The following is a 109,292-nucleotide window of genomic DNA, read 5'->3' as shown; positions in this document are numbered from 1 at the left end:
CCCCGGCCGCCAGTGGCGCGCCGCGCTGGCCGACACGCTGCGCCACCTAGCCGACGTGCTGGCCGCGCTGGCCGACACGGTGGCGTTCGGCACGCCGCTGCCCGAGGTGTCGGCCGACGCCTGGCGCGCCCAGCTGGCCGCACGGTTGGCCGATGTCAGCGCGCCGGCCGGCGACTCGCGCACCCACCTGGTGTCGGCGCTGGAGTCGCGCGTGAGCCACATGCTGGACGACGTCAGCGCGATGGTGGCCCGGCAGGCGCGCCAGGACGACGTCGACAGCCCCTGGACGCCGGAGAAGCTGGCGCCCTTCGTGTCGCCGGAGGGCTGGCCGCTGGCCGCGCTCAAGCCGCACCTGACACTGCAGTCCGGCGTCATGCGGCATGCGCTGCGTTCGGCCATCGCGCTGTCGCTGGCCTATGCGCTGGGTGCCGCGCTGCCGTGGGCGGCGCACCCGTTCTGGCTGATGCTCAGCGTGGCCGTCGTGCTGCGCGGCAACCTGGAGCAGACGCTGTCGCGCCGCAACGAACGCATCATCGGCACCGTGCAGGGCTGCCTGCTGGTGCTGCTGCTGGCGCATGTGCATTGGGTGCCGCTGCTGAGCCTGTGCTTCATCGCCGCGGTGGGCACGGCGCACGCCTACGTGAACCGCCGCTACCGCGTGGCCGCCACCGCCGCCACGCTGATGGCGTTGCTGCAGCCGCTGATGCTGGCGCCCGGCAGCGACCCCTTCATCGGCGAGCGCCTCGCCGACACGCTCATCGGCGCGGGCCTGGCCTGGCTGTTCAGCTTCGTGCTGCCGTCCTGGGAGCGCGCTGCCGTGCCGCGGCTGGCCACGCAGCTGCGCGGCGCGCTGGCGCGGCATGCGGCCAACATGCTGCGCTGGATGCCCAGCGCCGAGGAGCAGCTGGCCCAGCGGCTGAGCCGCCAGCAGGCCTACACGGCGCTCGCGGCGCTGGCGGCCGCGGCGCAGCGCACGCGGGTCGAGCCCGAGAGCGTGCGCCTGCCCGAGGCCGAGATCGAATCGGCGTTGAGCCATGGCTACCGGCTGATGGCGCTGCTCGGCGCCGTGCAGCACCAGGTGCAACGGCGCACCGCACGGCTGGACGCGGCGCGCGCCGAAACCGCGTTGCCGCTGGCCCGCAAGGCCTGTGTGGATGTGCTCTGCGGCGAACCCGCCACGGGCACAGACCCGGCCGAGATCCCCGACGGCGATGCCGGCGCCTGGCCCGAGCACCTGGGCCAGCAAGACCTGACGCCGTGGCTGCTGCGGCGGCTGCGGCTGTGTCGCATCGAAGCGCGCGAGTTCGTCGCCGCACTGAACCAACTTCAACCTGCAGGAGAGCAGACATGACCATCCAAACCCGAGCCGCCGTTGCCTGGAAGGCCGGCGCCCCGCTGACCATCGAAACCCTGGACCTGGCCGGCCCCGTCGACGGCGAGGTGCTGGTGGAGGTCAAGGCCACCGGCATCTGCCACACCGACGAGTACACGCTGTCCGGCGCCGACCCGGAAGGCCTGTTCCCGGCCGTGCTGGGCCATGAGGGCGCCGGCGTGGTGCTGGAGAGCAAGGTGCCGTGGCTGAAGGCCGGCGACCACGTCATCCCGCTTTACACGCCCGAATGCCGCGAGTGCAAGTTCTGCCTCAGCCGCAAGACCAACCTCTGCCAGGCCATCCGCGCCACACAGGGCAAGGGCTTGATGCCCAACGGCACGTCGCGCTTCTCGCTGAACGGCCAGCCCATCTTCCATTACATGGGCACCAGCACGTTCTCCAACCACATCGTCGTGCCCGGCATCGCGCTGGCCAAGATCCGGCCCGACGCGCCATTCGACAAGGTCTGCTACATCGGCTGCGGCGTGACGACCGGCGTTGGCGCGGTCTTGTATTCGGCCAAGGTGGAGGCGGGCGCGACGGTGGTCGTCTTCGGCCTGGGCGGCATCGGCCTGAACGTCATCCAGGGCGCCAAGCTGGTGGGCGCCGGCAAGATCATCGGCGTGGACATCAACCCGGCCCGCGAGGCGATGGCGCGGCGCTTCGGCATGACCGACTTCATCAACCCCAAGGACGTGCCCAATGTCGTCGACGCCATCGTGCAGCTGACCGACGGCGGCGCGGACTACTCGTTCGAATGCGTGGGCAACGTGCAGCTGATGCGCCAGGCGCTGGAATGCACGCACAAGGGCTGGGGCCGCAGCATCATCATCGGCGTGGCGCCGGCCGGCGCGGAGATCTCGACGCGGCCGTTCCAGTTGGTGACGGGCCGCAAGTGGGAGGGCTCGGCCTTCGGCGGCGCGCGCGGCCGCACCGACGTGCCCAAGATCGTCGACTGGTACATGGAGGGCAAGCTGCACATCGACGAGCTGATCACGCACAAGCTCAAGCTGGAGCAGATCAACGAGGGCTTCGAGCTGATGCGCCGCGGCGAGTCCATCCGCGCCGTTGTCGAGTTCTGACGTGGCGGCCAGGCGTTAGCGCCTGTTTGCAATTCATGTGGGAAGCCACAGTCGCCACGGCGGCCAATCAAGCCTAAGCTGCTCCGAAGCCAGTTCCGCTCGAAGAACTGATTGGAGACGCGCATGCAAGCTACCGCCGGGCGACAGCCTTTCTACAAGTCGCTGTACGCACAGGTCATCACGGCCATCGTCATCGGTGTCCTCGTGGGGCACTTCTGGCCGCAGACGGGCGAGGCGCTCAAGCCGCTGGGCGACGGCTTCATCAAGCTGATCAAGATGATCATCGCGCCCATCATCTTCTGCACGGTGGTGGTGGGCATCGCGGGCATGGAGGATATGAAGCGCGTCGGCAAGACCGGCGGCTATGCGCTGCTGTACTTCGAGATCGTGTCGACCATCGCGCTGATCGTCGGCCTCATCGTCGTCAACGTGCTGCAGCCGGGCGAGGGCATGCATGTCGACCCCAAGACGCTGGACACCAAGGGCATCGCGGCCTACACCGGGCCGGGCAAGCTGCAGGACACGGTGAGCTTCCTGCTGGCCATCATCCCGACGACGGTGGTGGACGCGTTCGCCAAGGGCGAGATGCTGCAGGTGCTGCTGATTGCGCTGCTGTTCGGCTTCGCGTTGCACCGCTTCGGCGGCCGCGGCACGCTGGTGTTCGACGGCATCGAGAAGACGTCCCACGTGCTGTTCGCCATCGTCGGCATGATCATGAAGGTCGCCCCCATCGGTGCCTTCGGCGCGATGGCGTTCACGATCGGCAAGTACGGCCTGGGCTCGTTGGTGTCGCTGGCCAAGCTGATGGGCTCGTTCTATGCCACCTGCCTGATCTTCATCTTCATCGTGCTGGGCACCATCGCCAAGGCGCATGGCTTCTCGATCTGGAAGTTCATCAAGTACATCAAGGAAGAGCTGTTCATCGTGCTGGGCACGTCGTCCAGCGAGTCGGTGCTGCCGCGCATGATGGCCAAGCTGGAGAACCTGGGCGTGCGCAAGTCCACGGTGGGCCTGGTCATCCCGACGGGCTATTCCTTCAACCTCGACGGCACGTCCATCTACCTGACGATGGCCGCCGTCTTCATCGCCCAGGCCACCGACACGCCGATGACGCTGATGCAGCAGCTCACGCTGCTGGGCGTGCTGCTGCTCACCAGCAAGGGCGCGGCCGGTGTGACGGGCAGCGGCTTCATCGTGCTGGCGGCCACGCTGTCGGCGGTGGGCCACGTGCCGGTCGAGGGTCTGGCGCTGATCCTGGGCATCGACCGCTTCATGTCCGAGGCGCGCGCGCTGACCAACCTGATCGGCAACGGCGTGGCCACGGTGGTGGTCGGCAAGTGGACTGGCGACCTGGACGCCGACCGCATGCAGGCGGTGCTCAACAACGAGACCGAGGCCCAGGCCGAAGAACCCGAGGAAGTTCTCGATAAAGTCGACCAACACATGGCGACTTGAGGGCTCTGGATGGAACTGTTGTCGGAACACGGCTGCTTTGGCGGCACCCAGCGGTTCCATCGCCACGAGTCGGCCGAGATCGGCCTGCCGATGCGCTTTGCGCTCTTTCTGCCGCCGGTACCGAAAGGGCTGCTGGTCTTCCTCGCCGGCCTGACCTGCACCGAGGAAACCTTCACCACCAAGGCCGGCGCGCAGCGGCTGGCGGCGGAGCTGGGCCTGGCACTGCTGATGCCCGACACCAGCCCGCGCGGCGCCAACGTGCCCGGTGAGAGCGACGCCTGGGACTTCGGCGTCGGCGCAGGCTTTTATCTGGACGCCACGCGTGAGCCCTGGGCCAAGCACTGGCGCATGGAGAGCTACCTGCTCAATGAGCTGCTGCCGCTGGTGCAGCGCGAGACCGGCCTGGCCCGCGTCGGCCTGTTTGGCCATTCGATGGGCGGCCATGGCGCGCTGACGTTGGCGCTGCGCCACCCGGGCCGGTTCTCGTCGTTGTCGGCCTTTGCGCCGATTGCCGCGCCCATGCGCTGCCCCTGGGGCCGCAAGGCCTTCGGCGGCTACCTGGGCGAAGACCGCGCGGCCTGGGCGGCCCACGACGCCAGCGCGCTGATGCAGCGGCAGCGCAGCGCGCCTTACCCCGGCGGCATCCTCATCGACCAGGGCCTGGCCGACAAGTTCCTGGCCGACCAGTTGCACCCCGAAGCGCTGGAAGCGGCCTGCGCCGCCGCCGGCCAGCCGTTGACGCTGCGCCGCCATGCCGGCTACGACCACGGCTACTACTTCATCGCCAGCTTCGTCGACGACCACCTGCGTCACCACGCCGCCCAGCTGCTTTGACGGCTGCCGCACGGTCGTGCTAAATTGCGGTCATGGAAACCCGCAGTGAACGCGCCGAGACCACGCTGACCGCCATCGTCGGCGCGGCGCTGGACATGGCCGTCACCGAAGGGCTGGAGAGCATCAGCATCGGCGAAGTCGCCAAGCGGCTGGACCTGTCCAAGAGCGGCGTGTTCTCGCGCATCGGCTCGCGCGAGCAGTTGCAGGTGGCCGTGCTGCTGGAGTTCGACAAGCGCTTCCTGCAGACCGTCTTCCTGCCCGCCATGAGCGAGCCGCGCGGCCTGCCGCGGCTGCAGGCCGTCATGCGCCGCTGGCTGGCCTGGGCCAGCGATGTGGACCGCCACAAGACCTGCCTGTACACGGCCGGCGCCTTCGAATACGACGACCGCGAAGGCCCCGTGCGCGAACACCTGCTGGACGGCGTGCTGCGCTGGCGCGCCACGCTGCGCCGCACGGTGCTGCTGGCCATGGAGATGGGCCATTTGCGCGCCGACCTCGACGCCGAGCAGATGGTGTTCGAGATGGACGCCATCTTCACCATCCTGCTGCACGACGCGCGCTTCCTGCGCGACCCGCGTGCGGGTGAGCGCGCCGAGCGCGCCTGGCAGCGGCTGCTCGGCGACAGCCGCGTCGCCACCTCACCACCTGTTGCCTGAGCCGCTCGATGAATCGCCGGCTTGTTCATTTGTCTTTTCGTCGCACGGTCGTGCGAAATTGGAGCCTTCCGTGAGCACCCACAACCCCGCCGCCGCCTTCTACGCCTCGCCCACCGCCCGTGGCATCGCCGCACTGCTGCGCGGCCTGCACCGCGTGTCGCCCGACCTCGGCACGCGCGTCGCGCTGAACCTCTTCTTCACGCCCGTGCCCACCAAGTGGCTGGCCCGCTCGCGCGATGTGCCGCTGCCCTGGGTGGAGCGCCAGCTGCCGTTCGAGGGCGGCCACATCAGCATCTGGCAGCGCAGCGACCTGGAACCCGGCCGGCCCAAGGTGTTGCTGACCCACGGCTGGGCGGGCGACGCGCAGCAGCTGCGGCCGCTCGCCGACACGCTGGCCGCCGCCGGCTTCGAGCCGCTGCTGCTGGACCTGCCCGCGCACGGCCGCAGCAGTGGCTGGCGCAGCAACCTGCTGCAATGGGTGCGGGCGCTGTTCGCCGTCACCGCCCGCTTCGGGCCGTGGGACGGCGTTGTCGCGCACTCGCTCGGCGCGCTGGCCTTGTCGCATGCGCTGGCCCGTGGCCTGCCGGCGCGGCGTGCGGCGCTGCTGGCGCTGGCGCCGGCGCCCTGGCAGTTCCTGCGCTGGTTTGCGCAGGCCATGGGCACCGGTGAGGGCCTGGCGCTGCGCATGCGCGGCCATGTCGAGCGGCGCGAGGGCGTGTCCCTCGGGCACTTCGAGCCCGCCTGGCTGGGCGAGCGCGTCGCGCAGCCGACGCTGATCGTGCACGACCGCGGCGATGTGACGGCGCCGCTGGCCGGCAGCGAGACGCTGCTGGCCAGCCTGCCCGCCGGGCGGTTGCAGGTGACGGAGAACCTGGGTCATCGGCGGCTGCTCAGCGACCCTGCCGTCATGCAGCACGTCGCCGAGCACCTGGCCGCCGTGCAGTCGCCGGCGCTGCGTGCCGTCTAGCTGACGGATGATGGCTGCCGCAACCCCGGGAGCGGCAGATGAGCAGTGGAAGACATCGGCAGTGGTGGCGTGCGCTGGGCGCCTGTGTCCTGGCGGCCTTGCCGCTGCTGGCGCAGGCGACCACGACCGGCGCGGGCCAGGTGCAGGGCGAACCACTGGCCGACGGCATCACCGCGTTCCGCGGCCTGCCGTACGCCGCGCCGCCGACCGGGCCGCTGCGTTGGCGTGAGCCGCAGCCGGTGGCGCCCTGGTCCGGCGTGCGGCCGGCCGCCGGCTTCGGTCCCGCCTGCCCGCAAAAGCCCGGATTGTCACTGGAAGGCGGGGGCGACCCTGGTGCGCTGAGCGAGGACTGCCTTTACCTGAATGTCTGGGCGCCCACCGCTGCGCCTGCGAGGTCGCGGCCGGTGATGGTCTGGCTGCACGGTGGCGCGCTGATCTTCGGCGCGGGCAGCCTGGCGCTGTACGACGGCGCGGCGCTGGCCCGCCAGGGCGTGGTCGTCGTCACCGTCAACTACCGGCTGGGGCCGCTGGGCTATTTCGTTCACCCGGCCCTGGAGCGTGTCGCGCCCGGCGGAACGGCCAACTTCGGTTTGCTGGACCAGATCGCCGCGCTGCGCTGGGTGCAGCAGAACATCGCCGCCTTTGGTGGCGACCCGCAGCAGGTGACGGTGTTCGGCCAGTCGGCCGGCGCGCAGAGCGTGCTGGCACTGATGGCCTCGCCGCTGGCGCGAGGGCTGTTCCAGCGCGCCATCGCGCAAAGCCCGTACGGCGTGCCCAGCCACAGCCGCGAGCAGGCGCGCCAGACCGGTATCCGCGTGGCCGATGCGCTGGGTCTGCCCGGCGCGCAGGCGACGGCCGAGCAACTGCGCGCCGTGCCGGCCGGACAGTTCGCCCAACTCGACGGCCCGGGCCTGTCCCTGGCGCCCAGCCTCATCGTCGGCGACGCCGCCATGCCACGCCCGCTGCTGGCCGCGTTCCAGGCCAAACAGCAGGCCGCCGTGCCCCTGGTCATCGGCAGCAACAGCAACGAGACCAGCGTGGCGCTGGCCTTCGGCCTGGAGCCCGCCGCGCTGGTGAAGCAGCTGGGCGCCGCGCGCATCCTCGTCAAGCCGCTGTACCCCGGCGTCACCGACCCGGCCGAGCTTGGCCGCCAGGTCGTGCGCGACGTGGCGTTCACCGCCTTCGCGCGGCGCATCGCCGTGCTGCATGCGCCGCGTGCGCCCACCTTCCGCTACTACTTCGACCATCTGCCCGCCGGGCAGCAGGGGCGGGAGCCTGGCGTCAGCCACGGTGGCGAAGTACCCGCCGTGTTCGGCACCGGCGACCTGTGCGCCTGCCTGGCCGTGGGCCTGACCGATGCCGACCGGCGCGCCTGGCAGGGCATGGCCGAGCGCTGGGTCGCTTTCGCCCAGCAGGGCACGCCCGCGCTGGCGGCCGGCCCGGCATGGGCGGTCGACAGCCTGCGGCAGCCCACTGTGCTGACCTTCGGGCCCGAGGCGCAGCAACTGCAGCCGGGCTTCATGGCGGCGCGGCTGAACACGCTGATCCTGGGGCTGAAGCTCGTCGGCCGGGCCGCGCCCGCCCGCTAGCGCGGCCGGCCCGCGCGGCTGACATGAGGCGCAGGGGACAATCGCCCCATGGCAGTCCTCTCCCTTTCCAACGCCCACCTCGCTTTCGGCCACGTCGCGCTGCTCGACGGCGCCAACTTTTCGCTGGAGATCGGCGAGCGCGTCGGCCTCATCGGCCGCAACGGCACGGGCAAGTCCTCGCTGCTGAAAATCCTCGCAGGCCTCGAAAAACTCGACGACGGCCTGCTGCAGCAGCAACAAGGCCTGACCAACGTCTACGTGCCCCAGGAGCCCGAGCTGCGCGGCGACGCGACCATCTTCGACGTCATCAGCGAGGGCGTGGCCGAGCACAAGGCGCTGCGCGAGCGCTACGAGATCCACGACGAGAACGACGACCTGGCCTGGGTGCAGGAGCGCATCGAGCACATCGGCGCGTGGAACTGGGAGCAGCGCGTCGAGGAGACGCTGCACCGCCTGGACCTGGATGGCACCCGCCTGGTGGGCAGCCTGTCCGGCGGCCTGAAGAAGCGTGTCGCCTTGGGCCGGGCGCTGGTGGCCCAGCCCGACGTGCTGCTGCTGGACGAGCCCACCAACCACCTGGACCTGGACGCCATCACCTGGCTGGAAGGTCTGCTGAACGACTTCAAGGGCTCGCTGCTCTTGATCACCCACGACCGCGCCTTCCTGGACAACGTGGCCAACCGCATCGTCGAGCTGGACCGCGGCCAGCTGCGCGGCTACCCCGGCAACTTCGCTGCCTTCCAGGCCGCCAAGGCCTATGAGCTGGAGAACGAGGCGCTGTTCAACGCCCGCTTCGACAAGCTGCTGGCGCAGGAAGAGGTCTGGATACGCAAGGGCGTGGAGGCCCGCCGCACCCGCTCGGTCGCGCGCATCCAGCGCCTGGAGGCCATGCGCCAGGCCCACGCCGCGCGGCGCGACGTTCAGGGCAAGGTCAAGCTGGACATCGACACCGGCGGCGCCAGCGGCAAGATCGTCGCGGAGCTGGAGGACGTGTCCAAGAGCTTTGGCGAGAGATCCATCGTGCGCGGCTTCTCGTCCACCATCCTGCGTGGCGACAAGGTGGGCCTCATCGGCCCCAACGGCGCGGGCAAGACCACGCTCTTGAAGATGATCCTCGGTGAGCTGCCGCCCGACACCGGCACCGTGCGCCTGGGCTCGCGCCTGAGCGTGGCCTACTTCGACCAGATGCGCGACACGCTGAACCTGGACGCGACGCTGGCCGACACGATCAGCCCCGGCTCGGAGTGGATCGAGATCGGCTCGCAGAAGAAGCACGTCAAGAGCTACCTCGGCGACTTCCTGTTCTCGCCGGCGCGGGCCAACTCGCCGGTGCGCACGCTGTCCGGCGGCGAGCGCAACCGCCTGCTGCTGGCGCGCCTGTTCGCGCGGCCTGCCAACGTGCTGGTGCTGGACGAACCCACCAACGACCTCGACATCGAGACGCTGGAGCTGCTGGAGGAACTGCTGGCCGAGTACGACGGCACGGTGTTCCTGGTCAGCCACGACAGGCGCTTCCTGGACAACGTCGTCACGTCCACCATCGTCTACGAGGGCGAGGCGCGCTGGCGCGAATACGAGGGCAGCGTGCAGGACTGGCTGCTGCAGTCCAAGCGCGCGGCCGCCTTGCAGGCGCAGGCGCCCAAGGCCGCCGCGCCCACCCCGCCGCCGCCCGCCGCGCCGGAGCCGGCCCTGGTCGTCGCCAGCAAGCGCAAGCTCAGCTACAAGGAACAGCGCGAGCTGGACGAGCTGCCCAAGCAGATCGCCGCGTTGGAGGCCGAGCAGACGCAGCTCAACGCGCTGATCGCCGGCAGCGAGCTGTACACGCAGGGCGCTGCCCGCATTGCCGAGGTGACCGACCGTGCGGCCGACATCGACGCCGAACTGCTGACGCTGATGGAGCGCTGGGAAATCCTCGAAGCCAAATGAACGCGTTGAACGAGGAATGGCTGGCGCTGCAGGCCCAGCACGAGCGCTACGAACCGCTGGCACTGGGCGTGAAGCTGGCGGCGTTTGCCGTCGTCGTGGTCGTGCCCGACCCGCGGCTGGCGCTGCCGCTGCTGGCGCTGCTGTGGCTGCAGGAGGGTGTGCTGAAGACCTTCCAGGGCCGGTTGGGCGACCGCCTGCTGGCCATCGAGCCGGCCTTGAAGGCGGGCGCCGACGCGGCGGCCATGCAGCTGCACAGCGACTGGGCCGCGAGCCGCCCGCGCGGCCCGGGGCTGGTGGCCCAGTACCTGAAGAGCGCACTGCGCCCGACGGTGGCGCTGCCCTATCCGCTGCTGATGGCGGTCAGCGCCCTGGTCTGATCAGGGCGGCTGCAGCTTGTCCACCGGGATCAGCGCGGCCACGCCCTTGAGCTGAACGACGGTCTCGCCCGGACGGTGCACCACGTACTGCGCGACATGGCGCTGGCCGTTGTAGCGCACGCTGTCGCCGGGCTTGATGACCGGTGGTGGTGCGATGACGGGCAAGGCCACGCGCGGCGCCGGGCGGGCCTGGCGCATCGCGTCGCGCACCTGGCCGTGCAGGCCGGGTGAGTTCTTGGCCAGGGCTTCGAGCGAGCGCGCCATCTGCGCCTTCAGCTGCTCGGCCGTGAACGGCTTCTTCAGCAGGAAGTGCGCGCCATGCGCCTCGGCCTCCAGCTCGTGCTCGGGTGTCACGTCAAAGCTCAGCAGCGAAAGGTGCAGGCGCGGCTGCGCTTCCTTCAGGCGCTGGAACAGCCGCAGGCCGGTCAGCGGCGCCTTGGCAAACCAGTCGGTGATCAGGAAGTCGGGCTTGAACAGAAGCCCTTGGGACAGTGCGCTGTCCGTGTCGGCGCAGCACAGGATGCTGTCGGCCGCAAAGCCCTGGCTCTGCAGCAGCTGACGGGCGAAGGTCTGGACGCCGGCTAACGGGTCGACAACGAGGAATTTCAAGCGTTCGGTCATGGCCACATCGGAACGCCACCCGCTGGCGATCCGGCGCGGATTCTGCCGCCAGCCCTCGGGCCGACCGGCGAAGAAACGCGCGTGGGCGTGACCTTTTTCTGGTCAGCCCCGCAGGCGGCAGAAGTCGGCGCGCAGGCCCTGCGGCGTGCGTGCCAGGTACAGCGCCTGGGCCGCGCCGTCCTGGCTGAGCCGATGGATGCCGTCGCCCACGGTGGCCGGCAGCTCGCCGCAGAAGCGCAGACTGAACTGCTCGCCCGGCTGGCGGCCGGCGCGCGCCTCGGCGGCCACCAGCGTGACCGCGTGGCCGTCCACCTCGAAACGCTGGCCGACATGGGCCTGCCAGCTCGCCAGGCCGGCCTGGCCACCCAGGCTTGGGCGCACGGCGGCCAGCGCCGCGGTCGTGCCGGCGCTGGTGACGAGGGCGGTTGCGCCGCCCTTCAGGAAATCGCGCTTGTTGATCACGGCAGGCACTCCTCGGGTTGCGGGCTGTGGGCGCCGGCGGGTCTGAACATGGCCTGGTACAGGCCCTGGGGCGCGCCCTCGGCGACAAAGCCCAACCGCTCGTAGAGCCGCCGGGCGGGGTTGTGTATTTCGACCTGGATGCCCAGCGATCGGCCATCAGCGGCCAGCGACTGCAGGCAGCGCGTGCCCAGGCCGCGGCCGCGCCAGCCGGGCAGCAGCGCGATGTCCAGGATGTGCAGCCGGTCGGCGCGCGCGTCCACCCACAGCCGACCGGCCACCGCGTCGCCGACCAGGATCAGCTGGCAGACGGAGCGCGCGAAGTGACGTGCGTAGTGCTGCTGCTGCGCGCGGTGCTGCTGGGCCACGAAGGCCTCGCACTGCGCGCGCGGCCAGCCCGTCAGCGCCATCTCGTCGGCGCGCGTGCCGGCGTAGATGAGCAGCTGCCAGGCCTCGTCGGCGGGCGTTGCGGTGCGCAGGCGAAAGTCCATGGCGGGGTCAGCTGCGCGGCGGGAAGATGCCTTGCAGCGCGATGCAGAAGGTCAGCGCCAGATAGGGCTGGCGGTTCTCGTGCGGCTGGCCGGCGCCGGCGGGGCTGATCGCCGCCCCGGCCATGACGGCCGGCGCGCCGGGTGCGCGGTAGACCACGCCGCCGGTGGCGGTCGGCGCCATCACGTTGCCGGCCGGGCTTGTCGACCCGGGCGAGCTGCCGGCACGCAGGCCGTGGCTGTGGCCGGGCATTTCGCTGGCGATCAGCGCCACGCTGGCCTGGCCGGTGGTCTCGCCCAGGTCGCGCGGGCTGAGGCCGGCGCCCTGGCCCGGGCCCATCGCGAAGCGCCCGCCCAGGTTGGGCAGCGCGAAGTTGCTTTTGCCGTCGCCACCGTAGTAGGTGCCGATCAGCGAGAAGAGGGCGGTGTTCTGGGAGATCGGCATCAGCTGGCCGTCGCAGTTGGCCCAGCCGCGCGGCGCGAAGTTGAAGGGCAGCACACGGATCTCGGCGACGAAGGGGTCGGACATGTCTGCTCCTCAGGCTTGCGACGGGAAGATGCCGAACAACGAGATGATGTGGCTCACCACCAGCGTCGGCGCCATGTTGTCGTGCGGCTGGGTGCCGCCCGCGCTGCCGACGGCGCCCGCCGCCATCGCCGTCGCGGCGGCGCCCGGGTCGTAGCTGGCGACGCTGGTGGCCGCCAGCAGCGCCCCGCCCGGCGCCGTGCCGGTGGCGGCGGCCGTGCTGGCATGCAGGGCGTGCGTGTGCGCGGGCAACTGGCCGCCCAGCAGCGTGATGGTCTCCGTGCCGCCCGTCTCGCCCAGTGTTCTCGGTGACAGCCCCGGCCCCTGGCCCTGGTGCACGGGCACGCGGCCGCGCAGGTCGGGCAGCGCGAACGTGCTCTGGCCGTCGCCGCCGTAGGTCGTGCCGATCAGCTGGAACAGCACCTCGTTCTCGGCGATGGACAGCAGCTGGCCCTGGCAGAGCATCCAGCCGGCGGGTGCGAAGTTGCCGGCGAAGAGGCGGATTTCGCCCACGTAGGGGTTGGACATCGGGACTCTCCTCGTTCAGTCGCGGCTGGGGAAGATGCCCTGCATCGCGATGACCCAGTTCAGCACCGTGAACGGCTGCATGTTGGGGTGGGGCTGGCTGCCGCCGCTGGTGGCCAGCGAACTGGGCCCCATGACCGTGTCGCTGCCCACCGGCCCGTAGCGGTTGATGCCGCCACGCGGTTTGGCCGCCGGCACGGCACCGCCCGGCACGCCGGCGTTGGCGAGGTCGCTGGTGGCGGTCAGCGTGTGCGTGTGCGCGGGCATCTGGCCCGCCGTCAGCGTGACGGCCTCCTGGCCCGCTCTCTCGCCCAGCGTCACGTCGACGCTGCGGTGCAGCGGCGCGCGGCCGCGCAGGTCGGGCAGCGCGAAGGTGACGCGTCCGTCGCCGCCATAGGTCGTGCCCAGCAGCGCGAACAAGGCCTGGTTCTGGTTGATGGGCAGCAGCTGGCCGTTGCACAGCGCCCAGCCTTTGGGCGCGTAGCCGAAGCTCATCAACTTGAGTTCACCGAGGAAGGGATCGGACATTGGGGTCTCCTAGCCGAACACGGCTTCGTAGTGCAGGCCGGCGGCGGTGCGGGCCACGGGCACGAGGAAGATGTCCATCGCGTCGAGCTGCGGGTGCTCTAGCCGGTAGATGCGCTGCGGCAGCGCCGGCTCGGGCGGGGCCTCGAAGGTCAGGCTGAAGGGCTGGCGGCCCTGCGGCGCGCCGCCGCGGCCGGGGCGGGCCTCGACGAGCTGGGCCGGCACTTCGGCGGTGTCGTCCAGCCGCAGCGTGAAGCGGCTGCCGACCAGCGGCTGGAAGTGGTCCAGCGTGAAGAGAGCGGCTTGCGTCATGGCGTGTGGGCCCGGCGGCGCAGCAGCAGCAAGCCACCGGCGAGCAGCAGCCACGTGGCCGGCTCGGGCACGGGCGTCGTCAGCAGGTCGATGCGGAACTCGGCGTAGCTGTCGCTCTCGCCACCGGCGCGGTGCATGAACACCAGGCTGTCCAGGTTGAAGCTGACGGTGTTGCCGCCCGACAGCTGCACCAAGCCGGTGGGGTCGGCGGGGCTGAGCAGGCCGGTGGTGCCCGAGGTCGCGTAGCCGTCGAAGGCGTAGACGGAGAACCCGGTGATGGCCTGGCCGGTGATGGACAGACCGCTGATCTCGTAGCGTGCCTGATTGCCGCCGCTGCCCAGGTAGCCCGTCGTCCAGATGCCGCCCGTCGAGTCGCCCACGCCGGCGCGGATGTGGATGGCATTGCCGACGAAGGAGACCCGTTCGTTGTCCAGCATGGCGACGCTGATGACGCCGGTGCCGCCCAGATTGCCGGCGAGCACGCCGTCGGCGAGGTTGGCGACGGTGACGGTCTGCGACAGCGCGATCGGCGTGCTATCGGACGGGAAACCGCCCGGCGCGAGGAGCTTCACCGTGATGTCGCTGGCGAAATCGGCCTGCGCGGCGAGCGACGCCAGGGCCAGGGAGAGACCACCGAGCAGGTGGTGGAGACGGAACCGCTGGTTGGGCATGGCGCCTCCCGTGCGTTGTCAGGCGAGCCAGTGGACTCGCTGTACCGACGTGACGCCAGGGGGCCGACCCGTGAATGAGGGGGAGCAAGCTAGGGGGGCGTTGTGCGGCCCCGGATGTCGTCCACGCTCGCGCGCAACTGGCGCCAGAAGGCCGGGTCCTGCGCCGTGGCCATGTTGATGCGCATCAGCGAACCGGGCGCGCGCGTCGCGCTGAAGAGGGCGCCCGGCGCGGTCAGCCAGCCGGCGTCCAGCAGCGGTTGCGCGACGCGCTCGGTGTCCACGCCCACGTCCAGCCAGCCGAACAAACCGTCGGGTGGCGCGGCCCACGTGAAGCCCTGCTTGTCCGCCAGCGCCGCGACGCGTTGGCGCGCCTGCGCCAGGCGCTCGCGCAGCCGCTGCGCATGGCGGCGCAGGCGGCCCTGCTCCAGGCACAGCGCAACGGCGCGCTCCAGCACCGGCGAGCTGGTCAGCCCGTCCAGCAGCTTGACGTCGGTCAGCGCGCGCAGCCGTTCGGGCGCCGCGGCCAGGTAGCCCACGCGCCAGGCCGGCGTCAGCACCTTGGAGAAGCCCGACACGTAGGTCACGCGGCGCAGCCCGTCCAGCGCCGCCAGGCGGGGCACATGCTCGGCCGCGAGGAAGCCGTAGCTGTCGTCCTCGACGATGAAGAAGTCGTGCTCGTCGGCCAGGCGCAGCAGCTTGTGCGCGTCGGCGAGGTTGAGGCTGTGGCCGGTCGGGTTGTGCAGCACCGACACGGTCAGGTAGGCGCGCGGCGCATGCTGGGCGGCCAGCGCAGCGAGCACGTCCAGGTCGGGCCCGCGGGCGCCGCGCGGTACCGGCAGCAGCCGGATGCCGGCCTGCGTCAACCGCGCGAACATGATGGCCCAGCCGGGGTCGTCCACCAGCACCGCGTCGCCGGCCTGCAGCTGCGTGCGGATGATGAGGTCCAGCGCATGCGTCGCGCCGTGGGTGGTCAGGATCTGCGCCGGGCTGGCGTGGATGCCCAGGTCGCCCAGGCGCTGCACCAGCGCCGCGCGCAGCCGCGTGTCGCCGCTGGGGTCGCCGTAGCTGACCTGCACGGCCTGGGACTCCGCGCTGTGCAGCCGGCGCAGCGCGGACTGCAGCAGCGCCGGGTCCAGCCAGTCCGCCGGCAGCGTGCCCAGGCCCGGTGAGCGCGCGGCGTCGGCTTCGAACATGCCGCGGATCAGCGCTGTCGCATCCACCGGCGCCTGGCGCGGCATGCTGGCCGTCGGCCGGGCGCTGCGCGTGGCGGTCGGCGCGGGCCGGGTCTCGCGCACGAAGAAGCCGCGCTGGCGGCGCGCCTCCAGCAGCCCGGCCGCCTGCAACTGGTCATAGGCGGCGACGACGGTGTGCGGGCTGACGCCGTGCTGGCGCGCGCAGTCGCGCACGGAAGGCAGGCGGGCGCCCGGCAGCAGCAGCCGCTCGCGGATGCGGTGGGCGTAGCGCTCGGCCAGCTGGCCGGCCAGCGGCTGGCTGGCGTCGCGCAGCAGGGGCGGGGGTGTACCGGTGGGCATGGCAATACAGATTCGTGGTCTGGTGGGTTGACTGTACTGGTTCTGTATCGGTTGCTGTGCCTAGACTGAGTGCATGTCAGGGTCAATCTCCATCCCCACCACCACGGCGTCCGACGCGACGCGTGGTCTGCTGCTCGGTCTGGCCGGCGTCGTCATGTTCGCGCTCAGCATCCCGATGACGCGGCTGGCCGGTGGCAGCGTCGCGGCGCCGCAGCTGGACCCGGCCTTTGTGGCCTTCGGTCGCGCCGTCGTCGCCGGCCTGCTGTCGCTGGCCTACCTGGCCGCCACCGGCGCGCGCCGCCCGCGCGGCGGCGAATGGCGGCTGTTGGCCTTCACGGCTGGCGGCGTGGTGTTCGGCTGGCCGCTGCTGTCGGGCCTGGCCGTTCGCCATGTGGACGCCGTGCATGCGGCCGTCGTGTCCGGCGTGCTGCCGCTGGCCACGGCCGTCATCGCCGCGCTGGCGCTGCGCCAGCGGCCCAGCGCGGGCTTCTGGGCTTGCGCGCTGGTGGGACTGGCGCTGGTGGTGGGCTTCGCGGCCTGGCGCGGCGCGGGCGGGCTGGAGATGGCGGACGGGCTGCTGCTGGGCGCGGTGGTCTGCGCGTCGGCGGGCTATGTCAGCGGCGCCCGGCTGTCGGCCAGCATGTCGGCCGAGCAGGTGATCTGCTGGGTGCTGGTCATCAGCCTGCCCATCACCGTGCCGCTGGCGGTGCTGACGCGGCCGGTCGCCGCCGTGGCGCCCTCGGCCTGGGCCGGCTTCGCCTATGTGTCGCTGTTCTCGATGTGGATCGGCTTTTTCGCCTGGTACCGCGGTCTGGCGCTGGGCGGCACGATGCGCGTCAGCCAGGTGCAGGTGCTGCAGCCTTTCCTGTCCATGCTGTTCGCGGTGCCCTTGCTGGGTGAACGGCTGGACGCGATGACCGTGGTCTTCGCCGCCGCCGTCATCGCGGTCGTGTGGCTGGGCAAGCGGCAACCCGTGAACTGAAGAAGGAGGCTCGCCATGAACGACACATTCACGACCCGGCTCGCGCCCGACCAGGCGCTGACGCTGGCCGCCGCCCGCGCGCCGCGCCGCCTGGTCGTCACGAGTGGCCGGCTGTGGCTGACCGTGACCGGCGGCACCGCCGACCACTGGCTGGGCGCCGGCGAAGGCCTGACGCTGCACGCCGGGCAGGAGGCCGTCGTCGAGGCCTGGCCCGAGGCGTCGTTCCAGCTGCTGCAGCCGGCACCCAGCCGGCGCGCGGCATCGACGCCGGCCCGGGGCTGGCGACTGACGCTGGCCGGCGCATGAGAACGCTGGGCATCCTGGGCGGCATGAGCTGGGAGTCCACCCAGCACCTGTACGCGCTGATCAACCGCGGCGTCGCCGCGCGGCTCGGCGGCCTGCACAGCGCGCAGCTGGTGCTGCACAGCGTCGACTTCGCGCCCATCGCCGCGCTGCAGTCAGCCGGCGACTGGGCCCAGGCGGCGCGCGTGCTGGGTGACGCCGCCGCCGGCCTGAAGCGCGCCGGTGCCGAGGCGCTGCTGATCGCGACCAACACCATGCACCGGGTCGCCGCCGAGGTCGAGCGCGCGGCAGGCCTGCCGGTGCTGCACATCGTCGACGCGACGGCGGAGGCGCTGCGCGCGGCGGGCGTGAAGCGGGCCGGGCTGCTGGCCACGCGCTTCACGATGGAGCAGGGCTTCTACCGCGACCGGATGAGGGAACGCTTCGGCATCGAAGTCATCACCCCCGACGAGCCCGGCCGCGCCGAGGTGCACCGCTTCATCTATGAAGAGCTGTGCCGTGGCCGCTTCGAGCCGGCGTCGCGCGAGACCCTGTGCGCCCAGGTCGCCGCGCTGGCCGAACGCGGTGCGCAGGCGGTGATCCTCGGCTGCACCGAGCTGGGCCTGTTGCTGCCCGCCGGCTCCGACGCAGCGTTGCCGCTGTTCGATTCCACCGACTTGCAGGCCCGCGCCGCGGTCGACTGGATGCTAGGCTGACTCCTTTGAAATCCCCTGTAACTCCATCATGAGCACCGTCTGGACCCAAGCGCGCCGCGCCGCGCGGATGAACCCGTCCATCATTCGCGAGATCCTCAAGGTCACCGAGAAGCCGGGCATCCTGTCCATGGCCGGCGGCCTGCCCAGCGCCGACACCTTCCCGGTCGACGCGCTGAAGGCCGCCTGCGACCGCGTGCTGACCCAGAACCCGCGCGAGGCCTTGCAGTACGCGGCCAGCGAGGGCTTCGCGCCGCTGCGCGAGTGGGTGGCGGCGCGCGTGGCGACGCTGGGCATGACGGTCTCGCCCGACCAGGTGCTCATCACCAGCGGCTCGCAGCAGGGCCTGGACCTGGTCGGCAAGATCCTCTGCGACGCCGGCGCGCCGGTGGCCGTCGAGACACCCACCTACCTGGGGGCGCTGCAGGCCTTCACGCCCTTTGAGCCCATCTTCGCCAGCCTGGCCAGCGACGACCAGGGCCCACGCCCTGAGGCGATTGCCGCGCTACCGCATGACGCGCCGGGCACGCGCTTCAGCTATCTGCTGCCCAACTACCAGAACCCGACCGGCCGCGTCATGGGTGCCCAGCGCCGTGTGGACGTCGTCGAGGCCGCGCGCCGCGCCGGCGTGCCCATCGTCGAGGACAACCCCTACGGCGACCTGTGGTTCGACGAGCCGCCGCCCAACGCGCTGTCCAGCCTGTGGCCCGAGGGTTCGCTGTACCTGGGATCGTTTTCCAAGGTGCTGACGCCGGGCTTCCGCCTGGGTTATCTCATCGCGCCGCCCGAGCTGTACCCCAAGCTGCTGCAGGCGAAGCAGGCCGCCGACCTGCACACGCCCGGCTTCAACCAGCGGGTCGTCCACGAGGTCATCCGCGATGGTTTCCTGGACCGCCATGTGCCGTCCATCCGCGCGCTATACAAGGCCAACCGCGACGCGATGGCCGAGGCGCTGCGGCAGCACCTGCCCGCCGGCTGCGAGTACCTGTCGCCGCAGGGCGGCATGTTCTTCTGGATCCGCCTGCCCGAGGGCCTGGACGCGATGGCCTTGCTGCCGCAGGCGGTGGAGGCCGGCATCGCCTACGTGCCCGGCGCGGCCTTCTACGCGCACCAACCTGATGCGCGCACGCTGCGCCTGTCGTTCGTCACGCTGACGCCGGACCTGATCCGCGACGGCGTCGAGAAGCTGGGCCGCCTGCTGCACGAGGCGCTGGAGCTGGTGACGGAACCCGCGCCCTAATCCTCCAGCCTGACACATAGCTGAAGCCCTGGCCTTTACCTGCTTCCCGGGTTTCCATATCCCCAATTCGTTGCCGCTCTGGCATCGTATGCAGTCGGCCCCCGGCAAAGACGCCGGGGTGGATCGCATAACGACAGACGAGGCAACGATGAAGCAGGTTTGGACAGCGGTGGCCGCAGCGGCTTTTGCAATGGGCGCCCAGGCGGCCGATCCGATCAAGATCGGCGTCGCAGGCCCCTTCACCGGCGGTTCGTCGTCAATGGGCGTCAGCATGCGCGATGGCGTGCGCCTGGCGGCCGACGAGATCAACAAGGCCGGCGGCGTGCTGGGCCGCCAGTTGCAGCTCATCGAGCGCGACGATGAAGCCAAGAACGAGCGCGGCGTGCAGATCGCCCAGGAGCTCATCAACAAGGAAAAGGTCGCCGCCACGGTCGGCTACATCAACACCGGCGTGGCCCTGGCCTCGCAGCGTTTCTACCAGGACGCCAAGATCCCGGTCATGAACAACGTGGCCACCGGCTCGGCCGTCACGCTGCAGTTCAAGGACCAACCCGACAACTACATCTTCCGCAACGCGGCGCATGACTCCATCCAGGCGCCGATGATCGTGGAAGAGGCCGTGACCCGCCGCGGCTTCAAGAAGGTTGCCATCCTGGCCGACAGCACCAACTACGGCCAGCTGGGCCGCGCCGACCTGGAGGCCGCGCTCAAGCTCAAGGGCATCACGCCGGTCGCCGTCGAGAAGTTCAACATCAAGGACGTCGACATGACGGCCCAGTTGCTGAAGGCCAAGGAAGCCGGCGCCGAAGCCGTGCTGACCTACGGCATCGGCCCCGAGCTGGCGCAGATCGCCAACGGCATGACCAAGCTGGGCTGGAAGGTGCCGATGATCGGCTCGTGGACGCTGTCCATGGCCAACTACATCGACAACGCCGGCCCCGGCGGCGAGGGCGCGCGCATGCCGCAGACCTTCATCCAGGAGCCCACGACCCCGAAGCGCCAGAGCTTCATCATCAATTACCTGAAGACCTTCAACCCGAAGAACTCGCGCATTGACTCGCCGGTGTCCGCGGCCCAGGGCTACGACTCCATCTATCTGCTGGCCGCGGCCATCAAGCAGGCCGGCGCCACCGACGGCCCCAAGATCAAGGCCGCGCTGGAGGACCTGAAGACGCCCGTCGACGGCGTCGTGACGACCTACAACAAGCCCTTCTCCAAGACCGACCACGAGGCCATCACGGCCAACATCCCGGTGTTCGGTGAGGTCAAGGGCCAGCGCGTCGTCTATGCCTACCCCGAGGACTTCAAGAAGGCCTCCGAGGTGCGCGTGAAGGACGTCAACGCCAAGGGCGCCATCGAGCAGAAGAAGCGTCAATAAGAAGCGAGCGCGGACATGCAGATCCTGACCCAGCTCGTGTTCAGCGGCATTGCGCTGGGCATGATCTACGCCGTCATCGCCTTCGGCTACCAGCTGACCTTCGCGACCAGTGACACCCTCAACTTCGGCCAGGGCGACGCGCTGATGCTCGGCGCCCTGGTCGGGTTGAGCCTGGTCGGGCTGGGCGTCAACTACTGGCTGATGATCCCCATCGTCTGCCTGTTCGGTGCCGTGCAGGGTGCGGTCGTCGAGCGCATCGGCGTGCGGCCGGCGCTGAAGATCAAGAGCGAGTTCGGCTGGATCATGTCCACCATCGCGTTGGGCATCATCTTCAAGAACGTGGCCGAGAACGTCTGGGGCCGTGACGACCTGAAGTTCCCGTCGCCGCTGCCCGAGGCACCGATGAAATTCCTCGGCGCCAACGTGCTGCCGATGGAGATCCTGGTCATCGTCGGCGCTGTCGGCATGATGCTGGCCGTCGAGGTGTTCAACCGCAAATCCATCTACGGCAAGGCGGTCGTCGCGACCTTCAACGACCGCGACGCCGCCAAGCTGATGGGCATCAACACCGGCCTGGTCATCACGTTCTCGTACGCGCTGTCGTCGCTGAGCGCGGCCTTCGCTGGCGTGCTGATCGCGCCGCTGACGCTGACCGGCGCCACGATGGGCGCGGTGCTCGGCCTGAAGGCCTTCGCCGTGGCCATCATCGGCGGCCTGACCAGCGGCATGGGCATCATCCTGGGCGGCATCATCCTGGGCGTGGCCGAGACGACGACGGGCTTTTACCTCTCCACCGGCTACAAGGACGTCCCCGGCCTCGTGCTGCTGCTGATCGTGCTGGCGGTGAAGCCCGCAGGGCTGTTCGGCAAGACTGCCATCAAGAAGGTCTGAGCCTTGAACCTCAAGAAACTGATCCTGGGTGCCGCGGCCATTGCCGCCTGCGCTGTCTTCCCGCTCGCCTCCGGCAACCCGTACTACATCCACCTGGTCGAGACCATCATGATCTACGCGATCGTGCTGTTCGGCCTGGACATCGTCGTCGGCTACACCGGCCAGGTGTCGCTGGGTCACGCGGGTCTTTTCGGCATTGGCGCGTACACCGCCGGCACGCTGGTGCTCAAGCTCAGCGCGCCGCTGTGGGTCACGCTGCCGGCGGCCATCGGCGTCAGTGCCGTGTTCGGCGTGCTGCTGGCGCTGCCGGCGCTGCGCGTGACGGGGCCGTACCTGGCCATGGTGACGCTGGCCTTCGGCACCATCATCCAGATCCTCATCAACGAGATGACCTTCCTGACGGAAGGCCCGATGGGCATCACGCTGACCAAGCCGTCCATGTTCGGCCACCCGCTGGACGAGACCGAGTACTACTGGCTGGTGCTGGCCTGCCTGATCGCGTCGCTGATCTTCGTGCACCGCGTGCTGCACTCGCAGCTGGGCCGCGCCTTCGAGGCGCTGCGCGGCAGCCCGGTCGCGTCGGACTGCATGGGCGTCTCGGTCTACCGCTACAAGGTCTATGCCTTCGTCATCTCGGCCGCGCTGGCCGGCCTGGCGGGCTCGCTGTACGCCTACTCCGAGCAGTACATCAGCCCCAACACCTACAACTTCGAGCTGACGGTGATGTTCCTGCTGGCCGTCATCATGGGCGGCCGCAAGACGCGCACCGGCGCGCTGCTGGGCGCGGCCATCATCGTCATGCTGCCCAAGCTGCTGGACGACCTGCAGATGTTCCGCACCGGCGCGGTCGTGCTGGCCGTCGTCGTCGCCGCCTCGGTGGCCGTGGGCCTGAAGCGCGGCAAGCTGACCAAGGAGGCGGCGGCCATCCCGGTCGTCGGCAGCATCGCGCTGGCAGCCGTGTCCTTCAAGCTGGAGACGATGACCGACTGGCGCCTGTCCATCTTCGGCCTCATCACGCTGTTCGTCGTCTACTACCTGCAGGACGGCATCGTCGGCTTCGTGCGCAACGCGCTGAACCTGAAGATGAAGCACGAGCGCGACGAGGGCGGCACCGCCGCAGCCGCGCTGACCCGCGCCAGCACCCAGGGCGAGGCTGAGCTGCTGAAGGCCAGCAATGTGTTGATGCAGTTCGGCGGCCTGAAGGCGCTGAACGACGTCGACCTGGTCGTGCAGCGCGGCAGCATCCACGGCCTGATCGGCCCGAACGGCTCCGGCAAGAGCACGATGATGAACGTGCTGACGGGCATCTACCAGCCCACCGCCGGCACGGTGGTCTTTGCCGGCAACACGGTCAACGGCCGCACGTCGTCGGACATCGCGCTGTCGGGCATCGCGCGCACCTTCCAGAACGTGCAGCTGTTCGGCGAGATGACGGCGCTGCAGAACGTGCTGGTTGGCCTGCACCACAGCTTCAAGAGCAACCTCATCGACGTGGCCTTGCACCTGCCGCGCTACCTGCGCGAGGAGCGCGAGCAGCGCGGCCGCGCGCATGCGCTGCTGGACTTTGTCGGCCTGGGTGCGCTGGCATCCGAAGAAGCGCGCAACCTGCCCTACGGCAAGCAGCGCCTGCTGGAGATCGCCCGCGCCCTCGCGCTGGACCCGCAGCTGCTGCTGCTGGACGAGCCTGCCGCCGGCCTGACCGCGCCCGACATCAAGGAGCTGCTGGAGATCATCCGCAAGATCCGCGGCGCCGGCGTCACCGTCATCCTCATCGAGCACCACATGGACGTCGTCATGAGCCTGTGCGATCGCGTCTCCGTGCTGGACTTCGGCCAGAAGATCGCCGAGGGCCTGCCCGCCGAGGTGCAGGCCAACGAAAAAGTCATCGAAGCCTATCTGGGGGGCTCCTGATGCTCGCGATCAAGAACCTGCAAGCCGGCTACGGCAAGGTCGAGGTGTTGCACGGCATCTCGCTGGAAGTGCCCAAGGGCAAGGTCGTCACGCTGATCGGCTCCAACGGCGCCGGCAAGACGACCACCATGCGCGCGGTCTCCGGGATGATCGCGCCCACGGGCGGCGAGATCACGCTGAACGGCAAGCGCATCGATGGGCTGGAGAGCTATCACATCGCCCGCCAAGGCCTTGCGCATTCGCCCGAAGGCCGGCGCGTGTTCGCGACCATGACCGTCACCGACAACCTGCGCCTGGGCGCCTTCCCGCGCTACACGGGCGCGCGGCCCAAGGGCGACGTCGAGGGCGACCTGGAGCGGGCGATGGAGCTGTTCCCGCGCTTGAAGGAGCGCCGCATGCAACTGGCCGGCACGCTGTCCGGTGGCGAGCAGCAGATGCTGGCCATGGCGCGCGCGACCATGCTCAATCCCGAGGTCGTGTTGCTGGACGAGCCGTCCATGGGGCTGGCGCCCATCCTTGTCGAGGAAGTCTTTCGCATCATCGAAAGCCTGAAGGCGCGCGGCGTGACCATGCTGCTGGTCGAGCAGTTCGCCGCCGCCGCGCTGCGCGTGGCCGACTACGGCTATGTGCTGGAGAACGGTCGCATCGCCGTGCACGGCCCGGCCGAGAAGCTGCGCAACGACCCCGCCGTGCAAGCCGCCTACCTGGGCGGCGGCCACTGAGCGTGCAGCGGGGCCGCTACCGCCTCGGCTTTGCCGCCGAGGACATCGACGCCGTCGCGGCCCACGCCTTCCTGACGACGGCCTACTGGTGCGAAGGCATCCCGCTCGCACTCGTCGAGCGGGCCATCCAGCACTCGCTGTGCATCGCGCTGCATGCCGATGGCGCAGGCCAGGTCGGCTTTGCCCGCGTCGTCACGGACCGCACGACCTTCGCCTACCTCTGCGACGTTTATGTGCTCGAAGCCCACAGGGGCCAGGGGCTGGCCGATTGGATGGTTCAATCGCTGCTCGCCCACCCGGACCTGCAAGGCTTGCGCCGCTTCATGCTGTTCACGCGAGACGCCCATCCGCTGTATGCCCGCCACGGCTTCAAGCCGCTGGCGAAGCCGGACCGCGGCATGGAGGTCGTGCGGCCGGGGATCTACCTCCTGACCGCACCACCTCCCGCCGATGCCTGAACTGCGCCGCTTCGTCCAAGTCGACGTCTTCACCGCCACGCCGCTGAAGGGCAACGCGCTCGCGGTCGTCGTCGATGGCGCTGGGCTGGTCGACGACGAGATGGCCGCGTTCGCGCGCTGGACCAACCTGTCCGAAACCACCTTCCTGCTGCCGCCCACCGACCCAGCGGCCGACTACCGCGTGCGCATCTTCACGCCCGGCGGCGAGCTGCCTTTCGCGGGCCACCCGACGCTGGGCAGCGCCCATGCCTTCCTGGCCAGCGGCGGCGACACGAAACGCCCGGGTGAGGTCGTGCAGCAATGCGCCATCGGCCTCGTGCGCGTGAAGCGCGACGGCGCCCGCCTGGCCTTCGCCGCGCCGCCGCTGAAGCGCAGCGGCCCGGTCGATGCGCCCGGGCGCGCGCAAGCCATTGCGTCCCTGCGCATCGCCCCCGAGGCCTTGCTCGACCTGGTCTGGGTCGACAACGGCCCCGGCTGGATGGTGGCCCGCCTGCCCGATGCGGCCGCCGTGCGGGCGCTGCAGCCCGACTTCATGGCGATGCAAGGCCTGAAGCTCGGCGTCGTCGGTGCCCAGCCGCCCGGCGGCGAATGGCAGTTCGAGGTGCGCGCCTTCGTGCCCGACCTCGGCATCCCGGAAGACCCGGTCACCGGCAGCCTCAACGCCGGCCTGGCGCTGTGGCTGCAAGAGGCCGGCCTCGCGGGCGACCGCTACATCGCCGCACAGGGCGCCGCGCTGGGCCGCGCGGGTCGCGTGCATGTGACGCGTGACGCCGAGGCGACCTGGATCGGCGGCGACGTGACCCCGTTGATCCACGGCCAGGTGCGGCTGTGACCATGGAGCTGGACCATCTCGTCGTCGGCGCGGCCACGCTGGATGAAGGCGTCGCCTGGTGCGAGCGCGTGCTGGGCGTGACGCCGCAACCCGGCGGCAAGCATGCGCTGATGGGCACGCACAACCGGTTGCTGCTGATCAGCGGGCCCAACCACCCGCGCAGCTACCTGGAAATCATCGCCATCGATCCCGATGCGCCGCCGCCGGGTCGGGCGCGCTGGTTCGACCTTGATCAAGCCGCGCTGCGCGAGCGCCTGAGCAAAGGGCCAGGCCTGATCCACTGGGTCGCCCGCGTGCCCCACCTGGACGCGGCACTGGCCTACTGGCGCGGCGAGGGTGTCGACGCCGGCGAGCCTGTCGAAGCCACGCGTGGCAACCTTCGCTGGCGGATCGCGTTGCGCGAGGACGGCCGCCGTCTGCGCCGCGAGGCGCTGCCGGTGCTCATCGAATGGGGCGAGGCCCATCCGACCGACGCGCTGCCCGACCAGGGGGTGCAACTGCTGGGCTTTGACTCGCGCGACGGCCTGACGGCGCGCCTGGCCACGCCGCTGGGCGAGGTCGAACTGGAGGCGATCGCATGAAGACCGAAGACCTGTTCCGCGAGGACGCGACGCTGCTGTCCTGTGATGCCACCGTGGTCGCCCATGGCGAGGGCGGCGTGCTGCTGGACCGCACCGTCTGCTACCCGCTGGGCGGCGGCCAGGCGGGCGACAGCGGCTGGCTGGTGTCTGGCGAGCAGCGCTGGCGCGTCACCGACACGCGAAAGAGCAAGGAGCACGCGGAGGGCATAGTCCATCTGGTCGAGGGTGAGCTGCCGGCCGTCGGCACGGCCATTCGCGTGGAGGTCGACGCCGCACGCCGCCAGGCCCACCGGCGCTTTCACACCGCCACGCACCTGCTGTGCGCGCTGCTGCCCTATCCGGTCGACGGCTGCTCCATCACCGAGGGCTATGCGAGGCTGGACTTCCACACCGACGAGCCCTTCGACAAGGAGGCCATCCAGGCCGGCCTGACCCGGCTGGTCGCCGAGGCTCACCCGGTCACGCACCGCTGGATCAGCGAGGACGAACTGGACGCCAACCCGGGCCTGGTGCGCTCCATGAGCGTGCAGCCGCCGCGTGGCTTGGGGCGGGTGCGCGTGCTGGAGGTCGAGGGCGTGGATCTGCAGCCTTGTGGCGGCACGCATGTGGGCAACACGAGCGAGATCGGCGCCGTGGTCGTGACCAAGATCGAGAAGAAGTCTGCCAAGACCCGCCGCGTGGTCTTGGGATTTGCCCCCTGAGGCGGCTGGCTAAACTGCGGCGCCTATGGTCGGACCCGATATCCAGCTCATCACGCCCGAGGCCCCCGAGGACTGGCACGAGGTCCGCCTTGTCCTGCGCGACTACGCCGCCAGCCTCGACGTCGACCTGGGCTTCCAGGGTTTCGAGGACGAATTGGCTGGCCTGCCCGGCGTCTACGCGCCGCCCGCGGGCCTGATGCTGCTGGCGACCGTCGACGGCGCCGTTGCGGGCAGTGGCGCCTTTCGCCCGCTGCCCGACGCCGACTATCCCAACGCCTGTGAGATGAAGCGCCTGTTCGTGCGTCCGGCCTTCCGCCGTTTTGGCCTGGGCCGCATCCTGGCCCAGGCGCTGATGGACCGCGCCACCGAGGCCGGCTACTCGTCGATGCTGCTGGACACTCTGGACGACATGGAAGCCGCGCGCGGCCTGTACGAAAGCCTGGGCTTCGTCGAGGTGCCGCCCTTCTACTTCAACCCCATCCCCGGCGCGCATTACCTGAAGGCCGAGCTGGGCGCCTTCCGGCCGAGTTACTTCGGATAACCGCCTAGAGTGCCGGCATGGCACTCGAAGACATCCAAGCCCTGGGCTCCCACCGCTGCCTGCTCGGCGAATCGCCGCTGTGGCATCCCACCGAACAGCAGCTCTACGCGGTCGACATTCCTGGCCGCCAGGTGCTGCGCTGGCGCGCTGGGGCGAGCGAACCCGATGTGTGGCCGCAAGATGCGGAGCCAGGCTGCATTGCCGCCCGCGCCGGCGGCGGCCTGCTGGTCGCGCGTCGTGACGGGCTGTGGACGCTGGACCCGGCGACCGGCGCGCAGCAGCTCGTCAGCCCGCCGCCCTACGACCCGGCGCGGTTGCGCTTCAACGACGGCAAGGTCGACCCCGCCGGGCGCCTGTGGGTCGGCAGCATCTCCGACGCGCGTGAGCCCGAGGCGGCGCTCTACCGTTTCGACGCTGGCAGCTTCACGGCCCAGGTGCCGGGGCTGACGACGTCCAACGGACTCGCCTGGAGCCCGGATGGCCGGCGCATCCACTGGTCGGACACCAAGGCGCACCGCATCTACGTGGCCGACTTCGACGCTGCCCGCGGCGTGCTGTCGGCGCCGCGGACCTTTGCCCAGTTCAAGCCGCGCACGACCGGCGAGGCCTACGGTGGTCGCCCCGACGGCGCGGCCATGGACGCCGAAGGCCACTACTGGGCCGCGATGTTCGAAGGCGGCTGCCTGCTGCGTCTCGCGCCGACGGGCGAGGTCGTGCAGCGCGTCGAGCTGCCCGTGACCTGCCCGACCATGGTGACCTTCGGTGACGCCGACCTGCGCACGCTCTTCATCACGACGGCGCGCGAGAAGCGTCCCGCGGATGAGCTCGCCCGCGAGCCGCTGGCCGGCGCGGTGCTGCAGTGGCGTGTCGACGTGCCGGGCCTGCCCGCGACGCTGACGCAGGCCTGAATCCCGAGGGCGCGCCGGGGCGTATTTACCCCGGTGTAACTCGTCACATATAATGAGTGGCTTTGTGGATGGTGCCTCGCGCGCCGTCCCGGTGCGTGTGGCCTCCCGGCTGTTTTGGGTGGCTGCGTTGCCCACCACCAGGATCAGGCGCCATGACCGACAACGGCCTTCGAACGACCTGGCCCCCTGCTGCATCAGCGGCTGGTGGCTGGGACGACGACAACGAGGAGCCGCCCGTCAAGGCCTTGAGCCCGGAGGAGGCGGCAGCGCTGACGTCCGCATTGCCGATGTTGTCGCCCTGGCGTGTGCTGGGGTTGCAGCTGGCGGTCGGGCTGCTGTGCGTAGTCGTGATCCGGCTGTGGACGGCATCCGGCGTGGCCACGGTCTCGGCGCTGTACGGCGTTGCGGCGGTGGTCTTGCCAGGCATGCTGCTCGCGCGGGGCATGACAAAGCACGTGAACTCCGCGGTCGGTGCGGCTGCGCGGTTCATGGGTTGGGAATTTTTGAAAATCGGTGCATCGATCGCGATGCTGGTGCTGGCGCCAAAGGTGGTGCCGGGCCTGAGCTGGCCAGCCTTGCTGGTCACCCTCGCGGTGTGCATCAAAGTGAACTGGCTGGCGCTCGCGTGGCGCGGCCGCCGATAGAACTGACGAGGCAGAACGAAACATGGCAGCAGAAGGCCACGAAACAGCCGCCCCGAGCGCCGGTGAATACATCATTCACCATTTGCAGCACGCGCAGAACGGCGTCCAGAAGGGCATCGTCGACTTCTCCGTCGTCAACCTCGACTCCATCTTCTTCAGCGTCCTGCTGGGCTTGGTGGGCAGTTTCCTGCTGTGGCGCGCCGCGAAGTCCGCCACGTCGGGCGTCCCCGGTCGTTTTCAAGCGGCCGTCGAAATCCTCGTCGAAATCGTCGCCGACCAGGCCAAGGGCATCGTCCACAACGCCAACAGCCGCAAGCTGGTCGCCCCGCTGGCCTTGACCGTGTTCGTCTGGATTTTCCTGATGAACGCGATGGACTTGTTCCCGGTGGACTTGTTCCCCTGGATCTATCAGCAGATCACCGGTGACCACCACGCCAAGCTGCGTGTCGTGCCCACCGCCGACCTGTCCATGACCATGGGCCTGTCGCTGGGCGTGCTCGTCACCTGCCTGATCTACAACGTCAAGATGAAGGGCGCTGGCGGCTGGGCTCACGAGCTGGTCGCGGCACCGTTCGGCGACAAGGTCTACCTGTACCCGGTCAACTTCCTGATGCAGATGATCGAGTTCGTCGCCAAGACCGTGTCCCACGGCATGCGACTGTTCGGCAACATGTATGCCGGCGAACTGATCTTCATGCTGATCGCCCTGATGGGCGGCGCCTGGAGCCTGTCGGCCACCGGCATCGGCCTGGCCATCGGCCACATCATCGCGGGCTCGGTGTGGGCGATCTTCCACATCCTGATCATCACGTTGCAGGCCTTCGTGTTCATGATGCTGACGCTGGTCTACATCGGCCAGGCCCACGACGCGCACTGATCCCCGTCAGGCGTCACCCCTTTCCCCAAGCAGTTTTCCCTCAACCCTTTCTCTCTAAATCCTCTAAGGAGTCATCGTGGAAGTCATTAGCTTTGTTGCTCTCGCCGCTGGTCTGATCATTGGTCTGGGCGCCTTCGGTGCTTGTATCGGTATCGGCATCATGGGCAGCAAGTACCTTGAGTCCGCCGCTCGTCAGCCCGAGCTGATGAACGAACTGCAGACCAAGATGTTCCTGCTGGCCGGCCTGATCGACGCGGCCTTCATCATCGGCACCGGTATCGCCCTGTGGTTCGCCACCGCCAACCCGTTCCTGGGTCAGATCGCCACCGCCCTGGCTGCTGGCGCCAAGTAATTCGACGCTGTCGTGCCGCCGCGGCCTCTTGCGCCCCGGCGGTGTCCGCACTCGAACTCCTGTGAGGCACCAAGGTGTTTATTAACGCGTCGCTGATCGTTCAGATGATCGTGTTCCTGATCCTGGTCGGGTTCACGATGAAGTATGTGTGGCCGCCGATCATCAAGGCGCTCGATGAGCGCGCCGCGAAGATCGCCGCTGGCCTGTCCGCCGCCGACAAGGCCAAGGCCGAGTTGGCCGGTGCCGAGGCGCAGATCGCCAAGGAACTGGCTCAGACCAAGGCCGAGTCCGGCAAGCTGATCTCGGACGCCGAAAAGCGTGCCGCCGCCATCGTCGACGCCGCCAAGGGCCGCGCCGAAGAAGAAGGCGCCAAGATCCTGGCCGCCGCGAAGGCCGATGCCGAGCAGCAGGTCTCCCGCGCTCGCGAAGCCCTGCGCGAGCAGGTCGCTGCGCTGGCCGTCAAGGGCGCCGAGCAGATCCTGCACAAGGAAGTCAACGCCGGCGTTCACGCCGAGCTGCTGGCTCGCCTGAAGACGGAGCTGTAAATGGCCGAGATCGCCACCATCGCCCGCCCCTACGCGGAAGCGCTGTTCCAGGTTGCCAAGTCGCAGGACCTGGCCGCCTGGGGTAAGCAGCTCGACGCGCTGGCCCAGGTGGCGCAGGACGCCGATCTGCGCCAGTTCGCCGATCACCCCAAGGCCCAGTCTGAGCAGGTGCTCGCGGTGATGACCGCCGCCGCCAAGCAAGACCTGGCCCCGGGCGTGCAGAACTTCCTGCGCGCCGTGATCGAGAACGGCCGCCTCGCCGCGCTGCCCGAAGTCGTTGCCCAGTACCACGTGCTGGCCAATGCCGCTTCCGGCGTGTCCGACGCGCACATCTACAGCGCCTACGACATCAGCGACGCCCAACTGGCCGAGCTGAAGACGTCGCTTGAGAAGCGCTTCGGCCGCAAGCTCGACGCGCATGTGCAGATCGAGCCTGCGCTGATTGGCGGCGTGCGCGTGGTGGTCGGCGACGAGGTGCTGGACACCTCCGTCAAGGCCCGCCTTGAGCGCATGAAGGTCGCCCTGACTGCCTGACGGCTGCCCGAGCCACCGCAAGACATCCCATCGATTCACCCTGCGACTGACCTGCCCCATGGCAATGGTTTGGCCGCTCCGGGTACTGGAGACCCAGCATGCAACTCAATCCCGCTGAAATTTCCGAACTGATCAAGAGCCGCATCGAGGGTCTTGGTGTTGGCTCGGACATCCGCAACCAGGGCACCGTCGTGTCCGTTTCCGACGGCATCGTCCGCGTCCACGGCCTGTCGGACGTGATGCAGGGCGAAATGCTCGAATTCCCGGTCGCCAAGGACGGCAGCCAGACCTTCGGCCTGGCCCTGAACCTCGAGCGCGACTCTGTCGGCGCCGTGATTCTGGGTGCCTACGAGCACATCTCGGAAGGCGACACCGTCAAGTGCACGGGCCGCATCCTGGAGGTGCCGGTCGGCCCCGAGCTGATCGGCCGCGTCGTCAACGCGCTGGGCGAGCCGATCGACGGCAAGGGCCCGATCAACGCCAAGATGACCGACGTCATCGAGAAGGTCGCCCCGGGCGTGATCGCCCGCAAGTCGGTCGACCAACCCGTGCAGACCGGCCTGAAGTCCATCGACTCCATGGTTCCCGTCGGCCGCGGCCAGCGCGAACTGATCATTGGTGACCGTCAGACGGGCAAGACCGCCGTCGCCATCGACGCGATCATCAACCAGAAGGGTCAGAACATGACCTGCGTCTACGTCGCGATCGGCCAGAAGGCCTCGTCGATCAAGAACGTGGTGCGTGCTCTGGAGCAGGCCGGCGCGATGGAATACACCATCGTCGTGGCCGCCTCGGCGTCCGAATCGGCTGCGATGCAATACGTGTCGGCCTACTCGGGCTGCACGATGGGCGAGTACTTCCGCGACCGCGGCCAAGACGCGCTGATCATTTACGACGACCTGTCCAAGCAGGCCGTCGCCTATCGTCAGGTCTCGCTGCTGCTGCGCCGCCCGCCGGGCCGCGAAGCCTACCCTGGCGACGTGTTCTATCTCCACAGCCGCCTGCTGGAGCGCGCCGCTCGCGTGAATGCCGACTACGTCGAAGCCTTCACCAAGGGTGAAGTCAAGGGCAAGACCGGCTCGCTGACGGCCCTGCCGATCATCGAGACGCAAGCCGGCGACGTGTCCGCCTTCGTGCCGACCAACGTGATCTCGATCACCGACGGCCAGATCTTCCTGGAAACCAGCCTGTTCAACGCCGGTATCCGCCCCGCCATCAACGCCGGTATCTCGGTGTCGCGCGTCGGTGGCGCTGCCCAGACCAAGCTGATCAAGTCGCTGTCCGGCGGTATCCGTACCGACCTGGCGCAGTACCGTGAGCTGGCCGCGTTCGCGCAGTTCGCTTCCGACCTGGACGAAGCCACCCGCAAGCAGCTGGACCGCGGTGCCCGCGTGACGGAGCTGCTGAAGCAGGCTCAGTACTCGCCGCTGTCCATCTCGCTGATGGGCGCGTCGCTGTACGCCGCCAACAAGGGCTTCATGGACAGCATCGAAGTGAAGAAGGTCCTGGCCTTCGAACACGGCCTGCACCAGTACCTGAAGACCAGCCACGCCGCGCTGCTTGCCAAGCTGGAAGCGGACAAGGCGATGGACAAGGATGCGGAAGCTGAACTGAACGCCGCCATCACGGCCTTCAAGAAGTCCTTCGCTTAAGCCACGGAACACGCGGGGGCGAAGCCTCTTCACCCCGCACTGACTAGGAGTTCGAATGGCTTCAAGCAAAGAAATCCGCGGCAAGATCAAGTCGGTCGAGAACACCAAGAAGATCACCAAGGCGATGGAAATGGTCGCCGCCTCCAAGATGCGCAAGGCGCAGGAACGGATGCGGTCGGCTCGCCCCTACGCCGAGAAGATCGGCAACATCGCGGCCAGCCTCGCCAAGGCCAACCCCGAGTACCGCCATCCCTTCCTCGTCAAGAACGAGGACGCGAAGTCGGTCGGCATGGTCGTCGTCACGACGGACAAGGGCCTGTGCGGTGGTCTCAACACCAACCTGCTGCGCGCGGCCACGGCCAAGCTCAAGGAGCTGGAAGGTGCGGGCCAGAAGGCCGAGGTCGTCGCCATCGGCGGCAAGGGCCTGGGCTTCATGAACCGCATCGGCGCCAAGGTCGTCGCTCACGCGACGCAGCTCGGTGACCAGCCGCACATCGAGGCCCTCATCGGCCCCGTCAAGGTGCTGCTCGACGCGTACGCCGAAGGCAAGCTGTCCGCCGTCTACCTCTGCTACACGCAGTTCATCAACACGATGAAGCAAGAGGTCAAGGTGCACCAGCTGCTGCCGCTCAAGGCCGACGACATGGCAACGGACAAGGCCGGCCACTCGTGGGACTACATCTACGAGCCGGACGCCGCCACCGTCATCAACGAGCTGCTCGTGCGCTATTCGGAAGCCCTGGTCTACCAGGCCGTCGCCGAAAACATGGCCAGCGAGCAGTCCGCCCGCATGGTGGCCATGAAGGCCGCGACCGACAACGCCGGCACGCTGATCGGCGAGCTGAAGCTGGTCTACAACAAGACCCGCCAGGCAGCGATCACCAAGGAACTCTCCGAGATCGTCAGCGGCGCAGCCGCGGTCGGTTGAGTCGGTTCGGCACGCAAAGAATTGAATTGAAGGAACGCAAAAATGGCTAACACTCAAGCAGCAGTCGGCAAGATCGTTCAGTGCATTGGCGCCGTCGTCGACGTGGAATTCCCGCGCGACCGCATGCCCAAGGTGTACGACGCGCTCAAGATGGAAGGCTCGGCCCTGACGCTGGAAGTCCAGCAGCAGCTGGGCGACGGCGTGGTCCGCACCATTGCGCTGGGCTCGTCCGACGGCCTGCGCCGCGGCACCCAGGTCTACAACACCGGCGACACCATCAAGGTGCCGGTCGGCAAGGCGACCCTGGGCCGCATCATGGACGTGCTGGGCAACCCCATCGACGAGCGCGGCCCGGTCTCTTCCGAGCTGACCGCCTCCATCCACCGCGCGGCACCCGCCTACGACGAGCTGAGCCCGTCGCAGGACCTGCTGGAAACCGGCATCAAGGTGATCGACTTGATCTGCCCGTTCGCCAAGGGCGGCAAGGTGGGTCTGTTCGGCGGCGCCGGCGTCGGCAAGACCGTGAACATGATGGAGCTCATCAACAACATCGCCAAGGCGCACAGCGGTCTGTCCGTGTTCGCCGGCGTGGGTGAGCGCACCCGCGAGGGCAACGACTTCTATCACGAGATGTCGGACTCCGGCGTCGTGGTCCAGGACAAGCTGGAAGACTCCAAGGTCGCCATGGTCTACGGCCAGATGAACGAGCCCCCGGGCAACCGTCTGCGCGTCGCGCTGACCGGCCTGACCATCGCCGAGTCGTTCCGCGACGAAGGCAAGGACGTGCTGTTCTTCGTGGACAACATCTACCGCTACACGCTGGCCGGCACCGAAGTGTCCGCACTGCTGGGCCGCATGCCTTCCGCCGTGGGCTACCAGCCGACGCTGGCCGAGGAAATGGGCCGTCTGCAAGAGCGCATCACGTCGACCAAGGTCGGCTCGATCACGTCCATCCAGGCCGTCTACGTCCCTGCGGACGACTTGACCGACCCGTCGCCCGCCACGACCTTCGCCCACTTGGACGCCACCGTCGTGCTGTCGCGTGACATCGCCTCGCTGGGCATCTACCCCGCCGTGGACCCGCTGGACTCGACCAGCCGCCAGATCGACCCCAACGTCGTCGGCGAAGAGCACTACACGACGACCCGTGCCGTGCAGCAGGTGCTGCAGCGCTACAAGGAACTGCGCGACATCATCGCCATCCTGGGCATGGACGAACTGTCGCCGGAAGACAAGCTGTCGGTGGCCCGTGCCCGCAAGATCCAGCGTTTCCTGTCGCAGCCCTTCCACGTCGCCGAAGTCTTCACCGGCTCGCCCGGCAAGTACGTGCCGCTGAAGGAAACCATCCGCGGCTTCAAGATGATCGTGGCTGGCGAGTGCGACCACCTGCCGGAGCAGGCGTTCTACATGGTCGGCACCATCGACGAAGCCTTCGAGAAGGCGAAGAAGATCCAGTAAGACTTCGCATACGGCGCGCTGGCGTCGTTGCCGTGCTCGGTGGGCGCCAGTCCACCTCCGCGCGGCGCCTAGCCAGCCCACCGTCTGCTCGCTTACTGAACCTTCTTCAACTGGTTAGCTAAGGAAGATTGAACATGGCAACCCTCCACGTCGACGTGGTCTCCGCCGAAGAGCAGATCTTCTCCGGCGAGGCCAAGTTCGTCGCTCTGCCGGGCGAAGCCGGCGAGCTGGGCATCCTGCCCAAGCACACGCCGCTGATCACCCGCATCAAGCCGGGCGCCGTGCGCATCGAGCGCCCGGACGGCAGCGAAGAGTTCGTCTTCGTCGCCGGCGGCATTCTCGAAGTGCAACCGAACCGCGTGACCGTGCTGGCCGACACCGCCATCCGCGGCAAGGACCTCGACGAAGCCAAGGCCACCGAGGCCATGAAGCGCGCCGAGGAAGCGAAGAAGAACGCCAAGAGCGACATCGACTTCGCGGCTGCCCAGAGCGAGTTCGCCGCCATGGCCGCCCAGATCGCGGCACTGCGCAAGTTCCGCAAGAAGTAAGGCGCCGCCTCGCGAACAGCGATGGACGAGCCCCTGCTCGACACCCCCCCTTCTGAGCGCGGCCCTGGCCGCGCTCAGTGCTTTGGGGCGCTGACTTGACGGACCTGCGCCACAGCCTGGTCGTGCTCCAAGGGCAGCAGCCCGGCCGTCGCATCGAGCTCAGTGGCAAGCCGCTGGTGCTCGGCCGCCGCACCGCCGCGGACCTGGTGCTGCCCGAGATCCTCGTGTCGGCGCTGCACTGCCGCGTGCAGATCGAGGCCGGCCGCCCGGCGCTGCGCATCACCGATCTGAAGTCGACCAACGGCACCTTCGTCAACGGCCAGCGCATCAGCGGCAACGCCTACCTGTTGCCCGGCGGCACGCTGACGGTCGGCCAGCATGTCTTCCGCCACGACTTCCTCGCGCCGGATCAACTGGCATCGGCGGTCGACGAAGCGACCGAGCCCGGCCGAACCGCCGCCTGGTTGCCTTCGCTGATGCACGACGGCCCGCTGCGCACCGACTGGTGCTATCGCCCGGCAACACCCCCTCGCGGCGTGGGCTTCGCGGTGCTGCCGCTGGCGCGGGACCGCATCGGCCTGGTCCTGATCGACGTCTGCGGCCAAGGCCCACGGACGACGCACCATGCGTCCGACATCCTGCGCGCGCTGCGCGGCGTCCGCGACCTGAAGGGCCCGGCGGAACTCTTCACGCAGCTCAACGAGCGCTGGCGGATGGTCGACCACGACGGGCTCTTCTTCACCGCCTGGGCCGGCGTCTACGACCCCACCGGGCGCCGCCTCAGCCATGCCTGCGCCGGCCAGCATGCGGCACTGCTGCGCATCCCCGGCGGCGAGATGCAGCGCCTGGACGTCCTGAACCCGCCGCTGGGCGTGCTGCCCGAGGCCGAGTTCGCCGAGGAGAGCCTGGCCGTGGCGCCGGGCAGCCGCCTGCGCGTCTTCAACAAGGGTGCGTTCGACTTCATGGATCGGGGTGGCCGGCGCTGGGAGCTGGATGACTTCGAGGCCATGCTGGCCTTCCTGCCGCCCACCGGCAGCGGGCCGGAGCAGGTTTTCACGGAGGTGCGCCGCCTGGCGGAAGCCGACGCGCCGGAAGACGACTTCCTGCTGTTCCAGGCCGACTTTGCCGGCTGACGCGGCGCCGCTCCCGTTCTGGACTTGTCTCCCCATTCGCCGCGCGGCGGGCTGCGGATAATCCGCGCTTCCCGCCGTCTCCCAGGACCCCCGTGCCGCCCATGACCGATTTCCGAGTTTGCCGCTGGGCCGCGTGGGCGCCCGGGCTGGAGACGCCGGAAGCCTGGGCCGCCTGGCTGGCGGCACCCGTCTGGCCTTTGCCGGCCGCGGATGCGGTCGCGCCACTGGCCGAGGTGCCGGCCATGACGCGCCGGCGCATCGACCCTATGGGCCGGGCGGCGCTGCAGGTGGCCTGGTGGGTGCAAGGTGGCGAGCCGACGGGGCCCGTGGTGTTCGCCTCGCGCTGGGGCGAGATTGCCCGCTCGGTCGCGCTGCTGCGCCAGCTGAGCCAGAGCGAGCCGCTGTCGCCGACGGCCTTCAGCCTGTCGGTCCACAACGCCAGCAGCGCCGTCTACTCCATCGCCCGTGGCGACACGGCCAACTACTCGGCCGTGTCCGCCGGCGCGGCCAGCGCGGCGGCGGGCGTCTGTGAGGCGCTGGGCCTGCTGGCCGAAGGCGCGCCGCAGGTGCTGGTGGTCTCCGTCGAGACGGAACTGCCCGAGCCCTACCAAGCCTTTGACGCGCATCCCGGCCCGATCCGCGCCTGGGCCGTGTTGCTGGAGCCGGCCGAAAAGGGTTTGCGCCTGCAAGCCACCGTGCCCGGCGGCGAGGCCGAAGCCACCGTCCTGCCGCCCGACTTGGCCACGCTCCGGTTCCTGACGGGCCAAACGGCCCAATGGCGCCAAACCAGCCCGCATGGCGGTTGGCTATGGAGTCGCCATGGCTGATTGGCGTCACTGGCCGGGGCGTTTGTGGCGCGTCTTCGCCACGGCGCTGGCCTTTGCCTGCTTCGGCATCGGCGGATTGCTGCTGTGGCTGGTCGTTTTTCCGCTGCAAGCCCTGCTGCTGCGTGACGCCGCCCGGCGCCAGCAGGCGGCCCGCACGGTGGTCCAGGCGCTGTTTCGCCTCTTCATCCGCTGGATGCGGCTGCTGGGCCTGATCCGCTACGAGGTGCTCGGCGTCGAGAAGCTGCAACGCCGCGGCCTGCTGATCCTGGCCAACCACCCGACGCTGATCGACGTGGCCTTCCTGATCGGCCTGGTTCCCAATGCCAGTTGCGTGGTCAAGTCCACGCTTGCGGACCACCCATGTACGCGGGGGCCGGTACGCGCCACGGGCTACATCTGCAACAATCCAGGCTCTGATTTGTTGCTGGCCTGTATCGACACGCTGGCGGCGGGCAGCAACCTGATCATCTTTCCCGAAGGCACGCGGTCGCGGCCCGGGCAAGCCCTGAAGATGCAACGCGGCGCGGCACAGATTGCCTTGCGCGGCGGACTCGACATCACACCGGTGCGTATCCATTGCGAGCCGCTCGGTCTGTACAAAGGGCAGCCCTGGTGGACCGTTGCCAAGCGCCCGCTGCGTTTCACCATCGAGGTCGGCGACGACCTGCCTTCCGCCGCCGTGTTGCTGGCGGCCGGCGGTGAACATGGCCGAGCGGCCAGGCGCTTGACGGAAAGCCTGATTCAGTTTTTCTCTGAGCCCGTACGGTCACCGAAAGCAGTCACAAAGGGGAGTCATGCAAGCGCTGGAACAAGAAATCAAGGAACTGCTGATCTCGGCACTCCAACTTGAAGACCTCAAGCCCGAGGACATTGCCGCCGAGCAGGCGCTGTTCGTCGAAGGCCTGGGCCTGGATTCCATCGATGCACTGGAGCTGGGCCTGGCGCTGCAAAAGCGCTACGGCCTGAGCATGGCCGCCGACTCGGCCGAGACCCGCAAGCATTTCGCCAGCATCCGTGCGCTGGCGCAGTTCGTCGACAGCCATCGCAAGATTGCTGCGTGAGGCGCCGCCATGACCGACCAAGAAATTTTTGATCGCCTGCGCAGCATCCTCGTCGAGACCTTCGACATCGAGGCCGAGCGCATCGCCCCGCAAGCCAAGCTCTACGACGACCTGGACATCGACAGCATCGATGCGGTCGACCTCATCGTGAAGCTCAAGCCCCTGGTGGGCAAGCGCCTGCAGCCCGAGGCCTTCAAGGCCGTGCGCACCGTGCAGGACGTCATCGACGCGCTGCAAGGCTTGCTGAAGGCCGACGCCGCCGATGCTGAAGTCGGCGGCAAGCCGACGGCGGCCACCGCCTGATCCGGGCCAAGCGATGCGCTGGGCCCTGGTGCTGGCCCTGACGGCCGCGTATCCGCTGATCGTCTATTTCAGCCTGGGGCATGTCGAGCCCCGCTACCTCGCGCTGCTGCTGCTCGCCTTGGGCGGCCTGCGCTGGCTGGCCGGTGGTGCGCAAGTCGTGCAGGCCCGCTGGGTGGCGCTGGCCGCGCTGGCGCTGGCCGCCAGCACCGCGCTGCTCAACCTGAGCCTGCCGCTCAAGCTCTATCCCGTGCTGGTCAACGCCGTGCTGCTGGCCGTATTCGGCCTGAGCCTGGTGCGCGGCCCCTGCGTGGCCGAGCGCATCGCGCGCATGCAAGACCCCGACCTCGACGCCCGCGGCGTGGCCTACACGCGCCGCGTCACGCAGGTCTGGTGCGGCTTCTTCGTGCTCAACGGCGGCATCGCGCTCGCCACGGCGCTGTGGGCGTCGGAAGAAGTCTGGGCGCTGTACAACGGCCTGATTGCCTACGGCCTCATCGGCACGCTGATGGGCGGCGAGTGGCTGCTGCGCCGGCACCTGCGCGCGCGCTATGCCAGGGAGGCCCAGGCGTGACCCCGGCCCAGCGCCTGGCTGCGTGGTTGACGCTGGCGGCGCCTGCCGTCGTCGGCTGGCGTCGCCGCGAGCCTGTTTCGGGCGCTGCGTTTCTTGACGAGGCTGGTCGCTGGCAGGCCGCTTTCGCCGCGCACCCGGGTCAACGCTTCGCGCTCTATTTCCAGGACAGCCTGCACTTCGCGGCCGCGCTGTTCGGCGCCTGGCAGGCGGGCAAGCAGGCCTGGCTGCCCGGCGACCTGACGCCCGCGAGCCGACAGGCGCTGCGCGCCCGTGTCGACGCCTTTGCCGGCGACGGGCCGCATCCGGAAGAGCTGCCCCGCGTCGAGCCGGCCGCCACGCCAGCGCCCGCGACGGGGCCGCTGGACCCGGAGGCCCAGCAACTCGTCGTCTTCACATCGGGCTCCACCGGCGAGCCTCAAGCGCTGCCCAAGCGGCTGCGCCAGCTCTTCGACGAGATCACGGCGCTGGAGCAGGCGTTTGGCGCCACCAGCCCCGGCGCGGCCGTGCTGGCCAGCGTGTCGCACCAGCATGTCTACGGCTTGCTGTTCCGCGTGCTGTGGCCGCTGGCCACGGGCCGGCCGGTGCAGGCGCAGAGTCTCGTCGTGCTCGAAGACCTGGCCGAGCTGACGCCGCCCGGCGCGCGTGCCATCCTCATCGCCAGCCCCGCTCACTTGAGCCGTTTGCCCCTGGCCGCGCAGTTGGGCGTCGACCAGCTGTTCAGCTCCGGCGCGCCGCTGCCCGACGCGGCCCTGCCCGACTGCCAGCGCGTCTTCGGCCGCGCACCCATCGAGGTCTACGGCAGCAGCGAGACCGGCGGCGTGGCCTGGCGCCAGCGAAACCCCGGCGCACCCGTGTTCTGGCAGGCGCTGCCCGGCGTTGAGTGGCGCATCGAGGACGACGGCCTGTGCCTGCGCTCGCCGCATCTGGACGACGGCGACTGGACGCCCAGCGCAGACCGGGCTGCCGCCGTCGCTGGCGGCTTCGAACTGCGTGGCCGCGCGGACCGCATCGTCAAGATCGCCGAGAAGCGCGTGTCCCTCACCGCGGTGGAGGCCGCGCTGCGCGCCTCGCCACTGATCGCCGACCTGCGCCTGCTGCCGCTGACCGAGCCGCGCGAGCAGCTGGGCGTTGTCGCCGTGCCCAGCGAGGCTGGCTGGCAGCTGCACGACGAGCAAGGCAAGCGCGCGCTGGCCGAAGCGCTGCGCGCCTGCCTCGCCGACGTTGTCGAACGCGTGGCGCTGCCGCGGCGCTTTCGCTTCCTGCCTGAGCTGCCCGTCAATGCGCAAGGCAAGTCCACGCAGGCCCGGCTGCTTGCCGAGTTCGACCCGCGCCGGCCGGCGCTGCGCAGCATCCGGCGCCACGATGAGGGCCAGGACCTGACGCTGTTCATCGACCCGGCGCTGCCGCAGTTCGACGGCCACTTTCCGGGCCACCCCATCCTCGCGGGCGTCGTGCAGCTGGAATGGGCCGAGCTGTTCGGCCGCGAGCGTTTCGGCATCGCGGGCGAGTTTGCCGGCATGGAAGCGCTGAAGTTCCAGCGTGTCATCACGCCGAGCCGGCACGTCACGCTGAGCCTTTCATGGGCGCCGGGCAAGCTGGCCTTCCGCTACCACTCGGACCTCGGCCAGCACGCCAGCGGGCGACTGCTGTTCACGACGCCATGAGCCTCACCCGGCCGCCCGAAGAGGCTCAGCTCCCGCCTGGCGGGACAGCGCGCAGCGCGAAGGGTGCGCCAGTGGCCCTGGGCGCGGTCATCCCGGTCTACAACCACGGCGGCCCGGTGGGCCGCGTCACTGCCGCGCTGCGCGCGCATGGCCTGCCCGTGCTGCTGGTGGACGACGGCAGCGAACCCGGCTGCGCCGCCGTGCTGGACGCGCTGGCGCAGCAGCCCGAGGTTTTTCTGGAGCGGCTGAGCACCAACCAGGGCAAGGGCGGCGCCGTCATGACCGGCCTGCGCCGCGCCGCGCAGCTGGGCTGGACGCATGCGCTGCAGATCGACGCCGACGGTCAGCACGACACGCGCGACGTGCCCGCCTTCGCGGCCGCCGCCGCCACCGAGCCGGCGAACCTGATCTGCGGCCACCCGATCTATGACGACAGCGTGCCCAAGGCGCGCCTGTACGGCCGCTACGCCACGCACATCTGGGTCTGGATCAACACGCTGTCGTTCGCCGTGCGCGATTCGATGTGCGGCTTTCGCATCTACCCGCTGGCGGCGACGCTGCGCTGCATGGAGCGCCAGTACATCGGCCGGCGCATGGACTTCGACACTGAGATCGCCGTGCGGCTGGTGTGGTCCGGCATGAAGGTCACCAACCTGCCCACGCGCGTGCGCTACCCCGAGGATGGGGTCTCCCACTTCCGCGTCTGGCACGACAACGTGCTGATCTCGGCCATGCACACGCGGCTGTTCTTCGGCATGTTGTGGCGCGCGCCGCTGCTGCTGTGGCGAAAGCTTGCAGCATGAAGGCGGAACGCCACTGGGCCGCCATGGGAGAGAGCACCTTCGTCGCCGGCATCTGGCTGCTGTTCGGCGTGCACCGGCTGCTGGGCCGCGCGGTGTTCAGCGGGCTGCTGTGGCCCATCGTGCTCGTCTACTGGCTCGCGCGCCCCGCGCTGCGCGCGCACAGCCTGGGCTATCTGCGCCGCATGCAGCCCGCCGCGGGCTGGCGCGAGGGCCTGGCCCATGTGCGCCTGTTCGCCGAAACCATGCTGGACAAGCTGCTCGCCATCGCCGGCCGCTACCCGCTGCACCGCGTGCAGGCGCGCGGCGCCGACGCCGTGCATGCCCAGGCGCTGACGGGGCAGGGCGCCGTGCTGGTCACCGCCCACACCGGCTGTCTCGAGCTGTGCCAGGCGCTGGCCGAGACGCACCGCGACATCAAGGTCAACGTGCTGGTGCACACCAAGCATGCCGAGAGCTTCAACCGCATCCTGGCGCGGCTGAACCCGCAGCGCGGGGTCGAGCTGATCGAGGTCAGCGACCTGGACATGGGCCTGACGCTGAAGCTGGCCGAGCGCGTCGCGGCCGGCGAGTTCATCGCCATCGCCGGCGACCGCGTGCCGGTGCGCGGCAGCAAGACCGTGCGCATTCCCTTCCTCGGCGCCGACGCCGATTTCCCGGTCGGGCCCTACCTGATCGCTGGCCTGCTGGGCTGTCCGCTGTTCCTGATGCTCAGCCTGCACGAGGGTGACGGCTACGCGCTGGAGTTCGAGCTGCTGGCCGACAAGGTGCTGCTGCCGCGCCGCGCCCGCGAGGCCGCGCTGACCGAGCATGCCCGCCGCTTTGCCGATGCGCTGGCCGCGCGGCTGCGCCGTTCACCCTATGACTGGTTCAACTTCTACGCTTTCTGGGATCGCCCCGATGTCGCCCATCACGTTTGACGGCCAGCGTCTGGCACTTGAAGACATCGTCGCGCTGGCCCGCCGCCAGGCCAACGCCGAGCTGGGCCGCGCGCCCGAGTTCCAGGCCCGCATCCAGGCCGGCGCCGACTTCGTCACCCGCCTGCTGGCAGAGGACGGCGTCGTCTACGGCGTCACCACCGGCTATGGCGACTCCTGCACCGTGGCCGTGCCGCCGGCGCTGGTGCCCGAGCTGCCGCACCACCTCTACACCTATCACGGCATTGGTGCCGGCGCGCTGCTGACGCCAGAGCAGACCCGCGCCGTGCTGGGCGCGCGCCTCGCGTCGCTGTGCCAAGGGTTGTCGGGCGTCAGCCTGGACCTGCTGCGCCAGATCGAGACGCTGCTGACGCACGACATCCTGCCGCTGATCCCCAGCGAGGGCTCGGTCGGCGCCAGCGGTGACCTGACGCCGTTGTCGTATCTCGCCGCGGTGCTGTGCGGCGAGCGCGAGGTCAGCGTCAACGGCGAGACGCTGCCGGCCGCCGAGGCCCTGCGCGCCGTGGGCGCGACGCCGCTGCGCCTGCGCCCCAAGGAGGGCCTGGCCATCATGAACGGCACGGCCGTCATGACCGGATTGGCCTGCCTGGCCTTTGCGCGCGCCGACTACCTCGCCAGGCTCGCCACGCGCATCACGGCGATGAACGTCGTCGCCAGCGCCGGCAACGCCCACCACTTCGATGAAACGCTGTTCGCCGCCAAGCCGCACGCCGGCCAGCAGCGCGTGGCCGAGCGCCTGCGCGCCGACCTCGCCAGCGACAAGCCTTCGCGCAACGACCACCGCCTGCAGGACCGCTACTCGCTGCGCTGCGCGCCCCACGTCATCGGCGTGCTGGAAGACGCGCTGCCCTGGCTGCGCCAGCTCATCGAGAACGAGCTCAACAGCGCCAACGACAACCCGCTGATCGACCCCGTAGAGGAGCGCGTGCTGCACGGCGGCCACTTCTACGGCGGCCACATCGCGATGGCCATGGACACTTTGAAGACGGCTGTCGCCAACATCGCTGACCTGCTGGACCGTCAGCTCGCGCTGCTGGTGGACGCCCGCTACAACCACGGCCTGCCGGCGAATCTGAGCGGTGCCAGCGGCGAGCGCGCGGCCATCAACCATGGCCTGAAGGCGCTGCAGATCAGCGTGTCCGCCTGGACGGCCGAGGCGCTCAAGCAGACGATGCCGGCCTCGGTATTCAGCCGCTCGACCGAGTGCCACAACCAGGACAAGGTCAGCATGGGCACCATCGCCGCGCGCGACGCGCTGCGCGTGCTGGACCTGACGGAGCAGGTCGTCGCCGCCACGCTGATCGCCGCTCGTCAGGGTGTCGAGCTGCGCGACAAGCAGGCGCCGTTGGCCCTCACGCCCAACCTGGCCGCCATGCAGGGCGACCTCGCCGAGCGCCTGCCGCTGATCAATGAAGATCGTGCGCTGGACCGCGAACTGCACAGCCTGTTGGACGCCATCCGCGCGCAGGCCTGGAGCCTTTATGCCTGAGCTCTGGCACGAGATCGAGATCAGCCCGGCCTTCCATGACCTGGACCCGATGGACATCGTCTGGCACGGGCACTACGTCAAGTACCTGGAGCTGGCCCGCAATGCGCTGATGGCCCGCTTCGACTACGACTACCCGCAGATGCGCGAGTCCGGCTACGCCTGGCCCATCGTCGACATGCGGCTCAAGTACGTGGATATGCTGCCCTACGGCCGCCGCGTCATCGTGCGCGCCGAGATCGTCGAGTGGGAGAACCGCATCAAGGTCGACTACGTCATCCGCGACGCGCTGACCGACAAGGTCATCCACAAGGCCCACACCATCCAGGTGGCGCTGAACATCGCCACGCGCGAGATGGAGTGGGTCTGCCCGCCCATCCTCTGGCAGAAGCTGGGCGTGGGGCCGGCATGAAGCGTCGCGCGCTGCTGATCACCCTGTGGCCCGTGGCGGCCATCGCCGAGCCCGGCCTGGCGCAGGCCGTGCGCGAGCGCCTGCAGCAGCCCGAATGGCTGCATGGCGAGTTCACGCAGACCAAGAAGGTGCCGGGCTTCGCCAAGCCGCTGGTGTCCACCGGCAACTTCGTCGCCGCTCGCGGCCGCGGCGTGCTGTGGCGCTCGCTGAAGCCCTTTGCCAGCGAGCTGCGCCTGACGCAGAACGAGATCCGCGCAACGCAGGGCGGCCAGACCGCCATGCGGCTGGACGCCGCACGCGAGCCCGCCGTGCGCCTCATCACCACGCTGATGTTCTCGCTGCTCAACGGCGACGTCAGCGGCCTGGCCGATGTGTTCGAGCTGACCGGCACTACCAAAGGAGCGAGCTGGCAGCTGTCGCTGACACCCAAGCCCGGCGCGTTGCAGCAGGTGTTGAAGAAGGTCGAGTTGGAGGGTGACGGCTTCGTGCGCCGCATCCAGCTGTTCGAGGCCAATGGCGACGAGAGCCTGATCCAGCTCACGGGCCAGCGCGTGGACGCAGCTCCCGAGCCGGGCCTGTTCCAGTGAGCCTGGCGCAAACCACCCGTCGCCTGGCGGCCCTGTGGCTGGTGCTCGTGCTCGCCTGCGTGGCGCACAACGTCTGGCACTGGGCGGTGCACAAGCGCCTGCCGGTGACCGACATGCTGGCCATGCTGCCGCGCGACGAACAGCGCCCGCTGGCGGCGCAGGCCACGCAGGCGCTGGCCGACGCGGGCTCGCGCCGCGTCACGGTGCTGATCGGCGGTGCTGGCGCGGCGCAGGCCCAGCGCGCGGCGGATGCTTTCCTGCAGGCACTGGGCGACATCCCCGCGCGCCACCGCGTCGCCGACGCCGACAGCCAAGCCTGGCTGAACCTCTACACGCCGGTGCGCGCCGGGCTGCTGTCGCCGCAAGCGCGTGCGCGGCTGGCCGACGTACCAACCGCGGAGCTGGCCGACCAGGCGCTGGCCGCGCTCTACCAGCCCGTCGGCGGGCCGCGCGTGGGCGCGTGGGCCGACGACCCGCTCAACCTCTTGGGCCAATGGCTGGCCGAGCGCGGCCAGACCAGCCGGGTGCGCGTGCAGGACGGCCGGCTGATGCTGACCGACGCCGATGCGCCAGATCACCACTACGCGCTGGTGCTGATCGAGCTGCCCGGTTCGGGCTTCGAGATCGGTGCCCAGCGCGCGCTGCAGCCGCGGCTGGACGCCGCGGTGCGGGCGGCTGAAGGGCAGGGCGCCCAGGTCATCCGCGCCGGCGTGCCGCTGTTCGCCGCCGCCGCGGCCGAGCAGGCCGAGCGCGAGATCCACACCATCGGCCTGGGCTCGCTGGTGGGCATCGTCGCGTTGACGCTGCTGGCCTTCCGCTCGATTCGCCCGCGCCTGCTGGTGGCGTTGTCCATGGCGGTCGGCCTGGCCGTCGCAGCGTCGGTGAGCCTGCTGGTGTTCGGCGAGCTGCACCTCGTCACGCTGGTGTTTGGCGCCAGCCTGTTGGGCGTGGCCGAGAACTACGGCAGCAACTACTTCAGCGCTCGCCAGGGCCTGGAGGCCGGTGAGCGCTGGGCCATGCTGTCGCGCCAGATTCCCGTTGTCAGCCTGGCGATGGCAACGACCGTCATCGGCTACGCGCTGCTGGCGCTGCCGCCCTTCCCGGGCCTGCGCCAGATCGCCGTGTTCTCGGCGGTCGGCCTGGTCGCCGCCTTCGTGACCGTGCTGTGGTGGTTCCCGCTGCTGGACGGCGCGGGCCGCATGGCGCCGACGCGCTTCGCGCACTGGCTGGGCTCGCGGCGCGCGCTGTGGCCCAGCCTGCAGGCGCGTGGCTTGACGGTGCTGTTGCTGGTGTCCGCGCTGCTCGTCGCCTGGGGCGCCAGCCGCCTGCGTGTCGACGACGACATCCGCCAGCTGCAGTCCGCACCGTCCGCCCTGGTCGCTCAGCAGCGCGAGTTCGCGCGGCTGATGCAGGCGCCCGGCCTGGCGCAGTTCTTCGTCGTGCAGGGCGGCAGCGAGCAGGAGCTGCTGGAGCGCGAAGAAGCGCTGACGGCAAGTTTGCGCGGCATGCGGCTCGGTGTGCAGGCCGTCAGCGACTGGCTGCCTTCGCTGCGCCGCCAGCGTGAGGATGCCGCGCTGGCGGCGCGCCGCATGGCCGAGATGCGGCCGCTGCTGGCGCAACGGCTCGGCCAGCCGGTGGCGTCCTCGGCAACCGCCCGCATCGAACTCTCGCCCCAGGCCTGGCTTGCCAGCTCCGCCAGCGAGCCGGTGCGCGCCCAGTGGCTGGGCCGCCTCGGCGCAGGGCAGGGCAGCGTCGTGCTGCTGCACGGAGCCGATGCCGCCGAGACCCGCGCGGCGCTGGCTTCACTGAAGCTAGCCGGCGTCACCTGGGTCGACAAGGTGGGCGAGGTCAGCACGCTGCTGGGCCGCTACCGCGAGCTGATGTCCCTGGTGCTGGTGCTGGGCTTCGTGCTGACCTGGGCGGCACTGGCCTGGCGCTTCGGCCGCAAGTCCTGGCGCGCGCTGGCGCCCACGGCGCTGGCCTGCGCACTCACCGTGGCGATGCTTTCAATCAGCGGCCAGGTCTTGCAGCTCTTCCACATCCTGCCTCTGCTCATCCTGCTGGGCCTGGGTGTGGACTACGGCATCTTCCTGCTCGAACAGCCCGGACGGGGCGAGACTCGGCCCTTCCTGTCAGTGACGCTGGCTGCTGCGTCGACCTTGTTGTCCTTCGGTCTGCTGGCGCTGTCCGGCACACCGGCCCTGCATGCCTTTGGGCTGACCCTGCTCATCGGCGTCTTCCTGGCCTGGCTGCTCACCCCACTCTTCATGCCCAATGCTTGAGACCAAAAAATTCTCGCCATCCAAGCAGCGGGCCTTCGACGCGCGCTTCGAGGCCCAGAAGATCGCCTTCGGTCCGGTGGTTTTCCACTGCGTGCACTACGCCTGGAAGCGCGGCATGCTGGAGGCGCTGGCCGAGGCGGGTGACGGTGGCGCCACGCTGGACGAGCTGGAAGCCACCGGCCGCTGGAGCCGTTATGCGCTGAAGCTGGTGCTGGAGTCCTGCCTGTCGGCCGGCGTGGTGCTGATCGAAGGCGGCCGCTGGCAGCTCGACAAGACGGGCTTCTGCCTGATCTCCGATGACATCACGCGCGTCAACTTCGACTTCATCCACGACGTCTGCTACCAGGGCCTGTTCGAACTGGAGCGGTCGCTGGACGCCGGCAAGCCGCTGGGCCTGCAGCACCTGGGCGACTGGCCCAGCATCTACCCTGCACTGGCCGATCTGCCCGAGCCGGCCAAGTCGAGCTGGTTCGCGTTCGACCACCACTACTCGGACACCTCCTTCCCCGACATCCTCCCCGACGTGTTCGCCACCGCGCCGCGTCGGCTGATGGACATCGGCGCCAACACGGGCAAGTTCAGCCGCGCCGCGCTGGCCTACGACGCGCGGGTCGAGCTGAACCTGGTGGACCTGCCGCAGCAGCTCGCGGTGGCCGAAGCCAACCTCGCGGCCGACGGCTTGCGTGGGCGCGCGCATCTGCACCCGCGCGACCTGCTCGACCCCGACTTGGCCTTGCCTGGTGGCATGGACCTGGTCTGGATGAGCCAGTTCCTCAGCTGCTTCGGTGAGGACCAGATTGCCAGCATCTTCCAGCGCGTCGTGGCCAGCCTGGCCGACGGCGGCCAGGTGCTGGTGATGGACACCTTCTGGGACCGCCAGCGCTACGACATCGCGGCGTTCTGCCTGATCAACACGTCACCCTACTTCACGGCCATGGCCAGCGGCAACAGCAAGGTCTACGAGAGCGCCGACTACATCCGCCTGGCCGAAGCCGCCGGCCTGCGCCTGCTGACGGTGCGCGACGGCATCGGCTATTGCCACAGCCTGCTGAGGTTTGCCCGCGCATGAGCTTGTCGCGCCGATCCCTGCTGATGCTGCTGGCGCTGGCCGGCTGCGCCAGCGCGCCGCCCGCGCGCAGTGACATGCCGGCGCTGCGCCTGCCGCCGGCGGCACTGGGCAGCGCGCGCTATGCGCTCAGCCAGCGCCTGTCCGTCACGCGGCTGGACCACCCCGACGCGCCGCCACAGCGTGTCGAGGTGCAACTGCAGCTCGACGCCTCCGGCCTGCTGCTCGCCGGCTTTGCGTTCGGCCAGCGCGTGCTGCTGATGCAATGGGACGGCAAGGACTTGCGCGTGCAGCGCCATGTGGCCCTGCCCGCCGAAGTGGATACCGACCGCATGTTGCGCGACCTCTGCCTGACGTTCTGGCCGGCCGAGGCCGTGCGCGCCGCGCTGCCCGAGGGCTGGACCTGGGTCCAGACCGCCGCGGGGCAGGAGCTGCAGCAAGGCGGGCAAGCCCGCTTGGTGGTGCAGCGCCCGGGCGCGAACATCGTCGAGATCGTCAATTGGGCCGAGGGCTATCGCTTGCTGATCGAGTCGCAACCGCAGGAGGCCTCATGAACCTCTACCTGCAGCCGCCCGGCGTCATCTGCGCAGCCGGCCATGACCTGACCGCGCTGCGCGACGCGGTGTTCGCCGCCGAGCCCAGCGGTGTGGCCGCGAACGGCGCGGTCTGGCCGGGGCATGAACTGCACCTCGGCGCTGTGCGGGCGGCATTGCCGTCGCTCGGGCATCTGCCGCTGCCACAGCGCAGCCGCAACAACGCGCTGCTGCTGGCGGCGCTGATGCAGATCCGCGCTCAGGTGGATGAAGCGATTGCCCGCCACGGCGCGGACCGCGTGGGCGTCGTGCTGGGCACCAGCACGTCCGGCGTCGCCGAGAGCGAGGCCGCCATTGCCGCGCACACCCGCGAAGGCCAGTTGCCGGCAGGCTTCCATGTCGAGCAGCAGGAGCTTGGCTCGCCCGCGCTGATGCTGGCCCAGTTGCTCGGCCTGGGTGGGCCGCGCTATGTCGTGTCGACCGCCTGTTCGTCGGGCGCCAAGGCGTTGGCCAGCGGTGCGCGGCTGCTGCGCGCCGGCCTGTGCGACGCGGTGCTGGTGGGCGGCGTGGACGCGTTGTGTGGCATGACGGTCGCAGGCTTCGCGGCGCTGGACTCGGTCGACGCGGCACGCTGCCGGCCGATGAGCGCCACGCGCGCCGGCATCAACATCGGCGAAGGCGCGGCACTCTTCGTGCTGAGCCGGGAGCCGTCGGCCGTGTGTCTGTCGGGCTATGGCGAAAGCTCGGACGCCCACCACATCTCGGCCCCCGAGCCGACCGGCCGCGGCGCGCTGGCGGCGATGCGCGAGGCGTTGGAGCGTGCCGGGCTCACGCCCGCCGACATCGGTTACCTGAACCTGCACGGCACCGCCACGCCGCAGAACGATGCGATGGAGAGCCATGCGGTGGCCGAGCTGTTCGGCCTTGCGCTGCCCTGCTCATCGACCAAGCCGCTGACGGGCCATGCGCTGGGCGCTGCCGGCGCCATTGAGGCGGCCATCGCCTGGCTGACGGTCGCCGGCGACGGGCGTCTGCCGGTTCACCACTTCGATGGCCAGCGCGACGCCGAGCTGCCGCAGATCACGCTCGTTGCGCCCGGCCAGCGCCTGGCCGCCGCGCCACGCCATGTGATGAGCAATTCCTTTGCCTTTGGCGGCAACAACGCCGCGCTGGTGCTGAGTCATGACTGAGACGCTGCCGCCCATCATGGAGCTGGTGCCCCATCAGGGCCCGATGTGCCTGCTCGACCGCCTGCTGACCGCCGAAGGCGAGCGCCTGTGCGCCGAGGTCGTCGTGCCCGCGCAAGGCCTGTTCAGCCACGAGGGCGGCGTGGGCGCCTGGGTGGGCATCGAATACATGGCCCAGGCCGTCGCCGCCTGGGCCGGCTGGCAGGCGCGTGCGCAAGGCCATGCGCCGCGCATCGGCCTTCTGCTGGGCACGCGGCGCTATCGCTGCAGCGTGCCGCGCTTTGCGGCGGGGCAGCGCCTGCAGGTGGACATCGAACGCGGCTACCAGGCCGACAACGGGCTGGGCCAGTTCGAATGCCGCATCCATGCGGACGGCGTGGAACTGGCCAGCGCGCAACTGACGGTGTTCGGGCCCGAGGACCCGAGCGCATTCTTGAACGGAGAAAACCTATGAGTACGGTGCTCGTCACCGGGTCGAGCCGCGGCATTGGCCGCGCGATCGCGCTGCGCCTGGCGCAGGACGGCTACGACCTCGTCCTGCATTGCCGCAAGGAGCGCGAGCAGGCCGACGCCGCCGCGGCCGAGATCCAGGCGCTGGGCCGCACGGCCCGCGTGTTGCAGTTCGATGTGGCCGATCGCGAGGCCACTGCGAGCGCGCTGCTGGCCGATGTCGAGGCCCATGGCTGCTATTACGGCGTCGTCTGCAACGCCGGCATCGCCCGCGACGGCGCCTTTCCGGCACTGACGGGCGAGGACTGGGATGCCGTCATCCACACCAACCTGGACGCCTTCTACAACGTGCTGCAACCGCTGACGATGCCGCTGGTGCGGCGCAAGGCGGCCGGGCGCATCGTCACGCTGGCGTCGGTGTCCGGGATCATGGGCAACCGCGGCCAGGTCAACTACAGCGCGGCCAAGGCCGGCATCATCGGCGCGACCAAGGCGCTGGCGGTGGAGCTGGCCAGCCGCAAGATCACGGTCAACTGCGTCGCACCGGGGCTGATCGAGACCGACATGATCGACGCTGCGCTGGTGGAAGAAGCGCTGAAGATCATCCCCGCCAAGCGCGTGGGTCGGCCCGAAGAGGTGGCGGCGCTGGTGAGTTTCCTGATGGGGCCGGACGCGGCCTACATCACGCGACAGGTGATCTCGGTGAACGGGGGGATGGTGGGATGAGTGCAAGAAAACGCGTTGTGATCACCGGCATCGGCGCGCTGTCGCCACTGGGGCACGACGTCGAGACGGTCATGGACAGCCTGCGGGCCGAGGCCAACAAGGTCCAGCGCATGCAGGACTGGGCCGACTACGAAGGCCTCAACACGCAGGTGGGGGTGCCCTGTGCGCCGTTCGAACTGCCGGCCGACCGCTACAACCGCAAGAGCATGCGCAGCATGGGCCGCGTGGCGCAGATGGCCACGCGCTCGGCCGAGCTGGCGCTGGCGCAGGCCGGCCTGATCGGCGACCCGCTGGTGACCAGCGGCAAGCTGGGCGTGAGCTTCGGCAGCTCCAGCGGCACGCCCAGTGCCGTCGGCGACTTCGGTCGCATGATCAGTGCCAAGAGCATCGAGGGCATCAACGCCAACACCTACGTGAAGATGATGTCGCACACGGCGACCGTCAACATCGCGGTGTTCTTCGGTATCACGGGCCGCATCATCACGACCAGCAGCGCCTGCACGTCGGGCAGCCAGGGCCTGGGCTATGCCTACGAGGCCGTGCAGAGCGGCAAGCAGGTCGCCATGCTGGCCGGCGGCGCCGAGGAGCTGGACCCGACGCAGGCGGCCGTGTTCGACACGCTGTTCGCTACCAGCACCAAGTACAACGACCAGCCGCGCATGACGCCGCGGCCCTTCGACAAGGACCGCGACGGCCTGGTGCTGGGCGAAGGCGCCTGCACCTTCGTACTGGAGGAGTACGAGCACGCGAAGGCGCGCGGCGCGCACATGCTGGGCGAGATCGTCGGCTACGGCACCAACTGCGATGGCACGCATGTCACGCAGCCGCAGTCCGCCACGATGGGCCAGGCCATGCGGCTGGCGCTGGACGACGCCGGCCTGCCCGCCAGCGCGATTCCCTACGTCAACGCGCACGGCACCTCGACGGACCAGGGCGACGTGGCCGAAAGCCAGGCCACGCAGGCCGTGCTGGGCAGCCGCACGGCGATCTCCTCGCTGAAGAGCTACATGGGCCACACGCTGGGCGCCTGCGGGGCTCTCGAGACCTGGATGACGCTGGAGATGATGAAGGCCGGCTGGTTCGCGCCGACGCTGAACCTGCAACAGGTGGACCCGCGCTGCGGCGAACTGGACTATGTGCTCGCCGGCGGACGCCGCTTGGACATGGAGTTCGCGATGACCAACAATTTCGCCTTCGGTGGCATCAACACGTCACTGATCCTGCGCCGGCTCTGACGGCATGATTTGTCCAACACCAACCCAAGGGAGTTCACGATGATTTCTGCACCTCGACTCAAGCAACTGCTGGTGGCCGCCAGCCTCGGCCTGGTGCTGGGCACGGCCTCGGCCCGGGATGAGCCGATGTGGAACCCCGACCGCGTCGCCGTGCAGCAGCACGCCAGCATCACGCAGGACAGCCTGCGCACCGCCATCATCCGTGCCGGCGCCCGCCGCAACTGGCAGCTGCTGGACGAAGCCCCCGGTGAGCTGCGCCTGAAGCAAAGCCGCCAGGGCAAGCACGAGGCCACGGTGAAGGTGACCTATGACGCCACGGGCTACCAGCTCGGCTACGCGAACAGCTACAACCTCAACGCCGACGTCGAGCGCCAGCGCATCCACCCGACCTACAACATGTGGCTGCGCAACTTGAGCGGCGACATCGCCAGCGAAGTCACGCTGCTGACGCTGAAGTGATGTTGTAGGCTTGCTGCCCAGGCGCCGCGGCTTGCGCTGGACCTCACTCAAGGAGTTCGTTCATGAAGTCTCGTCTCGTCGCCTTGGCCGCCCTGTCGGCGCTGGCTTGCGCCCCTGCTTGGGCGCGTGACACCGTGCTGCACCTGCCGCTGGCCGATGTGCTGGAGATGCCCGAGGCCAAGGAGAAGCTGGACCCGGCGATGAAGTTCTTCCTGGCCGGGCAGACCACGCCCAAGGTCATCAAGCGCTTCGCGACCGATGTCAGCAACCCCAAGACCAACGGCGTCGGCAAGAGCGACGAGTTCGGTTGCAAGTGGGCGGCGCTGAGCGCGCTGATCAACCTGCAGGACAGCGCCAAGCGCCATGGTGCCAACGCCGTCATCGACATCGTCAGCTACTACAAGAAGCACGAGTACAAGAGCGCGACGGACTTCGAATGCCATGCGGGCGCCCTCATCATCGGCGTGGCGCTGCGCGGCACCTATGCGAAGGTGGAGTGACCGGTTGACCGGGGCGCGGTGAGCCTGCTCTGCCTGCTGGACACCGAGCCCGAGTTGCACGCCGGGATGGCGGCGCCGCGGGCCTGGTTGACGGCCACCGAGGCCGCGCGCCTGCAGGCGCTCGGCACCGACGCGCGGCGCAATACCTTTCTCGCAGGCCGCTGGCTGGCTCGCCGCGCGGTGCAGCGCTGGCGGGGCGTGGACCGCCTGCCCGTGCTGGACGTGGCCGACAGCGGTGCCTGCCGCGTGGCCGGCATCGCCGGTGTCCATGTGTCGATCAGCCACAGCGCCGGGGCCGTGGCCTGCGCCGTGTGCAGCATGCCCGTCGGTGTCGACGTCGAAAGCCTGGCGCGGCCGCGCGACCACCTGGCACTCGCCGAGACCGTGCACAGCGCGGCGCAACGCGAGCAGCTGGCCGCGCTGCCGGCGGGTGCGCGCGCGCTGCCGTTCCTGCAGTGGTGGACGCTGAAGGAGGCCTGGCTGAAGGCGCGCGAGCGCGGTCTGGATTTCCCTTTGATGCGCGCGCTGGCCTTCAACGAAGACCCGCACGGTGACGTGGCCGTGGTGACGGTGGGTGATCTGGTGCTGGCCGTTGCCGCCGACCCCGCGCTGCCGCAGCAGATGGAAGGCCTGCCGGATGCGGCCTGGCAGCGCAGCCGCGCACGACGCCTGATCACCTCCACCTAAACTGCCGCCCCAGGATTTTGGTCATGAAGGGCGGGATGACGCGGCAATGGCGCGCTGGAATGGTGGTGGCATGGCTGCTGGTGGCGGCTGGGGCTTGGGCCAGCCCGTCGGCGCCGGCCACACAGACGCCCGATGCGGCGCCCATCCGCCTGTTGCTGAGCTTCGACGACGGCCCGAGCGCCCGCGAAGCCGACAACCCCACGGCGCGCATCTTGGACTGCCTGGCGCACAACGCCATCCAGCCCGGCATCAAGGCGCTGTTCTTCGTGCAGACCGGCGCGACCAACGGCGGCGCGACGCCACAGGGCCGTGCGCTCATCCAGCGCACGCTGCGCGACGGCCATGTGCTGGGCTTTCACACCGCCACGCCGGGCCACACCAGCCACACGCGGCTCAGCGACGACGACCTGGCCTACAGCCTGGACATGGGCCTGGCCGCGCACCTTGCGCTGTCGGGCCGCCAGCCCTCGCTGGTGCGCCCGCCGCACTGGCGCTACGACGCCCGCACGTTCGCCGCCTACCAGCGCCGTGGCCTGAGCCTGGTGATGACCGACCTGTCGGCCAACGACGGCAAGATCCCCTGGCCCAATTTCAGCCTGCGCCGGCGCTCGCACTTCGAGCATCAGATGCGCGAGCTGCGCCGGCATGTGGCCGACATTCCGCTGGTGGACGGCGTGCGGCCGGTGGTCGTGACCTTCCACGACGTGAACCCGTTCACCGCCAGCCACATCGACGAGTACCTGCAGATCCTGCTCGACAGCGCGGCCAAGGCGGGCCTGCCGCTGGCCGAGCGGCCGTTCTATGACTCGGCCGATTCAGTCGAGGCAGCGGCGCTGGCGCGTGCCTTGACGGACCCGAGCGTGCAGATCCGCATCCCCGGCTTCTGGACCTCGCTGCTGCATTGGCTGCTGCCCGTCGAGCAGCCCTGAGCGTCAGGCCGGCTTGCGTGCCACGGCGTTGAGCAGCGTTTCCTCGCGGTCCTTGGGCACACCGAAGCCCAGCCATTCCCGCGCGCCCAGGTCGGAACGGCTCCACCACAGGTAGGGCGTGCTGGTGCGCTCGTCGCTCAGCTCGAAGCCGGCGTCGCGCAGCAGCTGCAGGAACTCCGGCGCGCTGCGCTGCACGTGCATGGGGTGGCGGAACAGCAGGCGGATGATCCAGCTGTGGATGTAGGCCCGCGTGCTTTCGGCCAGCAGCAGCAGGCCGCCGGGCTTGAGCACGCGGAACACCTCGGCCAGCGCCGCGGCCTGGTCGACGATGTGGTGCAGCGTCTGGTGGCACAGCACCATGTCCACCGACGCGTCCGGCAGCGGGATGCGCTCGGCGTGCGCGGCGTGCAGCGTGACGGGCACGGGGCAAGCGGCGACCATGGCGGCGCAGCGTGCCTCGAAGTCGGGCTCGGGGTCCAGCGCGTGGATCTGCGCCGGCGCGAAGCGCGCGGCCAGCTCCGGCAGCGAATGGCCCTGGCCGGTGCCGATGTCCAGCATCACGCCGCCACGCGGTGCGTCGGGCGCCATGCGCTGCAGGTCGGTCAGCGCGCGGCCCAGCACGTGCACGCGCCAGGTGGCGGTGGACAGGAACCACAGCCCGAAGCGGGTTTCGGGAACGAAGGCCGGCGCGCGTGCCGTGGCTGAGGAGGGCTGGATTGAATTCATGGTGACGAGTGGCTGGGACGCGCGGCGTGCTGTCGCTCCCTGTCCGGGCGCCCGGCGGCGATGATATGGGCTTGCTGTGGCGCGACCTCGGGCGCGGCGGTCCAGTCGATTTGCCCGCGCACCAGGCGCAACAGCAGCTTGTGCCCGATCTTGAAATCCCAGTTGAAGCTGGTCTGCAGCACCACCACGGCGATGCGGCTCTCGCGGTGCAGGCCCACGTAGGCCGTGTGGCCGACGGCCATGCCGACCTGGTTGGTGATGGGAATGCCCTCGAACTCGTCGGTGACCCAGGCGACGCCGGGCGCGTCCTGGCGGCGCGGTGTGCGCACGCGCAAGTTGTCGGCCAGCACGTGGTTGAGCGGGCCGGTGTCGGCATCGAGATGCGCGACGGCGAACTCCAGCAGGTCGGCGGCGCTGGAGTACAGCGCGGCCGAGCCCTGCATCGCGGCTGGAAAACGCCAGTCGGCAACCGGTCGGCCGCGCGGCATGAAATAGGGTTGGTCGCCGGCGTGGCCCTGCGCGCGGTGGATCGAGCCGGGCTCGAAGCCGGTGTCCGCCAACTGCAGCGGCGCCAACACCTTCTCGGCCAGCAGCGACGCGAGCGGGCGCCCGGTGCGGGCCTCGATGGCCATGCCGATCAGCGCGTAGCCGATGTTGGAATAGGCGGGCTCGGGATGTGGCGGCGGCGTGAAGCCGGCCATGAAGCGCGCCAGCCGCTTGGCGTCCAGCACCTGGTAGAAGTTGCTGCCAGTGAAGGTGAAGCGCAGCAGGCCGGTGAGCATGCGCAGTTCGGTCGGCTGGCGCGGCAGGCCGGCGCTGTGGGTGGCGAGCTGCAGCAGCGTGATGCGCCCGGCCTGCGGGTTCAGGTGCAGGTCGGGCAGCAGCTGTGCCAGCGTGTCGTCCCAGTGCAGCTGGCCCTCGTCCACCAGCACGCTCAGCAGCGCGGCGGTGTAGCCCTTGGTCAGCGAGCCGATGGGAAAGCGCGTCCCAGGGCCCAGCGGCGCGCCCGTCGTCTCGCCCTGGCCGTAGCTGAAGAAGTGCCGTTGCCCGTCGGGCGTGGCCACGCCGACGATGAGCCCTGGCGTCTCGTGCGCGTCCAGCACCGGCTGCACCAGCCGCGCCACGCCCGCGGACAACGGCTCGCGCGGCACAGCCATGGTGGCCGGCTCGGGCGCCTGGCGGGTCAGCTGCCCGCAGCCGCTCAGCAAGGCCAGCAGGCACAGCAACGCAACCGACCTCATGGGCGCGGTTGGCTCCGGTCATCTGCAGCGCGGAGCGGGCCGGCCAGTGTCATGAAGGGATCTCGTCGAGTTCTTTTTTTTGGGGAGCGCGATTCTAGGTAGCCTCACCGAGGCCGACGCGGCGCTTGCCAAGGCCGGCGACCAAGGCCCGACAATCCGGCTGCATGAACTGGCCCGCTGACACCCTCACCCTGCAATCGCCCGATGGCGCCTGCATCCGCCTCTCGCCGCACGGCGCCCACCTGCTGTCCTGGCAGCCCGCCGGCGCGCCCGAGCAGCTCTACCTGTCCCCGCGCAGCGAGTTCGTGCCCGGCAAGGCCATACGTGGCGGTGTGCCGGTGTGCTTCCCGCAGTTCTCGGAGCGGGGCCCGCTGCCCAAGCATGGCTTTGCGCGCACGCTGCCGTGGGAACTGGTCCTCCAGCAGCAGGGCAAGGACGATGCGTTGGCCGTCATGCGCCTGCGCGACAGCGACGAGACGCGCAAGCTGTGGCCCCACGCCTTCGAGCTGGAGCTGAGCGTGCGCGTGGGCGGCCGCAGCCTGGACATCGAGCTGGCCTGCGAGAACCTGGGCGACACGCCGCTGCAGTTCACCGCAGCGCTGCACACCTATCTGCGCGTGGCGGACCTGGACGCGGTCAGCGTCGAGGGCCTGACCGGGCTGCGCTACTTCGACAGCATCAAGCAGGCCGAGGCGCTGCAGCGCATGGACCTGCTGCTGACCGGCGAGAAGGGCGTGCTGGATCTGGACCGCATCTACTTCGGCGTGAAGGAGCGGCCGCTGCTGGTGGCCGAGGATCGCCGCCAGGTCGTCGTCCGTCAGCAGGGTTTCGAGGACGCGGTGATCTGGAACCCCGGCCCCGAGCGTTGCGCCAAGCTGGCGGACATGCCGCCCGAGGGCTGGTCGGAGATGCTGTGCGTGGAGGCCGCCAGCATCGGCCGCCCCGTTGAACTGCAAGCCGGCGAGAGTTGGGTCGGACGCCAGAGTCTGGCGCTACCCTGACCCGGATAATCGGGGCATGCCTTCCAGCTTCGCCCCCCTGCAGAACGACAACTTCCTGCGCGCCTGCCTGCGCCAGCCCACCGATCACACGCCCATCTGGCTGATGCGCCAGGCCGGCCGCTACCTGCCCGAGTACCGCGCCACGCGCGAAAAGGCCGGCAGCTTCATGGGCCTGGCCACCAACCGCGACTACGCGACCGAGGTGACGCTGCAGCCGCTGGAGCGCTACCCGCTGGACGCGGCCATCCTGTTCAGCGACATCCTGACCGTGCCCGACGCGATGGGTCTGGGCCTCACGTTCCAGCAGGGCGAGGGGCCGAAGTTTGCGAAGGTCGTGCGCGACGAGGCGGCTGTCGCGGCGCTGGCCGTGCCGGACATGGACAAGTTGCGCTACGTGTTCGATGCGGTCACGTCCATCCGCCAGGCGCTCAATGGCCGCGTGCCGCTGATCGGCTTCTCGGGCAGCCCGTGGACGCTGGCCTGCTACATGGTCGAGGGCGGCGGCTCGGACGACTACCGCCAGGTCAAGAGCCTGATGTACGCGCGCCCGGACCTGATGCACCGCATGCTGGACATCAATGCCCGCTCGGTGGCCGCGTACCTGAACGCGCAGATCGAGGCCGGCGCCCAGGCCGTCATGCTGTTCGACTCCTGGGGCGGCGTGTTGGCGGACGGTGCGTTCCAGCAGTTCAGCTTGGCCTATTCGCGCCAGGTGCTCAGTGCGGTGAAGACCGAGCATGAAGGCGTGCGCATCCCGCGCATCCTGTTTACCAAGGGCGGTGGCCTGTGGCTGGACGAGATCGCCGACGCCGGCGCCGACGTGGTGGGCCTGGACTGGACGATGAATCTGGGCGCCGCCCGTGCGCGCGTCGGTGACCGCGTCGCGCTGCAGGGCAACCTGGACCCCAACGTGCTCTTCGCGCCACCCGAAGCCATCCGCGCTCAGGCGCGCGCGGTGCTGGACAGCTTCGGCAAGCCCACGGCGGGCAGCGGCCACATCTTCAACCTGGGCCATGGCATCAGCCAGTTCACGCCGCCCGAAAGCGTGACGGCCCTGGTCGAAGAGGTGCACAGCCATTCACGCCGGCTGCGTGCGGGGCTCTGACTGGTCCGTCAAATCTGCACTTGTGCGGCGACTTATCCCCAATTATTGGGATGCGGGCCGCGTAGTTGAAGATTGGTGCGATGCACCTAAGAGTTTTCCCGAATTCGTGCTAAGTGCTTGATTTTCAAGGCGGCGTGCAAATCGCGCCAAAGCGCGGACCTGGGGCGGTCGGCTCGAGCGGCGCCTTCTATCGGCCCTCGCAAGGGGATTTGCTCACAAACTTATCCACAGAAATTGTGGGCAACCCAAGAAGCTTTGCAAATCATGGACTTGGCTCTGGTTCCTGAGCTGTCGCTTCACAAGACGCACGGAGCAGCGCGTGACTGAGCCGCGAGCGTCCGTCGTGGTGCGCGTCGCTGTGGATGCACCGCAGCACAGCGGCCTCAATAGCCCGCTTGATTACGCGAGTGAGCAGGTGCTCGCACTTGGCTCTTTGGTGCGGGTGCCGCTGGGCAAGCGCGAGTTGCTGGGCGTCGTCTGGCCGGGGGATGCCGAACCGGAGTCGGGGCTGGCGCTGCGCCCGGTCGCCGCGGTTTTCGATGCGCTGCCGCCGCTGGGTGCCGACTGGTGCCGGCTGCTGGAATTCGCAGCCGGCTACTACCAGCGCAGCGTCGGCGAGCTGGCCAGCGCGGTGCTGCCGCCACAGCTGCGCGAACTGTCGCCCGAGCAGCTGGCGGCGCGGCAGCGCAAGCTGGACCGCAAGGCGGCCAAGCCCGTGGCGGTGCCCGAGCCGGTCAAGCCGGACCTGGCGCCCGAGCAGGCCCAGGCCGTTGCGCGCATTGCCGCCCAGATCGCCGGCGGCACGCCCAAGCCGCTGCTGCTGTTCGGCGTCACCGGCAGCGGCAAGACCGAGGTCTACCTGCGGGCGGCCGAGGCGGCGCTGGCCGCCGGCCGCCAGGTGCTGGTGCTGGTGCCCGAGATCAACTTGACGCCGCAGCTGGAGGCCCGCTTCACGGAACGCTTCGCGGCGCTGCTGCCGCAGCCGGCGGCCATCGTGTCGTTGCACAGTGCGCTGACACCAGCGCAGCGTCTGCAGAACTGGCTGGCCGCCCACCTGGGCCGTGCGCGGCTGGTGCTGGGCACGAGGCTGGCGGTGTTCGCGTCGATGCCGGAGCTGGGGCTCATCGTCGTCGACGAGGAGCATGACCCGTCCTACAAGCAGCAGGACGGTGCCCGCTACTCGGCGCGCGACCTGGCGGTCTGGCGCGCGCACGACCTGAGACTGCCCGTCGTGCTGGGCTCGGCCACGCCGTCGCTGGAGAGCTGGCAGCACGCCGAATCGGGCCGCTACGAGCGCTTGACACTGGCCGCGCGCATCGGCGGCGGTGCGCTGCCGCGCGTGCGCCTGTTCGACATGAAGGCCTTGCCGCCGACGGCCGGCGTCACTACCGCGCTGACTGCACCGCTGCTGGCCGCGCTGAAGGAGCGGCTGGAGCGCGGCGAGCAAAGCCTGGTGTTCCTGAACCGCCGCGGCTACGCGCCAGTGCTGCACTGCGGCGAATGCCAATGGAAGAGCGACTGCCCGCATTGCAGCGCGTGGCGCGTCTTCCACAAGCGCGACCGCACGTTGCGCTGCCACCACTGCGGCTTCACCGAGCGCGTGCCGAGCGCCTGCCCCAACTGCGGCAACCACGACATCGCCCCCATCGGCCGTGGCACCGAAAAATTGGAGGAGCAGCTGAGTGAGGCCTTGCCGGGTGCGCGCGTGCTGCGCATCGACGCCGACTCCACGCGCCGCAAGGGCGAGCTGGAGGCGCAGTTGCAGGCGGTGCATGACGGCGACGTGGACATCCTGGTCGGTACGCAGATGATCACCAAGGGGCATGACTTCCGCCGCATCCGCTTCGTCGCGGCGGTGAATCCGGACGGGGCCTTGTTCAGCAGCGACTTCCGCGCACCGGAGCGCCTGTTCGCGCTGCTGATGCAGGCCGGCGGCCGTGCCGGGCGGGATGCGTCGGGCGAGACACCCGCGGAGATGTGGGTGCAGACCTGGCATCGCGACCATGCGCTGTACCAGGCGCTGGCGCGGCACGACTACGTGCGCTTCGCCGCCGACCAACTGGCCGAGCGCCGCTCCGCCAGCCTGCCGCCGTTCTCGCACCTGGCATTGCTGCGTGCCGAGGCGCGCACGGTGGATGCCGCCAAGGCCTTCCTGGCCGCCGCGGCGGAGCTGGCGCAGGACGAGGGGGTGTTGGTCTACCCGCCGGTGCCGCACGCGGTGGCGCGTGTGGCGGACGTGGAGCGCATGCAGATGCTGGTGGAGGCCGCGCAGCGGGCGCGACTGCAAGCTTTCTTGCGCGGCTGGGTGCCGGCGCTGATCGCGCTCAAGCGCGAGCACAAGGCCGTGCTGCGTTGGGCCGTGGACGTGGACCCGCTGGCGATCTGAAGCCGCTCAGCCGCGTGGCGGGCGCTCCCGCAGCGTGCTGGCGAGCGCCGTGGCGCGGCGCAGTTCGGCCCGGCGGCGCAGCGGGCGCGGCAGCAGGAAGGCGCCGGCCAGCGCAGCCAGCGTCAAGGCCAGGCTGCCCGGCTCGGGCACGTGGTTCAGGCTGACGTTGTCGAGATTGCCGCCCAGGCTGTCGCTGGTGCCCACCGAGGCGAAGCTCAACAGGTTGCGGCCGGCTTGCGCCGTCACGCTGTACTGGTGTTGGGTCCAATCGTTCTGGCTGCCACCGAGGCCGGTCAGCGTGTCGCCGATCTGCAGACCGTTCCAGAACACCTGGATGCCGTTGGTGGACGCCGCCTGGTACTCGCGCGGGGCGTACCAGAAGCTCAGGTCGTAGCGGCCGCCCGCGCTGAGGTTGTCGAGGTACTGGCCGATGCGGCTGTTGCCCACCGTGTCCAGTTCGATGTAGTTGCGGCCTTCCTGCGCGCTGCCGACGACGTCGTTGCGGACCTCGAAGCCGGTGCCGGGGCCGCTGAGCCAGGTCCAGCCGGCGATGGCGGGGACGTTGACCCAGTTGCCGCTGGCGACGACGGTGCTCTCGAAGCCGCCATTGACGAGCAGGTTGCTCGTGGGGGCGGGGCCTGCCAGGGCAGTGGTGCCGAAGCTGATCAGCGCGAGCAGGGACAGGGTGCGTTTCATGGGGCGGGGCCGGGCGGCTTGGTGTGTTTGCCGCGATTCTTTGGCCAGGCCCGCCAGGTGCCGGGTGCAGACTTCACGTCGCCGGGGCAGACCCCCTCAGGCCGGTGGGAGGCCTGTGACGCAAATCACCGAAGTGATGAGCGATGGAACAGCAATCGATATGCAATCAGCCGTGCGGGGCGTGGTCCAGCGTGCTGGCCAGCGCGGTGGCGCGGCGTTGCTGCTCCAGGCGGCGCAGCGTGCGGGAGACGGGACGGGCCACGATCAGCGCGAACACGCCCAGGACGATGACGAGGCTGCCGGTGTCGACTTCGGGTGCGCTGACGTCAAACTCTGCGCCGGCCTGGCGCTCGGCGGGCATCCAGCGGTTGCCGCCGTTCAGCGCGGTCAGGCTGGCGGAGCCGATGCGCCCGGCATCGGCCATCACGGTGGCCGTCGTCGCGTCGGCCGCTTTGGGGGTGTGCACGTCACGCGCGGCACCGGCCGGGGCGATGGTACTGAGGGCAGCGAGAGCGGCAGCTAGGACGATGGCTTTCATACGGGCTCACCGAAAGAAGAGAGGCTGAAACGCATTGTTCGCAGCCTAGCGTGGCTGAGGTGTGAAGACTTCACGCGCTTGAGGGGGACCCCCGCGAATGAGCGCTTCAGTCCTGCGGGGGTATTTCGGCCCGCGCGGCGGCCTTGGCGGCCAGTTCGGCGCGCATGCGCTTGAGCTTTTCGCGTGGGTCTTCGCGGGTGCTGCCCTCGTTCAGCTTCATTTCGGCCAGGAAGCGGCTGGGGATGCCCACGACGGTGTCGCGGCCTTTCTTGCGGCGGCGCAGTGTCGACACGGCCAACGTCGTGCGCGCGCGGGTGATGCCCACGTACATCAGTCGCCGCTCCTCCTGCAACGCCTCGGGTGTCAGCTCGGCCTCCTCGCGCTTGAAGGGCAGCAGGCCCTCGTTGACGCCGGCCAGCACGACGTGGGGCCACTCGAGACCCTTGGACGCGTGCAGCGTCGTCAGCGTGACCTGGTCCTGCTCGTCGCCACGCTCGGCCAGCGACAGGATGACGCTGATGGTCTGCGCGACGTCCAGCACGCTCTGCTTGGGTTCGGTGAAGCTGACGCCGCCTTCCTCGCTGTGCTGGCCGCCGCAGCGCTTGGCCACCCAGTCGACGAAGTCCAACACATTGCCCCAGCGCGCCTGCGCGACCTTCTCGTTCTCCTCGTTGTCGAGCAGATGGGCCTCGTAGCCGATGTCCTTCAGCCACTCCGTCAGCATCGCGTGCGCGGCGGTGTGGCCCTCGGTGTGCTTGGCCTTGTATTGCAGCTCGTTCACGCTGCGACCGAACTCGTGCAGGCCGTCCAGCGCACGCTTGGTCAGCGCGGTGGCCAGGCTCTCGGCGAAGAGGGCCTCGAACATGCTGCACTTCCACTGCGCCGAGAACGTGCCCAAAGCGCCCAGCGTCTGGTGGCCGATGCCGCGCTTCGGGGTGGTCACGGCGCGCAGGAAGGCCGGGTCGTCATCCTGGTTCACCAGCAGGCGCAGCCAGGCGCACAAGTCCTTGATCTCGGCCTTGTCGAAGAAGCTCTGGCCACCCGAGACCTTGTACGGGATCTGCGCGCGGCGCAGCGCCTGTTCGAAGACACGCGCCTGGTGGTTGGCGCGGTACAGGATGGCGAAGTCCTTGAACTGCGGGCCTTGGCCGTCGGCGCGCAACTGCTGGATGCGGGCGACGGCGCGCTCGGCCTCGTGTTCCTCGCCGTCGGCCTCCAGCAGCGCGATGGGCTCGCCGTCACCGTACTCGCTCCACAGCTTCTTCTCGAACAGCTTGGGGTTGCCGGCGATGACATGGTTGGCCGCACGCAGGATGGAGCCGGTGGAGCGGTAGTTCTGCTCCAGCGGGATGACCTTGAGGTTGGGGTAGTCGGTGGGCAGGCGCTTCAGGTTCTCGATGGTGGCGCCGCGCCAGCCGTAGATGGACTGGTCGTCGTCGCCCACGGCGGTGAACATGCCGCGCTCGCCCACCAGCGCCTTCAGCAGCTCGTACTGCACGGCGTTGGTGTCCTGGTACTCGTCCACCAGCACGTAGCGCAGCTTGTTCTGCCACTTCTCGCGCGCTTCGGCGTCGTTGGTCAGCAGCTTCAGCGGCAGCGTGATGAGGTCGTCGAAGTCCACGGCCTGGTAGGCGGACAGGCGCTCCTGGTAGCGCACCATGACCGCCGCGGCAGCGCGCTCGTCGTCGTCCGCGGCGATTTGAGCGGCCTGGGCCGGGCCGAGTCCCTGGTTCTTCCAGAGCGAGATGGTCCACTGCCAGCGCTGCGCCTGTTTCATGTCCGTCGTGCCGCCGGCATCCTTCAGCACGTTGAGCACGTCGTCGCTGTCGAGGATGGAGAACTGCTCCTTCAGCCCGACGCGCGAGCCTTCCTCGCGCAGCAGGCGCACGCCCAGCGAGTGGAAGGTGGAGATCGCCAGATCCTTGGCCGCCTTGTTGCCCACCAGCGCCTTGGCCCGCTCGCGCATTTCCTGCGCGGCCTTGTTCGTGAACGTGATGGCGGCGATCTGGCTGGGCCGGTAGCCGGACACCAGCAGCTGCGCGATCTTGGTGGTGATGACGCGTGTCTTGCCCGAGCCCGCGCCGGCAATGACGAGGCAGGGGCCGCTGAGGTGGTAGACGGCTTCGAGCTGGGCCGGGTTCAGGCCAGCCGATGCGGGGCCGGATGGTGGGGCGGCGGACATGGGGCGCGGATCATAGGCGGCGAGGCCAGAACGCCAGTTTCGGCTGCGGCCAAAAATAATCGCTTGCAATTAGATTGCGCACAATATAAAGTTCTGCCCAAGCCGGCACCGCGCGCCACCGTGCCGGCCCATGAAATACATCGCGTGCGATCTATGTGTAAGCGATGTGTTTGACAAGCCCTCGCGGGCAGCCCCTCCGACCGCGAGCCTTCACGCCCTGATCGAGAACCGCACCATGAAGTCACTGTCCGCCCTCTCCGCCCTCTCCGCCCTCTCCGCCCTGTTCGCCGCTTCCGTCCTCGCCCTGTCCGCGGCCAAGGCTGGCGCGCAAACCCCGCCCGCGCCGGCATCCGCGAAGGCGGCTGCCCGTCCGGCCCAGGGCTCCGGCTACATCACCGCCAAGGACGGCACCCAGCTGTTCTACAAGGATTGGGGTTCCGGCCAGCCCGTCGTTTTCAGCCACGGTTGGCCGCTGGATTCGGACAGCTGGGAATCGCAGATGCAGTACCTCGCCGAACGGGGTTTTCGCGTCATCGCCCATGACCGACGCGGCCATGGCCGCTCCAGCCAGCCTTGGTCGGGCAACGACATGGACCATTACGCCGACGACCTGGCCACCGTCATCGACACGCTGAAGCTGAAGAACGCCGTGCTGGTGGGCTTCTCCACCGGCGGCGGTGAGGTGGCGCGCTACGTCGGCCGGCACGGCAGCAGCCGCGTCGCCAAGGTGGTGCTGGTAAGCGCCGTCACGCCCCTGATGGTCAAGACGCCGGCCAACCCGGAAGGCGTGCCCATGGAGGTGTTCGACGGCCTGCGCGCCGCGTCGCTGGCGAACCGCGCCCAGCTCTACAAGGACGTCGCGTCCGGCCCCTTCTTCGGCTTCAACCGCCCGGGCGCGAAAGCTTCGCAGGGCCTGATCGACAACTTCTGGATGCAAGGCATGCTGGGCAGCAGCAAGAGCACGTACGAGTCCATCAAGGCCTTCTCGGAAAGCAACTTCGTCGACGACCTGAAGAAGTTCGACAAGCCCACGCTGGTCATCCACGGCGACGATGACCAGATCGTGCCCATCGCGACGACCGGCCGCGCGACGGCCAGGCTGGTCAAGGGCGCGACGCTGATCGAGTACGCCGGCGGCCCGCACGGCATCACCGACACGCACAAGGACCGCCTGAACCAGGACCTGCTGAACTTCATCCAGCAGCGTTGAGACCGCTCCGGGCCGGGCACGAAGCTTGGCCCGTTAGAGTGCCGCCATGGACACCGCCTGCACGCCTGCCAACGACTTCTCGATGGAACTGCAGGAGCAGCTGTGCTTCGCGGTGTATTCGACGATGCTGGGCCTGAACCGGGCCTACCGGCCGCTGCTGGACAAGCTGGCGCTGACCTACCCGCAGTACCTCGTCATGCTGATCCTGTGGAAGCGCGACGAGCTGATCGTGTCGGAAATCAGCCAGCAACTGTTCCTCGACACGCCCACGCTGACGCCGCTGCTCAAGCGCCTGGAGCAGCGCGGGCTGCTGACGCGGCGCCGTTCCACGCGCGACGAACGCCAGGTCATCATTGCGTTGACCGAGCAGGGCCGCGCGCTGCAGCAATCAGCGCGGGACGTGCCCGCCTGCCTGGCCCAGGCCATGCGGCTGGCTCCCGGGGAGATCACCGCACTGCGCGATCAGCTGCTGGCGCTGCGCGGCAACCTGTTCGACGCCGGCTGAGCGGCGCTCAGGCGACGCGAGCGACGCCCTCACCGGGCAGCGCCCTCAGTCCCAAGCCCAGCAGCAGCAGCGCGAAGAAGATGAAGCCGACGCGCGGCGCGTCCAGCAGGCTGTCGAAGGCGCCCACCGTGCCGAAGCCGATCAGCGCGGCGACGATGGCCGGCGCCAGCGGGTGGTCACGCCCACGGCCGAAGGACAGGCGCACCAGCGCCAGCAGGTAGGCGCCACCCAGCAACGCAAGGCCGACCAGGCCTTGCTCGAACAGCACGTGCAGCGCCGCGTTCTTGATGTGCCAGGGCAGGTGGTTGCGGTCGCTGGAGAAGAACCAGTGCGCCATCTCGCGGTTGAAGTCGCCGTTGACGACCAGCGAGCGGCCCAGGCTGTCGTGCATCGCGATGCGGCCGATGTCAACGCGCGCGCTGCGGGTATCCAGCGCCATCGAGAAGGTCACGAAACGCGGCGCCCACCAGTCGCCGCCGAGCGCCGGGATCGGGCCGAACTTGAACTGGCGGGTCTGCCATTGACCGGGGCCGTCCTCGGGATCGCCTGGCGAACGCACGGGCTTCAACAGCGGCCCGATGCCGAAGCAGCTGTCCGGGTAGATCAGGTTCTTCTCGCAGATCTGCAGGATGAGGCTGGCATCGCTGGCCGTGCGGCTGACCAGCGTGACGGTGATCGGCCCCGGCGCGGGCGCCATGATGCGCTGGCTGACGCGGAACTGCTCGCCGCGACCCAGCAGATGCTTGCCGCTGGTCAGTGCGAGAAAGGCCTCGCCTTCATCACCGCGCAGCCGGTAGTCACCCACCTGGGCCTGGATGGGGCCTTCGTAGAAATTGCTGGGCACGAAGCGGCCGGCGCCCTTGCCCAGCAGCTTCTGCCGGCCACCGTGCAGCAGGCGCAGGCCTTCGTGCCAGTGCGTGAGGCGGGTCTGGCCGTCTTCCTTCCAGGTGGACACACGGTCGCGCAGATAGGCGCCGCCGCCGAGCGCGGCGACGATGGCCATGATGAGCAGCAAGCCTGCCACCAGCAGCGCGCGCTTGCGCCAGCCGGCCTTGCCGGTGCTGCCCGCACCTTGCAAGGGCCACAGGCGCTGCTCCAGCAGCATCACGGCCCAGAGAGCCGCGAGCGCGAAACCGGCGGCCAGCGCCGTCCAGCGTCCGGCGGTGCCGCCCCAGTAGTCCGCCACGATGACCATGGTGGCGAGCAGCCAGAACCAGGCCGTCGACACCAGCAGCACATAGATGGGCCGCGCCTGGCCGGCCTCGTCGCGCCAGCGCAGCAGCGCGCAGCACAGCAGCGCGACGACGTTGATGACATAGGCCGCCTTGGGCACGGCCATGGACAGCGCCCAGCTGGCCGCGCCCAGCACCAGCGCGAGCAGCGCGCCCATCAGCAGCGCCACCAGCCGCTGCGCGAAGGGCGGCAGCCACAGGCTGGGCGGCATGGTCAGCAGCACCACCATGACGAAGAACAGCGCCAGCAGGCCGCGGTAGCCACCGCCGCCGAAGACCAGTGCCGCGGCCAGCGCGAAGGCGCCGGCCATGGCGAGCGCGCCCAACTTGGCCAGGCGCGGCATCGGCTCGTCGACGGCGCCCAGCGTGCTGTCGATGTGGCTGCTCTCCGGCCCCGACGCGGCGGCGCGGCGGCGCTGCGCGTCGGCCAGCATGACCATGGGCAACAGCGCCAGCGGCAGCGCCAGGTAGACGCCGCGCGAGAACGTCGTCAGCACCGCGTAGGCGGCCAGCAGCGCGATGCCCAGGCCGATGGCGAAGCGCCACGGCGAGCGCGTGCGCAGCAGCGCCAGCAGCGCGAACGGCAGCGTCATGACGAGGAAACCGTCCAGCGCCGCGCCGCCCACATGCATCTCCCAAAACAGCGCCGTGGTGCGGTAGTCGGTGGAGAAGTCCAGCAGGCCGGTATAGGCCAGGCGCTCCCACAGCGCCGCGGCACTGCCGCCGGCGAGCGCCAGCACCAGGCCCAGCAGCAGGCCGCGCGAGAAGCCGCGCGGCCGTGCGGCGGCGGCGGCCGTCCACAGCGGCAGCAGCGCCAGCACGAGGAAGATGGCCTTGGCGTTGCGCACCGAGTTCATCGCCTCGTGGTAGCCGTGGAACCAGCCGAAGACGAAGCCGCCGGCGTCGGCAAAGCCGCGCTTGACGCTCCAGGCGGCCGACAAGGCCAGCGCAAGGATCAGCACGATGACGGCCGATGAATAGACCAGGCCGTGGCGCCAGGCCGGCGCGCGGTCACGCGCGTTCAGCTGCAGCGCATAGGCCAGGTAGCCGCCGCAGCCACAGGCCGTGACCAGCAGGTCCATCTCCTCGAAGGTGATCCAGCCGCTCCACGGCGCAAGGCCGATCAGCGGCAGCGGCGCGAACACGAGGACGGGCGTCTTGACCCAGAACAGCGCCGCCAGCAGCACGACGGCACCCCAGGCCGCCAGCGCCAACGGCCCCGACAGCGGGTGGTGCCAGGCCAGCTCGGCGCCGACCAGGCCCAGACCGACGCCCGCCACGACGGCCAGCCACTGGGCCTTGGTGGCCGGCAGTCTGACCTGCAATTCCCCCAGGCCCAGCGGGCCTGGCGCGGGCGTGGCGCCGACGGCAGCCATCAGTGTTTGCGCCGCAGGCTGGCCAGCAGGCCGACGCCGGCCAGCAGCAGGACCGCGCTGGCCGGTTCCGGCACCGCGCTGACCTGGATGTTGTCCAGGCCCAGCACTTCGCCGGGCCCGGCGTGGAACTCGCCATTGAGGGTCAGACTGGTCACGTTGGCCAGCACGCCAGCCAATGTCGCCGGGCTGCCCCAGCCGGCGGCAGACGCCAGCGCGACCTCATAGTGGTGCCACTGGCCGTCGGCCGGCGGCAGGCCGGCGGCCACGATGTCCAGCTGCACGCTGCCGCCCGGGCCGCTGATGTTGATCGCGCCGAACCCCGCCCAGTCGGGGGAGATGCCGTTGACGCTCTTGGCATCGAAGGACAGCGTGCCGCCGAGATAGGCCGACCAGTTGCCCAGCCAGCTCGACGGCGCCGTCAGCAGGATGTCGGTGTTGCCGTCGATGTCCTCCACCTGCAGCCAGCCGCCGCTGTTGCCGCCGCTGGCCACCCAGGTCTGCGTGCCGCTGCCGCCGGGGATCGTCCAGCCTTCGGCGTCGGTGGCGAAGCCAGCGGCCGAAGCGGCCAGGGGCAGGGCGGCACAGGTGGCGATCAGGGTCGCGAGCAGCGAACGGGCCATGGCAGAACTCCGGGAGTGGGGCCGCATTGTTGCGTAGCGCCGTGCGCGGCGCACCCCCACGCAATCCCGATCGCGGTGCCGTCAGCCGGTGGCGGTCGTGCTCGGCTGGGTGGCCGACGTGGCGGCCGCCGTGACGGGTTCGGCGACCTGCGCCGTCAGCGCCAGCAGGCCCACGCCCGCGGCGGCGCCCAGCCAGAGCCAGCGCCTCCACCAGGCCGGCTTGGGGCGGGCCGCTGCGGCGGCGTCCGCCCGTGCGGCGCTCTGTTGCACGCTGAGCCATTGGCGCAATTCGTCGGCCAGGCCTTCGGCGCCGCGGGTGCGCAACTCCGGTGACTCCGCCATGGCCGCGCGCAGCAACGCGTCAAGCCGCACCCGCTGGGCTTCGCTCAGTTGCGGCCAGAGCTCGCCGACGCTGCCCTTCAACGGCGCGAGGCCCTTGGGCGTCTCCTCCCAGCCGCAGATCAGCATGCGGGCGAAGGCGCCCAGGCCGTAGACCTCGCTGGCCAGGCTGGGAGGCTCGCCGTTGCGGCGCTCGGGGGCCACGAAGGCGGGCGAGGCGCCGAGGCTCAGGCCGCGGTCGAAGGGGTCGGTCGGGTCGGGGATGCGGGCCAGGCCCAGCCCCATCAGGTGCACGTCGCCCTCGGGAGCCAGCCAGATCATGGCCGGGTCCAGCTCGGACAGCAGCCAGCCCTGCTGGTGCGCCGAGCGCAAGGCCTCGCAGAGCTGGACGAGCAGTTCGATGCGCTCGCGCAGCCCCAGCGCCGGCAGGCGCGGCAACAGCGGTTCGCCATGCTCGCCCTCCAGGATCAGATAGGGATGGGCATCCGGCGTGACGCCGCTGTCGCTGGGCACGGCGATGTGGGGGTGTTGCAGCTTGGCCAGGTCGCCAGCCTGGTCGGCGTAGCGCAGCATGACGCCGGCGCCCTGGTCGCTGCGGTCCAGCACCAGCACGGCGGCCTGCTGTTCGGTGGCCATCGCATGGTGGGCGCCGTACCACTGGCCGGCATGCGCCTGCTCGCCATCGGGCAGCGGGCTCTTCAACCGCCACACGCCCAGGGCCTGGCCTTCGTCCAGCGGAGCGGCGGCGGCTGGCGGTGGCAGGGACAGGTTGGGCATGCGCATGGCGCGGCATATTAGGGGTGACCCCAGGGGGGCTGCCATCCCATGCTGTAACAAAGCCGCCTCGGCCGCGCATTCGCTCACGGCCCCGATACTCCGCCGCCGACTCCCACGCGACCATGCTTGCCGTTCTTGCGACGACCTTCCCGTTCTTCGCCCTGGTGTTGTGCGGCTGGCTGGCCGCCGAGCGCGGGCTCTTGCCGGACAGCGCCATTCCCGGGCTGAACGGTTTCGTGCTGTTCTTTGCGCTGCCCTGCCTGTTGTTCCGCTTCGGGCGCGACACGCCGGTGCTGGAGCTGCTGAACCCGGCGCTGCTGGGGGTCTATGTGGCGTCGGCGCTGCTGATCGTCTTCTTCACCGTGGCGACGACGCTGTCCGCGCGCATCGGCATGAAGGACGCGGCCTTCGGCGCGCTGGTGGCCGCCTTCCCCAACAGCGGCTTCATGGGGGTGCCGCTGATCGTCGCGCTGCTGGGCGCGGCGGCGGCCGGCCCGGTCGTCAGCACCATCCTGGCCGACTTGTTCGTGACCAGCTCGCTGTGCATTGCGCTGGCCCAGGCCGGCGCCAGCGGCGTGGCCGGGCGGGCCGCCTTCCTGCAGGCGCTGAAGGCCGCCGGCTCCAACCCGCTGCCCTGGGCGATCGCGCTGGGCGCGGTGGCGGGCGCCAGCGGGCTGGTGCTGCCGGCGCCGTGCGCGAAGGTCATCGCCATGCTGGGCGACGCGGCCTCGCCGGTGGCGCTGTTCACGATAGGCGCCGTGCTGAGCCGCTCGGGCCGCGCCAACCGCCTGGCCGGCCGCATGACGCCGCCGGCGCTGTACGTGCCGGTGGCCGCCATCAAGCTGCTGCTGCACCCGGCGCTGGTGTTCGCGCTGGGCGCGGCCGTGCGCTGGATGGGCGCGCCGCTGTCCGGCCCGCAGCTGGTGGCGCTGACGCTGGTGGCGGCATTGCCCAGCGCCAGCAATGTGTCGCTGCTGGCCGAGCGCTACGGCGCCGACAACGGCCGCGTCGCGCGCATCATCCTGGCGTCGACGGCGCTGGCCTTCGTGAGCTTCAGCGCGCTGGCGACCCTGTTGATTGAGGCAGGCTGATGACCACGCGCAGGCCGCCGCCGTCGCGGTTGCTCAGCGCGATGCGGCCGTCGTGCGCCTCGGCGATCTCGCGCGCCAGCGCCAACCCCAGGCCCGTGCCGCCCTGCGAGCCGGGCTCCGAGCGCTTGGTCGAGTAAAAGGGCAACAACGCCTGGGCCAGCACGGCCTCGCTCATGCCGGGGCCGCGGTCCAGCACCTCGATGCGCAAGTCCGCGCCCTGCACCGCCAGGCGCAGCGCGATCTCGTCGGGGTCGCTGCCCGACTCGTGCGCGTTCTTGATCAGGTTCAGCAGCGCCTGCTCGATCTGCGCCGCATCGAACCAGCCCGGCTCGTGGGGCACGTCGCCATCGAGGTTGAACTCGCCCAGCGTCGCCAGCCGCGCCAGGAAGGGCTGCCACGCCACCGCGGCGCGACGCGGCGCCGGCAGCTTGGCAAATGCCGCATAGCCGCTCAGGAAGCTGTGCAGATGCGCCGCGCGCTCGCCGATGCTGGCCAGCACCTGCGGCAGGCGCTCCGTGTTGCCGCGCCGCGCCAGCTCAGCGCCGCTGTGCGCCAACGACGAAATCGGCGCCAGCGAGTTGTTCAGCTCGTGGCTCAGCACGCGGATGACGCGCTTCCACGTCCCCACCTCGGCGCGCGACAGCTCGCGCGTCATGCGCCGCAGCAGGTGCAGGCGATGCGGCTGGCCCTGCAGCCGGAAGGACCGCGTGCTGTGGTGGAAGGTCTCCTCGCTGCCGTCGGCCAGCGTCACGGCGAACAGCTGGTCGGCGTCACCCGCCAGCGCCTCGCGCAGCGCCTCGGGCAGCGGCGCGATGACGCTCGCGAAGTCCAGCCCGGCCAGGCTGCGCCCGTCGCCGATCAGCTGGCGTGCGGCGAGGTTGGCGATGGCGACCTTGCCGCCCGGGCCGGTCAGCACCAGCGCGACCGGCGTGTTCTGCACGACGGTGTCCAGCAGCAGCTCGCGCTGGGCCAGGTGCTGGCGCTGCTCGCGCAGGGCCAGGCCCATCTCGGCGTGCAGCCGCGTCAGCACGGCCAGCTCGCGCGGGCCGTCGGGCGCCAGGTTGAGGCTGAAGTCGCCGTCGCGGTAGCTCAGCACGGCGCCCTCCAGCGCGCGCGTCAGCCGCAGCAGCGGCGCCAGCCACGCGGCGGACAGCCACGCCAGCAGTGGCAGCATCACCACGACGGCCACGACCAGCGCCGCACCGGAGGCCAGCCCCGCGCGGCGCACGCCCAGGATGACCAGCGGCGGGACGACCGCCGCCGCCGCGAGCGCCAGCAGCGCGCGTGCGCGCAGCGACAAGGTCACGCGCATCAGGGTGCGATCCCGTAACGCTCCAGCCGCCGGTACAGCGCCTGTCGCGACAGTCCCAGCTGCGTCGCCGCGCGGCTGACGATGCCGCCGGCCGCGTTCAGTGCGGCGATGACGGCCTCGCGGCTGGGTTCGTCGAGATTGCGGTAGGCGCCGCCGTTGCCGTGGGCCTCCTCCAGCCCCAGCAGCGCCAGCGTGATATCGCCGCCTGCGTTCAGCAGCGCGGCGCGCTCGATGACGTTCTTCAGCTCGCGCACATTGCCCGGCCAGCGGTGGGCCAGCAGCGCCTCGCGCGCGCCTTCCGAGAGCCGCGCCCGGTCGGCCAGGAAATGCTCGGCCAGCGGCAGCACGTCGTCGCGGCGCTCGGCCAGGGCGGGGAGCTTCAGCTCGATGAGGTTGAGGCGGTAGAACAAGTCCTCGCGGAACGACCCGGCCTTGACCATCGCGCGCAGGTCGGCGTTGGTGGCCGACAGCACGCGCACGCGGGTCTGGCGCGTCTTGCTGGAACCCAGCCGCTCGAACTGCCCCGTCTCCAACACGCGCAGCAGCTTCACCTGGCCGGCCAGCGGCAGGTTGCCGATCTCGTCCAGGAACAGCGTGCCGCCGTCCGCCGCCTCGAAGCGGCCCACGCGCGCCTTGGCCGCGCCGGTGTAGGCGCCGCTGTCGCTGCCGAACAGTTCCGCCTCGATGAGGTCGGCCGGCAGCGCGCCGCAGTTCAGCGCGATGAATGGGCCGTCATGCGCGGCCGAGTTCGCATGCACGAAGGCCGCCACGCATTCCTTGCCGGCACCGTTGGGCCCGGTGATCAGCACCGGCACGGGGGCGGCGGCGATCTGGCCGGCCAGCTCCAGCAGGGAGAGCATCGCGTCCGAGTTGAAGACCAGGCCGGCCAGGTCATGCCGCCGCGCCAGCGCAGCGCGCCGTGCCGCGCGCGCCTCGCGCAGCTGCGCGATCTCGCGGTTGGCCTCGCCCAGTTCCAGCAGGTTCTCCACGGTCGCCAGCAGCTTGGCGTCGTCCCAGGGTTTGGCCAGGTAGTCCGCCGCGCCGGCCTTGACGAGGGCCACGGCCGAATCCAGCCGCGTCCAGGCCGTCAGCAGGATGACGGGGATGTCGGTGCGCCGCGCGCGGATCGCGCGGAACAGCTGCTCGCCTTCCTCGCCCGACGTCGTGTCGGCAGTGAAGTTCATGTCCTGGATGACCAGGCCGTAGGGCCGCTGCTCCAGCAGCGCCAGGCCTTCCTCCGGACTGGTGGCGACGCTGGCCTCGATGTCGTGCAGGGACAGCAGCAGCTCCAGCGCCTGGCCCACGCCGGGGTGGTCGTCGATGATCAAAACGCGTCGCATGGCGTGGAGGATAAATGGCTGCCCGCAGCGTGAAATGACGATGACAAAGCTTTCGCTGCCGACGCTGTGCCGGGGCAAGTCGCGTGACAGTGCTGAATCCTTCACGGCCGATGCCGCCTTGATGCGGGATTAGGTGTTTACCTGAGGCGCTTTGCATCGGCGGACATCGTCGCCACTCGTATCCTGCGCCGCGCCAGCGCGACCGTGCAGGCGCATGCGACCGCCATCGCGGCGGTCTCGAACAACGTCGAAGGGATCAAACGATGTCCTCTGTGGGAATAGATGCCGTGCCCGGTCCGGGCCGAGCGGGCGCGGGCTGGCTCGACAAGGAGCGCACCATTGCCGGCGCGGGTTTCAACCGCTGGCTGGTGCCGCCGGCCGCGTTGGCCATTCATCTGTGCATCGGCATGGCCTATGGCTTCTCGGTGTTCTGGCTGCCGTTGTCCAAGGCCTTGGGCATCAAGGAAGCCATCAAGTGCGGCCCCGAGGTCGGCTTCTTCCAGGAACTCTTCGTCAGCACCTGCGACTGGAAGGTCTCCACGCTGGGTTGGATGTACACCCTCTTCTTCGTCTTCCTCGGCTGCGCCGCGGCCATCTGGGGCGGTTGGCTGGAACGCGCCGGCCCGCGCAAGGCGGGTGTCGTGTCGGCCTTGTGCTGGTGCGGCGGCATGCTGATCTCGGCACTGGGCATTCACCTGCACCAGTTCTGGCTGATGATCCTTGGCAGCGGCGTCATCGGCGGCATCGGCCTGGGTCTCGGCTACATCAGCCCGGTGTCGACGCTGATCAAGTGGTTCCCGGACAAGCGTGGCATGGCCACCGGCATGGCCATCATGGGCTTTGGCGGCGGCGCCATGATCGGCTCGCCGCTGGCGGCCGAGCTGATGAAGCTGTTCGCCACGCCCGAAAGCGTCGGCGTGATGCCCACCTTCATCATCATGGCCCTCGTCTACTTCGTCTTCATGATGGGTGGCGCACTGGGCTACCGCGTGCCGCCCACGGGCTGGAAGCCCGCCGGCTGGACGGCACCCACTGCGCAGGGCAGCAACGCGATGATCACGCAGCGCCATGTGCACGTGAAAAAGGTCTGGGGCATTCCGCAGTTCTGGCTGGTCTGGGTCGCGCTGTGCATGAACGTGTCGGCCGGCATCGGCGTCATCGGCATGGCCAGCCCGATGCTCCAGGAGGTGTTCGGCGGCTCGCTGATCGGCGTGCAGGCCAAGTTCGGTGAACTGGACAAGGCCCAGCTCGCGGCCATCGCGGGTGTCGCAGCCGGCTTCACGGCGCTGCTGAGCCTGTTCAACATCGGCGGCCGCTTCTTTTGGGCCAGCCTGTCGGACAAGCTCGGCCGCAAGTTGACCTATGTGGTCTTCTTCGTGCTCGGCGGCGTGCTGTACGCCAGCATCCCGGGCAGCGCGGCGGCGGGTTCCAAGCTGGCCTTCGTTGGCGCGGTCTGCATCATCCTGAGCATGTACGGCGGCGGCTTCGCCACGGTGCCGGCCTACCTGGCCGACCTGTTCGGCACGCAGATGGTGGGTGCCATCCACGGCCGCCTGCTGACGGCCTGGGCCACGGCCGGCATCCTCGGCCCCGTTGTCGTGAACTACATGCGCGACTACCAGCTGGGCCTGGGCCTGCCGCGCGAGCAGGTCTACAACCAGACCATGTACATCCTCGTCGGCATGCTGGTCATCGGCCTGATCGCCAACCTGATGATCCGCCCGGTGGCCGACAAGCACTTCATGAGCGACGAGGAACTGGCGCACGAGAAGAAGCTGGCGCACGAGCGCGCCGCGGCTGTCGAGGTCGGCAGCGGCAGCGGCCAGGCGACGGCCACGTCCAGCGTCACGGTGATCCTGGCCTGGGCGGCCGTCGGCATCCCGCTGGCCTGGGGTGTCTACAAGACCCTGATCAACGTGGGCAAGTTCTTCCACTGACCTCGGCCTGCTAGGCTGACGGGCTCCGTGTCCTTGCGAGGTGCGGAGCCCTTTTTCTTGATCAAGACATGAGCGAACAGAAGATCGAGTTGTACGACGGCCCGGCCGGCGGCTGGGGCGCGTTGAAGAGCGTGGCCAAACACCTCAACGAGCAGGGTGTGGCCGTCAAGGGCGCGAAGACGCTGCTGCACGCCAACCAGCCCGACGGGTTCGACTGCCCGGGCTGTGCCTGGCCCGATCGCGACCACCGGTCCACCTTCGAGTTCTGCGAGAACGGCGCCAAGGCCGTGGCGGCCGAGGCGACCGCGCGACGCGCGACGCCCGAGGTCATTGCCGCGAGGACGCTGGCCGAATGGGCCGAGGCGTCCGACTACGAGCTGGAAGCCACCGGCCGCCTGACCGAGCCCCTGGTCTATGACGCGTTGACGGACCGTTATCAGCGCACGACGTGGGATGCCGCCTTCGCGCTGATCGCCAAGGAGCTGCAGGCGCTGCCCGACCCGAACGAGGCCATCTTCTACACCTCGGGCCGCACCAGCAACGAGGCCGCCTTCCTGTACCAGCTGTTCGTGCGCGAGTACGGCACCAACAACTTCCCCGACTGCTCCAACATGTGCCACGAGCCCAGCGGCTCTGGGCTGCGGCCCACCATCGGCGTCGGCAAGGGCACGGTCACGCTGCACGACTTCGAGCAGGCCGACTGCATCCTCGTCTTCGGCCAGAACCCCGGCACCAACCACCCGCGCATGCTGGGCGAGCTGCGTGCGGCACGCAAGCGCGGCGCGCGCATCGTCAGCTTCAACCCGCTGAGAGAGCGCGGCCTGGAGCGCTTTGCCGACCCGCAGGACAAGCTGGAGATGCTGACCTTCGGTTCTGCGCCGATCAGCAGCCACTACTTCCAGCTGCAGGTGGGCGGCGACTTTGCGCTCCTCAAGGGCATGTGCAAGCGCGTCGTCGAGCTCGACGACGCGGCCCAGGCCGCCGGCCAGCCACGCGTGCTGGACACGGCCTTCATCGCCGAGCACACCCGTGGCTTCGACCGCTTCATCGCCGAGCTGCGCGAGCAGCCCTGGGAGCCGCTGGTGGCGGCCAGCGGCCTCACGCGCGAGCAGATCGTGCAGGCCGCCGACATCTACGCCGGCAGCGAGCGCGTCATCGCCTGCTGGGGCATGGGCATCACGCAGCACCGGCATTCGGTGGCGACCATCCAGATGATCGTCAACCTGCTGCTGCTGCGCGGCAACCTTGGCCGCGAAGGCGCCGGCGCCTGCCCGGTGCGCGGCCACAGCAACGTGCAGGGCGACCGCACGATGGGCATCTACGAGAAGCCCGCCGCCGCCTTCCTCGACAAGCTCGGCCAGGTGTTCGGCTTCGAGCCGCCGCGCGAGCATGGCTTCGACACGGTCGGCGCCATCGAAGCGATGCTCGATGGCCGCGGCAAGGTCTTCATCGCGATGGGCGGCAACTTCGCTGCCGCGACACCCGACACGGCCGCCACCTGGCGCGCGCTGCGCCAGTGCGGGCTGACCGTGCACATCACGACCAAGTTCAACCGCAGCCACGTCGTGCACGGCCGCCAGGCGCTGGTGCTGCCGGTGCTGGGCCGCACCGAGATCGACGTGCAGGCCACGGGCCCGCAGGGCGTCACAGTGGAGGACTCGATGAGCATGGTGCATCTGTCGGCGGGCATGAATGCGCCGGCGTCGGAGCACCTGCTCTCCGAGCCCATGCTGGTCGCGCGCATGGCCGCCGCCACGTTGAAGCACAGCCGCACGCCGTGGCTGCAGCTCGCCAGCGACTACGCCGCCATCCGCGACAAGATCGAGGCCGTGCTGCCCGACTTCGCGGGCTTCAACGAGAAGATCAAGGCCCCCGGGGGCTTTCGCCTGCGCAACACCGCGAGCGAACGGGTGTGGGCCACGGCGTCGGGCCGCGCCGAGTTCAGCACGCACGCGCTGCCGACCGACCTGGCCGTGGAGCGCGCGGCCGAGCGCCACCGCGACGTGCGGGTCTTCACGCTGACGACGCTGCGCTCGCACGACCAGTACAACACCACCATCTATGGCCACGACGACCGCTACCGCGGCGTCTACGGTCACCGCCGCGTCGTCTTCATCCATGCCGACGACCTCAAGGACCTGGGCCTGAAGGCCGGCGATTGGGTGGACATCACCAGCCTCTACATCGACGACGCAGGCGGCGACGTGCAGCACCGCCGCGCCGAGCGCTTCCTGCTGGTGGCTTACGACATCCCGCGCGGCTGCCTGGCCAGCTACTACCCCGAGACCAACCCGCTGGTGCCGCTGGAAAGCTTCTCCATCGGCGCCCGCACGCCCACGTCCAAGTCCATCCCGGTCATGCTGAGTGCGCACACCGGCTGACCTGCTGCGCGAGCTGGGCGACGGCAACGAGGCGGTGCCACTGACGCGCCTGGCCAAGCGGCTGGATGCGCGCGTCAGCGAACTGCTGCGCGAGCTCACGGCGCTCAGCGACGCGAAGCTCGGCGGCGTGGCCGGCCCCGGCTGGGTGCGGCTGCACTGCGACGACGCCGGCCGCTGGACCGTGAGGCTGACCGACGCGGGCCGCGCGCAACAGTCATCGCCGCCGGGCTAGAGTGGGCGCATGACCGTCCACCTGGCCATCGTCTACCCCGGCGACGCCGAAGCCCGCCGCATTGCCACGCCGCACAACAACCGTTTTGCCGCGCTGTTCACCGCCTTCGCGGCGGCCGGCGTCCAGGCGCAGCCGGTGGTCTATGCGGACGACTGGGCCGACGAAGTGCGCGACCAGTTGATTGCGATGGACGGCGCCCTGGTCTGGGTCAACCCCATCGAGGCGGGCCGCTCGCGCGCCGTGCTGGACGCGACGCTGCGCGCCGTGGCCGACGCGGGCGTGTTCGTCAGCACCCATCCCGACGCCATCCTCAAGCTCGGCACCAAGGACGTCCTCGTCGAGACCCGCCACCTCGGCTGGGGCAGCGACTGCTGGCGCGTCGATAGCCCCGCGCAATTGCGGGCCGAGCTGCCTGCACGCTTGGCCGCGGGGCCGCGCGTGCTCAAGCAATGGCGTGGCCACAGCGGCATCGGCATCTGGCGTGTCGAGCGGGCGGACGATGGCCGCTTGAAGCTGCGCCACGCGCAGCGCGGCAGCGCCGAGGAGGTCGTCGCCTGGGATGGCGCCGTCGCGCGCATGGCGCCTTACTTCGAGGCCGGTGGCCACATGGTCGACCAGGCCTGGCAGCCGCGCCTGCCCGAGGGCATGACGCGCTGCTACCTCGTGCAGGACCGCGTCGTCGGCTTCGGCGTGCAGGCGGTCATTGCGCTGCATCCCGACGCCGAGCCCGGCCCGCGCCGCTACCACCCAGCCGATCTGGCCGAGGGCCAGGGTCTGCTGCGTCAGCTCGAAGACGAATGGCTGCCGGCGCTGCTGAGCCACTTCGGCCTCGCCCGCGATGCGCTGCCCATGCTGTGGGACTGCGACTTCCTGCGTGGCGCCGACGGCGACGCCTGGGTGCTGTGCGAGATCAACGTCAGCAGCGTCGCGCCCTTCCCCGACTCGGCCATCGCGCCGCTGGTGCGGGCCGTGCAGGCGCGCCTCGGATGAACACCCGCCGTCCGGCACAGCCCCAAAACCTGCCAGACAGTCCTTACCCACACCGGCATTGACACCATGAAGCTTCTTGGCCGCCTCACCTCCATCAACGTGCGCAAGGTCATGTGGACCGCCGCGCAGCTGGACCTCGACCTCGACCGCGAAGACTGGGGCGCGGGCTTTCGCTCGCCGCAGGAGGCGGGCTATCTGGCGATGAACCCCAACGGCCTCATCCCGGTGCTTGTCGACGGCGACTTCACGCTGTGGGAGAGCAACGCCATCTGCCGCTATCTCGCGACCAAGCGCTACGCGACCACGCTGCTGCCGACCGAGCTGCGGTCGCGCGCGCGGGTCGAGCAGTGGATGGACTGGCAGGCGGGCGAGCTGAACAACTCATGGCGCGTGGCCTTCATGGCGCTGGTGCGCGGCCAGCCGGCGACGCCCGAGGCCCTCGCGGCCGGCGTGGCGAACTGGAACCGCCACATGGGCATGCTGGACGCGCAGCTGGCCCGCACGGGCGCCTGCGTCTGCGGCGATGACTTCACGCTGGCCGACGTTGTGCTGGGGCTGTCGGCGCAGCGCTGGAAGAACGCACCCATCGCGCACGCGGCGCTGCCGGCCGTGGAGGCCTGGCTGCAGCGGCTGAGCGCGCGGCCGGGGTTTGCCGAGTTCGTCGGCAACGGCATGCCCTGACACCCGACGCGGGCACCGGCTAGCGCGGGCTGGTGGCGCGGGCGCGGTCGACGATCTGCTGGCCCGCCACCTCGGCCGCCGCCCACTGCTCCGGCGTGGGCTGCGCCTTCAGCGGGATGCCCCGCTGCTGCAGCAGCGTCTTGATGAGGGGCTCGGCCTGGGCGCGGCCTGTCAGTTCGCCGTAGGCGTAGAGATAGCTGAGCCTTTCCGCGTCGTCCAGGCCCCAGCCCTCGTTGGAGATGACGGCGTTGAGCAGGTCGGTGGGCTGGCCGGCGAGGGCGTCGCGCCGCAGCGCCTTCGCGACCTCCTGCCGCTGCGCGGGTGCGAGGCTGGCGGGCGCCACCGTCGCGGCATACGCCGCCGCGGCCGCCGGCACGCCGCCGCGCATCGCCCGGGCGGCCAGCTCGGGCAGCAGCGCGCGGTGCTGGGCCGTGACGGTCTGGCAGCGCCGGGCCTCCTCGTCGGCCTCCACCATCATCTGCGTCATGGCCTCGGGCGCAATGCCCTGGGCGCGCATCGCTTCCGAACCCTGGCGGCGTTGCTCGGTCGTGGCGCAACTGCGCATCCAGGTGACCGCCTCCCAGGCCTCGGCCACATCGTTGCCGGCATGCGCGCGCTCGATGTGCGGGCCATAGCCTTCAGAGCCGATGCGGGGCGGGCGGGCGTGGCCGCCACCGCGGTACGCGTCGGCGGCTGCGGCTGCGGCTGCGGTGTTGGCGCAGAAGCTGGCGCGGCATCCTCGGCGCTGGCGGTCGTCGCATGCACCGTCAGCGGCAGGGTCAGCGGCGGGTTCAGCGCCGGCTGCAGGGCCGGCCGCGCGGGCGGTGACTCGGCGGGCGCGCGCAGCAGGTAGGCCAGGCCGGCCAGCACGGTGCCCACGGCAACAGAGAGCAGAACCCAGCGGGCGGCGGTCATGGGTCTCGCACGTCGTGCGCGCGTCGAGAAAATCGTGCTGCAGCCTAGCCCAGCCGCGCGCGTCGCTTCACGGACGCTTTCACCTCGATACAGGTCGCACCAGGGCGGGCACCGTCACGACGACCAGCGCGGCCGGCGCACGACGAGGGGCGGCACCGCATCAAAAGTCAATGGCGGGCCCCGAGAGCCCGCCATCGTGATGGCGCTGGATGACGGTGCCAGGGCCTCAGCCCAACCGCACCGGCACGAAGATCTGCTGGCCGTCACGGGCGACCAGCAAGGCCACCTGCTTGGGGCTGCCCTTCATCGCCGCGCGCACCTGCTCAATGTCCTGCACCGGTTTGCCGTTCAGCGCCAGCAGCACGTCGCCGGGCTGCACGCCGGCCAGCTGTGCCGGGCCGGTCACGCGCTCGATCAGCAGGCCATGGTCCAGCCCCGAGCCGCGCAGCTCCTGGCGCTCCAGCGGACGCAGCGCCAGGCCCAGCGAGCCGCCTTCGGGCGCGGCGCTGGCTTCCTGCGGGTCCTTGTCGGCGCGGCCCAGGCTGACGGTCTCGCTGACACGGCCCTTGTCGCGCCACAGCTCCAGCTTGAGCTTGTCGCCCGGGCGCGCCAGGCCCACGCGGCTGGACACGTCGCCCGCCACGCGCACCGGCTCGCCGTCCACCGCGGTGATGACGTCGCCCGCCTTCAGCCCGGCCTTGGCGGCCGCGCTGCCCGGCTGGATGCTGGACACCAGCGCGCCATCTGGCGCATTCAGGCCGAAGGACGCGGCCAGCGGCGCGGACAAGTCCTGCAGCGTGACGCCCAGTCGCGCATGCTCGACCTTGCCGTGGGCGACGATCTGGTCCTTCACGCGCAGCGCCACGTCCACCGGGATGGAAAAGGCCAGGCCCTGGAAGCCGCCGCTCTGCGAAAAGATCTGCGCGTTGACGCCCACCACGCGGCCGGCCGCGTCGAACAGCGGGCCGCCCGAGTTGCCGGGGTTCACGGCCGCATCGGTCTGGATGAAGGGCACGACGCTGTCGCCTGGCAGCGAGCGGCCCTTGGCGCTGACGATGCCCTGCGTGGCCGACTGCTCGAAGCCGTAGGGCGCACCGATGGCCAGCACGTAATCGCCCACCTGCACCTGCTTCGGGTCACCCAGCTGCACGGTGGGCAGGCCCTTGGCATCGAGCTTGAGCACCGCGATGTCGGTGGCCGGGTCGCTGCCCAGCACCTGCGCGGCGAACTCGCGGCGGTCGCTGAGCTTGACGGTCACCTGCTTGGCGTCGCGCACGACGTGGGCATTGGTCAGCACCAGGCCGTCGCTGCTGATGATGAAGCCCGAGCCCTGGCCGCGGAAGGGCTGGGCGCCTTGCTGAGGCATGCGCAGCCCGGGGATGCCGCGGAAGAAGCGGAAGAAGGGGTCCTCGTCACCACGCGCCGCCGGGCCGTCCTCCATGTCCGCATTGCCGACCTTGTGCAGGCCGGCCACCGTGATGCCCACGACGGCCGGGCCCTGGCTCTGCACGATGGCGCGGTAGTTGGGCAACTGGGCGGGCGGCAGGGTGGCAGCGACCGGTGCCGTCGCAACGACAGCCGGCGTGGCGCTGGCGGGTGTGGCGTCGCTGCCGGCTGCTGCGGCGCTGGGTGTCTTGTTCCAGCCGGGCAACGTCCAGCCTGAGGCCGTGGTGGTGAGCGTCACACCGGCAGCGAGCAATGCCGCGGCAGCGGCGGTCAGCGTGATCTTGGCGGTCTGGGTCATCGATAACTCCTCAAGCGGGCCGCGGCGCGGCCTTTGCAGCGCACTCTAGGCAGCGCCGGTGAGGGCTCGATGAGGGGAAGGTGAGGCGAAAGTTAAGACGGCAGCGGTCGACCCGAAGCGTCAGCGCGCGCGCCGGTAGTGCATGGCGACCGCGCCGCTGCGCAGCGGCTTCGCCGAGATCAACTCAAGTCGTCGCGTGCCGGGCAGCCCGCTCTCGTACAGGGTCGGGCCGTGGCCGGCGATCCTCGGGTGGACGAGCAATTGGTACTCGTCGATCAGATCCAGCCGGTCCAGCTCGGCGGCGAGCATGCCGCTGCCGAGGAGCACGCCGTCCGGGGTCGCGTCCTTGAGCTGCTGTACGCCCGCGCGCAGGTCGCCGGCGATGTGGTGGCTGTGCGTCCACGGGAAGTCCGTTCGCGTCGACGACACGACGTACTTGGGCTTGGCCTCCAGCTTGACCGCCCACTCGCGTATCGCCGGCGCTGCCTGCGCGTCGCCGCGGGCGACCGCTGGCCAGTAGCCCTCCATCATCTCGTAGGTGACGCGGCCCCACAGCATCGCCCCGCGCTCGTCCATCAGGCGTGTGAAGAAGGCGTGCGTCTCGTCGTCGGCGATGCCTTCCTGGTGGTCGACGCAGCCGTCCAGGGTGATGTTGATGCTGAAGGTCAAGAGTCCCATGGTGTCCTCCGTTCGAGATGCGCAACGGGCTGCTCGCCGACTGACTCCAAGTGCACGAGCGCAATTCGCGGGGTACTCCCCATGCGTCGCCTGACGCTTGACATGAGGCGCGCCTTTCGATCAAGCCATCGTAGCGCCAGGCTCCGCGACGAACGATCTTGAGCGGCATGTTGGCGCCTAACGTTGAAGCTGAGCCGCGAGCGGCGGCTTGCCGACGCGAGCCGGCCCGAACGACTTGTTAGCCCTCAGGTTTGCGGCCACTGGCACTGCAGCCGCAGGGCACCGACTGATACAGGGTCAAGCGCAAAGGACTGCGATCATTCGACGGCCTTTCGCAAGCGATAGATCTCCGCTAGAAGAAGCGGAATGTCTTGTCTCGCGCTCGCGATGAAATCCTGGTCTTCGACAGTGGCACCGGTCAGTTCGATGTCTTAGCCGGCGGTCCGAATGACATGAGGGCTACCGTTTGACATGAGAGGCGACGCAAAGGCGCAACCATTGCGACGTCCCATCGATGGAAGAGCTGGGCGGCGCTTGGGCGGCTGCACCGGTAACCCCAAAAATATTCATCTGGGTCGACTCGAGCGCCCAAGTAGTCTGGCTTGCTCCGTCTTCAAATGCTGGTACGAATGTTCGAGGTATTGCCCGAGTTCATTCGTTGGGTAGTTCAGAGCCGCGGTGCTTTCCGAGAAGTCGCCCTTGTCCCACTTTGCAAAAACCGCCTTGTACGAAGCTACATGCGCGCAGAAGAGTTGGAGCGCTTTGGGGAGATCTCGCTCGACGAGAAGATCAGCGTTCTTCGTGATGGTTCCTAGCATCTCTTCGTGGATTGGCTGAAACACAGTCAACATCCAAACTCTCCACTCCCGAAGATCTTGCTCGGTGGGCGGCGGCTCCCTTCCAAAGAAAGAGCCACCTGGGCGGACTCGGCTGCGAAACGCTATCCAAGCGTGCTGCCCGGCTTGGTTTAATGCGTAAAGCGGCCCGTAGAGAAGCCTTAGTTGCTGGTTCACACGCTCCAGCCTTTCCTTGCGTCGGACCGCCCACAAGTCGTATATGGCCTTCGCAAGAAAGCCAACGACTCCACTAAGAATGGCAAATGCGACGGTCTTTGCTTCGCCACCAAGGAAATTCACAACGGCATCCATGAGTCAAGCCGCCTAACGTCGAAGTTGACCGGCACGCGCCGGCAGGGCGCCGCGAGGCGCAGGCTCACCAGCACGTCTTGCGGCGCCCTGCCGGCGTGTGTCCGCGTCGAATGACCTGTTAGACGGCTCGGGGACCACCTTCGCGAGACAGCGGCCCACAAGAGGCGTCACTTCTTCCTGGTGTCGCGCGCGCACGGCTGGGGACAAGCGGTCCGGGAGTTCGCCGCGCTCCGCTATTACCGAAAGTGCCAGCAACAGCTCCTGCACGCCCGCCGCCTTCGACGCAGATTCCAAGGGCACTGGCCAGAACAGCCCGAGGGTTCGCTCCTTCGGATAGAAAGACGCACGCAGTTCCGGCGTCTCGCCCTGATAGAGGACGACTTGGTCCACACGCCTGGCCCAAGACGCGGGGAACATAGGAATGATCGCCTCTACGTCTCGTCGGGAGAGACCGTGGGCGGCTCCGTTCTGCACAGTGACTTTCATACCGTCTAACGTGTTGTATGCGGATCGTTAACGATTTCTGCTCAACATTTGAGCATGCGATCAAAGCGCCTGTTGGACTGTCGACGCGACAGCAGTCCGGCGCTGACCAGAGACCGCTGCAGGCCAAACGCGGCCGGTCAGGTCAGTGATTGCAATCGTCGCAACGATCGCTCCAGCAAGCGGCGCGGCTCAAGCGCGCCAGGCGATCTCCGCGCGCAGCCCGCCCAGCGGCGAGTCCGCCAGCGCCACGCCGGCCCCCTGCTGCCTGGCCGCTGCCCGCACGATGGCCAGGCCCAGGCCGCTGCCTTCGACCGTTGCATCATCGCCGCGCTGGAAGCGGTCGAACACGCGCTCGCGCGCTTCCAGCGGGATGCCCGGGCCGTCGTCGTCCACACGCAGCAGTGGCGCGCCGGCCGCGCCGCGCAGTGCGCTGACCTGCACCGTTCGGGCGCCGTACTTCACCGCGTTGTCGATCAGGTTGCGCAGCGCGCCGCGCAGCGCCTGCGGGTCACCGGCCAGCGGCAGCGGGTCGGGGGCGATCAGCGAGAGCGCGATGCCGGCCTTGTCGGCCAGCGGCTGCACATCGGCAACGGCCTGGCGCGCCAGGTCCGCGAGATCCAGCGGCATCGTCGCCGCTGCGGCGCCAGGCTCGGCGCGGGCCAGTGCCAGCAGTTGTTCGACCAGGTGCACCGCGCGGTCGATGCCGCCGCGCAGGCGTTTGATGGCGGCGTCCTGCTGCTCGCCGGGGGCCGAGTCGCGCAGCAGGCCCAGTTGCAGCTTCAGCGCGGTCAGCGGCGTGCGCAGTTCGTGGGCCGCGTCGGCGACAAAGCTGCGCTGCGCGTCGAAGGCGGTGGCCAGCCGCGCGAGCAGGCCGTTGAAGGCGTCCACCAGCGGGGCGATCTCGCCGGGCAGGCCTTGCGTGGGCAGTGCGTCCAGCGCGTTCGCGCCGCCGGCCTGCGCGGCCTGCACGACACGTGACAGCGGCGCCAGCGTCATGCCGATCAGCCACCAGATCGCCGCCGCCACCAGCGGCAGCGCCACGGCCACGGGCACGACGCTGCGCAGCGCCGCCACCGCCGCGAGCCGCTGGCGCACGGCGATGGGTTGCGCGACCTGCACGACGCGCAGTGGCGTGGCCGCGCCGAACACGCGCCAATCCTGCCCGCCCAGGCGCAGGTTGGAGAAGCCCAGCACCGCGCGCGCCGGCAACGGCTCGGTCAGCCCCTGCGGCCGGCTGGAGTACAGCTCCAACCCCTGCAGCGACCAGATCTGCACGACGTAGTCGAAGCTGGGGTCGGCCAGCGCGGCGGCCTCGTCGCTGGCAACGCGGCCCTGGTCGCGCAGCGACAACGCCGTCTGGCGCAGCTGGTAGTCGAACAGTGCATCGGCCTCGGCGCGCACGCTGACGTAGGTGGCGCCGGCCACGGCGACTGCCGTCACGGCGCCGAGCACAGCCAGCAGTGCAAACAGCCGGCCACGCAGCGTTGTGAGCAGCTGTCTAGCCATGGCGTGGTGCATTGTTCGGGCCGAGCGCTGGGCCGCTCCCGAGCCGGCCCGTCTGGCGATGTGCTTGCGGCTCGACGCCGCAAGCATCGTCGTCCCCACGGGGGACCGACTGGGCATGCCTGCGTTCAGCAGGGCGGGACCGGGCGAGGGGCATCATTTCTCCGGCCCCGCGTAATAGCCCAGGCCGCGCACCGTGTGCAGCAGGTCCGCGCCCAGCTTCCGGCGCAGCTGGTGCATGTAGACGCTGATGGCGTTGCTCTCCAGCTCTTCGCCCCAGCCGTAGATCCGGTCCTCCAGCTGGGCGCGCGACACGATGGCGCCGGGGCGCTCCAGCAGCGCCTGCAGCAGCGCGAACTCGCGCGCCGACAGCAGGATGGCGCGGCCCGCGCGCGTGACCTCGCGCGTGGCCGGGTCCAGGCGCAGGTCGGCCACCTGCAATGCGGTGTCGGTGCGGCCGCCGAGGCGGCGTGCCAGCGCGCGCAGCCGGGCGAGCAACTCGTCCAGATCGAAGGGTTTGACGAGGTAGTCGTCCGCGCCGGCGTCCAGCCCGGCGACCTTGTCGGTCAGCGCGTCACGCGCGGTGAGCACGATGACGGGCGTCGCGTCGCCGCGGGCGCGCAGACTCTTCAGCACGTCGAGGCCGCCGCGCTTGGGCAGGCCCAGGTCCAGCAGCACGGCGTCGAAGCGCTCCCCGCTGGCCAGCACCGCGTCGGCCGCCTGGCCGTCGCGCACCCAGTCGGCCGCAAAGCCCTGGCGCCGCAGCGCCTCGCGCAGGCTGTCGCCGATCATGGGGTCGTCTTCAACGAGGAGCAGGCGCATGCGGTCTGTGGGTCGGGAGCAGGCGGTGCATTGTGGCGACTGATGCTCATGCACGGGCCGGCCGCGGCTACCATCGCGGCCCATTTTGCTGCCGGGACACCTGGATGCAGTTTCCGCGGATTTCGGCCTGCCTGGGCCTGCTGCTCGCCTCGCTGCTGGGCATCGCGCACGCCGCTGCGCCGACACCGCTGCGCACCGAGCTGACGCTGACCCACGTCGCTGTCGACAAATGGCGTGCCGACTATGTCTTTGCCGAGCCGGTCACGGCCATCGACCTGGGCGACCCCGTGGGGCCCTATCGCAAGCAGGCCTGGCGCGTGCTGACGCCGGACGTGGACCTGGTGGCGCGCGCCGACAAGGAAGGTCTGCGCAGCGCGAGACCGCTGACGCGGCTGAGCGTGGAGATCAGCGCCTACGACGACTTCGCCGAGGGGCAATATGCGCCGATCAACCGTTTCTCCGACGGCGGCTCGGACTTCTACCTGGGCTTCCTGTACGGCGCACCAACCCAGGCCGGCCGCGAACGCAGCATGGACGTCGCGCTGCAGCTGCGCGGGCTGCCGGGTGGAACGGCGGTCGCGCCGAGCAAGCCCGGCACCGAGCTGGAGGGCTACGCCTACTTCGGGCCGAACAAGCCGGTACGCATGGGCAACGTGGACGTCATCATCGACCCGCGCGCGCCGGCCTGGCTGCGCGAAGTCCTGCAGGAGACCACGGCGAAGGTGTCGCGGTTCTATGAGCAGGCATTGCAGCGCTCGCTGAGCGGCACGCCCTTGATCTCGGTGGCCGTCGTGGATTTCGACGGCCCGCCCGGCAGCTTGAGCATCAAGGGCGGTGCCGTGGGCGGCGGCATTGCCTACCGCCTGCAGGGGCGGGGCTTCGTCGACGACCACCCCAAGAAGCGCAGCCATGTTGCGACGCTGGTCGCTCACGAGATGGCGCATCTGTGGCAGGTCAGCCTGGCGCGCGGGGGTGTGGGCGGCAATGAGGGCTGGGTCCACGAAGGCGGTGCGGAGGCACTGATGCTGGAGGCCGTGCGCGCGACCGGCATCCTCACCGAGGACGAGAGCGACCAGTACGCGCAACGGCTGCTCAAGGAGTGCGAGCAACTCAAGGGCGACGTGACGGTCTATCGCGGCCTCTACGCCTGCGGCTTCCAGCGCTTCAAGGGCTATGCGCTGGCGCCTGTACCGATGTGGCGCGCCTTGATGGCCCGCAGCGAAGGCAGCGGCGAGTTCTATTCGGAGCCCATGATCCAGGCCGTTCTCGAGGCCGCCGCGGCCACGCCTGCGCGCTAGGCCTGCCAGACCCCGTAGCCTGCTTCGCGCAGGCCGATGGCGAGCTCCACTTCCATGTCGCGCGCCGCGTCGTACGGCATGGGGTTGTAGAACTCGTACAGCTCGGGCATCAGGCGCACGCCGTACTTCAGCACGAAGCGATTGGCCTGTACGCCGGCCATGTGCCGGTCAAAGCGCAGATCGGGGTCCAGCCCCGTCATGCCGACGTACAGGCAGGGCTTGACGATGTCGTGCTGGGGGTTGGCGTTGCGAAATGCGGGCTCGTTCCACACGCGCTCGGACAACAGCACGACATAGACATGGTGGTGATCGCGGGCTTTGCGGCGCGGCATGGCGGCCGGATTGTCCAACGCCGCCCAGGGCCGGCCGGTATCAGAACGCGCTCTTGGTCGTGCCGCCGTCCACCCGCAACGCCGCGCCGGTCGTGGCCGATGCCAGCGGGCTGGCGACGTAGGCGACCATGGAGGCCACTTCCTCCGGGGTCGAGAAGCGCTTGATCAGCGACGTGGGCCGCACCTTCTCGAAGAACTCCTTCTCGAACTCGGCGAAGGTCTTGCCCTCGGACTGCGCCAGCGCGTCGACGAAGTCCGTGACGCCGCGCGAGCGCGTGGGGCCGGGCAGCACGCTGTTGACGGTGATGCCCGTGCCCGCGAGCGATTCGGCCAGGCCGCGCGACACGGCGAGCTAGGCCGTCTTGGTCATGCCGTAGTGAATCATCTCGGCCGGGATCTGCACGGCGCTCTCGCTGGAGATGAAGATGATGCGGCCCCAGTTGGCCGCCTTCATCGCCGGCAGGCACAGGCGCGCCAGGCGCACGCCGCTGAGCACGTTGACGTCGAACAGGCGCAGCCAGTCGGCATCGGGGATTTCCTCGAAGGGCTTGGGCTCGAAGATGCCCAGGTTGTTGACGAGGATCTCGATGCCCGGGTGGGCGCGCACCAGCGCCTCGGCGACGTCGGCGTGGCTCAGGTCGCCGGCGAAGCCGAGCGCCTGCTGGCCGGTGTGGTCATGGATGGCGGCGACGGCGGCATCCACGGCGGCCTGCGTGCGGCCGTTGACGATGACGCGCGCGCCCTCGGCCGCCAGCGCCTCCGCGATGGCGTGGCCGATGCCGGCGGTGCTGCCGGACACGAGGGCGAGCCGGCCGGTGAGTTGCATGTCCATGGCGAGACCTTTCTGGAGAGTGACGCAGGACCGCTGGTGTAGCCGATGCGCAAGGCCCTCGCGCAGGCCGGGGCTCTCGCCGGCGGGCCCCTGCGGGCCGGCAAATCCATTTGTCGCTCAGAATCGGGCTTCTTGCGCCTTCGGGCAGACAAAGGATGCGTTGATGCACCTGGTTGAACTTGCAGCGGTCGGTGTGCACCTCAAGCGACGGCGCGGCGCCATCCTGCAGGCCTGGCGCATCGCGGTGACGGCCGACCCGACGCTGACGACGGGGGCCTCGCTGCCCCGGGCCCAGCTCCACGACCACATTCCGGCGCTGCTGGTCGACTTCGAGCGCAAGCTGGCCGGCGGCGAGATCGCCGCGGATGCGGACGAGCGCGACGTTCACCAGGGCGACGCCGCCGCCCATGGCCTGCACCGCTGGCAGCAGGGCTTCGATCTGAGCGAGGTGACGCGCGAGCTGGGGCGCCTGAACGAATGCGTCGTGCTGGAGCTGGAGGACTATGCGGTCGCGCATCCCGAAGTCGCACCCGCAGCCATGGCGGCGGTGCGCAGGATCTGGGCCCAGCAATGCGGCGACGCCATCAGCGCCAGCGTGTCACAGTACTTCCAGCTGCAGCAGATCGAGGCGACCAGCCACATCCGCGACCTCGAGCAGGCGCTGCAGTCCCTGCGCGAACTGGAGCAGGAGCGCGCCCGCCTGTGGCAGGAGGCCGCGCATGACCTGCGTGGTGGCCTTGGCGTGGTGGCGAGCGCCACGGCGGGGCTGGCGTCGCCCAAGGCGTCCGAGCTGATGCGCGGCGGCTTCGTGCGGCTGCTGGACCGCAACGTCGGCTCGCTGCGCCATCTGCTCAACGATGTCACCAGCCTCGCCCGCCTGCAGGGCGGCCTGGAGCGCCGCGCGCTGGAGGCCGTCGACGTCGCCGCGTTGCTGGCCGGCCTGTGCGAGGAGATGCAGCCCTATGCCCAGGATCGCGGCCTCTACCTCCGCTTCGAAGGCGTCGCGGCGCTGCCCGTGGAAGGGGATGCGGTCAAGATCCGGCGCATCGCGCAGAACCTCGTCATCAACGCGGTCAAGTACACCCGCAGCGGCGGCGTGGTCGTGCGCTGCGGCGACGGTGCATCGACCGACCTGGACCGCTGGTTCCTCGAGGTCAGGGACACGGGGCCGGGCTTCCATGCCGGGCCGGGGTCGCAGCTGGCCGGAGCGATCGAGGAGGCGACCGACCAGTCCAAGCAGGTCGCGGCCGACCACGCGACGGGTGTCGTAAGCCACGTCAACGTGGACCTGGCCGACAACTATCCGTCGCCCGATGACTCGCGCCCCGTGCGGCAGGCGTCCGGCGAAGGCATAGGCCTGTCCATCGTCAAGCGCCTGTGCGACCTGCTCGATGCCACCACCGAACTGCATTCCGAGATTGGCGTCGGCACCACCTTCCGCATCCTGCTGCCGCGCCAGTACGGCGATCCTGGCGCCAAGTAGCCGCGTTAGCATGGGCCGTTGAAGCCTTGCGCGGGAACCCCATGAAACGCCACCTCGTGACCGCCGCCATCCTGCTTGCCGCACTGGTGTTCTATGGCCTGGGCCTGGCGCGGGGCGGTCTGGCGCTGCTGGTCCTGGGCGCTGCGCTGGAGCTGTGGTTCTGGGTGCGCGCGTTCCCGGGCTTTGGCGTGCTGTCGCGCAAGCCGGACGAACGAGCGCCGCGCTAGCCGGCCTCGTGCCTTGCCCGGCTCAGCCGGCGGCGCACCGCGCGGACCCCGTCGCAGGCGCCCAGCGCCACGAGGGCCGTGACGCCCAGCATCGCGGCCATGTGAACCGCGACGGCGGCCAGCGCCAGCAGCAGCGAGCCCGAGGCCGTGATCTCGCGTGCCGGCGAGTTGCTCAGGCACAGCGGCACCAGCGCGGGCACCAGCATCAGGCCGCTGCCGTGCGCGGTGGCAGCCATGAAGGACCAGAGCGCCAGGCCGGTGCGACCGGTCTGCCCCCGCAGGCGCGGGCCGGCGCGGCGCGACAGGCGCAGCAGCAGCACGGCGGCCAGCAGCGTGCCCGCCAGCGCCTGCAACAGCGGCCCGCTGCTCATCAGGCCCAGCGCCACCAGCCCCGCCACGACCGCGACGGACACGGCGTGCCCCGCTGCAATGGGCAGCAGGGCGCGCAAGGCCTGGTGGCGGTCGCCCGAGCGCAGGCCGCAGGCGGCCGCCAGCGCCCAGCCGGTGCAGGGGTTCAGGCCATGCAGCGCGCCGGCGCCGGCGACGACGAGCCAGGGCCACAGGCCGGCCATGACCGTCCCCGCCTCAGGCCTTGCCGCCGCAGCAGGTCGCCGCGGCCGGCGCCGCCTGCGACTCGTAGCGGTCGTGGTGGCGCACCCACTCCATCGTGTACGACAGCCCGTCCTCGTCGCGGCCCTTGGGCGTCAGGTCGACGAGGTTGTACGTGCCCATCATCACTTCCACGCCGCGGCCGAAGGTGGAGTAGGTGTGGAAGACCTCGCCGTCGTCGCCCTTGTAGAAGATGCTGATGCCGGGCGCCTCCTCCTGCGGGAAGGCCGTCATGTGGAAGTTGTAATAGACCTCGCCGCGCGCGCGCTCCTCGGGTGTGAAGCTGACGTGGAAGTCGCGGTTGAAGTCGTTGCCGTGCGACGAGGCCCAGGCGAACTGCCAGCCCATGCGCTGACGGAAGCGCTGGATGTCGGCCAGCGGCGCGCGCGACACGGCCAGCAGCGTGATGTCGCGCTGGGCCAGGTGCACGGCCATGCCGTCGAGGTGGTCGGCCATGAAGGAACAGCTCTTGCAGCCCTGCTCCCAGCCCGGCGCCAGCATGAAGTGCTGCACCAGCAGCTGGCGCCGGCCCTGGAACAGCTCGGACAGCTGGCGCGGGCCGTCGACGGTGTCGAAGACGTAGTCCTTGTCCATGCGCACCCAGGGCAGGCTGCGGCGCTGCTGGGCGATGCGGTCGCGCAGCTGGGTCAGTTCCTTCTCGTGGGCCAGCAGCGCCTTGCGTTCGGCGATCCAGCTGTCGCGCGAGACGACGGGGTGTTGGGTCAATGTGCTCATGACAATCTCCTTGGGGTTGAAGAGGCAATGCAGCGGCGCCACCCGGGCTCGGATGGGCGTTGCTCAGGGGGAAATCAACGATTTATTCGGCGGCAACCCGCGGGCCGAGCGCCGGGCCGCTCCCAAGCCGGCGCGCGCTGGCGATGTGCTTGTGGCTCAACGCCGCCAGCATCGCCGTCACCTGGGGAGACCGACCAGGCTCGTCCGCGTTCAGCGGGAGCGAGGCTGGGCGCGGGGCTTCCTCACCGCGCGGACCTTGCCGGTGCCGCCGCCGCCGGCGTAGAACAGGTCGGCGCCGTCGGACTCCAGGCCGCTCACGTTGGCGCCGCGCGGCATCTCCAGCCGCTGCAGCACGGCGCCGCTGACCGGGTCGATGCGGCGGATCTCGCTCGCGTCGTCTTCCCAGGTGCCGTGCCACAGCTCGCCGTCGACCCAGGTCACGCCGGTCACGAAGCGGTTGGACTCGATGGTGCGCTGGATCGCGCCGGTGGCGGGGTCGATCTGGTGGATCTTGCGGCTGCGGTGCTGGCCGACCCACAGGCTGCCCTCGGCCCAGGCCAGGCCCGAGTCGCCGCCCTGGCCGGGTGCGGGAATGGACGCGACGACCTGGCCGTTGGCGGGGTCGATCTTGTCGATGCGCTGCTCGGCGATCTGGTACAGGAACTTGCCGTCGAAGGCGGTGCCGGCGTCGCAGGCGCAATCGATGTGCTGCACAGCTTCGCCGCTGGCGGGGTCAAAGGCGAGCAGGGACGTGCCGGTGGCGGCCCACACGCGCTGGCCGTCATGCGTGACGCCGGCGATGCTGGTCGCGCCGGCAAAGGGGCCGTACTCGCGCACGATCTCGGCGGCTTGGGGGGTGGTCTCTGCGGTCATCTGGGGCTCCTGGACTGGCGCCGTGGTTGGCGCATGTCGGCAATCTATCCAAGCGGCAGCGCGGCGGGGAGTAACAAGATCGTCGTGAATCCCGTCAGCGGCGGCGCCAGCCAGCGGCGCGCGCGCGTCTGGCCGGTGGCACGCACGCGGCCGGCGGCCTCCAGCTCGGCCAGCGCCCGCTGCACGTTGCGCTGGCTTTCGCCCAGCGCCAGCGCCAGCGCCGACGTGGACCAGGCCGCACCGTCGGACAGCAGCGCGATCAGCTCGCCCTGGTCGCCGTCGACGGGTGGCGCCAGCACGGCGACGGGGCGGTCGTCGGCGGGGTTCAGCTCGAAGCCGCGCGCCGTGGCGGCGACGCCCGCAAGCCCGGCCATCAGCGCGCGCAGCCGGCCGATCTCCACGCGCAGCCGCGCGCGGTGCGTCTCGTCGGCATCGCGGGTGCGAAAGGCGCGGGCGATCAGCGTGTCGCGGTCCACGTCGCCCGGCCAGGCTTCGGCCAGCGCACGCGCCAGCGTGAACAGGATGGGCCGGCGCGCCAGCGGCAGCCACTGCGTGCCGGCACGCAGGCCGTGGCGGCAGGCGTCGATGACCAGGGCGCCGGCATCCTGCAATTCGGCCACGTCCTGCAGCCGCAGCGGCCGCCACTCGCCATCGGCCAGGCGGCGTGCGGCGGGGCGCTCCAGCAGCGCCCGCGCCTCGGCCACCTCGGCCTGCAGCGCCGGCACGCCCGCGCGCCGGGCCGCGTCGTCGGCGCGGGCGAGGGCGGCGTGTACGTCGGCCATGTGCAGCGAGCGCAGCGCCAGCTCCGCCGCGAGCAAGGCCGCCACCGCGCCGGGCAGCGGCGGCAGCGGTTGCGCCTGGACCGGCGCCAGCGTGGCCGCCGCGTCGTCCAGCCGACCCAGCAGCAGCTGCCGGCGTGCAGCGATCAGCCGCGCCTGCAGCGCGTTTCCCCGGTCGCCGCAGGCCTCCAGCGTGGCCATCGCGGCGTCCAGCGCGCGCGGCGGGCCGGCGAAGTCGCGCAGCGCCAGCGCCACCTCGGCCTCGGCGACGATGCAGCGCGCCTGCGCCAGTGCCTCGTGGCTGCCGAAGCCGCGCACCGCGCGCTTCAGCAGTTCGCGCGCACGCGGGTGCTCGCCCAACTGGGCCATCGCGATGCCGCGCAGCGCCAGCGCCGGCGGGTCGTCGCGCAGCGCCACGCGCTTGAGCGCCTGCAGCGCGTCACCGGCGGCCAGTGCCCGTGCGGCGGCGGAGATCAGGGAATCCATGGGCGGGAGGCTAACCCGCCGCGCCCGCCCCCGGCGTCAGGCTTCCATCGCCCGCTTGTAGACCGACTGCTTGGGCACGGCCATCAGCCGCCGCAGCATGGGCTCGAAGAAGCTCAGCGGCAACGCCTCGGCGGCGGGGTCGAAGGCCGGGTTGTCGTAGCGCTCGACGAACTCGGCCGTGCGCTCGAAATGCGCGTGGCCGCGGAACTGCTCGCGCAGATCGCGGTCCAGGCCGATGTGGTGGAAGAAGTTGTGGCCCTGGAAGATGCCGTGCTGCTGCACCATCCACAGGTTGGCTTCACTGACGAAGGGCTTCAGGATGGCCGCGGCGATGTCCGGGTGGTTGAAGCTGCCCAGCGTGTCGCCGATGTCGTGCAGCAGCGCGCAGCAGACGTACTCCTCGTCGCGCCCTTCACGGTGGGCCAGCGTGGCGGTCTGCAGGCAGTGGGTCAGCCGGTCGACCGGGAAGCCGCCGAAGTCGCCGTCCAGCAGGCGCAGGTGGTCCAGCACGCGGTCGGGCAGCGTGCGCGCCATCTTCATGGCCTCGGGCACGATGGCGGCCCAGTCCTCGCGGGTGCTTTCGTCCATGCGGTGGAAGCTGGCGCGTGCGGTCATGGCGGCTCCGGTGGGTGTGGGGCGATTCTGCGTCGCGCGCTGGTGCGGCGCTGTCGCGTTGGGTACGTTGCAGGCACTGTGCTGGTGCCGGGTGAACCAGGGCGGGCGCGGCGCCCGTCCAAGCTTGTGCGCGCGGCGGGGCCGTCAGCGGGGCGGCGCTGGCACGGAAGCTGCGGGTTTGGCGCTGGCTGCAACGACGCAGCCGCCCAATGCCCTTGCTGCCCGGAGCCTTGACATGACCTCGACTTCCTCCCGCCGCCGCCTGCTGCTGGCCGCCGGCCTCGCCCTGCTGACCGCCGGCGCCCAGGCGCAGACCGCGCTGGACACGATCACCAAGAGCAAGACGATCAAGATCGCCGTGCCGACCGACTACCCGCCCTACGGCTTCGTCGGCCCCGACATGGCGCCGCAGGGCCTGGACGTGGCGATGGCCCAGCTCATCGCCGCCAAGCTGGGCGTCAAGGCCGAGCTGGTGCCGGTGACCAGCGCCAACCGCATCCCCTACCTGCAGACCAGGAAGGCCGACCTGGTCATCTCGACGCTGGGCAAGAACCCCGAGCGCGAGAAGGTCATCAACTTCAGCGCCGCCTACGCACCGTTCTACCAGGCGGTATTCGCGGCCAAGAGCCTGCCGATCAAGACCTGGGCCGACCTGGGTGGCAAGAGCGTGGCCGTCACGCGCGGCGCGATGGAGGACCAGGAGCTGGCCAAGGTCGCGCCGGCCACGCTGGACTACAAGCGCTTCGAGGACAACAACGCCACCATCGCTGCCTTTGCCGCGGGCCAGACGCAGCTGCTGGCCACCAGCGCCGCCGTGGCCGGCAACCTGATGCAGCGCAACCCGGGCCTGAACACCGAATACAAGCTGCTGCTGAAGGACAGCCCCTGCTTCGTCGGCGTGGCCAAGGGCGAGGACGCGCTGCTGGCCAAGGTCAACGAGATCATCGCGGCGGCCAAGGCCGGCGGTGAGCTGGAGGCGCTGTCCAAGAAATGGCTGGGCCGCGGCACCGGCGAACTGCCGCTGTGATCAGCTTTGACTTCCTGGCAGTGCTGGCCGAATGGCCGCTGCTGCTGAAAGGCCTGGCGTGGACGCTGGGGCTGACGCTGATCGCCACGCCGCTGGGGCTGGTCATCGCCACACTCGGCGCCTGGTCGCGCGCCAGCGGGCCGGCCTGGCTGCGCCGCGTGCTGGGCGCCTACGTGGAGCTGCTGCGCAACACGCCCTTCATCGTGCAGCTGTTCTTCATCTTCTTCGGCCTGCCGGCCGCGGGCGTGAAGCTGTCGCCCGAGGCCGCGTCGCTGATCGCGATGACGCTGAACCTGGGCGCCTACGGCACCGAGATCCTGCGAGCCGGCATCCAGGCCACGCCGCGCGGGCAGTGGGAGGCCGCGCAGAGCCTGGCGCTCAGCCCCGTGCAGGTGTTCACCCGCGTGGTGCTGCCGCCAGCGCTGCAGCGCGTGTGGCCGGCGCTGACCAGCCAGATCATCATCGTCATGCTGGGCTCGGCGGTGTGCGGGCAGATCTCCACCGAGGAGCTGAGCTACGCGGCCAACCTGATCCAGAGCCGCAACTTCCGCGCCTTCGAGGCCTTCATCATCGCGACGCTGCTGTACCTGGCGCTGGCGATGGCGGCGCGCCGGCTGCTGATGTGGGCCGGCCCGCGCTTCGTCTTCGGCGGAGGCCCGCGCGGTGGTTGAGTTCACGCTCTGGGACATCGTGCGCAACCTGCTGCTGGCGCTGCGCTGGACGGTCGGGTTGTCGGCCATCGCCTTCGTCGGCGGCGGGCTGGTGGGCGGGTTGCTGCTGTGCCTGCGCCTGGGCCTGGGGACGGGCGCGCGGCGTGCCATCGGCTGGTATGTGCAGCTGTTCCAGGGCACGCCGCTCTTGATGCAGCTCTTCCTCGCCTATTTCGGCCTGGCGCTGCTGGGCCTGGAGGTGTCGGCCTGGACGGCCGCGTCGCTGGCGTTGACGCTGTACACCAGCGCCTACCTCGTCGAGATCTGGCGCGGCTGCGTCGAGGCGGTGCCGCGCGGGCAGTGGGAGGCCGCGCGCAGCCTGGCGCTGAACTTCGGCGAGCAGCTGCGCCACGTCATCCTGCCGCAGGCCGGGCGCCTGGCCATCGCGCCGACGGTGGGCTTTCTCGTGCAAGTCATCAAGGGCACGGCGCTGGCGTCGGTCATCGGCTTCATCGAGCTGACCAAGGCCGGCAGCATGATCGCCAACGCGAGCTTCAAGCCCTTCCTGGTCTTCGGCTGCGTGGCGCTGCTGTATTTCGCGCTGTGCTTCCCCGTGAGCCTGTTCGCCCAACATCTGGAAGGCAAAAGCCATGGCCGCTCAACTTGACTACCTGCACCCGGCGCCGGTCGCGCCCACCGGGCCCATCGTGCGCATCACCGCGCTGCGCAAGTCCTACGGCGCCAACGAGGTGCTCAAGGGCATAGACCTCGACGTCATGCCCGGCGAGGTCATCGCCATCATCGGCAAGAGCGGCTCGGGCAAGAGCACGCTGCTGCGTTGCATCAACGGGCTGGAGCAGTTCCAGGACGGCTCCCTCACCGTCAACGGCAAGCCGCTGCTGTACGAGAGCGCGATGGCCATGCGCGCGTTGCGCCAGCAGGTGGGCATGATCTTCCAGGGCTTCAACCTGTTCCCGCACCTCAGCGTGGGTCGCAACGTGATGCTGGCGCCCACGCTGGTGAAGGAGCGCAGCACGGCGGAGGCAGCGAGCCAGGCGCGCGAGCTGCTGGCCCGCGTGGGCCTGGCCGAGAAGTTCGACGCCATGCCCGAGCAGCTCTCCGGCGGCCAGCAGCAGCGCGTGGCCATCGCCCGCGCGCTGGCCATGGAGCCGGCCGTGCTGCTGTGCGACGAGATCACGTCGGCGCTGGACCCGGAGCTGGTGGGCGAGGTGCTGCGCGTCGTCGAGGCGCTGGCCTATGACGGCATGACGCTGCTGATGGTCACGCACGAGATGAGCTTCGCCCGCAAGGTGGCCCACCGCATCATCTTCATGCACCAGGGCCGCGTGCACGAGATCGGCCCGCCTGCCGAGCTGTTCGGTTCGCCCCGCACGCCGGAGCTGAAGCAGTTCCTGTCGTCACTGCACGACTAGCGCGGCCAGCAGGGCCGCCGCGCCCGGCGTCGGTTCGGCAGGGCCGAGGCACAGCAGCAGCCGGCGCCGGGCCCAGGCATCCGAGAGCGGTCGCACGCGCACGTTCTCGTTCGCCAGCCGCTCGGCGGTCAGCGCCGGCACCACGGCCACGCCGACGCCATCGGCAACCAGGCGCAGCAGCGCGTCAAAGCCCTGCACCTGCACGCGGTGGTGCAGGCCGCGGCCCTGCTGCAGCGCGCGGGCCTGCAGGAAGCGGCTCAGGCCCGCCTCGGCCGGCAGCCCGATGAAGGGCTGGGCCAGCAGCTCCGCAAAGGCGATGGGCCGGGCCCGGCCGCGGGCCAGCGCCCTGGGCAGCACGGCGACCAGGCGGTCCTCGCGGAAGGGCTGGATCGTCAATCCTTCGGTGTTGACATAGTCGGCGACGACGCCCAGGTCCGCGCGTTCCTGGCGCATCGCCAACAGCACGTCCTGGCTGTCCAGCTCGCGCATCTCCACGTCGATCTGCGGATGCGCGGCCAGGAAGGGGCCCAGCAGCGGCGGCAGGTGCTCGCTGATGGCGGCGGTGTTGCACAGCAGCCGCACGGTGCTGCGCACGCCATGCGCGTGCGCGGCCATGCCGGCGTGCAGCGCCTCCATCTCGCGCTGCAGCCGGCCGGCGTGGCGCAGCAGGGTGCGGCCGGCGTCGGTCAGCGTGATGCCGGTCTTGGCGCGCTGCATCAGCACGGTGCCGACGGCGGCTTCCAGGGCCTGCAGCCGTGCGCTCGCCGCGGCCAGCGACAGGTGCACGCCGTGCGCGCCGGCCGTGATGGTGCCGCCTTCAGCGACGGCGGCGAACAGGCGCAGGTCGAAGGGGTCGATGCGGTAGTGCGGGTTGCGTGGCGTCATGGCCCATCCTTCGGCAATGCCTGAGGATATGCGCGGCAATGCGTGATGGCCGCCCGCGCCGGCTGCGCCGACGATGCCGGCATGAACGAGATCGAATGGCTGTCGGCGGGCGTGCTGGCGTGGGTGGCGTGCACCTTCCTGCTGGCCGGCTTGGTCAAGGGCGTGTCGGGCATGGGGCTGCCGACGCTGGCGATGGCGCTGCTGAGTCTGCGCCTGCCGGCGGCCGACGCTGCGGCGCTGATGCTGCTGCCGGCGCTGCTGACCAACATCGCCCAGTGCCTGGGCCGGCATGGCGCGGTGCTGGTGCGCCGGCTCTGGCCGCTGTGGGCCGGCCTGGTCCTGGGCACGCTCTTCGCCCCCGTGCCCAGCCTGGAGGCGGGCGACGCCACGGCGCGCCACATGCTGGGCGTGGTGCTGCTGGCCTACGGCGTGCACGGGCTGTGCAGGCCGCGCCTGCCCGAGCTGGGGCGGCTGGCGTCGTGGCTGGGCGCCCCGGCCGGCGCGCTGGGTGGCGCGTTGAGCGCGGCCACCGGCGTCTTCGTGCTGCCGCTGGTGCCGTATCTGCAGGCCCTGCGCTTGAAGCCGCCGATGATGATCCAGGCGCTGGGCATCAGCTTCACGCTGGCGTCGTTGGCGCTGGCGGCGCGCCTGGGTGGGCTGGGCGCGGCCGCGCCGCCCGAGCCGCTGTCCTGCGGCCTGGCCTTGCTGGCGGCGTTTGCCGGGATGGGCCTGGGCGCGCGCCTGCGCGGGCGCCTGCCGGCGCTGCTGTTCCAGCGGGTGCTGTATGCCGTCTTCCTGTTGCTGGGCCTGCTGATGCTGGCGCGTGGCTAGCGCCTCAAGGCGCCACGCCGGCCGCCTGGGCCGCCAGCGTGCCCAGCTCGCCGTACAGCGGCAGCACGTTCGTGCCCAGGCCGGGGTGCACGCGGTTGGACAGCAGCACGAAGAAGCTCTGGCTGGTCGGGTCCAGCCAGAACGCGCAGCCGGTGAAGCCGGTGTGGCCGAAGCTGGTGGGCGGGTACAGGCTGCCGCGCGGGCGCGAGTAGGGCGAGGCGATGTCCCAGCCCATGCCGCGCCGCTCGGCGATGGCGGCAGGGGACTGCACGGTGGTCAGCAGCGCGACGCTGTCCGCCGACAGCAGGCGGCGGCCGTCGGGGGCCACGCCGCCGGCCAGCAGCATGCGCGCAAAGCGGGCCAGGTCGGCCGTCGTCGTGAACAGGCCCGCATGGCCGGCCACGCCGCCCATCTTGCGGGCGGTCGGGTCGTGCACGTCGCCGCGCAACAGCCGGCCGTCGGCCAGGCGCTCGGTCGGCGCGATGCGCGCTGCGGGCATGCGGCGCAGCGGCAGGTAGCCGCTGTCGGCCATGCCCAGCGGCTGGAACAATGCCTGCTCGGCGAACTGTTCCAGCGGCATGCCACTCTGGCGCGCGACGATGAGGCCCAGCAGGATGTAGTTGACGTCCGAGTAGCGGAACAGCGTGCCCGGTGGCGCGGTCAACGGCAGGCCGCAGGCGATGCGTTGCGCGTCGGCCAGCCCGGCCCAGTCGCCGGCGCCGTTGCCCGGCAGGCTGGCGGGCAGGCCCGAGCTGTGCGTGAGCAGCTGGCGCAGCGTGATGGCGGCCTTGTCGGCGCCGCCGCAGTCGGGCAGGTAGCGCTGCAGCGGCGCTTCCACGTCGAGCAGGCCGCGCTCGCGCAGCAGCTGCACCAGCGTGGCCGTGACGACCGGCTTGGTCAGCGAGGCGGCGTCGAAGACGGTGGCTTCGTCCAGCGGCTCGGGCGCCGGGTCGACGGCGCGCTGGCCGTAGGCGCGGTGGTGGCTGCCGTGGCCCACGCGCTCCATCCACAGCGCGGCGCCCGGCAGCTGGCCCTGGGCGACGAAGCGTTCGACGGCCCGGTCGGCCTGGGCCAGCGGCGCGGGCGGCAGCGTGGGCGGGTGGGCGCAGCCGGCCAGCAGGGCGGCGGGCAGCAGCCACGCGGTGAGGGTGATTTTCATGAGCGCGGATTCTGCGATCTGCGCGGCATCAGAGCGCCGCCGCCGTGGTGTCGCCGAAGTGCGTGGCCGGCAGCGTCAGCGAGATGACGGCGCCGCCGCCGTCGCGGTTGGCGGCCCAGATGCGGCCCCCGTGCGCCTGGGCGATGCGCCGGCAGATCGCCAGCCCCAGGCCCGTGCCGCCGGCGGCGCTCTTGGTGGCGCTGGACTGCACGAAGGCTTCGAAGATGCTTTCCAGCTCGTCCGGCGGGATGCCGGGCCCGCGGTCGGCGACGGCGATGCGCACGTCGCCGTCCTCGTCGTGGCCGGCGGTCAGTTCGATGCGGCCGCCTTCCGGCGAGAAGCGGATGGCGTTGGCCAGCAGGTTGCGCAGCAGCTGCTGCAGGCGCAGCGGGTCGGCCAGCACGATGAGGTCGTCGTCGCCCAGCTGGGCGTGCAGCGTCAGCTGGCGGGCGGCCAGCAGCGGCGCCAGTTCGCGCCCGACCTCGGTGGCCAGCGGGCGCAGGTCCAGGCGCTCGGGCTTGATGGGCTCGGCGCCATGCTCGATCTTGCTCAGGTCCAGCAGGTCGTTGACGAGGCTGAGCATGCGCTGGCCGGCGCCGTGCACGTCGGCGAACAGCTCGGCCAGGCGCGGCTGTTCGCGCGCGCGCCGGGCGCCGATCTCGGAGAAGCCGAGGATGGACTGCAGCGGCGTGCGCAACTCATGGCTGACGTTGGCGATGAAGTCGGACTTGGCGCGCGACGCCTCCAGCGCGGCGTCACGTGCAGCGCGGGTGGCGCGCTCGGCCTCGCGGAAGTCGCTGATGTCCATGAAGCAGGCGACGATGCCCATGGGCCGGCCACGCGCGTCGGGGAAGGTGGACTTGCTGACGAAGAGGTCGCGCCGGCGGCCGTCGCTGCCGTGCCAGGTGGTCTCGTAGTTGGCCTCGCCGCCTCGCGCCAGCAGTTCGGCGTCGCGCGCATCGTGCAGCGCGGCCTCGTCGGGACGCTGGTAGGTCGTGGCGCGGCGGCCCAGCACCTCGCCGCGCTTGCGGCCGGTGAACTGCTCCCAGGCCCGGTTGACGTCCAGGTAGCGGTTGTCGCCGTCCAGCACCGACATCGGCAGCGGGCTGCTGGCCAGCAGCGAGCGTGCCAGACCCAGCTGGGCGCGCAGCTCGGCCTGGGCGCGCATCAGGCTGCTGACGTCGGCGGCGCTGCCCACCCATTCCAGCGCGCCGGCGTCGCGGCGCAGTGGTACCAGGTGGATCTCGAAGCTGCGCGCCTGGCCGTCGGGCGCGATCCAGTCCGCGCGCACCTGGTGGGGCAGGGCCTCGTCGGCAGCGCAGGCGTCGAACGGCGCCGCCACGGCGGGCGCGCCACCGAACAACTCCTGCAGCGGCCGCCCCAGCATCTGTGCGACCGGATGGCCGCTGAGTCGGGCATAGCCTTCGTTGATGAAGGTCACGCGGCCCGCCGCGTCGGTGCGGAACAGCAGGTCGTGCACGCTGCCGAAGATGGCGCTGAGCTCGCGTTCACGCTCGGCCACCTGGCGCTGCGCGTGGTCCAGCTCCAGCTGCGAGCGCTCGCGCGCCCGCAGCGCCGCCGCGCCGACGCCCGACAGCGCCAGCAGCGCCGCCGCGATGCCCAGCGCCGGCAGGCCGAGGTCGCGCACCGTCGCCAGCCACTGGGCGCGCAGCTGCGCCTCTGGCAGCTCGACGAGGACCACGAAGGGCCGGGCGCGCAGCGCGCGGTAGGCGCCGAGCTGTGTCGCCTCGCGCAGGCCCGGGCCGTCCCAGCGGCCGTGTTCGCTGCCGGCGCGCACCTGCGCCAGCGGCGCGCCGGGCGCCAGCAACCGCCCTGCGCGCTCGCCGGCCAGGTGCTCGGCGCCGGCCGTCGCGGCCAGCAGGCCGCCGTCCAGGTCGACCAGCGCCGCCGCGGCCTGCGGGTCGTTCAGCGTCAGTTGCTGGAAGTTGGCCAGCGCATCCGGGTTCAGCAGCGCGGCCAGCAGCGCCGGCCGGCCGGCGTCGCCGGCACCGGCCAGGCGCAGCGTGCGCAGCACCGGGATGAAGCCGACACCGGGCGGCACGACGGCGCCCGCGCCCGAATCCGCCAGCCCGGCCAGGCTGCGCGCGGCGATGAAGCTGCCGACCGAGTCGCGCCCGGCGGCCGGCCAGCGGCCCAGGGCGGTGGGCGCGATCTGCGCGCCGCGGTCGGCGGGGTCGGCGGCGGCGAGCACGCGGCCCGATTCGTCCAGCAGCGCGATGCCGCGCAGGAAGCCCAGGCTGGCCTGGGTCTGGCCCAGCAGCGCCTGCAGCACCTCGGGCGGCGCGCCGCGCTCGGCGACGTCGGCCAGGCCCACCAGGGCGATCTGCGTCGCGTCGAGGCTGCGGCTGGCGTGGTCTTCCAGCACGCGCGTGAGCAAGGCCTGGCGCGCGGCGGCCTCGGTGGCCAGCTCGCGCTTCTCGCGCCACAGGTTGTAGCCGGTGCCCGCCAGCAGCGTCGCCGCAAGCAGCGCGCCGGCGCCGGCGGTGATGATGCTCGGACGCCATCGGCTGCGATGCGGCATCGGAAAACTCAGTGCGTGCGAACGATGGCGCTGAGGCCGTGGCGTTTGGCGGCGGCCTGCAGGCGGCCATCGCGCTGGATGCGGGCGACGAAGTCGTCAACCACGGTCAGCCAGCCGGCGTCGCCAGGCTTGACCGCATAGGCATAGGGCAGCACGTGAAAGGGCGCGGTCGGCGCGACCAGGCGGGCCCAGTCGGCGTTGTCCAGCAGGCGGCGGCTGTAGGGGTAGTCGGTCATGAAGGCGTCGACGCGGCCGGCCTCGAGCTCGCGTTCACGCGTGTTCGGGGGCCGCACGACCACGAGGGTAGCCTGCTTCAGCGCCTCCGCCATCACCGGCTCCATGAAGGTGCCGGCCTGCACGGCGATGCGCACGCCGGGCCGGTCCAGGTCCTGCCAGCGCTGCACGACGCGGCTGCTGTGCGTCGTGACGGCGTAGATGTCGCTTTCCAGGTAGGGGCGGCTGAAGCGCAGCTGGCGGGCGCGCTGCGGCGTCACGCCGACGGCGAACATGGCCACGTCGCAGCGGTCCTGCAGCAGGTCGTCGACGAGGCTGGCGAAGGAGGAGTCGACGTAGCGCGGCGTGGCCTGCAGGTCGGCGGCCAGCGCGGCGGAGAGGTCGATGTCAATGCCCGACAGCTGGCCGGTGCGCGGGTGGCGCAGCGAGACGCCGTAGTAGTCGGGCCAGATGCACACGCGCAGCTCGCCGCTGTCGCGCACGCGCTGGGCGACCGTGGTGGGCGCCGCGCCTGCGGTCAACCAGGCGCAGCTCAGCGCAAAGCTCAGGGCGCGGGCGAGCGCCAACCGCCTCACAAGCCCATCCCGCGCCAGGCGTCGCCCGGTCCGGGCGCGCCGATGCGGTCGCGCAGGCCGATCAGCTCGGTCGCGTGGGTGATGAAGGCGTCGACGATGGCGGGGTCGAAAGCGCTGCCGGCCTGTTCGGCCAGCATGGCCAGCGCGCGGTCGTCGGCGCGCGCCGGGCGGAAGCGCCGGCACATCGTCAGGGCGTCGAAATAGTCCACGACGGCAACGATACGCGCGGACAGCGGAATGGTCTTGCCTCGCAGACCCTGGGGGTAGCCGTTGCCGTCCCAGCGCTCGCGGTGGTGCAGCGCGATCTCGGCGGCCAGCGCGAACAGCGGCAGCGTGGAGCGGCCCAGCAGCGCGGCGCCGCGCTGCGGCTGGGCGTGGCGGCGGCGGCGCTGTTCGGCGGCGGTCAGCGGCCAGGGCGGCTCGAAGGCGGCGGCGGTCGGGTCGAACTCGCCGATGTCGTGCAGCGGCGCGGCCAGGCGCAGCAGCTGCGCGGTGTCGGCGTCCAGCCCCAGGTGCCGGCCCAGCGCCTCGGCCAGGCGGCCCAGGCGCACGCGGTGGGCGCGGCTCTCCTCGTCCGGGCTGGCAGCCGCAGCGCCGCCACGCCGCGGCGACGCCATCGTGGCGGTCAGCGGTGCGGGCGGATCAAAGGTGAGGGTGGACGGCATGACGGGCTCCGGTCTGGACTCGGATTGTCGAATGTTATCGTTTTTATCAAATAACCCGGCTCGTCGGGAGCTGGTGAATTCGGCAAAATGTCGCGTGTGAACCGCACCGCATCCGTGCCCGATACCTGCTCGACCACCGAGGCCGCCCAGCGCCTGGGCATGGCCGTGCGTTCCGTGCAGCTGATGGTGGACCGCGGCGAGCTGCAGGCCTGGAAGACGCCCGGCGGCCACCGCCGCATCCTGCGCAGCTCGCTGGAGGCGTGGCTGGCGTCGCGCGCCGCGCCGGCGGCAGCCGTGCCGCCACCGGTGGCCGCCAGCGGCGCGCGGCCGACGACGCTGCTGCTGATCGAGGACTCGGTGCATTTCCAGAACCTCATCAGCCTGGTCGTGAAGCGGGAGCTGCCCGACGCCGAGCTGCATGTCGCCTCCGACGGCATCGCCGGCCTGGCGATGGCGGGCCGGCTGGAGCCCGACCTGCTGCTCATCGACATCCTGCTGCCGGGCATCGACGGCGCCGCGCTGATCACCAGCCTGCGCTCGCACCCGCAGTTCGCGCGCAGCCGCCTCGTCGTCGTCACGGCGCTGGACGAAGCCCAGCGCGAGCCCTTCCGCTTCGCGCTGGAGGGCGTGCCGGTGGTGCACAAGACGGCGCTCGTCACCGAGCTGCCGCCCCTGCTGGCGCAGCTCGCCGCGGCGCTGCCGGCCTGAAGATGCCCGCGCGTCTGCTGCTCGTCGAGGATGACGCCTCGATCGCGCGCTTCGTCGAGCTGGCGCTGGAGGAGCTGCCCGGCCACGACGCGGCCGCGCCGGCGGTCGAGCTGCACCTGGTGCGCAGCCTGGCCGAGGCGCGCGCCGCACTGGGGGGCGGCGGCTGGCAGCTGGTCATCAGCGACCTGATGCTGCCCGACGGCTCCGCCGACGCGCTGCTGGCCGAGGGCTTGGCGCGCGCCGCGGGTGCGCCGCCCTGGGTCGTCTTCAGCGCCGGCGTGCACGAGGACCGCCACGCCGAGCTGGCCGCGCTGGGCGTCGCGCACACACTGCGCAAGCCGGTGCCGCTGGTTGAGTTGCTCGACACCATTGCCCGGCTGCTGCGCGGCGGTGCCGCAAGGGGGGCAGGGGACATGGCGGCCGCCGAGGTCGACCCGGTGCAGCGGCATTTCGGTGGCGACCGCGCCATGTACGAGAGCTTTCGCGCCGGCTGCATCGCCCGTTTTGCCGACGACCTGGCGCAGGGCGATGCGGTCGCGGCCGGCGCCGACGCGGCCGCGCTGCAGCGCGTGGCCCATGGCCTGAAGGCGGTGCTCGAACTGATCGGCCAGCCGCAGCTGGCGGCCCAGGCCCGCGCGCTGGAAGACGCGGCCGCGGCCTGGGTGCCCGGCGCGCCATGGCCGCCGGGCTGGGCCGGGCTGGCCCAGGGGCTGACCGACTTGGGCGCGCGCCGCCACCCCTGAGCGCGGGAGTCCGGCCGGCCAAGCCGCAATATTTGGCAAATCCAGGGGCGACCGCTCATTTTTTCGCGCAGGCTTGTTCGTTGATATCAATAAATTTGATAATCACGGCAAATATTGAGGCTGTTCATGACCCGTCATCGCCCCACTCCGCTGCCCACCCGTTCCCTGCGCCTGCAACGTGGCGCGCCCTGAGGTCGGCATGGCGATGCGTGTGGTGCTCTATGTCGAGGACGACCCGGTCAGCGCGATGCTGATGCAGGGCATCCTGGAACTGCGGTCGGGCTGCCAGCTGCAGGTGGCGCGCAGCGGCGCGGAGGCACGGCGCTTCGTGGCCGACCACCGTGTCGACCTGCTGCTGTGCGACCTGCGCCTGCCCGATGTCGCGGGTGATGCATTGCTGGCCGAACTGCGTGCCGCCGGCCTGCCCGCCGCCGTGCCGGCCCTGCTGGTGACCGCGGAGTCCGAGTACGTGGCCGCGGAGCTGGCCCGCGGTGCCGGTTTCGACGGCCATTGGACCAAGCCGCTGGACGTGGCGGCCACGCTGCGCAGCGTGGAGCGCTGGCTGGGGTGAGGCCTCTCGTGCGGCCCGACACGCCGGCCGCAGTGTCACCCTGACACAAATCTTTGCGCATCGGCCACAAGGCCTTGCGTGATCGGCGGGATGCTCCGGCAAACGACGGAGAGAAGCCGATGAAGAACCGCCGCTTCATGCTGAGCAGCGCCGCCGCGCTGGCGGCCGCGTCCATGCTGGCGCGCCGCGGCCAGGCGGCCGCGCCGGCCCAGCCCTCCCTGCCGCTGAACGCCGACGAGCGCGCGCTGCATGCCCTGAACCGCCTGGGCTACGGCCCGCGCCCGGCCGACGCCGCGGCCATCGCCGAGCAGGGCGCTGACAAATGGCTGGAGCGCTTCCTGAACGAGCAGCTGGCGCCGCGCCGCCTGCCCCAGC

Annotated in this window: 114 protein-coding genes and 1 pseudogene (2 of these 115 only partly in view); 78 read left to right on the top strand and 37 right to left on the bottom strand. The window is 70.2% G+C overall.

From position 1 onward, the window contains the following. From AC1D29_RS13455 to AC1D29_RS13415, 9 genes are all read left to right on the top strand, one after another. Positions 1–1,351: the 3' portion of an FUSC family protein gene (locus AC1D29_RS13455; protein WP_477898075.1), read on the top strand. 773 nt of this gene lie to the left of the window's left edge; the window shows 1,351 of its 2,124 coding nt (coding positions 774–2,124); its start codon lies off the left edge, out of view; the stop codon is at positions 1,349–1,351. Positions 1,352–1,353: 2 nt separating this feature from the next. Further along, positions 1,354–2,454, top strand: coding sequence for an S-(hydroxymethyl)glutathione dehydrogenase/class III alcohol dehydrogenase (locus tag AC1D29_RS13450; protein ID WP_477898304.1), 1,101 nt, complete (start codon positions 1,354–1,356; stop codon positions 2,452–2,454). Positions 2,455–2,577: 123 nt separating this feature from the next. Beyond that, on the top strand, positions 2,578–3,909 hold the full coding sequence (locus tag AC1D29_RS13445; protein ID WP_477898073.1) for a dicarboxylate/amino acid:cation symporter: 1,332 nt from the start codon (positions 2,578–2,580) through the stop codon (positions 3,907–3,909). Positions 3,910–3,918: 9 nt separating this feature from the next. Further along, a complete protein-coding gene (gene fghA, locus AC1D29_RS13440) occupies positions 3,919–4,743 on the top strand; it encodes an S-formylglutathione hydrolase (RefSeq protein ID WP_477898071.1) in 825 nt (274 codons plus the stop codon). A gap of 32 nt (positions 4,744–4,775) precedes the next feature. Further along, positions 4,776–5,399 (top strand): TetR/AcrR family transcriptional regulator, encoded by a 624-nt coding sequence (locus AC1D29_RS13435; RefSeq protein WP_477898069.1) that lies wholly within the window; start codon positions 4,776–4,778, stop codon positions 5,397–5,399. 70 nt (positions 5,400–5,469) lie between these two features. After that, positions 5,470–6,366 (top strand): alpha/beta hydrolase, encoded by an 897-nt coding sequence (locus tag AC1D29_RS13430; RefSeq protein ID WP_477898067.1) that lies wholly within the window; start codon positions 5,470–5,472, stop codon positions 6,364–6,366. A 38-nt stretch (positions 6,367–6,404) separates the two neighbouring features. Then, positions 6,405–7,955 (top strand): carboxylesterase/lipase family protein, encoded by a 1,551-nt coding sequence (locus tag AC1D29_RS13425; RefSeq protein ID WP_477898065.1) that lies wholly within the window; start codon positions 6,405–6,407, stop codon positions 7,953–7,955. Positions 7,956–8,003: 48 nt separating this feature from the next. After that, entirely contained in the window at positions 8,004–9,881 is a 1,878-nt protein-coding gene (locus tag AC1D29_RS13420) for an ATP-binding cassette domain-containing protein (protein ID WP_477898063.1), read from the top strand. After that, complete coding sequence (locus AC1D29_RS13415; RefSeq protein ID WP_477898061.1) at positions 9,878–10,258, top strand: hypothetical protein; 381 nt, start codon at positions 9,878–9,880, stop codon at positions 10,256–10,258. Before AC1D29_RS13420 ends, AC1D29_RS13415 begins: the two co-directional genes overlap by 4 nt. On the opposite strand, the gene AC1D29_RS13410 is transcribed toward AC1D29_RS13415, so the two are convergent. The 9 genes from AC1D29_RS13410 to AC1D29_RS13370 form a co-directional block, all read right to left on the bottom strand. Continuing rightward, a complete protein-coding gene (locus tag AC1D29_RS13410; RefSeq protein WP_477898059.1) occupies positions 10,259–10,879 on the bottom strand; it encodes a response regulator in 621 nt (206 codons plus the stop codon). It lies immediately after the preceding gene. Between the two features lie 102 nt (positions 10,880–10,981). Beyond that, positions 10,982–11,341, bottom strand: a complete 360-nt coding sequence (locus AC1D29_RS13405) for a DUF6916 family protein (RefSeq protein WP_477898057.1) — start codon at positions 11,339–11,341, stop codon at positions 10,982–10,984. After that, a complete protein-coding gene (locus tag AC1D29_RS13400; protein ID WP_477898055.1) occupies positions 11,338–11,829 on the bottom strand; it encodes a GNAT family N-acetyltransferase in 492 nt (163 codons plus the stop codon). Before AC1D29_RS13400 ends, AC1D29_RS13405 begins: the two co-directional genes overlap by 4 nt. Before the next feature lie 7 nt (positions 11,830–11,836). Continuing rightward, positions 11,837–12,355, bottom strand: coding sequence for a phage tail protein (locus tag AC1D29_RS13395; protein ID WP_477898053.1), 519 nt, complete (start codon positions 12,353–12,355; stop codon positions 11,837–11,839). Between the two features lie 9 nt (positions 12,356–12,364). After that, positions 12,365–12,880 carry a phage tail protein gene (locus tag AC1D29_RS13390; protein WP_477898051.1) on the bottom strand — a complete coding sequence of 172 codons (516 nt, stop codon included), beginning with the start codon at positions 12,878–12,880 and terminating at the stop codon, positions 12,365–12,367. 15 nt (positions 12,881–12,895) lie between these two features. Next, positions 12,896–13,405: a phage tail protein gene (locus AC1D29_RS13385; RefSeq protein ID WP_477898049.1), complete on the bottom strand. Its 510-nt coding sequence runs from the start codon at positions 13,403–13,405 to the stop codon at positions 12,896–12,898. A gap of 9 nt (positions 13,406–13,414) precedes the next feature. Next, positions 13,415–13,714: a DUF6916 family protein gene (locus AC1D29_RS13380; protein WP_477898047.1), complete on the bottom strand. Its 300-nt coding sequence runs from the start codon at positions 13,712–13,714 to the stop codon at positions 13,415–13,417. Continuing rightward, positions 13,711–14,385, bottom strand: coding sequence for a PEP-CTERM sorting domain-containing protein (locus AC1D29_RS13375; RefSeq protein ID WP_477898046.1), 675 nt, complete (start codon positions 14,383–14,385; stop codon positions 13,711–13,713). Before AC1D29_RS13375 ends, AC1D29_RS13380 begins: the two co-directional genes overlap by 4 nt. A gap of 89 nt (positions 14,386–14,474) precedes the next feature. Next, positions 14,475–15,917: an aminotransferase-like domain-containing protein gene (locus AC1D29_RS13370; RefSeq protein ID WP_477898044.1), complete on the bottom strand. Its 1,443-nt coding sequence runs from the start codon at positions 15,915–15,917 to the stop codon at positions 14,475–14,477. Between the two features lie 73 nt (positions 15,918–15,990). Here AC1D29_RS13370 and AC1D29_RS13365 point away from each other — a divergent pair, with 73 nt between their 5' ends. The 46 genes from AC1D29_RS13365 to AC1D29_RS13140 all read left to right on the top strand — a co-directional run bounded on the left by AC1D29_RS13365 (position 15,991) and on the right by AC1D29_RS13140 (position 55,431). Then, complete coding sequence (locus tag AC1D29_RS13365; RefSeq protein ID WP_477898042.1) at positions 15,991–16,899, top strand: DMT family transporter; 909 nt, start codon at positions 15,991–15,993, stop codon at positions 16,897–16,899. Between the two features lie 15 nt (positions 16,900–16,914). Next, positions 16,915–17,205, top strand: coding sequence for a DUF2917 domain-containing protein (locus AC1D29_RS13360; RefSeq protein WP_477898040.1), 291 nt, complete (start codon positions 16,915–16,917; stop codon positions 17,203–17,205). After that, positions 17,202–17,897 (top strand): aspartate/glutamate racemase family protein, encoded by a 696-nt coding sequence (locus AC1D29_RS13355; protein WP_477898038.1) that lies wholly within the window; start codon positions 17,202–17,204, stop codon positions 17,895–17,897. The genes AC1D29_RS13360 and AC1D29_RS13355 overlap by 4 nt, the downstream gene beginning before the upstream one ends. Positions 17,898–17,925: 28 nt before the next feature. Continuing rightward, complete coding sequence (locus tag AC1D29_RS13350; RefSeq protein ID WP_477898036.1) at positions 17,926–19,134, top strand: aminotransferase-like domain-containing protein; 1,209 nt, start codon at positions 17,926–17,928, stop codon at positions 19,132–19,134. A gap of 148 nt (positions 19,135–19,282) precedes the next feature. Beyond that, entirely contained in the window at positions 19,283–20,512 is a 1,230-nt protein-coding gene (locus tag AC1D29_RS13345) for an ABC transporter substrate-binding protein (protein ID WP_477898034.1), read from the top strand. Between the two features lie 15 nt (positions 20,513–20,527). After that, positions 20,528–21,403 (top strand): branched-chain amino acid ABC transporter permease, encoded by an 876-nt coding sequence (locus AC1D29_RS13340; protein ID WP_477898032.1) that lies wholly within the window; start codon positions 20,528–20,530, stop codon positions 21,401–21,403. A gap of 3 nt (positions 21,404–21,406) precedes the next feature. Beyond that, complete coding sequence (locus tag AC1D29_RS13335) at positions 21,407–23,314, top strand: branched-chain amino acid ABC transporter ATP-binding protein/permease (protein ID WP_477898030.1); 1,908 nt, start codon at positions 21,407–21,409, stop codon at positions 23,312–23,314. Then, positions 23,314–24,036 carry an ABC transporter ATP-binding protein gene (locus AC1D29_RS13330; protein WP_477898028.1) on the top strand — a complete coding sequence of 241 codons (723 nt, stop codon included), beginning with the start codon at positions 23,314–23,316 and terminating at the stop codon, positions 24,034–24,036. The genes AC1D29_RS13335 and AC1D29_RS13330 overlap by 1 nt, the downstream gene beginning before the upstream one ends. 2 nt (positions 24,037–24,038) lie before the next feature. Then, positions 24,039–24,494 carry a GNAT family N-acetyltransferase gene (locus AC1D29_RS13325; protein ID WP_477898026.1) on the top strand — a complete coding sequence of 152 codons (456 nt, stop codon included), beginning with the start codon at positions 24,039–24,041 and terminating at the stop codon, positions 24,492–24,494. Then, the gene (locus tag AC1D29_RS13320) at positions 24,487–25,326 is read left to right on the top strand and encodes a PhzF family phenazine biosynthesis protein (protein ID WP_477898024.1); all 840 of its coding nucleotides are present in this window, start codon (positions 24,487–24,489) and stop codon (positions 25,324–25,326) included. The genes AC1D29_RS13325 and AC1D29_RS13320 overlap by 8 nt, the downstream gene beginning before the upstream one ends. 2 nt (positions 25,327–25,328) lie before the next feature. Continuing rightward, positions 25,329–25,907, top strand: coding sequence for a VOC family protein (locus tag AC1D29_RS13315; RefSeq protein WP_477898022.1), 579 nt, complete (start codon positions 25,329–25,331; stop codon positions 25,905–25,907). Next, on the top strand, positions 25,904–26,608 hold the full coding sequence (locus AC1D29_RS13310) for an alanyl-tRNA editing protein (protein ID WP_477898020.1): 705 nt from the start codon (positions 25,904–25,906) through the stop codon (positions 26,606–26,608). Before AC1D29_RS13315 ends, AC1D29_RS13310 begins: the two co-directional genes overlap by 4 nt. 25 nt (positions 26,609–26,633) lie before the next feature. Beyond that, on the top strand, positions 26,634–27,149 hold the full coding sequence (locus AC1D29_RS13305) for a GNAT family N-acetyltransferase (protein WP_477898018.1): 516 nt from the start codon (positions 26,634–26,636) through the stop codon (positions 27,147–27,149). 17 nt (positions 27,150–27,166) lie between these two features. Continuing rightward, a complete protein-coding gene (locus AC1D29_RS13300; protein ID WP_477898016.1) occupies positions 27,167–28,057 on the top strand; it encodes an SMP-30/gluconolactonase/LRE family protein in 891 nt (296 codons plus the stop codon). 152 nt (positions 28,058–28,209) lie between these two features. Then, the gene (locus AC1D29_RS13295; RefSeq protein ID WP_477898014.1) at positions 28,210–28,701 is read left to right on the top strand and encodes an ATP synthase subunit I; all 492 of its coding nucleotides are present in this window, start codon (positions 28,210–28,212) and stop codon (positions 28,699–28,701) included. Positions 28,702–28,723: 22 nt separating this feature from the next. Next, positions 28,724–29,578, top strand: a complete 855-nt coding sequence (gene atpB, locus AC1D29_RS13290) for a F0F1 ATP synthase subunit A (protein ID WP_477898012.1) — start codon at positions 28,724–28,726, stop codon at positions 29,576–29,578. 76 nt (positions 29,579–29,654) lie between these two features. Further along, positions 29,655–29,930, top strand: a complete 276-nt coding sequence (atpE, locus tag AC1D29_RS13285; protein ID WP_056205553.1) for a F0F1 ATP synthase subunit C — start codon at positions 29,655–29,657, stop codon at positions 29,928–29,930. A gap of 74 nt (positions 29,931–30,004) precedes the next feature. Continuing rightward, positions 30,005–30,475, top strand: a complete 471-nt coding sequence (locus AC1D29_RS13280) for a F0F1 ATP synthase subunit B (protein ID WP_056266391.1) — start codon at positions 30,005–30,007, stop codon at positions 30,473–30,475. Further along, entirely contained in the window at positions 30,476–31,009 is a 534-nt protein-coding gene (locus AC1D29_RS13275; RefSeq protein ID WP_477898010.1) for a F0F1 ATP synthase subunit delta, read from the top strand. A gap of 98 nt (positions 31,010–31,107) precedes the next feature. Next, positions 31,108–32,661: a F0F1 ATP synthase subunit alpha gene (gene atpA, locus AC1D29_RS13270; protein WP_422018023.1), complete on the top strand. Its 1,554-nt coding sequence runs from the start codon at positions 31,108–31,110 to the stop codon at positions 32,659–32,661. Between the two features lie 55 nt (positions 32,662–32,716). Then, the gene (atpG, locus tag AC1D29_RS13265) at positions 32,717–33,589 is read left to right on the top strand and encodes a F0F1 ATP synthase subunit gamma (RefSeq protein ID WP_477898008.1); all 873 of its coding nucleotides are present in this window, start codon (positions 32,717–32,719) and stop codon (positions 33,587–33,589) included. Positions 33,590–33,631: 42 nt separating this feature from the next. Beyond that, complete coding sequence (atpD, locus tag AC1D29_RS13260; protein WP_477898006.1) at positions 33,632–35,047, top strand: F0F1 ATP synthase subunit beta; 1,416 nt, start codon at positions 33,632–33,634, stop codon at positions 35,045–35,047. A gap of 134 nt (positions 35,048–35,181) precedes the next feature. After that, positions 35,182–35,595 (top strand): F0F1 ATP synthase subunit epsilon, encoded by a 414-nt coding sequence (locus tag AC1D29_RS13255; RefSeq protein WP_477898004.1) that lies wholly within the window; start codon positions 35,182–35,184, stop codon positions 35,593–35,595. 95 nt (positions 35,596–35,690) lie between these two features. After that, a complete protein-coding gene (locus AC1D29_RS13250) occupies positions 35,691–36,728 on the top strand; it encodes a SpoIIE family protein phosphatase (protein WP_477898002.1) in 1,038 nt (345 codons plus the stop codon). Positions 36,729–36,829: 101 nt separating this feature from the next. Further along, entirely contained in the window at positions 36,830–37,555 is a 726-nt protein-coding gene (locus AC1D29_RS13245) for a beta-ketoacyl synthase chain length factor (RefSeq protein ID WP_477898000.1), read from the top strand. Then, the gene (locus tag AC1D29_RS13240; protein ID WP_477897998.1) at positions 37,548–38,405 is read left to right on the top strand and encodes a lysophospholipid acyltransferase family protein; all 858 of its coding nucleotides are present in this window, start codon (positions 37,548–37,550) and stop codon (positions 38,403–38,405) included. The genes AC1D29_RS13245 and AC1D29_RS13240 overlap by 8 nt, the downstream gene beginning before the upstream one ends. After that, a complete protein-coding gene (locus AC1D29_RS13235; protein ID WP_477897996.1) occupies positions 38,350–38,616 on the top strand; it encodes a phosphopantetheine-binding protein in 267 nt (88 codons plus the stop codon). The genes AC1D29_RS13240 and AC1D29_RS13235 overlap by 56 nt, the downstream gene beginning before the upstream one ends. A gap of 9 nt (positions 38,617–38,625) precedes the next feature. Beyond that, positions 38,626–38,919 (top strand): acyl carrier protein, encoded by a 294-nt coding sequence (locus AC1D29_RS13230; RefSeq protein WP_477897995.1) that lies wholly within the window; start codon positions 38,626–38,628, stop codon positions 38,917–38,919. Positions 38,920–38,932: 13 nt separating this feature from the next. Then, entirely contained in the window at positions 38,933–39,490 is a 558-nt protein-coding gene (locus AC1D29_RS13225) for a COG4648 family protein (protein WP_477897993.1), read from the top strand. Beyond that, entirely contained in the window at positions 39,487–41,154 is a 1,668-nt protein-coding gene (locus AC1D29_RS13220) for an ApeI family dehydratase (protein WP_477897991.1), read from the top strand. The genes AC1D29_RS13225 and AC1D29_RS13220 overlap by 4 nt, the downstream gene beginning before the upstream one ends. Then, positions 41,151–41,957: a glycosyltransferase family 2 protein gene (locus AC1D29_RS13215; protein WP_477897989.1), complete on the top strand. Its 807-nt coding sequence runs from the start codon at positions 41,151–41,153 to the stop codon at positions 41,955–41,957. Before AC1D29_RS13220 ends, AC1D29_RS13215 begins: the two co-directional genes overlap by 4 nt. Next, the gene (locus tag AC1D29_RS13210) at positions 41,954–42,874 is read left to right on the top strand and encodes an LpxL/LpxP family acyltransferase (RefSeq protein ID WP_477897987.1); all 921 of its coding nucleotides are present in this window, start codon (positions 41,954–41,956) and stop codon (positions 42,872–42,874) included. Before AC1D29_RS13215 ends, AC1D29_RS13210 begins: the two co-directional genes overlap by 4 nt. Further along, positions 42,855–44,381, top strand: coding sequence for an HAL/PAL/TAL family ammonia-lyase (locus AC1D29_RS13205; protein ID WP_477897985.1), 1,527 nt, complete (start codon positions 42,855–42,857; stop codon positions 44,379–44,381). The genes AC1D29_RS13210 and AC1D29_RS13205 overlap by 20 nt, the downstream gene beginning before the upstream one ends. Continuing rightward, the gene (locus AC1D29_RS13200) at positions 44,374–44,790 is read left to right on the top strand and encodes an acyl-CoA thioesterase (RefSeq protein WP_477897983.1); all 417 of its coding nucleotides are present in this window, start codon (positions 44,374–44,376) and stop codon (positions 44,788–44,790) included. The genes AC1D29_RS13205 and AC1D29_RS13200 overlap by 8 nt, the downstream gene beginning before the upstream one ends. Beyond that, positions 44,787–45,377: a LolA family protein gene (locus AC1D29_RS13195; protein ID WP_477897981.1), complete on the top strand. Its 591-nt coding sequence runs from the start codon at positions 44,787–44,789 to the stop codon at positions 45,375–45,377. The genes AC1D29_RS13200 and AC1D29_RS13195 overlap by 4 nt, the downstream gene beginning before the upstream one ends. Beyond that, positions 45,374–47,659 carry an MMPL family transporter gene (locus AC1D29_RS13190; RefSeq protein ID WP_477897979.1) on the top strand — a complete coding sequence of 762 codons (2,286 nt, stop codon included), beginning with the start codon at positions 45,374–45,376 and terminating at the stop codon, positions 47,657–47,659. The genes AC1D29_RS13195 and AC1D29_RS13190 overlap by 4 nt, the downstream gene beginning before the upstream one ends. Further along, on the top strand, positions 47,652–48,728 hold the full coding sequence (locus AC1D29_RS13185) for an SAM-dependent methyltransferase (RefSeq protein WP_477897977.1): 1,077 nt from the start codon (positions 47,652–47,654) through the stop codon (positions 48,726–48,728). The genes AC1D29_RS13190 and AC1D29_RS13185 overlap by 8 nt, the downstream gene beginning before the upstream one ends. Continuing rightward, complete coding sequence (locus AC1D29_RS13180; RefSeq protein WP_477897975.1) at positions 48,725–49,279, top strand: DUF3261 domain-containing protein; 555 nt, start codon at positions 48,725–48,727, stop codon at positions 49,277–49,279. The genes AC1D29_RS13185 and AC1D29_RS13180 overlap by 4 nt, the downstream gene beginning before the upstream one ends. Next, complete coding sequence (locus AC1D29_RS13175; RefSeq protein WP_477897973.1) at positions 49,276–50,448, top strand: beta-ketoacyl-ACP synthase; 1,173 nt, start codon at positions 49,276–49,278, stop codon at positions 50,446–50,448. Before AC1D29_RS13180 ends, AC1D29_RS13175 begins: the two co-directional genes overlap by 4 nt. Beyond that, positions 50,441–50,899, top strand: a complete 459-nt coding sequence (locus AC1D29_RS13170; protein WP_477897971.1) for a hotdog family protein — start codon at positions 50,441–50,443, stop codon at positions 50,897–50,899. Before AC1D29_RS13175 ends, AC1D29_RS13170 begins: the two co-directional genes overlap by 8 nt. After that, the gene (locus AC1D29_RS13165) at positions 50,896–51,621 is read left to right on the top strand and encodes a 3-ketoacyl-ACP reductase FabG2 (protein ID WP_477897969.1); all 726 of its coding nucleotides are present in this window, start codon (positions 50,896–50,898) and stop codon (positions 51,619–51,621) included. The genes AC1D29_RS13170 and AC1D29_RS13165 overlap by 4 nt, the downstream gene beginning before the upstream one ends. Next, positions 51,618–52,856 (top strand): beta-ketoacyl-ACP synthase, encoded by a 1,239-nt coding sequence (locus AC1D29_RS13160; protein ID WP_477897967.1) that lies wholly within the window; start codon positions 51,618–51,620, stop codon positions 52,854–52,856. The genes AC1D29_RS13165 and AC1D29_RS13160 overlap by 4 nt, the downstream gene beginning before the upstream one ends. Before the next feature lie 39 nt (positions 52,857–52,895). Continuing rightward, complete coding sequence (locus AC1D29_RS13155) at positions 52,896–53,315, top strand: hypothetical protein (protein ID WP_477897965.1); 420 nt, start codon at positions 52,896–52,898, stop codon at positions 53,313–53,315. Between the two features lie 62 nt (positions 53,316–53,377). Further along, positions 53,378–53,815, top strand: coding sequence for an excinuclease ATPase subunit (locus AC1D29_RS13150; RefSeq protein ID WP_477897963.1), 438 nt, complete (start codon positions 53,378–53,380; stop codon positions 53,813–53,815). 18 nt (positions 53,816–53,833) lie between these two features. Beyond that, positions 53,834–54,502 (top strand): 4'-phosphopantetheinyl transferase family protein, encoded by a 669-nt coding sequence (locus AC1D29_RS13145; RefSeq protein WP_477897961.1) that lies wholly within the window; start codon positions 53,834–53,836, stop codon positions 54,500–54,502. Positions 54,503–54,537: 35 nt separating this feature from the next. Beyond that, a complete protein-coding gene (locus tag AC1D29_RS13140) occupies positions 54,538–55,431 on the top strand; it encodes a polysaccharide deacetylase family protein (RefSeq protein ID WP_477897960.1) in 894 nt (297 codons plus the stop codon). Between the two features lie 3 nt (positions 55,432–55,434). Here the strand turns inward: AC1D29_RS13140 and AC1D29_RS13135 are convergent, their stop codons facing one another. Next, positions 55,435–56,157 (bottom strand): class I SAM-dependent methyltransferase, encoded by a 723-nt coding sequence (locus AC1D29_RS13135; RefSeq protein ID WP_477897958.1) that lies wholly within the window; start codon positions 56,155–56,157, stop codon positions 55,435–55,437. After that, positions 56,154–57,398: a serine hydrolase domain-containing protein gene (locus AC1D29_RS13130; RefSeq protein ID WP_477897956.1), complete on the bottom strand. Its 1,245-nt coding sequence runs from the start codon at positions 57,396–57,398 to the stop codon at positions 56,154–56,156. The genes AC1D29_RS13135 and AC1D29_RS13130 overlap by 4 nt, the downstream gene beginning before the upstream one ends. Before the next feature lie 164 nt (positions 57,399–57,562). Here AC1D29_RS13130 and AC1D29_RS13125 point away from each other — a divergent pair, with 164 nt between their 5' ends. The 3 genes from AC1D29_RS13125 (at position 57,563) to AC1D29_RS13115 (ending at position 61,890) form a co-directional block, all read left to right on the top strand. After that, positions 57,563–58,399 carry a D-hexose-6-phosphate mutarotase gene (locus AC1D29_RS13125; RefSeq protein WP_477897955.1) on the top strand — a complete coding sequence of 279 codons (837 nt, stop codon included), beginning with the start codon at positions 57,563–57,565 and terminating at the stop codon, positions 58,397–58,399. A 16-nt stretch (positions 58,400–58,415) separates the two neighbouring features. After that, positions 58,416–59,504 carry a uroporphyrinogen decarboxylase gene (hemE, locus tag AC1D29_RS13120; protein ID WP_477897953.1) on the top strand — a complete coding sequence of 363 codons (1,089 nt, stop codon included), beginning with the start codon at positions 58,416–58,418 and terminating at the stop codon, positions 59,502–59,504. A gap of 319 nt (positions 59,505–59,823) precedes the next feature. Then, positions 59,824–61,890, top strand: a complete 2,067-nt coding sequence (locus AC1D29_RS13115) for a primosomal protein N' (RefSeq protein ID WP_477897951.1) — start codon at positions 59,824–59,826, stop codon at positions 61,888–61,890. A 6-nt stretch (positions 61,891–61,896) separates the two neighbouring features. Here AC1D29_RS13115 and AC1D29_RS13110 read toward each other — a convergent pair whose 3' ends face one another. From AC1D29_RS13110 to AC1D29_RS13100, 3 genes are all read right to left on the bottom strand, one after another. Continuing rightward, positions 61,897–62,586: an FxDxF family PEP-CTERM protein gene (locus tag AC1D29_RS13110; RefSeq protein ID WP_477897949.1), complete on the bottom strand. Its 690-nt coding sequence runs from the start codon at positions 62,584–62,586 to the stop codon at positions 61,897–61,899. A gap of 166 nt (positions 62,587–62,752) precedes the next feature. Then, positions 62,753–63,124: a hypothetical protein gene (locus tag AC1D29_RS13105; RefSeq protein WP_477897948.1), complete on the bottom strand. Its 372-nt coding sequence runs from the start codon at positions 63,122–63,124 to the stop codon at positions 62,753–62,755. A 106-nt stretch (positions 63,125–63,230) separates the two neighbouring features. Next, entirely contained in the window at positions 63,231–65,306 is a 2,076-nt protein-coding gene (locus AC1D29_RS13100; protein ID WP_477897946.1) for an ATP-dependent helicase, read from the bottom strand. A gap of 235 nt (positions 65,307–65,541) precedes the next feature. On the opposite strand from AC1D29_RS13100, the gene AC1D29_RS13095 reads away from it, so the two are divergent. After that, positions 65,542–66,516 carry an alpha/beta fold hydrolase gene (locus AC1D29_RS13095; protein ID WP_477897943.1) on the top strand — a complete coding sequence of 325 codons (975 nt, stop codon included), beginning with the start codon at positions 65,542–65,544 and terminating at the stop codon, positions 66,514–66,516. 46 nt (positions 66,517–66,562) lie between these two features. Then, on the top strand, positions 66,563–67,021 hold the full coding sequence (locus tag AC1D29_RS13090) for a MarR family winged helix-turn-helix transcriptional regulator (protein WP_477897941.1): 459 nt from the start codon (positions 66,563–66,565) through the stop codon (positions 67,019–67,021). A 7-nt stretch (positions 67,022–67,028) separates the two neighbouring features. On the opposite strand, the gene AC1D29_RS13085 is transcribed toward AC1D29_RS13090, so the two are convergent. The 3 genes from AC1D29_RS13085 to AC1D29_RS13075 all read right to left on the bottom strand — a co-directional run bounded on the left by AC1D29_RS13085 (position 67,029) and on the right by AC1D29_RS13075 (position 71,371). Beyond that, positions 67,029–69,629, bottom strand: coding sequence for a hypothetical protein (locus AC1D29_RS13085; RefSeq protein ID WP_477897939.1), 2,601 nt, complete (start codon positions 69,627–69,629; stop codon positions 67,029–67,031). Then, positions 69,629–70,249 (bottom strand): PEP-CTERM sorting domain-containing protein, encoded by a 621-nt coding sequence (locus AC1D29_RS13080; protein WP_477897937.1) that lies wholly within the window; start codon positions 70,247–70,249, stop codon positions 69,629–69,631. Before AC1D29_RS13080 ends, AC1D29_RS13085 begins: the two co-directional genes overlap by 1 nt. 81 nt (positions 70,250–70,330) lie before the next feature. Then, positions 70,331–71,371: a serine/threonine protein kinase gene (locus AC1D29_RS13075; protein ID WP_477897935.1), complete on the bottom strand. Its 1,041-nt coding sequence runs from the start codon at positions 71,369–71,371 to the stop codon at positions 70,331–70,333. 116 nt (positions 71,372–71,487) lie between these two features. On the opposite strand from AC1D29_RS13075, the gene AC1D29_RS13070 reads away from it, so the two are divergent. Continuing rightward, entirely contained in the window at positions 71,488–72,456 is a 969-nt protein-coding gene (locus AC1D29_RS13070) for an AEC family transporter (RefSeq protein WP_477897933.1), read from the top strand. Here the strand turns inward: AC1D29_RS13070 and AC1D29_RS13065 are convergent. After that, on the bottom strand, positions 72,419–73,768 hold the full coding sequence (locus AC1D29_RS13065; RefSeq protein ID WP_477897931.1) for a sensor histidine kinase: 1,350 nt from the start codon (positions 73,766–73,768) through the stop codon (positions 72,419–72,421). The genes AC1D29_RS13070 and AC1D29_RS13065 overlap by 38 nt on opposite strands. Then, the gene (locus AC1D29_RS13060) at positions 73,768–75,108 is read right to left on the bottom strand and encodes a sigma-54-dependent transcriptional regulator (protein ID WP_477897929.1); all 1,341 of its coding nucleotides are present in this window, start codon (positions 75,106–75,108) and stop codon (positions 73,768–73,770) included. Before AC1D29_RS13060 ends, AC1D29_RS13065 begins: the two co-directional genes overlap by 1 nt. Before the next feature lie 263 nt (positions 75,109–75,371). On the opposite strand from AC1D29_RS13060, the gene AC1D29_RS13055 reads away from it, so the two are divergent. The 5 genes from AC1D29_RS13055 to AC1D29_RS13035 all read left to right on the top strand — a co-directional run bounded on the left by AC1D29_RS13055 (position 75,372) and on the right by AC1D29_RS13035 (position 81,329). Continuing rightward, positions 75,372–77,045, top strand: a complete 1,674-nt coding sequence (locus AC1D29_RS13055; RefSeq protein ID WP_477897927.1) for an OFA family MFS transporter — start codon at positions 75,372–75,374, stop codon at positions 77,043–77,045. A 68-nt stretch (positions 77,046–77,113) separates the two neighbouring features. After that, complete coding sequence (locus AC1D29_RS13050; RefSeq protein ID WP_477897925.1) at positions 77,114–79,426, top strand: FdhF/YdeP family oxidoreductase; 2,313 nt, start codon at positions 77,114–77,116, stop codon at positions 79,424–79,426. Then, positions 79,410–79,658, top strand: coding sequence for a hypothetical protein (locus AC1D29_RS13045; protein ID WP_477897923.1), 249 nt, complete (start codon positions 79,410–79,412; stop codon positions 79,656–79,658). The genes AC1D29_RS13050 and AC1D29_RS13045 overlap by 17 nt, the downstream gene beginning before the upstream one ends. Before the next feature lie 9 nt (positions 79,659–79,667). Continuing rightward, positions 79,668–80,648: a Cj0069 family protein gene (locus AC1D29_RS13040; RefSeq protein ID WP_477897921.1), complete on the top strand. Its 981-nt coding sequence runs from the start codon at positions 79,668–79,670 to the stop codon at positions 80,646–80,648. 66 nt (positions 80,649–80,714) lie between these two features. Beyond that, a complete protein-coding gene (locus AC1D29_RS13035) occupies positions 80,715–81,329 on the top strand; it encodes a glutathione S-transferase family protein (RefSeq protein WP_477897919.1) in 615 nt (204 codons plus the stop codon). A gap of 19 nt (positions 81,330–81,348) precedes the next feature. On the opposite strand, the gene AC1D29_RS13030 is transcribed toward AC1D29_RS13035, so the two are convergent. The 6 genes from AC1D29_RS13030 to AC1D29_RS13005 form a co-directional block, all read right to left on the bottom strand. Continuing rightward, positions 81,349–81,894: a hypothetical protein gene (locus tag AC1D29_RS13030; protein ID WP_477897917.1), complete on the bottom strand. Its 546-nt coding sequence runs from the start codon at positions 81,892–81,894 to the stop codon at positions 81,349–81,351. A 576-nt stretch (positions 81,895–82,470) separates the two neighbouring features. Further along, positions 82,471–83,988: a Do family serine endopeptidase gene (locus AC1D29_RS13025; protein ID WP_477897915.1), complete on the bottom strand. Its 1,518-nt coding sequence runs from the start codon at positions 83,986–83,988 to the stop codon at positions 82,471–82,473. Positions 83,989–84,108: 120 nt separating this feature from the next. Next, the gene (locus tag AC1D29_RS13020; protein ID WP_477897913.1) at positions 84,109–84,666 is read right to left on the bottom strand and encodes a dihydrofolate reductase family protein; all 558 of its coding nucleotides are present in this window, start codon (positions 84,664–84,666) and stop codon (positions 84,109–84,111) included. Between the two features lie 566 nt (positions 84,667–85,232). Continuing rightward, a complete protein-coding gene (locus AC1D29_RS13015; protein ID WP_477897911.1) occupies positions 85,233–85,814 on the bottom strand; it encodes a hypothetical protein in 582 nt (193 codons plus the stop codon). 675 nt (positions 85,815–86,489) lie between these two features. Further along, positions 86,490–87,806, bottom strand: coding sequence for a sensor histidine kinase (locus AC1D29_RS13010; RefSeq protein WP_477897909.1), 1,317 nt, complete (start codon positions 87,804–87,806; stop codon positions 86,490–86,492). Positions 87,807–87,959: 153 nt separating this feature from the next. Further along, positions 87,960–88,625, bottom strand: a complete 666-nt coding sequence (locus AC1D29_RS13005) for a response regulator (RefSeq protein WP_477897907.1) — start codon at positions 88,623–88,625, stop codon at positions 87,960–87,962. A 104-nt stretch (positions 88,626–88,729) separates the two neighbouring features. On the opposite strand from AC1D29_RS13005, the gene AC1D29_RS13000 reads away from it, so the two are divergent. Then, entirely contained in the window at positions 88,730–89,923 is a 1,194-nt protein-coding gene (locus AC1D29_RS13000; RefSeq protein WP_477897905.1) for a hypothetical protein, read from the top strand. On the opposite strand, the gene AC1D29_RS12995 is transcribed toward AC1D29_RS13000, so the two are convergent. Both AC1D29_RS12995 and AC1D29_RS12990 read right to left on the bottom strand, forming a co-directional pair. Further along, positions 89,920–90,255 (bottom strand): hypothetical protein, encoded by a 336-nt coding sequence (locus AC1D29_RS12995; RefSeq protein ID WP_477897903.1) that lies wholly within the window; start codon positions 90,253–90,255, stop codon positions 89,920–89,922. The two genes, AC1D29_RS13000 and AC1D29_RS12995, sit on opposite strands and share 4 nt — an antisense overlap. A 40-nt stretch (positions 90,256–90,295) precedes the next feature. Further along, positions 90,296–91,087: pseudogene (locus AC1D29_RS12990) on the bottom strand (SDR family NAD(P)-dependent oxidoreductase). 163 nt (positions 91,088–91,250) lie between these two features. Here AC1D29_RS12990 and AC1D29_RS12985 point away from each other — a divergent pair. Both AC1D29_RS12985 and AC1D29_RS12980 read left to right on the top strand, forming a co-directional pair. Continuing rightward, positions 91,251–92,570: a sensor histidine kinase gene (locus AC1D29_RS12985; RefSeq protein ID WP_477897901.1), complete on the top strand. Its 1,320-nt coding sequence runs from the start codon at positions 91,251–91,253 to the stop codon at positions 92,568–92,570. 41 nt (positions 92,571–92,611) lie between these two features. Then, positions 92,612–92,797: a hypothetical protein gene (locus tag AC1D29_RS12980; RefSeq protein WP_477897899.1), complete on the top strand. Its 186-nt coding sequence runs from the start codon at positions 92,612–92,614 to the stop codon at positions 92,795–92,797. Here AC1D29_RS12980 and AC1D29_RS12975 read toward each other — a convergent pair. The 5 genes from AC1D29_RS12975 to AC1D29_RS12955 form a co-directional block, all read right to left on the bottom strand. Continuing rightward, positions 92,794–93,369: a hypothetical protein gene (locus AC1D29_RS12975; RefSeq protein ID WP_477897897.1), complete on the bottom strand. Its 576-nt coding sequence runs from the start codon at positions 93,367–93,369 to the stop codon at positions 92,794–92,796. The genes AC1D29_RS12980 and AC1D29_RS12975 overlap by 4 nt on opposite strands. Positions 93,370–93,382: 13 nt before the next feature. Next, positions 93,383–94,141, bottom strand: a complete 759-nt coding sequence (locus AC1D29_RS12970; RefSeq protein WP_477897895.1) for a DUF899 domain-containing protein — start codon at positions 94,139–94,141, stop codon at positions 93,383–93,385. 210 nt (positions 94,142–94,351) lie between these two features. Beyond that, positions 94,352–95,014: a Vgb family protein gene (locus tag AC1D29_RS12965; RefSeq protein WP_477897893.1), complete on the bottom strand. Its 663-nt coding sequence runs from the start codon at positions 95,012–95,014 to the stop codon at positions 94,352–94,354. 44 nt (positions 95,015–95,058) lie between these two features. Continuing rightward, positions 95,059–96,279: a helix-turn-helix domain-containing protein gene (locus AC1D29_RS12960; protein WP_477897891.1), complete on the bottom strand. Its 1,221-nt coding sequence runs from the start codon at positions 96,277–96,279 to the stop codon at positions 95,059–95,061. A gap of 36 nt (positions 96,280–96,315) precedes the next feature. Beyond that, a complete protein-coding gene (locus AC1D29_RS12955; protein WP_477897889.1) occupies positions 96,316–96,894 on the bottom strand; it encodes an HD domain-containing protein in 579 nt (192 codons plus the stop codon). Between the two features lie 235 nt (positions 96,895–97,129). Here AC1D29_RS12955 and AC1D29_RS12950 point away from each other — a divergent pair, with 235 nt between their 5' ends. The 4 genes from AC1D29_RS12950 to AC1D29_RS12935 are packed head-to-tail and all read left to right on the top strand — an operon-like array spanning position 97,130 to position 100,004. After that, positions 97,130–97,921, top strand: coding sequence for a transporter substrate-binding domain-containing protein (locus tag AC1D29_RS12950; RefSeq protein WP_477897887.1), 792 nt, complete (start codon positions 97,130–97,132; stop codon positions 97,919–97,921). Continuing rightward, on the top strand, positions 97,921–98,592 hold the full coding sequence (locus tag AC1D29_RS12945) for an amino acid ABC transporter permease (RefSeq protein WP_477898302.1): 672 nt from the start codon (positions 97,921–97,923) through the stop codon (positions 98,590–98,592). The genes AC1D29_RS12950 and AC1D29_RS12945 overlap by 1 nt, the downstream gene beginning before the upstream one ends. After that, on the top strand, positions 98,585–99,238 hold the full coding sequence (locus AC1D29_RS12940; RefSeq protein ID WP_477897885.1) for an amino acid ABC transporter permease: 654 nt from the start codon (positions 98,585–98,587) through the stop codon (positions 99,236–99,238). Before AC1D29_RS12945 ends, AC1D29_RS12940 begins: the two co-directional genes overlap by 8 nt. Beyond that, complete coding sequence (locus tag AC1D29_RS12935; RefSeq protein ID WP_477897883.1) at positions 99,222–100,004, top strand: amino acid ABC transporter ATP-binding protein; 783 nt, start codon at positions 99,222–99,224, stop codon at positions 100,002–100,004. The genes AC1D29_RS12940 and AC1D29_RS12935 overlap by 17 nt, the downstream gene beginning before the upstream one ends. On the opposite strand, the gene AC1D29_RS12930 is transcribed toward AC1D29_RS12935, so the two are convergent. Next, complete coding sequence (locus tag AC1D29_RS12930; RefSeq protein ID WP_477897881.1) at positions 99,990–100,889, bottom strand: LysR substrate-binding domain-containing protein; 900 nt, start codon at positions 100,887–100,889, stop codon at positions 99,990–99,992. The two genes, AC1D29_RS12935 and AC1D29_RS12930, sit on opposite strands and share 15 nt — an antisense overlap. 45 nt (positions 100,890–100,934) lie before the next feature. Here AC1D29_RS12930 and AC1D29_RS12925 point away from each other — a divergent pair, with 45 nt between their 5' ends. Then, positions 100,935–101,720: a sulfite exporter TauE/SafE family protein gene (locus AC1D29_RS12925; protein ID WP_477897879.1), complete on the top strand. Its 786-nt coding sequence runs from the start codon at positions 100,935–100,937 to the stop codon at positions 101,718–101,720. A gap of 4 nt (positions 101,721–101,724) precedes the next feature. Here the strand turns inward: AC1D29_RS12925 and AC1D29_RS12920 are convergent, their stop codons facing one another. From AC1D29_RS12920 to AC1D29_RS12905, 4 genes are read right to left on the bottom strand one after another with little or no spacing between them, the layout of a single operon-like run. Further along, positions 101,725–102,879, bottom strand: a complete 1,155-nt coding sequence (locus tag AC1D29_RS12920) for a serine hydrolase domain-containing protein (protein WP_477897877.1) — start codon at positions 102,877–102,879, stop codon at positions 101,725–101,727. Positions 102,880–102,907: 28 nt separating this feature from the next. Continuing rightward, positions 102,908–105,421 (bottom strand): ATP-binding protein, encoded by a 2,514-nt coding sequence (locus AC1D29_RS12915; protein WP_477897875.1) that lies wholly within the window; start codon positions 105,419–105,421, stop codon positions 102,908–102,910. Positions 105,422–105,429: 8 nt separating this feature from the next. Then, positions 105,430–106,221, bottom strand: coding sequence for an ABC transporter substrate-binding protein (locus tag AC1D29_RS12910; protein ID WP_477897873.1), 792 nt, complete (start codon positions 106,219–106,221; stop codon positions 105,430–105,432). Positions 106,222–106,226: 5 nt separating this feature from the next. Beyond that, entirely contained in the window at positions 106,227–106,895 is a 669-nt protein-coding gene (locus AC1D29_RS12905) for an HD-GYP domain-containing protein (protein ID WP_477897871.1), read from the bottom strand. Positions 106,896–106,982: 87 nt separating this feature from the next. On the opposite strand from AC1D29_RS12905, the gene AC1D29_RS12900 reads away from it, so the two are divergent. The 4 genes from AC1D29_RS12900 to AC1D29_RS12885 form a co-directional block, all read left to right on the top strand. Further along, complete coding sequence (locus AC1D29_RS12900) at positions 106,983–107,603, top strand: helix-turn-helix domain-containing protein (protein WP_477897869.1); 621 nt, start codon at positions 106,983–106,985, stop codon at positions 107,601–107,603. A gap of 2 nt (positions 107,604–107,605) precedes the next feature. After that, a complete protein-coding gene (locus AC1D29_RS12895; RefSeq protein ID WP_477897867.1) occupies positions 107,606–108,346 on the top strand; it encodes a DNA-binding transcriptional response regulator in 741 nt (246 codons plus the stop codon). A gap of 199 nt (positions 108,347–108,545) precedes the next feature. Further along, positions 108,546–108,917: a response regulator gene (locus tag AC1D29_RS12890; RefSeq protein WP_477897865.1), complete on the top strand. Its 372-nt coding sequence runs from the start codon at positions 108,546–108,548 to the stop codon at positions 108,915–108,917. Between the two features lie 119 nt (positions 108,918–109,036). Beyond that, positions 109,037–109,292, top strand: the beginning of a protein-coding gene (locus tag AC1D29_RS12885) for a DUF1800 domain-containing protein (protein ID WP_477897863.1). It continues 1,283 nt past the right edge of the window; only the first 256 of its 1,539 coding nucleotides appear in the window; it begins with the start codon at positions 109,037–109,039; its stop codon lies beyond the right edge, outside the window.

The sequence above is a fragment of the Roseateles sp. P1_C6 genome (assembly GCF_056406315.1).
The sequence above is the reverse complement of the archived record's forward strand: the minus strand, read 5'-3'. Positions and strand labels throughout refer to the sequence as shown.

What these genes read in the sequence shown, in the direction of transcription:
- AC1D29_RS13085 (WP_477897939.1), bottom strand. Translation starts at nt 69,629, where the DNA reads ATGGCTGCCGTCGGCGCCACGCCCGCGCCAGGCCCGCTGGGCCTGGGG.
- AC1D29_RS13390 (WP_477898051.1), bottom strand. Translation starts at nt 12,880, where the DNA reads ATGTCCAACCCCTACGTGGGCGAAATCCGCCTCTTCGCCGGCAACTTC.
- AC1D29_RS12995 (WP_477897903.1), bottom strand. Translation starts at nt 90,255, where the DNA reads ATGCCGCGCCGCAAAGCCCGCGATCACCACCATGTCTATGTCGTGCTG.
- AC1D29_RS13095 (WP_477897943.1), top strand. Translation starts at nt 65,542, where the DNA reads ATGAAGTCACTGTCCGCCCTCTCCGCCCTCTCCGCCCTCTCCGCCCTG.
- hemE (WP_477897953.1), top strand. Translation starts at nt 58,416, where the DNA reads ATGCCTTCCAGCTTCGCCCCCCTGCAGAACGACAACTTCCTGCGCGCC.
- AC1D29_RS13365 (WP_477898042.1), top strand. Translation starts at nt 15,991, where the DNA reads ATGTCAGGGTCAATCTCCATCCCCACCACCACGGCGTCCGACGCGACG.
- AC1D29_RS12965 (WP_477897893.1), bottom strand. Translation starts at nt 95,014, where the DNA reads ATGACCGCAGAGACCACCCCCCAAGCCGCCGAGATCGTGCGCGAGTAC.
- fghA (WP_477898071.1), top strand. Translation starts at nt 3,919, where the DNA reads ATGGAACTGTTGTCGGAACACGGCTGCTTTGGCGGCACCCAGCGGTTC.
- AC1D29_RS13015 (WP_477897911.1), bottom strand. Translation starts at nt 85,814, where the DNA reads ATGGATGCCGTTGTGAATTTCCTTGGTGGCGAAGCAAAGACCGTCGCA.
- AC1D29_RS13445 (WP_477898073.1), top strand. Translation starts at nt 2,578, where the DNA reads ATGCAAGCTACCGCCGGGCGACAGCCTTTCTACAAGTCGCTGTACGCA.
- AC1D29_RS13245 (WP_477898000.1), top strand. Translation starts at nt 36,830, where the DNA reads ATGACCGATTTCCGAGTTTGCCGCTGGGCCGCGTGGGCGCCCGGGCTG.
- AC1D29_RS13215 (WP_477897989.1), top strand. Translation starts at nt 41,151, where the DNA reads ATGAGCCTCACCCGGCCGCCCGAAGAGGCTCAGCTCCCGCCTGGCGGG.
- AC1D29_RS13295 (WP_477898014.1), top strand. Translation starts at nt 28,210, where the DNA reads ATGACCGACAACGGCCTTCGAACGACCTGGCCCCCTGCTGCATCAGCG.
- AC1D29_RS13090 (WP_477897941.1), top strand. Translation starts at nt 66,563, where the DNA reads ATGGACACCGCCTGCACGCCTGCCAACGACTTCTCGATGGAACTGCAG.
- AC1D29_RS13025 (WP_477897915.1), bottom strand. Translation starts at nt 83,988, where the DNA reads ATGACCCAGACCGCCAAGATCACGCTGACCGCCGCTGCCGCGGCATTG.
- AC1D29_RS13175 (WP_477897973.1), top strand. Translation starts at nt 49,276, where the DNA reads ATGAACCTCTACCTGCAGCCGCCCGGCGTCATCTGCGCAGCCGGCCAT.
- atpG (WP_477898008.1), top strand. Translation starts at nt 32,717, where the DNA reads ATGGCTTCAAGCAAAGAAATCCGCGGCAAGATCAAGTCGGTCGAGAAC.
- AC1D29_RS13020 (WP_477897913.1), bottom strand. Translation starts at nt 84,666, where the DNA reads ATGGGACTCTTGACCTTCAGCATCAACATCACCCTGGACGGCTGCGTC.
- AC1D29_RS13010 (WP_477897909.1), bottom strand. Translation starts at nt 87,806, where the DNA reads ATGGCTAGACAGCTGCTCACAACGCTGCGTGGCCGGCTGTTTGCACTG.
- AC1D29_RS13360 (WP_477898040.1), top strand. Translation starts at nt 16,915, where the DNA reads ATGAACGACACATTCACGACCCGGCTCGCGCCCGACCAGGCGCTGACG.
- AC1D29_RS13315 (WP_477898022.1), top strand. Translation starts at nt 25,329, where the DNA reads ATGGAGCTGGACCATCTCGTCGTCGGCGCGGCCACGCTGGATGAAGGC.
- AC1D29_RS13185 (WP_477897977.1), top strand. Translation starts at nt 47,652, where the DNA reads ATGCTTGAGACCAAAAAATTCTCGCCATCCAAGCAGCGGGCCTTCGAC.
- AC1D29_RS13330 (WP_477898028.1), top strand. Translation starts at nt 23,314, where the DNA reads ATGCTCGCGATCAAGAACCTGCAAGCCGGCTACGGCAAGGTCGAGGTG.
- AC1D29_RS13075 (WP_477897935.1), bottom strand. Translation starts at nt 71,371, where the DNA reads ATGCGCATGCCCAACCTGTCCCTGCCACCGCCAGCCGCCGCCGCTCCG.
- AC1D29_RS13230 (WP_477897995.1), top strand. Translation starts at nt 38,626, where the DNA reads ATGACCGACCAAGAAATTTTTGATCGCCTGCGCAGCATCCTCGTCGAG.
- AC1D29_RS12950 (WP_477897887.1), top strand. Translation starts at nt 97,130, where the DNA reads ATGACCTCGACTTCCTCCCGCCGCCGCCTGCTGCTGGCCGCCGGCCTC.
- AC1D29_RS13005 (WP_477897907.1), bottom strand. Translation starts at nt 88,625, where the DNA reads ATGCGCCTGCTCCTCGTTGAAGACGACCCCATGATCGGCGACAGCCTG.
- AC1D29_RS12890 (WP_477897865.1), top strand. Translation starts at nt 108,546, where the DNA reads ATGGCGATGCGTGTGGTGCTCTATGTCGAGGACGACCCGGTCAGCGCG.
- AC1D29_RS13300 (WP_477898016.1), top strand. Translation starts at nt 27,167, where the DNA reads ATGGCACTCGAAGACATCCAAGCCCTGGGCTCCCACCGCTGCCTGCTC.
- AC1D29_RS13255 (WP_477898004.1), top strand. Translation starts at nt 35,182, where the DNA reads ATGGCAACCCTCCACGTCGACGTGGTCTCCGCCGAAGAGCAGATCTTC.
- AC1D29_RS13240 (WP_477897998.1), top strand. Translation starts at nt 37,548, where the DNA reads ATGGCTGATTGGCGTCACTGGCCGGGGCGTTTGTGGCGCGTCTTCGCC.
- AC1D29_RS13135 (WP_477897958.1), bottom strand. Translation starts at nt 56,157, where the DNA reads ATGAATTCAATCCAGCCCTCCTCAGCCACGGCACGCGCGCCGGCCTTC.
- AC1D29_RS13050 (WP_477897925.1), top strand. Translation starts at nt 77,114, where the DNA reads ATGAGCGAACAGAAGATCGAGTTGTACGACGGCCCGGCCGGCGGCTGG.
- AC1D29_RS13110 (WP_477897949.1), bottom strand. Translation starts at nt 62,586, where the DNA reads ATGAAACGCACCCTGTCCCTGCTCGCGCTGATCAGCTTCGGCACCACT.
- AC1D29_RS13420 (WP_477898063.1), top strand. Translation starts at nt 8,004, where the DNA reads ATGGCAGTCCTCTCCCTTTCCAACGCCCACCTCGCTTTCGGCCACGTC.
- AC1D29_RS13400 (WP_477898055.1), bottom strand. Translation starts at nt 11,829, where the DNA reads ATGGACTTTCGCCTGCGCACCGCAACGCCCGCCGACGAGGCCTGGCAG.
- AC1D29_RS13275 (WP_477898010.1), top strand. Translation starts at nt 30,476, where the DNA reads ATGGCCGAGATCGCCACCATCGCCCGCCCCTACGCGGAAGCGCTGTTC.
- AC1D29_RS12925 (WP_477897879.1), top strand. Translation starts at nt 100,935, where the DNA reads ATGGCCGCCCGCGCCGGCTGCGCCGACGATGCCGGCATGAACGAGATC.
- AC1D29_RS12985 (WP_477897901.1), top strand. Translation starts at nt 91,251, where the DNA reads ATGCACCTGGTTGAACTTGCAGCGGTCGGTGTGCACCTCAAGCGACGG.
- AC1D29_RS13395 (WP_477898053.1), bottom strand. Translation starts at nt 12,355, where the DNA reads ATGTCCGACCCCTTCGTCGCCGAGATCCGTGTGCTGCCCTTCAACTTC.
- AC1D29_RS13195 (WP_477897981.1), top strand. Translation starts at nt 44,787, where the DNA reads ATGAAGCGTCGCGCGCTGCTGATCACCCTGTGGCCCGTGGCGGCCATC.
- AC1D29_RS13055 (WP_477897927.1), top strand. Translation starts at nt 75,372, where the DNA reads ATGTCCTCTGTGGGAATAGATGCCGTGCCCGGTCCGGGCCGAGCGGGC.
- AC1D29_RS13210 (WP_477897987.1), top strand. Translation starts at nt 41,954, where the DNA reads ATGAAGGCGGAACGCCACTGGGCCGCCATGGGAGAGAGCACCTTCGTC.
- AC1D29_RS12935 (WP_477897883.1), top strand. Translation starts at nt 99,222, where the DNA reads ATGGCCGCTCAACTTGACTACCTGCACCCGGCGCCGGTCGCGCCCACC.
- atpB (WP_477898012.1), top strand. Translation starts at nt 28,724, where the DNA reads ATGGCAGCAGAAGGCCACGAAACAGCCGCCCCGAGCGCCGGTGAATAC.
- AC1D29_RS13320 (WP_477898024.1), top strand. Translation starts at nt 24,487, where the DNA reads ATGCCTGAACTGCGCCGCTTCGTCCAAGTCGACGTCTTCACCGCCACG.
- AC1D29_RS13150 (WP_477897963.1), top strand. Translation starts at nt 53,378, where the DNA reads ATGAAGTCTCGTCTCGTCGCCTTGGCCGCCCTGTCGGCGCTGGCTTGC.
- AC1D29_RS13410 (WP_477898059.1), bottom strand. Translation starts at nt 10,879, where the DNA reads ATGACCGAACGCTTGAAATTCCTCGTTGTCGACCCGTTAGCCGGCGTC.
- AC1D29_RS13080 (WP_477897937.1), bottom strand. Translation starts at nt 70,249, where the DNA reads ATGGCCCGTTCGCTGCTCGCGACCCTGATCGCCACCTGTGCCGCCCTG.
- AC1D29_RS13100 (WP_477897946.1), bottom strand. Translation starts at nt 65,306, where the DNA reads ATGTCCGCCGCCCCACCATCCGGCCCCGCATCGGCTGGCCTGAACCCG.
- AC1D29_RS13375 (WP_477898046.1), bottom strand. Translation starts at nt 14,385, where the DNA reads ATGCCCAACCAGCGGTTCCGTCTCCACCACCTGCTCGGTGGTCTCTCC.
- AC1D29_RS13225 (WP_477897993.1), top strand. Translation starts at nt 38,933, where the DNA reads ATGCGCTGGGCCCTGGTGCTGGCCCTGACGGCCGCGTATCCGCTGATC.
- AC1D29_RS13060 (WP_477897929.1), bottom strand. Translation starts at nt 75,108, where the DNA reads ATGCGACGCGTTTTGATCATCGACGACCACCCCGGCGTGGGCCAGGCG.
- AC1D29_RS12930 (WP_477897881.1), bottom strand. Translation starts at nt 100,889, where the DNA reads ATGACGCCACGCAACCCGCACTACCGCATCGACCCCTTCGACCTGCGC.
- AC1D29_RS13165 (WP_477897969.1), top strand. Translation starts at nt 50,896, where the DNA reads ATGAGTACGGTGCTCGTCACCGGGTCGAGCCGCGGCATTGGCCGCGCG.
- AC1D29_RS13370 (WP_477898044.1), bottom strand. Translation starts at nt 15,917, where the DNA reads ATGCCCACCGGTACACCCCCGCCCCTGCTGCGCGACGCCAGCCAGCCG.
- AC1D29_RS13205 (WP_477897985.1), top strand. Translation starts at nt 42,855, where the DNA reads ATGTCGCCCATCACGTTTGACGGCCAGCGTCTGGCACTTGAAGACATC.
- AC1D29_RS13415 (WP_477898061.1), top strand. Translation starts at nt 9,878, where the DNA reads ATGAACGCGTTGAACGAGGAATGGCTGGCGCTGCAGGCCCAGCACGAG.
- AC1D29_RS13070 (WP_477897933.1), top strand. Translation starts at nt 71,488, where the DNA reads ATGCTTGCCGTTCTTGCGACGACCTTCCCGTTCTTCGCCCTGGTGTTG.
- AC1D29_RS13065 (WP_477897931.1), bottom strand. Translation starts at nt 73,768, where the DNA reads ATGCGCGTGACCTTGTCGCTGCGCGCACGCGCGCTGCTGGCGCTCGCG.
- AC1D29_RS12960 (WP_477897891.1), bottom strand. Translation starts at nt 96,279, where the DNA reads ATGGATTCCCTGATCTCCGCCGCCGCACGGGCACTGGCCGCCGGTGAC.
- AC1D29_RS13040 (WP_477897921.1), top strand. Translation starts at nt 79,668, where the DNA reads ATGACCGTCCACCTGGCCATCGTCTACCCCGGCGACGCCGAAGCCCGC.
- AC1D29_RS12900 (WP_477897869.1), top strand. Translation starts at nt 106,983, where the DNA reads ATGTCGCGTGTGAACCGCACCGCATCCGTGCCCGATACCTGCTCGACC.
- AC1D29_RS13155 (WP_477897965.1), top strand. Translation starts at nt 52,896, where the DNA reads ATGATTTCTGCACCTCGACTCAAGCAACTGCTGGTGGCCGCCAGCCTC.
- AC1D29_RS13310 (WP_477898020.1), top strand. Translation starts at nt 25,904, where the DNA reads ATGAAGACCGAAGACCTGTTCCGCGAGGACGCGACGCTGCTGTCCTGT.
- AC1D29_RS13345 (WP_477898034.1), top strand. Translation starts at nt 19,283, where the DNA reads ATGAAGCAGGTTTGGACAGCGGTGGCCGCAGCGGCTTTTGCAATGGGC.
- AC1D29_RS13350 (WP_477898036.1), top strand. Translation starts at nt 17,926, where the DNA reads ATGAGCACCGTCTGGACCCAAGCGCGCCGCGCCGCGCGGATGAACCCG.
- AC1D29_RS12975 (WP_477897897.1), bottom strand. Translation starts at nt 93,369, where the DNA reads ATGGCCGGCCTGTGGCCCTGGCTCGTCGTCGCCGGCGCCGGCGCGCTG.
- AC1D29_RS13425 (WP_477898065.1), top strand. Translation starts at nt 6,405, where the DNA reads ATGAGCAGTGGAAGACATCGGCAGTGGTGGCGTGCGCTGGGCGCCTGT.
- atpD (WP_477898006.1), top strand. Translation starts at nt 33,632, where the DNA reads ATGGCTAACACTCAAGCAGCAGTCGGCAAGATCGTTCAGTGCATTGGC.
- AC1D29_RS13305 (WP_477898018.1), top strand. Translation starts at nt 26,634, where the DNA reads ATGGTCGGACCCGATATCCAGCTCATCACGCCCGAGGCCCCCGAGGAC.
- AC1D29_RS13125 (WP_477897955.1), top strand. Translation starts at nt 57,563, where the DNA reads ATGAACTGGCCCGCTGACACCCTCACCCTGCAATCGCCCGATGGCGCC.
- AC1D29_RS13000 (WP_477897905.1), top strand. Translation starts at nt 88,730, where the DNA reads ATGCAGTTTCCGCGGATTTCGGCCTGCCTGGGCCTGCTGCTCGCCTCG.
- AC1D29_RS13140 (WP_477897960.1), top strand. Translation starts at nt 54,538, where the DNA reads ATGACGCGGCAATGGCGCGCTGGAATGGTGGTGGCATGGCTGCTGGTG.
- AC1D29_RS12955 (WP_477897889.1), bottom strand. Translation starts at nt 96,894, where the DNA reads ATGACCGCACGCGCCAGCTTCCACCGCATGGACGAAAGCACCCGCGAG.
- AC1D29_RS13355 (WP_477898038.1), top strand. Translation starts at nt 17,202, where the DNA reads ATGAGAACGCTGGGCATCCTGGGCGGCATGAGCTGGGAGTCCACCCAG.
- atpA (WP_422018023.1), top strand. Translation starts at nt 31,108, where the DNA reads ATGCAACTCAATCCCGCTGAAATTTCCGAACTGATCAAGAGCCGCATC.
- AC1D29_RS13200 (WP_477897983.1), top strand. Translation starts at nt 44,374, where the DNA reads ATGCCTGAGCTCTGGCACGAGATCGAGATCAGCCCGGCCTTCCATGAC.
- AC1D29_RS13380 (WP_477898047.1), bottom strand. Translation starts at nt 13,714, where the DNA reads ATGACGCAAGCCGCTCTCTTCACGCTGGACCACTTCCAGCCGCTGGTC.
- AC1D29_RS12915 (WP_477897875.1), bottom strand. Translation starts at nt 105,421, where the DNA reads ATGCCGCATCGCAGCCGATGGCGTCCGAGCATCATCACCGCCGGCGCC.
- AC1D29_RS13340 (WP_477898032.1), top strand. Translation starts at nt 20,528, where the DNA reads ATGCAGATCCTGACCCAGCTCGTGTTCAGCGGCATTGCGCTGGGCATG.
- AC1D29_RS13160 (WP_477897967.1), top strand. Translation starts at nt 51,618, where the DNA reads ATGAGTGCAAGAAAACGCGTTGTGATCACCGGCATCGGCGCGCTGTCG.
- AC1D29_RS13435 (WP_477898069.1), top strand. Translation starts at nt 4,776, where the DNA reads ATGGAAACCCGCAGTGAACGCGCCGAGACCACGCTGACCGCCATCGTC.
- AC1D29_RS12895 (WP_477897867.1), top strand. Translation starts at nt 107,606, where the DNA reads ATGCCCGCGCGTCTGCTGCTCGTCGAGGATGACGCCTCGATCGCGCGC.
- AC1D29_RS13170 (WP_477897971.1), top strand. Translation starts at nt 50,441, where the DNA reads ATGACTGAGACGCTGCCGCCCATCATGGAGCTGGTGCCCCATCAGGGC.
- AC1D29_RS12920 (WP_477897877.1), bottom strand. Translation starts at nt 102,879, where the DNA reads ATGAAAATCACCCTCACCGCGTGGCTGCTGCCCGCCGCCCTGCTGGCC.
- AC1D29_RS13030 (WP_477897917.1), bottom strand. Translation starts at nt 81,894, where the DNA reads ATGCGCAGTTGCGCCACGACCGAGCAACGCCGCCAGGGTTCGGAAGCG.
- AC1D29_RS13385 (WP_477898049.1), bottom strand. Translation starts at nt 13,405, where the DNA reads ATGTCCGATCCCTTCCTCGGTGAACTCAAGTTGATGAGCTTCGGCTAC.
- AC1D29_RS13130 (WP_477897956.1), bottom strand. Translation starts at nt 57,398, where the DNA reads ATGAGGTCGGTTGCGTTGCTGTGCCTGCTGGCCTTGCTGAGCGGCTGC.
- AC1D29_RS12980 (WP_477897899.1), top strand. Translation starts at nt 92,612, where the DNA reads ATGAAACGCCACCTCGTGACCGCCGCCATCCTGCTTGCCGCACTGGTG.
- AC1D29_RS13235 (WP_477897996.1), top strand. Translation starts at nt 38,350, where the DNA reads ATGCAAGCGCTGGAACAAGAAATCAAGGAACTGCTGATCTCGGCACTC.
- AC1D29_RS12905 (WP_477897871.1), bottom strand. Translation starts at nt 106,895, where the DNA reads ATGCCGTCCACCCTCACCTTTGATCCGCCCGCACCGCTGACCGCCACG.
- AC1D29_RS13035 (WP_477897919.1), top strand. Translation starts at nt 80,715, where the DNA reads ATGAAGCTTCTTGGCCGCCTCACCTCCATCAACGTGCGCAAGGTCATG.
- AC1D29_RS12970 (WP_477897895.1), bottom strand. Translation starts at nt 94,141, where the DNA reads ATGAGCACATTGACCCAACACCCCGTCGTCTCGCGCGACAGCTGGATC.
- AC1D29_RS13105 (WP_477897948.1), bottom strand. Translation starts at nt 63,124, where the DNA reads ATGAAAGCCATCGTCCTAGCTGCCGCTCTCGCTGCCCTCAGTACCATC.
- AC1D29_RS13180 (WP_477897975.1), top strand. Translation starts at nt 48,725, where the DNA reads ATGAGCTTGTCGCGCCGATCCCTGCTGATGCTGCTGGCGCTGGCCGGC.